At 50.7% G+C, this 82,363-nt stretch carries 67 protein-coding genes; 39 read left to right on the top strand and 28 right to left on the bottom strand.

All coding sequences use genetic code 11. From position 1 onward, the window contains the following. Positions 1-53: 53 nt before the first annotated feature. Positions 54-734, bottom strand: a complete 681-nt coding sequence (gene tmk, locus ACN4EK_RS19680) for a dTMP kinase (protein ID WP_431659897.1) — start codon at positions 732-734, stop codon at positions 54-56. Positions 735-857: 123 nt separating this feature from the next. On the opposite strand from tmk, the gene ACN4EK_RS19675 reads away from it, so the two are divergent. Further along, a complete protein-coding gene (locus ACN4EK_RS19675) occupies positions 858-1,280 on the top strand; it encodes a hypothetical protein (RefSeq protein ID WP_431659896.1) in 423 nt (140 codons plus the stop codon). 95 nt (positions 1,281-1,375) lie between these two features. Here ACN4EK_RS19675 and ACN4EK_RS19670 read toward each other — a convergent pair whose 3' ends face one another. The 4 genes from ACN4EK_RS19670 to ACN4EK_RS19655 all read right to left on the bottom strand — a co-directional run bounded on the left by ACN4EK_RS19670 (position 1,376) and on the right by ACN4EK_RS19655 (position 7,174). Continuing rightward, positions 1,376-1,798 (bottom strand): FHA domain-containing protein, encoded by a 423-nt coding sequence (locus ACN4EK_RS19670; protein ID WP_431659895.1) that lies wholly within the window; start codon positions 1,796-1,798, stop codon positions 1,376-1,378. A gap of 486 nt (positions 1,799-2,284) precedes the next feature. Continuing rightward, positions 2,285-2,833, bottom strand: a complete 549-nt coding sequence (locus ACN4EK_RS19665; protein WP_431659894.1) for an FHA domain-containing protein — start codon at positions 2,831-2,833, stop codon at positions 2,285-2,287. Positions 2,834-2,940: 107 nt separating this feature from the next. Further along, positions 2,941-5,559, bottom strand: coding sequence for a heavy metal translocating P-type ATPase (locus ACN4EK_RS19660; protein WP_431659893.1), 2,619 nt, complete (start codon positions 5,557-5,559; stop codon positions 2,941-2,943). Between the two features lie 94 nt (positions 5,560-5,653). Continuing rightward, entirely contained in the window at positions 5,654-7,174 is a 1,521-nt protein-coding gene (locus ACN4EK_RS19655) for a CPBP family intramembrane glutamic endopeptidase (RefSeq protein WP_431659892.1), read from the bottom strand. 281 nt (positions 7,175-7,455) lie between these two features. On the opposite strand from ACN4EK_RS19655, the gene ACN4EK_RS19650 reads away from it, so the two are divergent. Continuing rightward, positions 7,456-8,790: a histidine phosphatase family protein gene (locus ACN4EK_RS19650; RefSeq protein ID WP_431659891.1), complete on the top strand. Its 1,335-nt coding sequence runs from the start codon at positions 7,456-7,458 to the stop codon at positions 8,788-8,790. A 12-nt stretch (positions 8,791-8,802) separates the two neighbouring features. After that, entirely contained in the window at positions 8,803-10,104 is a 1,302-nt protein-coding gene (locus tag ACN4EK_RS19645) for a dihydroorotase (protein WP_431659890.1), read from the top strand. Positions 10,105-10,192: 88 nt separating this feature from the next. Here the strand turns inward: ACN4EK_RS19645 and lepB are convergent, their stop codons facing one another. After that, the gene (gene lepB, locus ACN4EK_RS19640; protein ID WP_431659889.1) at positions 10,193-10,861 is read right to left on the bottom strand and encodes a signal peptidase I; all 669 of its coding nucleotides are present in this window, start codon (positions 10,859-10,861) and stop codon (positions 10,193-10,195) included. A 192-nt stretch (positions 10,862-11,053) separates the two neighbouring features. On the opposite strand from lepB, the gene ACN4EK_RS19635 reads away from it, so the two are divergent. Beyond that, positions 11,054-11,251: a hypothetical protein gene (locus tag ACN4EK_RS19635; protein WP_431659888.1), complete on the top strand. Its 198-nt coding sequence runs from the start codon at positions 11,054-11,056 to the stop codon at positions 11,249-11,251. Between the two features lie 10 nt (positions 11,252-11,261). Here ACN4EK_RS19635 and tsaE read toward each other — a convergent pair whose 3' ends face one another. Then, positions 11,262-11,762 (bottom strand): tRNA (adenosine(37)-N6)-threonylcarbamoyltransferase complex ATPase subunit type 1 TsaE, encoded by a 501-nt coding sequence (gene tsaE, locus ACN4EK_RS19630; RefSeq protein ID WP_431659887.1) that lies wholly within the window; start codon positions 11,760-11,762, stop codon positions 11,262-11,264. Beyond that, a complete protein-coding gene (locus tag ACN4EK_RS19625; RefSeq protein WP_431659886.1) occupies positions 11,759-13,129 on the bottom strand; it encodes a gluconeogenesis factor YvcK family protein in 1,371 nt (456 codons plus the stop codon). Before ACN4EK_RS19625 ends, tsaE begins: the two co-directional genes overlap by 4 nt. Before the next feature lie 618 nt (positions 13,130-13,747). On the opposite strand from ACN4EK_RS19625, the gene ACN4EK_RS19620 reads away from it, so the two are divergent. Further along, positions 13,748-14,530 (top strand): ABC transporter ATP-binding protein, encoded by a 783-nt coding sequence (locus tag ACN4EK_RS19620; protein ID WP_431659885.1) that lies wholly within the window; start codon positions 13,748-13,750, stop codon positions 14,528-14,530. Positions 14,531-14,628: 98 nt separating this feature from the next. Continuing rightward, complete coding sequence (locus tag ACN4EK_RS19615; protein ID WP_431659884.1) at positions 14,629-15,897, top strand: MlaD family protein; 1,269 nt, start codon at positions 14,629-14,631, stop codon at positions 15,895-15,897. Between the two features lie 35 nt (positions 15,898-15,932). On the opposite strand, the gene ACN4EK_RS19610 is transcribed toward ACN4EK_RS19615, so the two are convergent. Next, the gene (locus ACN4EK_RS19610; protein ID WP_431659883.1) at positions 15,933-16,229 is read right to left on the bottom strand and encodes a DUF3288 family protein; all 297 of its coding nucleotides are present in this window, start codon (positions 16,227-16,229) and stop codon (positions 15,933-15,935) included. Between the two features lie 162 nt (positions 16,230-16,391). Here ACN4EK_RS19610 and ACN4EK_RS19605 point away from each other — a divergent pair, with 162 nt between their 5' ends. From ACN4EK_RS19605 to ACN4EK_RS19595, 3 genes are all read left to right on the top strand, one after another. Next, positions 16,392-17,498 carry a methyltransferase domain-containing protein gene (locus ACN4EK_RS19605; RefSeq protein WP_431659882.1) on the top strand — a complete coding sequence of 369 codons (1,107 nt, stop codon included), beginning with the start codon at positions 16,392-16,394 and terminating at the stop codon, positions 17,496-17,498. Positions 17,499-17,816: 318 nt separating this feature from the next. Next, complete coding sequence (locus ACN4EK_RS19600; RefSeq protein WP_431659881.1) at positions 17,817-18,473, top strand: hypothetical protein; 657 nt, start codon at positions 17,817-17,819, stop codon at positions 18,471-18,473. Positions 18,474-18,484: 11 nt separating this feature from the next. Beyond that, entirely contained in the window at positions 18,485-20,293 is a 1,809-nt protein-coding gene (locus tag ACN4EK_RS19595; protein WP_431659880.1) for a peptidoglycan D,D-transpeptidase FtsI family protein, read from the top strand. 32 nt (positions 20,294-20,325) lie between these two features. Here the strand turns inward: ACN4EK_RS19595 and ACN4EK_RS19590 are convergent, their stop codons facing one another. Both ACN4EK_RS19590 and ACN4EK_RS19585 read right to left on the bottom strand, forming a co-directional pair. Continuing rightward, entirely contained in the window at positions 20,326-22,398 is a 2,073-nt protein-coding gene (locus ACN4EK_RS19590; RefSeq protein WP_431659879.1) for a thioredoxin domain-containing protein, read from the bottom strand. A 199-nt stretch (positions 22,399-22,597) separates the two neighbouring features. Then, positions 22,598-23,029 (bottom strand): CAAD domain-containing protein, encoded by a 432-nt coding sequence (locus ACN4EK_RS19585; RefSeq protein WP_431659878.1) that lies wholly within the window; start codon positions 23,027-23,029, stop codon positions 22,598-22,600. Between the two features lie 615 nt (positions 23,030-23,644). On the opposite strand from ACN4EK_RS19585, the gene ACN4EK_RS19580 reads away from it, so the two are divergent. The 3 genes from ACN4EK_RS19580 (at position 23,645) to ACN4EK_RS19570 (ending at position 29,093) form a co-directional block, all read left to right on the top strand. Then, positions 23,645-25,375 (top strand): putative bifunctional diguanylate cyclase/phosphodiesterase, encoded by a 1,731-nt coding sequence (locus ACN4EK_RS19580; protein ID WP_431659877.1) that lies wholly within the window; start codon positions 23,645-23,647, stop codon positions 25,373-25,375. Between the two features lie 549 nt (positions 25,376-25,924). After that, positions 25,925-28,363, top strand: coding sequence for a phosphoenolpyruvate synthase (ppsA, locus tag ACN4EK_RS19575; RefSeq protein ID WP_431659876.1), 2,439 nt, complete (start codon positions 25,925-25,927; stop codon positions 28,361-28,363). A 190-nt stretch (positions 28,364-28,553) separates the two neighbouring features. Further along, positions 28,554-29,093, top strand: a complete 540-nt coding sequence (locus tag ACN4EK_RS19570; RefSeq protein WP_431659875.1) for a universal stress protein — start codon at positions 28,554-28,556, stop codon at positions 29,091-29,093. A gap of 190 nt (positions 29,094-29,283) precedes the next feature. On the opposite strand, the gene ACN4EK_RS19565 is transcribed toward ACN4EK_RS19570, so the two are convergent. Together ACN4EK_RS19565 and ACN4EK_RS19560 are read right to left on the bottom strand one after the other, a co-directional pair. Beyond that, on the bottom strand, positions 29,284-30,114 hold the full coding sequence (locus ACN4EK_RS19565) for a carbohydrate ABC transporter permease (protein WP_431659874.1): 831 nt from the start codon (positions 30,112-30,114) through the stop codon (positions 29,284-29,286). 33 nt (positions 30,115-30,147) lie between these two features. Next, complete coding sequence (locus ACN4EK_RS19560) at positions 30,148-31,044, bottom strand: carbohydrate ABC transporter permease (RefSeq protein WP_431659873.1); 897 nt, start codon at positions 31,042-31,044, stop codon at positions 30,148-30,150. Between the two features lie 317 nt (positions 31,045-31,361). Between ACN4EK_RS19560 and ACN4EK_RS19555 the strand changes: the two genes are divergently transcribed. Then, positions 31,362-35,195 carry a hypothetical protein gene (locus ACN4EK_RS19555; protein ID WP_431659872.1) on the top strand — a complete coding sequence of 1,278 codons (3,834 nt, stop codon included), beginning with the start codon at positions 31,362-31,364 and terminating at the stop codon, positions 35,193-35,195. A gap of 21 nt (positions 35,196-35,216) precedes the next feature. Here ACN4EK_RS19555 and ACN4EK_RS19550 read toward each other — a convergent pair whose 3' ends face one another. Further along, entirely contained in the window at positions 35,217-35,984 is a 768-nt protein-coding gene (locus ACN4EK_RS19550; protein ID WP_431659871.1) for a peptidase, read from the bottom strand. A gap of 135 nt (positions 35,985-36,119) precedes the next feature. Here ACN4EK_RS19550 and ACN4EK_RS19545 point away from each other — a divergent pair, with 135 nt between their 5' ends. Both ACN4EK_RS19545 and ACN4EK_RS19540 read left to right on the top strand, forming a co-directional pair. Next, positions 36,120-37,271 (top strand): NAD-dependent epimerase/dehydratase family protein, encoded by a 1,152-nt coding sequence (locus ACN4EK_RS19545; protein WP_431659870.1) that lies wholly within the window; start codon positions 36,120-36,122, stop codon positions 37,269-37,271. Between the two features lie 115 nt (positions 37,272-37,386). Further along, positions 37,387-38,517, top strand: a complete 1,131-nt coding sequence (locus ACN4EK_RS19540; protein ID WP_431659869.1) for a glycosyltransferase family 4 protein — start codon at positions 37,387-37,389, stop codon at positions 38,515-38,517. 24 nt (positions 38,518-38,541) lie between these two features. Here ACN4EK_RS19540 and ACN4EK_RS19535 read toward each other — a convergent pair whose 3' ends face one another. Further along, positions 38,542-38,793 (bottom strand): DUF7219 family protein, encoded by a 252-nt coding sequence (locus tag ACN4EK_RS19535; RefSeq protein WP_431659868.1) that lies wholly within the window; start codon positions 38,791-38,793, stop codon positions 38,542-38,544. Positions 38,794-39,064: 271 nt separating this feature from the next. After that, a complete protein-coding gene (locus ACN4EK_RS19530) occupies positions 39,065-40,036 on the bottom strand; it encodes an FTR1 family iron permease (protein WP_431659866.1) in 972 nt (323 codons plus the stop codon). 184 nt (positions 40,037-40,220) lie between these two features. On the opposite strand from ACN4EK_RS19530, the gene ACN4EK_RS19525 reads away from it, so the two are divergent. Next, positions 40,221-40,694 (top strand): TM2 domain-containing protein, encoded by a 474-nt coding sequence (locus ACN4EK_RS19525; protein ID WP_431659864.1) that lies wholly within the window; start codon positions 40,221-40,223, stop codon positions 40,692-40,694. A 162-nt stretch (positions 40,695-40,856) separates the two neighbouring features. On the opposite strand, the gene ACN4EK_RS19520 is transcribed toward ACN4EK_RS19525, so the two are convergent. Beyond that, on the bottom strand, positions 40,857-44,234 hold the full coding sequence (locus tag ACN4EK_RS19520; protein ID WP_431659863.1) for a phycobilisome rod-core linker polypeptide: 3,378 nt from the start codon (positions 44,232-44,234) through the stop codon (positions 40,857-40,859). A gap of 384 nt (positions 44,235-44,618) precedes the next feature. Here ACN4EK_RS19520 and ACN4EK_RS19515 point away from each other — a divergent pair, with 384 nt between their 5' ends. The 10 genes from ACN4EK_RS19515 to ACN4EK_RS19470 all read left to right on the top strand — a co-directional run bounded on the left by ACN4EK_RS19515 (position 44,619) and on the right by ACN4EK_RS19470 (position 52,716). Then, positions 44,619-45,821 carry a class I SAM-dependent methyltransferase gene (locus ACN4EK_RS19515; protein ID WP_431659862.1) on the top strand — a complete coding sequence of 401 codons (1,203 nt, stop codon included), beginning with the start codon at positions 44,619-44,621 and terminating at the stop codon, positions 45,819-45,821. 133 nt (positions 45,822-45,954) lie between these two features. Then, positions 45,955-46,359: an ATP synthase subunit I gene (locus ACN4EK_RS19510; RefSeq protein WP_431659860.1), complete on the top strand. Its 405-nt coding sequence runs from the start codon at positions 45,955-45,957 to the stop codon at positions 46,357-46,359. A gap of 59 nt (positions 46,360-46,418) precedes the next feature. After that, the gene (gene atpB / locus ACN4EK_RS19505; protein WP_431659858.1) at positions 46,419-47,168 is read left to right on the top strand and encodes a F0F1 ATP synthase subunit A; all 750 of its coding nucleotides are present in this window, start codon (positions 46,419-46,421) and stop codon (positions 47,166-47,168) included. 129 nt (positions 47,169-47,297) lie between these two features. Beyond that, a complete protein-coding gene (gene atpE, locus ACN4EK_RS19500) occupies positions 47,298-47,543 on the top strand; it encodes an ATP synthase F0 subunit C (protein WP_431659856.1) in 246 nt (81 codons plus the stop codon). A 91-nt stretch (positions 47,544-47,634) separates the two neighbouring features. Beyond that, on the top strand, positions 47,635-48,057 hold the full coding sequence (locus ACN4EK_RS19495) for a F0F1 ATP synthase subunit B' (RefSeq protein WP_431659854.1): 423 nt from the start codon (positions 47,635-47,637) through the stop codon (positions 48,055-48,057). A 46-nt stretch (positions 48,058-48,103) separates the two neighbouring features. Next, on the top strand, positions 48,104-48,655 hold the full coding sequence (locus tag ACN4EK_RS19490; protein ID WP_431659853.1) for a F0F1 ATP synthase subunit B: 552 nt from the start codon (positions 48,104-48,106) through the stop codon (positions 48,653-48,655). Further along, positions 48,655-49,209, top strand: coding sequence for an ATP synthase F1 subunit delta (atpH, locus tag ACN4EK_RS19485; protein WP_431659851.1), 555 nt, complete (start codon positions 48,655-48,657; stop codon positions 49,207-49,209). The genes ACN4EK_RS19490 and atpH overlap by 1 nt, the downstream gene beginning before the upstream one ends. Positions 49,210-49,300: 91 nt before the next feature. Continuing rightward, complete coding sequence (gene atpA, locus ACN4EK_RS19480) at positions 49,301-50,815, top strand: F0F1 ATP synthase subunit alpha (protein ID WP_431659849.1); 1,515 nt, start codon at positions 49,301-49,303, stop codon at positions 50,813-50,815. A gap of 85 nt (positions 50,816-50,900) precedes the next feature. Beyond that, the gene (locus ACN4EK_RS19475) at positions 50,901-51,851 is read left to right on the top strand and encodes a F0F1 ATP synthase subunit gamma (RefSeq protein ID WP_431659847.1); all 951 of its coding nucleotides are present in this window, start codon (positions 50,901-50,903) and stop codon (positions 51,849-51,851) included. Between the two features lie 91 nt (positions 51,852-51,942). After that, positions 51,943-52,716 carry an ABC transporter permease gene (locus ACN4EK_RS19470; protein ID WP_431659845.1) on the top strand — a complete coding sequence of 258 codons (774 nt, stop codon included), beginning with the start codon at positions 51,943-51,945 and terminating at the stop codon, positions 52,714-52,716. Positions 52,717-52,747: 31 nt separating this feature from the next. On the opposite strand, the gene ACN4EK_RS19465 is transcribed toward ACN4EK_RS19470, so the two are convergent. From ACN4EK_RS19465 to ACN4EK_RS19455, 3 genes are read right to left on the bottom strand one after another with little or no spacing between them, the layout of a single operon-like run. Beyond that, entirely contained in the window at positions 52,748-53,131 is a 384-nt protein-coding gene (locus tag ACN4EK_RS19465; RefSeq protein ID WP_431659843.1) for a DUF423 domain-containing protein, read from the bottom strand. A gap of 5 nt (positions 53,132-53,136) precedes the next feature. Further along, complete coding sequence (locus ACN4EK_RS19460; RefSeq protein ID WP_431659841.1) at positions 53,137-54,030, bottom strand: ABC transporter ATP-binding protein; 894 nt, start codon at positions 54,028-54,030, stop codon at positions 53,137-53,139. Further along, complete coding sequence (locus ACN4EK_RS19455; protein ID WP_431659840.1) at positions 54,020-55,189, bottom strand: branched-chain amino acid ABC transporter permease; 1,170 nt, start codon at positions 55,187-55,189, stop codon at positions 54,020-54,022. Before ACN4EK_RS19455 ends, ACN4EK_RS19460 begins: the two co-directional genes overlap by 11 nt. 230 nt (positions 55,190-55,419) lie before the next feature. Here ACN4EK_RS19455 and ACN4EK_RS19450 point away from each other — a divergent pair, with 230 nt between their 5' ends. The 4 genes from ACN4EK_RS19450 (at position 55,420) to ACN4EK_RS19435 (ending at position 58,853) form a co-directional block, all read left to right on the top strand. Beyond that, positions 55,420-55,620 (top strand): hypothetical protein, encoded by a 201-nt coding sequence (locus ACN4EK_RS19450; RefSeq protein ID WP_431659838.1) that lies wholly within the window; start codon positions 55,420-55,422, stop codon positions 55,618-55,620. Between the two features lie 75 nt (positions 55,621-55,695). Further along, complete coding sequence (locus ACN4EK_RS19445) at positions 55,696-56,001, top strand: cytotoxic translational repressor of toxin-antitoxin stability system (protein WP_431659837.1); 306 nt, start codon at positions 55,696-55,698, stop codon at positions 55,999-56,001. A 165-nt stretch (positions 56,002-56,166) separates the two neighbouring features. After that, positions 56,167-56,910, top strand: coding sequence for a photosystem II biogenesis protein Psp29 (gene psb29, locus ACN4EK_RS19440; RefSeq protein WP_431659836.1), 744 nt, complete (start codon positions 56,167-56,169; stop codon positions 56,908-56,910). An 8-nt stretch (positions 56,911-56,918) separates the two neighbouring features. Beyond that, a complete protein-coding gene (locus ACN4EK_RS19435) occupies positions 56,919-58,853 on the top strand; it encodes a lipoxygenase family protein (RefSeq protein ID WP_431659834.1) in 1,935 nt (644 codons plus the stop codon). A gap of 68 nt (positions 58,854-58,921) precedes the next feature. Here ACN4EK_RS19435 and ACN4EK_RS19430 read toward each other — a convergent pair whose 3' ends face one another. Continuing rightward, entirely contained in the window at positions 58,922-59,680 is a 759-nt protein-coding gene (locus ACN4EK_RS19430) for a HEAT repeat domain-containing protein (protein WP_431659832.1), read from the bottom strand. 635 nt (positions 59,681-60,315) lie between these two features. On the opposite strand from ACN4EK_RS19430, the gene ACN4EK_RS19425 reads away from it, so the two are divergent. Further along, positions 60,316-60,729 carry a Na-translocating system protein MpsC family protein gene (locus ACN4EK_RS19425; RefSeq protein WP_431659831.1) on the top strand — a complete coding sequence of 138 codons (414 nt, stop codon included), beginning with the start codon at positions 60,316-60,318 and terminating at the stop codon, positions 60,727-60,729. Between the two features lie 73 nt (positions 60,730-60,802). On the opposite strand, the gene alaS is transcribed toward ACN4EK_RS19425, so the two are convergent. From alaS to ACN4EK_RS19405, 4 genes are all read right to left on the bottom strand, one after another. Then, positions 60,803-63,430 (bottom strand): alanine--tRNA ligase, encoded by a 2,628-nt coding sequence (gene alaS, locus ACN4EK_RS19420; protein ID WP_431659830.1) that lies wholly within the window; start codon positions 63,428-63,430, stop codon positions 60,803-60,805. A 181-nt stretch (positions 63,431-63,611) separates the two neighbouring features. Beyond that, positions 63,612-64,085: a globin family protein gene (locus ACN4EK_RS19415; protein ID WP_431659828.1), complete on the bottom strand. Its 474-nt coding sequence runs from the start codon at positions 64,083-64,085 to the stop codon at positions 63,612-63,614. A gap of 139 nt (positions 64,086-64,224) precedes the next feature. Further along, positions 64,225-64,710, bottom strand: a complete 486-nt coding sequence (locus ACN4EK_RS19410; RefSeq protein WP_431659826.1) for a 2Fe-2S iron-sulfur cluster-binding protein — start codon at positions 64,708-64,710, stop codon at positions 64,225-64,227. A 106-nt stretch (positions 64,711-64,816) separates the two neighbouring features. Further along, entirely contained in the window at positions 64,817-65,785 is a 969-nt protein-coding gene (locus ACN4EK_RS19405) for a hypothetical protein (RefSeq protein ID WP_431659825.1), read from the bottom strand. A 214-nt stretch (positions 65,786-65,999) separates the two neighbouring features. On the opposite strand from ACN4EK_RS19405, the gene ACN4EK_RS19400 reads away from it, so the two are divergent. From ACN4EK_RS19400 to ACN4EK_RS19385, 4 genes are all read left to right on the top strand, one after another. Further along, on the top strand, positions 66,000-67,025 hold the full coding sequence (locus ACN4EK_RS19400) for a LysR family transcriptional regulator (protein ID WP_431659823.1): 1,026 nt from the start codon (positions 66,000-66,002) through the stop codon (positions 67,023-67,025). Positions 67,026-67,031: 6 nt separating this feature from the next. After that, on the top strand, positions 67,032-68,099 hold the full coding sequence (locus tag ACN4EK_RS19395; protein ID WP_431659821.1) for a protein kinase domain-containing protein: 1,068 nt from the start codon (positions 67,032-67,034) through the stop codon (positions 68,097-68,099). 690 nt (positions 68,100-68,789) lie between these two features. Beyond that, positions 68,790-72,347: a sensor histidine kinase gene (locus tag ACN4EK_RS19390; protein WP_431659820.1), complete on the top strand. Its 3,558-nt coding sequence runs from the start codon at positions 68,790-68,792 to the stop codon at positions 72,345-72,347. Between the two features lie 205 nt (positions 72,348-72,552). Next, entirely contained in the window at positions 72,553-72,849 is a 297-nt protein-coding gene (locus ACN4EK_RS19385) for a hypothetical protein (protein ID WP_431659818.1), read from the top strand. Between the two features lie 35 nt (positions 72,850-72,884). Here ACN4EK_RS19385 and ACN4EK_RS19380 read toward each other — a convergent pair whose 3' ends face one another. Then, a complete protein-coding gene (locus tag ACN4EK_RS19380) occupies positions 72,885-75,452 on the bottom strand; it encodes a chloride channel protein (protein WP_431659816.1) in 2,568 nt (855 codons plus the stop codon). Between the two features lie 337 nt (positions 75,453-75,789). Here ACN4EK_RS19380 and ACN4EK_RS19375 point away from each other — a divergent pair, with 337 nt between their 5' ends. After that, entirely contained in the window at positions 75,790-76,179 is a 390-nt protein-coding gene (locus ACN4EK_RS19375; protein WP_431659814.1) for an AbrB family transcriptional regulator, read from the top strand. 285 nt (positions 76,180-76,464) lie between these two features. On the opposite strand, the gene ACN4EK_RS19370 is transcribed toward ACN4EK_RS19375, so the two are convergent. Further along, positions 76,465-78,381, bottom strand: coding sequence for a chloride channel protein (locus tag ACN4EK_RS19370; protein WP_431659812.1), 1,917 nt, complete (start codon positions 78,379-78,381; stop codon positions 76,465-76,467). Positions 78,382-78,943: 562 nt separating this feature from the next. Between ACN4EK_RS19370 and ACN4EK_RS19365 the strand changes: the two genes are divergently transcribed. Genes ACN4EK_RS19365 through ACN4EK_RS19355 form a run of 3 tightly spaced genes read left to right on the top strand, consistent with a single transcriptional unit; the run spans position 78,944 to position 81,165 of the window. After that, positions 78,944-79,342 carry a hypothetical protein gene (locus ACN4EK_RS19365; protein ID WP_431659810.1) on the top strand — a complete coding sequence of 133 codons (399 nt, stop codon included), beginning with the start codon at positions 78,944-78,946 and terminating at the stop codon, positions 79,340-79,342. Between the two features lie 36 nt (positions 79,343-79,378). Next, on the top strand, positions 79,379-80,701 hold the full coding sequence (locus ACN4EK_RS19360; RefSeq protein WP_431659809.1) for an APC family permease: 1,323 nt from the start codon (positions 79,379-79,381) through the stop codon (positions 80,699-80,701). A gap of 56 nt (positions 80,702-80,757) precedes the next feature. Then, complete coding sequence (locus ACN4EK_RS19355) at positions 80,758-81,165, top strand: hypothetical protein (protein ID WP_431659807.1); 408 nt, start codon at positions 80,758-80,760, stop codon at positions 81,163-81,165. A gap of 42 nt (positions 81,166-81,207) precedes the next feature. Here ACN4EK_RS19355 and cobW read toward each other — a convergent pair. Further along, a partial coding sequence (gene cobW, locus ACN4EK_RS19350) for a cobalamin biosynthesis protein CobW (RefSeq protein ID WP_431659805.1) occupies positions 81,208-82,363 on the bottom strand: 1,156 nt, incomplete at its 5' end.

Below are 82,363 nucleotides of genomic sequence, written 5' to 3'. Positions count from 1 at the left end.
AGATGTGTATAAGAGACAGGGAGTGGGGAGATGGGGAGATGGGGAATGGCTTGTTAGGGTGTTGGGGCTCCGTACCATTGGGTGAGGGAACGATCGAGAATCGTTTGGATCTGGGAGGCGACTCGATCTTCGGGTTGGTTAGCATCAATGGTGACGATGCGATCGGGATAGGTGTTTGCCAGAATCGCAAATCCCTGTTGTACCCGTTGGTGAAATGCCAGGTCTGCCTGTTCGATGCGATCGCGTTTGCCGCGTTGTTGGGTACGGGCTAATCCGGTTTTGGCATCTAAATCTAGCCAGAAGGTCAGGTCACTGGTCAAGCCATCGGTAGCAATTTGGTTGAGTTGGTGGATCAGGGCTAAGTCGAGTTCGCGTCCATAACCCTGGTAGGCGATCGTGGAATCAGTATAGCGATCGCAGAGAATTAGATCTCCGGCGGCTAATCGCGGTCGCAGATAGGTTTCGACATGTTGGGCGCGATCGGCGGCATACATTAATAGCTCGGCACGATCGTGAATAGCTTCTTGTGTCGGTGGCTCTAGCAATAATTGGCGTAATCCGATGCCCAGTTCCGTCCCCCCTGGTTCACGGGTGACTTCCAGATGACGGACATATCCCTGTGCTTGCAGATGGGATAACCAGCCACTATCCTGAAGCCACTGGTACGCCCGTTGGAGTTGCGTGGTTTTGCCGCCACCTTCTACCCCCTCAAAAACAATGAACCGTCCTTGCATACCTGTCCCACGCTGGCTTGTGTCTGAATCTATGCACCAAGTCTCGCTCAATTGTCACCTCTAGAGGGAACTTTTTTGTCTGGCAACCGATCGCAAGCAAGATGTACCGCGATGCACTAGACTGTGAACAACCTTGTCGTGTTTGCTGAGCGGTATCATGGCAATGTTCATCTGAATGTCATTTGTCCGGGAATAGTCATGGCTCGTTACATTGGTTTATTTAGAGTTGCGGTCTCTGTAAACAATCTTCAGCAAATGCTGAACGACGTTTTGGCATCCTGCAACTTTGATGTGATTTACGAGACCGGGGACTACTTAATGGCGCGGGAAATCCCCGGTCGCGTTGCCTTTAACCAGCTTGTTGTGGTCGAGGTTTTGATTGATAAAACCACCGCTACCGATCGAGAGGTGCGGATGAAATTCGTGATTAAGAATGAAGAACTGCCCCTTCAGGTGGATAACCATTGTCGGCAAGTCTTTAATCAAGTCAGTGAAGCCATTTCTACCAGCCACCATTGGAAGCTGATTGAAGCGGTAGCTGGCTAGAATACCATCATCCTCACGCCTTCATGTAACCGCCCACTTTAGTAGAGGTAGGCGGCTAGTCCTATGGCATGACGTTTTGGCTTGAGATGACCTGCTTATTCCTCGGGATCACCAACCATCCCAGGACTAATTAATGTGATGTCAAAATCATCGGGAGGTTGCGGTACGATCGCATCCCGTTTTAGCAAGTAATAAATTGCTCGTACCTGAGGGCCAAATACCACTTCATCCTCATTCTGTAAGTCATGAGCCTGAAGCTTGCGACCGTTGATTAGCAGACCATTAGCGCTAGGCTTACCTTTCAGGTTGCCATCAACAATGCGGTAGTAATAAGTACCATCATCATTCGGTAGTTGCACTAACGTAGCGTGCCGACGGGAAACGAATTGGGACACGAGTCGAATATCACATTTGGGATCACGTCCAATCGAATAGACAGGTCCATCCAGGATAAATTCACGCCGTCCTTTATCGTCTTCAATAATCAGTAGGTGGTTTTGCTGCGGTTCTGAAGGCATTGAACGTTATAACTGGCGATTTAAGTTCAAAGGGAGCTAAACAAAAAGCATAATACGATTCAGATGCCTCAGGGGGATGCTGGAGATGATAACCGACCGGAAAAACCCATAACAACCTTGAGGAAACTGAACCCCGACCCTTTGTGAATCAGGGCAGGGCTGACTTGGATGTGAAAAGCAGAGAAGAAAACACCAACTATCAATAGAATTCCCCAAATATTGTAGGCGACTAGCAAAATAAGTTCTGATAGATTTTGCCAAACCCGATCACGATCTGTAGGAAAGCCGTTACTTCTGGTAAAACCAAACTGCTTATAATAGCCTCAATATTAGCTGGGCATCTTCAATCAGATTACCTTAACCCTATATAAAAGCTAAGTTTGGCAAGAACCCTATTCTATCCTGTTCCTAAGTCGATCGTGCAGTAGCATTTTCTGTAAACCTTGCTAATACTAGCAGCTACCGATGCAAGCGTTTAACGCTACCCTAATGTACCGGATGGGATCTACCGGAATCGCCATCAGCGGTTGGTTCATCCTCCATGCGATCGTCGGCTATCCCAACATCATCAAATGGCTCATCCTCCAGTAGGTCATCGTCTAACGGTTCATCCTCAGGAAAGCCCACCATATTGGGGCTAATCAGCGTAATGTCAAATTCGTCCGGTTCCGGGGGAATCGTCGGCATCGCATCCCGTTTCAACAACCGATAGGTCGCTGATACTTTCGGACCAAATACCACTTCATCCTGATCTTGCAGATTATGCTTGTAGCGTTTACGGCTATTAATCAGTAAACCATTCGAGCTTTTTTGCCCTTTTAGATTGCCGTCTACAATGCGGTAATAGTAGGTGCCATCCTCGTTCGTTTTTTTAACCAACGTGGCATGTCGGCGGGAGACAAATTGGGAGACTAACCGAATATCACAGGTCGGATCACGCCCAATAGAATATTTGGGACCATCCAGAATGAATCCACGTCGTCCCTTATCATCTTCAATAATGAGCAGGTGAGTTTGCTGGGGTTCTGAGGACATTGAACGTTCAGTTGCGCAACTGTATTCAGGGATCTAACCAGGCTAATTCTACAAACATAGAGACACTAGCCGCTTCAGGATAATCAGGTCGATCGCAAACTACTCCACTACAGTTGTGGGTGAGAGGAGCGGATAGGCATAGACGGAGCAACAGTCAAATACAGCAACAGGGAACTGGTAATAACACTAACAGAACTAAACGCCATCATAGCGCCTGCGGCGGCAGGACTGAGCGAGAAACCGATCGTGGGTAATAAAATCCCAGCCGCCAGGGGAATGCCCAAAATATTGTAAGCAAATGCCCAAAATAAATTTTGGCGAATTTTACGAAATGTTGCTTGCCCCAGCCGAATGGCTGCCACCACATCGGTTAACCGATCGCGCATCAGAATAATCCCCGCCGTTTCCACAGCCACATCGGTTCCAGAATGGAGAGCAATTCCCACATCTGCCTGAGCCAGCGCCGGGGCATCATTAATCCCATCTCCCACCATCGCTACTCGATGTCCATTCGCCTGGAGTTGAGCAATCGTCTGGGCTTTCAGGGCAGGTTTGACCTCTGCCAAAATCTGCTTTGGAGGAATCCCTAACGGTTGAGCGATCGCATCTGCAACCTCCCGCCGATCGCCCGTCAATAACATCACTTGTAGTCCCATGTGTTGTAGGGTGGCGATCGTACTAGCCGCATCAGGTCTAAGTGTGTCCGCGATCGCTAGCAAGCCAACCACCACCGACCTCTGACCGTGGTCTGTCATCAGCCCTAAATAAACCACCGTTTTACCTTGTTGAAGGAACTGAGTTGCCTGAGCCAGAACTGCCTCACTGACCACAATGCCGTGTTGCTCTAGCCAAGATGGGGTTCCTAAAATAACTCGCAAGGGTTGAGCCCATCCTAGTTCTGCCACCTCGGTAATAACCGTGGCTGCCACCCCGGCTCCCGGCTGAGTTACAAAATCCTGAGCGGGGAGTAGGTTTAATCCTTGCTGCTGTGCCTGGTGTTGAATCGCGATCGCCAGAGGATGCCGAGTGCCACTCTCAACGGTCGCCGCCAGTTGGAGGAGGAGAGAGGGGGAAAGGGAGGCTAGGGGAGAAGGGGAAGAGAGTTGATTTACTCCGCCATCTGCCACATCTGCCTCACCATGCAACCCGATCGATTGCTGATTGCATAAAGGAATGCAGTCTGTAACTTGAGGGGTTCCGGTGGTCAAGGTGCCGGTTTTATCCAGAATTACCGTATCCAGGTGATGCACTTGCTCCAAAATATCGCCGCCCCGGATTAACAGTCCCCGTTCTGCCCCAATCCCCGAACCAACCAAAATGGCTGTAGGAGTGGCTAACCCTAACGCACAGGGACAGGCAACTACGAGTACCGCGATCGCCAGCTTCAGACTCAGCAGCAGAGGCGAGGTATGGGTGCTGGCAACAAAGTGGTGCAACAGGTTATGCCCCTGTTCGGTCATTCCGTGTCCATCTGCCATTAACACCTCTGACCAGAGGCGAGTGCCGATGAAATACCAGAAGCCAAAGGTCAGGGCGGCGATCGTCATCACCCCATAGGTGAAGTAACCTGCCACCGTATCGGCTAGCTTTTGAATTGGTGCTTTCCGGGTTTGAGCCGCTTCCACCATTGAAATAATTTGTGCCAGGGTGGTATCTTTCCCCGTCCGAGTGGCTCGTAACGCGATCGCCCCCGATTGGTTTAACGTTCCGGCGGCGACCGGATCACCGGGTTGCTTCACCACAGGCATCGCTTCCCCCGTTAACATCGACTCATCGACAGTGGTCTGCCCAGCCACCACTTCACCATCAACCGGGATTTGATCACCGGGCAGCACTTGCAGCCATTCCCCAATCCGCACAGCAGCTACTGGCACCTCGATCGCCGCTGCCACCCGCGCTATTTCTCCCCCATCTCCCTGATCTCCCCCATCTGCCTCAGCCCCCTGCCATACGCCCACCGGAATCAACCGCGCCATCGTAGGTTGCAGTGCCAGCAAGGCTTGAAATGCCGCTCCAGCCCGATGCCTTGCCTGCTGTTCTAATGTACGCCCCAATAGAATGAAGCCCACCAGCATCACGGGTTCGTCGAAAAAGCAGTCCCAACCCAATGACGGAAACAGCAACGCAATCAAGCTAGTGGTGTAGGCAGTCAGAGTTCCTAAACTGACCAATGTATTCATATTGGGAGCATTTCGCCGCAGCCCCCGCCAACCATCCACCAACATCGATCGACCGGGGAAAAATAGGGCGATCGTGGCCAATCCACAGTGGAACCAGATGTTACTCAAACCCGGAATAGTCAGATCCGTAAACTGTTCCAGGTGACCGATCGCTGAGAGAACCAGTAGTAAAATCGCGATCGCCAGTCGTTGTTGTTGGGACTGTGCCTCTAGTCGCCGTTGCGCCTGGATATCTACCAAGCCTACCGTCGAAAGCGGGTTGAGGGGTTGTCGTACCTGAGAGGGAAAACCGGCTTCAGTCAGCTTCTCTGCCAACAAGGCTGGCTCAATTTGGTTGGTTTCGTACTCTACCGTGGCAACCTCTGTTGCTAAATTGACGATCGCCGTGACCACCCCCTGACATTGGCTTAATTCCTGCTCTACCGCTTTGACACAACCAGCACACTTCATGCCAGTGACATCGATCGTTGCCACATTGAGGGTGGACTCGGGAGTTGGGGCAACCGTAGGGAGAGGTTGAGTCGGATTAGAAATCACCTGGGACACAATTAAAAACTCTGCTCTGGTTTGAGGTTTATTTGAGGTTAGATCGATCGGGAGAGGGGATGGGTAGCAAACCCTGCATATTACTAGTCCAGCCTCAGGATGAGCCAGTTGCACTCCCCAAAATCAATAAACTCACTAACGTGCCACTATTCCAGATGCCATGTAGCAGCATGGATGACAAGAGATTCCGCGATCGCACATAGACAAAGCCTAAAACCATTCCTAAAGTCATCAGCGGCAGGACTTCCGATAAATTCAGGTGGGCGACAGCAAAGATGACACTGCTGAGTGCGATCGCTCCCCACATCGGAAAATAGCGAGTTAAGGAAGGCAGCAGAAAGCCACGAAAGAGTAATTCCTCAAAAATTGGGGCGGCAACACTAGCGGTAATAAAAAAGATCGTTAGCGCCACACTATCTTTATTTTCCAACGCGATCGGCAGAATCGGATTACTGCCTCCCTTCCCTTGCCAAATCTGCTGGTTGATCAAGGACACCAGGATCACTAATGGCAGTGCGGCTAAATAGCCACCGATCCCCCACAGCCACCATCGCCCTTGAAGATTGACCCGGAACCAACCGTCGGGCAAAGGCAAAAAGGGTTTGATTGCCAGATACAAAATGCTTAAACTCCAGGTGGCGGCTACTAGATAGGTCAGCAGTGTCGAAACCGCGATCGCCCGATGATCCAGGGCGCTGGGCAGGAGCTGAGTCGATCGCAACAGTTCCAGACTCAACGGCAATAACAACTGGCTCGCCAGGAAAAATCCAAAGATCAGCACCTCCCAGATTACTTCCCCATTCCAGGGTGTTGACCAGGCAGACATACTACTGGGCGACAGCAGGGCTTGTTTTTTCCGCACTGCCCACTGGGCTAACAAAAAGAGTAGAATCCCCACCCCGAGCAAGCTGCCTAACACCGGCACTCCGCTTAGAATTGCCAAACTCCGGAGCGATCGTTCTGCTGCCTGCTGTTCTGCTACCTGCAACTCGGCTAATAAGGTTTGACGTTGTTGCAACTGATACAACTGCGTTAACCCGCGATAGCGGAACCAACCTGTTAACTGCTTTTTCAAGAGCGGTTCTGCCTCAGGCATTAACTGTGCCGGACGACTCCATAGCCCAATTAGCACGTCAGCCGTTTGCTGTAAGGGTTCCATCCCTGCCAGTTCGGCTTGCTGCGTTGCCTCTGCCCAGGTTTGTTGTGCCGCTTCGATCTGCTCCTGCTCGACCTGCAAAATCCCCAAATTTAGATCTAGTTTTGCCAGCGATCGTCGCAGTTCTAATACTGACTGCTGTAATGCGGTTGCCTGGGATTTACTGGCTGAGGCAAGCAACGTCTCCGTTTGTTGCAAGCTGGTTTGGGCAGTCTGACGAGAATCTTGGTACTGCTCTGTGGCAGTTTTGAGAGGCTCACCCTGAAGCAACACCTGTTGGGCAGAAGCCAGACCCGATTCATCTCCCTGAAGTTCAGTCGCTTGCAGTAACAGATTGGTTTGATACAGTTCTAGTTGGCTTTGAACTTGTAGTCGGTTAAAGCTCCCTAACAAATCCAACCCGATCAGGCAGATTGCCACTGCCGTCAGGACTACCAACACCAAACGCTTGATCGTCATGCATCCTCTTCGTTAGGTCACAAACTATCCAGGCGATCGAGCAGGCGATCGCTAACTCATCCTACAGCCTGGAACGAATATCAGGGGTTAACACGGTCAAGTCCGTCCTTGAGACAGGGTAAAATGCTTCTGATTCGGTGTGCAATCAACAGCGATCAATCAGCAGTACCCAATGAACCCTCAGCAGCGACTCATCATTGTGACCTGTTAACCGTTCATTGTTCATTGTCCACCACCCCACTACCAAGGAGGATACGCATCTGGCTACTCGGGTCATTCTCGTGAGACACGGCGAGAGCAGTTTTAACGTGGAACGGCGAATTCAAGGCTATACCGATAAGTCCACGCTGACAGAAACCGGACAAACAACAGCTCAACTGGTAGGGAAAGCCCTGAGCGATTTGGCTTTTGATGCGGTTTACAGCAGTCCCCTCAGACGAGCCAAGGATACGGTCGAGATTATTCTGTCTCAGTTGAACCAGCCGCCCAAAGCTCCCCTACAAACTCTGGAACAGTTAAAGGAAGTTAACCTGATGCTGTGGGAAGGGCTGCTCTTTAAGGAAGTGGAGGAGACATATCCCCAAGACTACCTTGACTGGCGGGAGCAACCCCACCGGCTGCGGATGGTTGTGCCAGGAGAGGACGGGCAACCTACGGACTATTTCCCGATCGTGGCGTTATACGATCGCGCGACCGCATTTTGGCAAGAGTTTCTGCCCCAGCATTCAGGCAAAACGGTGTTGCTGGTTGCCCATAGTGCGATTAATCGAGCCTTGATCAGTACGGCGATCGGATTGCCGATCGAGAAGTTCCAGAACCTGCACCAGTCGAACTGTGGCATCACTGTCCTGAACTTTTCCGGCAAGCTAGGGGATCAGGTGCAAATCGAATCCCTCAACCAAACCGCTCACCTGGGCGATCCACTCCCCAAACCCCGCAAAGGCTTCCAGGGTGCCCGATTACTCCTGGTTCGGCATGGAGAAACCGATTGGAACCGACAGAAGCGATTCCAGGGGCAAATCGATGTGCCGTTGAATGATATGGGGCAAATGCAGTCCCAACAAGCGGCGAACTTTCTCCAGGCAATTCCCATTCGCTATGCCGTCACCAGCCCCATGCTGCGTCCAAAAGAAACGGCTGAAATTATTCTGCAACACCACCCAGACGTGGAATTGGAGCTCAACGACAACCTGCAAGAAATCAGTCACGGCCGATGGGAGGGCAAACTGGAAGCGGAAATTGAGCAGGAGTTTCCGGGGGAATTGCAGCGCTGGCAACAGGCTCCCGAAACAGTGCAAATGCCCGAAGGTGAGAACTTACAGCAGGTATGGGAACGGGCGATCGCGGCATGGGATGAGATTGTGCAAACGGCTCAAACTCGACCCGAACCCGGCATCACAATGGTCGTTGCCCATGATGCGATCAATAAAGCCATTCTTTGTTATGTGATGGGATTTGGACCCGAGCAGTTCTGGAGCTTCAAACAGGGGAATGGAGCCGTTAGCGTGATTGATTACCCCCATGCTGGCAATCACCAACCTGTGCTGATGGCGATGAATATCACGAACCATCTGGCAGGGGGAGTGCTGGACAAAACGGCAGCCGGAGCGCTGTAAAGGAGCAGAGCATTGGCAAGTGAATTGCTCCAACAGGTGCGGGTTATCGATCCGGTCACGCAAACCGATCGGATCGCCGATCTGCTGATTACCGATGGCATGATTCGGGCGATCGCCGATAGCCTCAGCGATTACCCCACGGATACCAGCGTCCGGGACTGTCGGGGGCTGATCGCGGCTCCCGGTCTGGTGGATCTGTACAGCCAATCCGGTGAACCGGGCTTTGAAGCACGAGAAACCCTGGAATCGTTACTCCAGGCGGCTAGCGTCGGTGGTTTCACCCGCATCGCCATCCTACCAGGGACTCAACCCGCGATCGACACTCCGGCAATGGTTGCCTGGATCAAGAACCGACACCAGACCTTACAGCGATCGTTGCATCTAGCCTCAAACACGCCTCTCCCCCACCTGTACTGCTGGGCAGCCCTGACTCAGGAAACCCAGGGGCAGCAAATGACCGAACTGGCAGAATTAGCGACCACCGAGATTGTCGGGTTTGCCGATGGTCGATCGCTGAATCATCCAGCCCTGATCCGGCGGTTGCTGGAGTATGGACAACCCCTGAACAAACCGATCGCCCTCTGGGCATGTGATCCGACCCTGGTGGGGAATGGCGTGATGCGGGAGGGGTACGAGTCGATTATCTTCGGCTTACCGGGCATTCCCAGCTTTGCAGAAACCGCTCCCCTGGCTGCCCTGCTGGAATATATTGCGACAATTCAAACGCCCGTTCATATCATGCGCGTGTCTACCGCCCGGAGTGTGGAGTTAATTCAAGCCGCCAAAGCTCAAGGCGCTCCCATCACTGCGAGTACCACCTGGATGCATTTGTTACTCAATAGTCAGGCGGTGGGTAGCTACGACCCGCACCTGAGGTTAGCTCCTCCCTTAGGGAATCCGGCGGATCAACAGGCACTTCAACAAGCGGTGCAAGCGGGCATTCTGGATGCGATCGCCATTGATCACACCCCCTATAGTTACGAGGAGAAAACCGTCGCCTTTGCCGAAGCCCCCACCGGAGCGATCGGTCTGGAACTTGCCCTACCGCTCCTCTGGCAAACATTGGTGGCTAGCGGTCAATGGTCAGCGCTGGAACTCTGGCAGGCATTGAGTACCCGTCCCGCCGCCTGTTTGCAGCAAGCCCCTCCCATGATCGATCTGAACCAACCTGCCGAACTAATCCTATTTGATCCCCATCACCCCTGGACGGTAGAGAGTACGTCTCTGCGATCGCGATCGACCAATACCCCCTGGTTGGGACAAACCATTCCAGGACGGGTCGTGAATCGATGGATCGGCAGACAGGAGGGCTAACGAGATCACCCAAGGTGGTCATTAGCCCTTACCCAACCGAGCTCGCCGGGAGTGGGTCGCTATCCAATGATTCAAGCCCTGGTGGGTCTTACGATTCTGGGGAGATTTCTCCTAATCGATTCATCGGCCAAAATCGCACCACTGCCCGCCCAATAATATTTTCCCGAGGGACAAATCCCCAGTAGTGGCTATCGCAGCTATTGTTCCGGTTGTCTCCAAGCACCAGATAGGAGGATTGCGGGACAGTCACCGGCCCATACTGGTACTCCGGCGCATCTTTGATGTACCCCTCTTGCAACGGTTGACTATTAATGAACACCTGTCCTTGTCTCACCTCTACCCTGTCTCCGGGTAGCCCAATTACTCGTTTAATAAAGGCATCTTTGGGAGACTGCGTCGGTTGGATAGACACCGTTGGGGAGGGAGTCGTGTTATTGATCCGAGCCGTGGTACCACTGGTACAAACCGAGGATTGATCCGGTGGCATAAATACCACAATGTCTCCCCGTTGCGGCGCTTTGAAGTGATAACTGACTTTATCGACAATTAAGCGATCGTCAATTTGAAGGGTGGGGAGCATAGAACCGGAAGGAATGTAGCGAGCTTCTGCCACAAACGTCCGAATGCCAAACGCCAGAATTGCGCTCAATCCCAAAGTCTTGACCACTTCCATCCACAGATTTTCTGGGGGTTTTTGGGGCGGCTTAGGCTGCGGTTGTTCCTTCTCGTCCGGTGCTTTACCTTCTGCTTGTGTCATAGGGAAATGGGAAGATCAGTCGTAAATACTAGGGTTAAGTGGAGTCAGTGGCGATCTGAAGCTGGATTAGGGTTCAGATCTGTCACCATCCTAATTCTGGATTATGACAACTGTACAAATATTCTTTGAATTTGGGGTAGTGAATCCCGCCAGATTGTTATCGTTAGCTTAGCTCACTGCGATCGCTATATCATGTCTATCCATTCATCCTTACGGATTCGTCAAGCTCAGATTTTGTTGCCCGATGGAGATGTCCTGGTGGGAGATGTCCTGATTCAGAATGGCAGCATTGTGCAAGTCTGTATCGATCTCTCTGCCGAAGCGATCGATACAGACATAGACGCAACGGGACTCACTTTGTTGCCGGGAGTGATCGATTTTGATGCCTGATGGCAACAGGTCAGGCGGATTGATCACTCACTGGGGTCAATTGGACGACGATCGCGGCCAGATTTACGGTTCTCCCAATCGCTTGGAGTTCGATCAGCCGCCCTGCCGCCGGATCGTAGGTGAGCCGAAGCTTTAGGTAATCCGCAGGCAGATAAAGTAAGCGTTCTGACCACTCGATCGCCACAATCCCAGGTTCCACTTCACTCCCCTCCCAGTAGGTTTCTGGATAGAGGGCGGCGGCTTCCTGGGGTTGCAGACGGTATAGATCCAGGTGATAGAGCGGTAGTCGTCCCCCCAAATATTCGTTGATTAACGTAAAAGTTGGGCTGTCGATCGCCTCCACGATTCCCAGTCCGGCACCAATGCCCTGCACTAGCGTAGTCTTGCCACTGCCCAGATCCCCTTCTAACAGGAGCACACTGCCAGCCGGGAGCATTTTGCCTAACTGGATTCCCAATGCCCGTGTCGCGGTAGCATCCGGCAGGTGGATCAGGAGCGGATCGCCAGTCATGATATCCCCTGGGTGCGGCTGTACCAACGAACTAACACCCGCGCTAACCGTTTCGGATCATGGCGCACCACTCCCGTCTGTTCATCTTCATCCAACACATTCGCTAGAATCATCCGTCGCCCCAACCGTCCAACCCGATCACGATCCAACGGCACAAAATTCGAGTTTTCCTGGGCATAGCGCATTAACGCTTTGGCAGACGGCGTTTTCTTCTGAACGAGTACCGCCTCAAACAAGCGTTTGCCACAGGCAAGATCGATCGCCTGCACATGATCTCCCACACTATAGCCCTGCGTCTCGCCTTCCTGGGTCATGATATTGCAAACATAAATGCTGGGCGCTTGAGACTGGGCAATCGCTTCGGCAATCTCAGGTACTAACAAATTGGGAATGATGCTGGTATACAGGCTACCGGGGCCAATCACAATGTAATCCGCTTCTTCGATCGCTTTGACCGCCTTCGGTAACGCCGGTGGATTTGCCGGAATACAACCAATGCGAGCGATCGTACCCCGAGCTTCCGTAATCCGTGATTCCCCTTCAATCCGCCGTCCATCCGTCAACTCTGCCCACAGTCGGACATCACTCAAAGTAGCGGGTAACACCTGACCTCGAACTGCCAACACCCGCGAACTTGCGGCGATCGCCTGCTCTAAATCTCCGGCAATGTCGCTCATAGCGGTCAGAAACAGGTTGCCAAAGCTATGTCCCGTCAGCCCATCTCCTGCCCGAAACCGATATTGGAATAACTCCGTCATCAATTTCTCTTCGTCGGCAAGCGCTGCCAAACAGTTGCGAATGTCTCCCGGTGGCAACACTCCATTTTCCCGGCGTAATCGTCCTGATGATCCTCCATCATCCGCCACTGTGACGATCGCGGTGATATTGGCACTATAGTCCTTTAATCCCCGCAATAACGTTGAAAGTCCGGTGCCGCCACCAATTACCACAATCCGGGGACCCCGATGCAGGCGGCGGTGGGCTAACAAGACATCAATCAGTTCCTCATCCCCCTCCGGCATTAATACTTCGGTGATTGCCCCCAGGGTACGAGTTTGCCCCCACCAAACCAATAACAGCCCACCTGCCATTGCCAGTGGTCCACTCACCTGGCTAGGAAGCACATCTGAGACGGTGTCTAGCACTCGCCCAATCAATTGAGTGGTATAAAACACTGGAGTCAGCTTCATCCAGATGGCAAACCCTAGCGTTGTCAGTAAAACTCCGCCAGCACTGAGCAACAGCCAGCGTTTGACAAATAACCCTGGAGCTAGCCACTTAAACCATTGGTTAACCCGATAGGTCGTTCGACTACGAGACTCGTGCCTGAACACATGGAGTGCTTGTTTTAGTAAGCCGATGGTCATTGCAAATGGGAAAGATAAGGGTGGGAAAAGACTTGCGAACTAAAATCGAGGGATGGGCGGGTGAATGGTAGACGATCCTAATGCTCAAGCTGATCCAGACGGTACATTTTCTTTTTCATAGGTGGGCTGCCACCTCCAGGCAAGTCTTTGTCCAAATGGATAAAATGGCTGCTTTATTCAAGCACTAACCCTGGTGATGAGAACGTTCCTTTATAAATCTCGACTGAACGATTAATGATTGCAGAATCGAGGGTTTTTGGTGATGGTGCATCGGGCTACAAGCAGATCTTAGAAGCACAGCTTCTATACCCTTGGACGTAAAGGGAAACGGTAGATAGTTTACAGGGTTTACCGTAGCCCATCTCGGCAATTTGCGCTATCCCATGCCGCTACACAGGTTGCAGAGTGAGCTAAGGTTGAACTATTCGTGGGAAGACAATCTCAAGCCTGTACACCATCATCGCTCAGGAATCATCAGGCTTTGTTATGATTGCTCCTTCCGCCTGTGAGGATTTTGTGAAGGGCTGTTCTACACTCAGATGGCATCCATCTCTGGCTGGGGGAGATTGTTTCCTGAACTTGGGTGGATTGGTGATAGGGATTTGAGTTGACGTTCTGATGGTTGAGCCGTTGATTGAGTTGAAGGGCATCTGCAAATCATTTGGCAACAGTGTTGTTCTAGACTCTGTTGATCTGACGATTTACCGGGGGGAGGCGCTGGTGATTGTGGGACCTTCGGGAACAGGGAAATCGACGATTTTGCGGATTATTGCCGGGTTGCTAGCGCCAGATGCCGGAGAAATTTATGTGCAAGGACAGCGACGACTGGGTTTAATTGAGGATGCTGAGGATCCGATCGGCATTGGTATGGTATTCCAACAATCCGCCCTATTTGATTCCCTAACGGTGGCAGAGAATGTGGGTTTTCTGCTGTACGAGCACTCTAAACTACCCCGACGGCGGATTCGGGAACTGGTGCATCAGCGCCTGGAAATGGTGGGCTTATCCGATGTGGGCGATCGCTACCCTGCCCAGTTATCAGGGGGAATGCGAAAGCGGGTGAGCTTTGCCCGAGCGATTATGGCAAATCCAGAAAACCCTGCCAGTACGCCAGAGGTGCTGCTGTATGATGAACCCACCGCTGGGCTAGACCCGATCGCCTCAACCTTAATTGAAGATCTGGTTCGCCAACTGCAACGAGCCGAAGCGGGTTGTAGTACTTATGTGATGGTGACGCACCAGGAGAGTACGATTCGGCGAACGGCCGATCGCGTGATCATGCTATATAACGGCAAAGTTCAATGGGAAGGTACGGTGGACGATGTCGATCGCACAGAGAATCCCTTAATTCGTCAGTTTTTTAGTGGCAGTGTCGAAGGCCCAATTCAGGTAGCAGGCTAATCAGCAAGGAACAATCAGCAAGGAACAGGGGACAATAAAGGACTGAATAACGGTCAACGGATGGCGGAATGGCTCTAGAAGGAGTGAGATAGGGGTTTATGCGATCGCGAACAATTCGAGAGGGTTCAGTAGGTCTATTGATCTTACTGGGACTAGCGCTATTTGCGGGATTAATTCTCTGGCTACGGGGATTAAACCCAGCCCAACGGAGCTATCGGATCGTCGTCGGCTTTGCCAATGTGGCAGGAATGCAGGTGGGATCATCGGTGCGTTATCGCGGGGTGGTGGTTGGCAAAATTACCGAGATTCGTCCCGGTCCCAACGGCGTTGAGGTCAGTGTAGATATTACCCCTGCCGATCTCGTCATCCCCAAAACCGTTAAAGTTCAGGTGAATTCATCCGGGCTATTGGGGGAAACCGCGATCGATATTGTCCCCCTCAAACCCCTGACCGCCGAGGTGACGGCTAACCCGCTCGATCGGGATTGTGACCCTAACGTGATTCTCTGCAACAAATCTCAGCTCACCGGGGAAGTGGGACTTAGCCCTGAGGAAGCGTTTGGAGCCGTGATCCGCTTTGCTAATACTTACACCGATCCCCGCTTCTTTGAAAATGTCAATTCGGTGGTTAAAAACGGTTCACAGGCCGCCGCAGAAATTGCCGAACTGGGACGAGAATTTACGTCCTTAGCGAAGGATTTGCGGCAGGAGGTCAAAAGCGTTTCCACGCCAATTCGGACAGTCGCCACCCAAGCCAGTTTGACCACAACAGAAATCAACAATTTGCTGGCAGCCAACCGCGCCACCCTGATCGCTACCCTGAATAACCTCAACCAAACCAGCGTCCAACTGCGATCGACCGTGAATAGCTTTAATACCATTCTGTCGCAAGCCGAACAGGGAGAGTTTTTACAAAACCTGGAAACCCTATCGGCAAACGTGACACAAGCATCGGCAAATTTGCGAGATTTATCGACTGCCGTCAATAGCCCCGAAAACCTCACTGTCCTCCAACAAACGCTGGATTCCGCCCGAGCCACCTTCCAAAACGCCGAAAAAATTACGTCTGATCTGGATGAGTTGACGGGTGATCCTCGCTTCCGGGATAACCTGCGGAATTTGGTCAACGGGCTGAGTGGGTTAGTCTCCTCGACGCAACAACTCCACCAACAAACCCAAATTTCGCAAATTCTGTCTCCGATCGCACTAGAACAACACCCGCCAGAGACAGTGCCCCAACCCCAAACCGCCCCCAGGAACGTGGAGGCAACGACGATCGATCCGTCGGAGTCACCCGTAGGCAATTCTCAACCCCTAGGGAACCAGTCCCCTGCCCCGATCAATCACGCACCATCCGTCAGTCATTGACCCAATTCTATTGAGGAGCTTCCAGTCATCACCTGTTAGCTCCAATCATCTCGCTGACTACCCCGCCCTTTATAAACTTGGGCGATCGCATGAATTTGCCGGGTTTTTTCAAACAATGCCGCTTCCGTTAACTGCCATTGTTTCAGAACGTTATCTAAATCCGATTGGATGTCTCTAGCACCTGGAAAACCATGATACCGAATCCGTAAGCGCGCCAATTCCGCCAGATTGTAATCCGTAGGGTCAGCATTCAGCAGCGAGTTAACGATCGCGCGATCGCTACTCCAGAGGGGATGTTGTTGTTCTTTTGATTCTGGTGATTCTGCTGCCATAATCCGGGTTAACGATTCAAGGTCTAGTGTTTAGATAGTAGTACGCAATGTGAGCAGGTCAAGACAGCCAGAAATAATTCAAGCTGAGCCCGAGTTAGGACGTAAAGGTAGCTTAGTATAGGTTCTGTATGCGAACTACCTTGAGAGGGACATCAATTAGCAATGACTGGCAATAGATTTAATTCGTATGTGGAAGTTCTGAGACAGAAGTGGAAGGAAGTTCCTGTGTCGGTGGCTCGATTAGACACAACCGACCTGTTAACCATGCCAGAAGATGAACTCATTGCGCTCTGGAAGTCAACCAAGGTGAATGATACAACCGGTATCAGGTTTGATGTCCGTGGTTGGTATCATGCCCTCTACAGGGATTTTATGGCTGATAAGAAAGTCCTTGAGGTGGGCAGCGGTTTTAGTGTTGATGGCATCACATTCGCCCAAAACGGTGCCCATGTTACCTTCGTGGACATTGTTGAATCTAACCTAGCCGTTTTACGTCGCTTAACGCAGGCGTTGGGGATTAGTAATATAAAATTTCACTATCTGGAATCGCTAGAGTCCTTGGAAACGCTAGATACAGACTACGACGTGATCTGGTGTATGGGGTCGCTGATCAATGCTCCCCAGGATGTGACCCGCGAAGAAGTTCAAGCGTTAGTTAAGCATCTCAAACCAGGAGGTCGTTGGATTGAATTAGGCTATCCAGAAGTGCGCTGGGAACGTGAAGGTCGGATGCCGTTTGAGCATTGGGGAGATAAGACGGATGGAGGTGCGCCTTGGATGGAATGGAAAGATCTAAAGAAACTCCAAGCGTCCTTGTCGCCTATAGAGTTCGAAACAGTTTTAAATCTTGACTTTCACAATCAGGACTTTAATTGGTTCGATTTACGGCATATCTCAAGCAGTGACACGTCCCCCTCTGCCCCAATCCCTTCCGATATGGTACAGAATTTGCTGATTGCTGTTGATCGAGAGTTCTGGCAGTTAAAGCAGCAACTGCATCAAACTCAGACTGATTTGGAACAATCCCGTACCCAACTCAACACTGAACGACATCAAGCCCAAGCGGATTTGGAGCAATCTCGTACCCAACTGACCGCTATTCAGCAGGAGCTAAAACAGGCGAATGACCAGGCGGCTGCTTTCAAAGCTCAGATGGAAGAATGTCAAACAACCCTAGCTGTACTTAATAACCAGATTGCAACCATGCAAACGCGTCAATTTTGGCACTTGCGGAATCTCTGGGTAAAGCTCAAGCAGCTCATTCAGTAAGCCAGTCATTCAGCAGCCAGACGCTTACCTAACCAGCAAATAAGCTAGGGAGTTAAAGGATCAGGATGTGGCTGCCCAGGGTGGCGGTTGTACAACTCTTCGGTAATCACATTACAAAAATCAATGTGCCAATGGGAAGAATTCCTGCTATCCTTAGCCGATGAATTCCTTATCGTGGGCAATCTCGCCATAGTAAGGGCATTGAAGCAACTCGCATCTCTGCAAAGGGTTGGTTTAGCTTGATCCCATCGATCCCTAACCAATCTTCTGCCTATATCCCTGGTTTGTGTAAGTAGGAGTGAAGTGAAGCGGATGGCAATGGCATTTAAACCTCCGGCTCGATCGCGACCATTATCGCCACGTCGGCGGCCTGGGCTACTGGAGCAATCCTCCCAACCCGTCAGTGCGCCTCGCCAGCCACCAGGGCTGAGTCGCCAAGCATCGAGTCGGCAGCGTTCTCAGGCAGAGCCAGCCACTCGCCCCCCTGGAAGACGCACTCCGCGAAATCGTCCCGCGATCGGTTCACCCACTGCCCAGCCCAAACGATTCCTAACGCACAGCAGCCCCCCTGCCGCCCCATCGCGAGTGCGCCGGTTGCCAGCCCATCAACAATTACCCACCTCAGTCCGGTTATTAATTCAAATTCAACGCGGTTCCGTAGCTGTTGCTTTCGTCCTGGTGACAGCAGCCCTGATTGTGTATGGCAGCACCGTCTACATGCAGCAACTTTGGAGTAAGGAATATCGCCAGTTAAAGACTTTGGAGCGTAACGAGCGGCAGATGGTGGCGGCAAGTGATGTGATGAAAGAACAGATTGTCCAGCAAGCCGAACGTCCCGGGTCTGGATTAGTTCGTCGCACCAAGGACATGGCGATCTTTTTAGAACCTGCTCCCGCCCGTCCAGCCAAATCACCCGTAACACCCAGTGCGCCTAAGGCAGACGCAACGGCAACCCATAGCCCATTGGGATATTAAGGAGAATGCGTATGGGTGGCTCCTCCTACACGGCTCGATCGCGGCAGTTTCGTCGCTGGCTGGCTCGCCTTAACCAAGTGAAAGCACCACCCTGGGCAGAAACTCCCCGCTTTCGGGCAGTATTAGTCTGGGGTATGCTGATGGTCAGTACCGGGCTATTAACCATTAACCTGTTTCATTTGCAGGTGCTGAAAGCGCCAGTACTGCGGACGATCGCCCAACAACAGCAGGTGGTGCAAGTACGACCGTTTATCCCCCGGCGATCGATTGTCGATCGGATCGGAACGGTGCTGGCACTGGATCGTCCTGTATACAATCTATTTGCCCACCCTGCATTATTTAAAGAATCGAATACCGCGATCGCAGAAAAGGTTGCTCCGATCCTGGGACGGCCTGTAGCCGAACTCGTCAAACAATTTGAGCAGCGGGAAACTGGCATTCGGTTGGAATATGCCATCACGGAAGATGTGGCAGACCGAATTGCTGATTTACGCCTGGATGGGCTGGAAATGATCCAACACCAGGAGCGGCTCTATCCCCATCAAGAGTTGGCAGCCGATATCATTGGCTATGTGAATGATGAACATCGGGGGCAGTCGGGAGTTGAACTGAGCCAACAGCCTTTGCTCGATCGCACCGAGAAAGCGATGCAGCTACGCCGGATGGGGGATGGCTCCATCATGCCCGATCTTGTACCCGGTGGCTTTCTCAGTGTTGACGACTTACATTTGCAATTGACGATCGATAGCCGACTACAGCGCATTGTGGAACGTGCTTTGAAACAACAGGTACAGGCGTTTAATGCCAAGCGCGGCACTGTCATTGTCATGGATGTGCGAGATGGATCGCTGTTGGCGTTGGTGAATGCTCCGACCTTTGATCCCAACAAGTACTACACCGCACCGATCGAACGGCTGAAAAACTGGGCAATCTCGGACCTATATGAACCAGGGTCTACCTTTAAGCCGATTAATGTTGCTGTGGCACTGGAAGCCGGAACGATTACTCCAGACACTGTATTTGGCGTTCCCGGAGAAATTTCAGTCGAAGGGTGGCCGATTGTGGGCGGTGCGGGTGGTGGCAGTATGTCGATCGGAGACATTGTTGCTCTCTCCAATAACGTGGGGATGGTATTTATTGCCGAAACCATGAAACCTGAAGTGTTTTACAAAGGACTGAAAAACATTGGCATTGGTGAACTCACGGGCATCGATCTCCCCTCAGAAACGGCAGGACAATTCGCCGATCAACAATCGTTTGTCGCCTCCCGCATCATTCCCGCTACCGTCTCCTTTGGTCAAGGCTTTTCGTTGACTCCAGTACAACTCGCCCAACTGACCAGTGCCATTTGTAATGGGGGCAAACTGATGACCCCTCACGTGGTGCAGGGCTTATACGACAGTAAAGGGCGACTGTATTGGAAACCGAAATTACAGGTTAAACAGGTTTTCTCTGCCAAAACATCTCAAGCCCTGTTGCCGATGATGGAGCGAGTGATTGATGATGGAACCGGGAAAGCAGCTCAACTGGATGGCTATCGGGTCGGGGGTAAAACCGGAACTGCCCAAAAAGCCACGGCAGGAGGAGGGTATTCAGAACATGCCTTTATCACCAGTTTTGTGGGTGTTCTGCCGATCGACGAGCCGCGTTATGTGATTGTGGCAGTGATTGATGAACCCCAGGGCGATAACGTTTACGGGGGAACGGTGGCGGCTCCAATCGTCAAAACCATCATGGAAGAACTCGTTACCCTCGGTGGTCTGCCCCCTAGCGCCGTTCCAAGCCCCAAGCAAACAGATAGCACCGAAGAGGATTATTAAGAAATGAGCACGATCTACAGGATGCCCCGAACTTATCCCCTGATCTGACTCTCCTGTACCTGGGTCAGCAATTGCTCCAGGCTACGAGCAGGCTCCTGACAACTTAATCCCTGACACACAAGACCAGTTACCCCTTCCGGCAACTCGATCGCTGGTTGGTAGACTGCCGTGGGTAAGTATTGAGTCGCTAAAGCCGCGATCGTCGCTGGGGTCGTTTGGATCAAGGTATGGTGCTGGAACCAATCCAGAGCCGAGAACAAACTGGGACAGGCTTGGGGCGATCGCTCCATCACCGTTGCAAACGCTCGTAATGTTTGTTCCGCTTTATCTAAATAACTCAGATCAGCGGTTAACAGCGCCAGACGGACTAAATTTGCCGCCGCCACACCATTCGCCGCCGGAGTGGCATTGTCAATATAACTCCGTTCCCGCACTAGCAGGTCATGACTGGCATCGGTATTGTAGTAACCACCTAACTCCAGACTCCAGAGAAACTCGTCAAACTCTTCCTGGACTCGCAGCGCTTGCTTGAGCCAGAATGGGGCAGTTGCTCCAGCCTCCTCGGCATCACTGGCAATGCCCAAACTCGCCTGATGCAAATCCAGTAATGCCTTAATCAACAGAGCATAGTCCTCTGATTGCGCCAGTACACTTGCTTGACCGTCATAATTCAACCGATGCAGGCGGTGATTCACCCATTGCCGATCGAGAATGAATTGGGTTACCCGAGTGGCGAGTTGCAGGTAATCCGATCGCTGGAATGCACTGGCTGCCCGCGCCAAGCCAGAGATCATCAAACTATTCCAGGCAACGATCATTTTGGTATCGGTGACGGGTGGAATGCGCCCTGCCCAGGTGCCAGTTTTCGCCTCCTGACTATTGCGGGCAGGAGGGAAATGGTCAAGGGATGCCCGCCCGTAGCGGATCTCAAACAACTTGGTCAGGCTAGTGTGTACGGCATGGCTCTCGATCGCTTCAGAAGTCCGGCGCTGGAGGACATTCTTGCCTTCAAAGTTGCCCTGGGCGGAAACGGTAAAGTAGCGAGACAGTTCGGCTAATTCCTGTTCAGATAATCGCTGTTGTAACTCCCCATAACTCCAGACATAAAACGCCCCTTCTTCGGGTTCGTCTGACTCTGGCGTGAGAAAACTATCCGCATCCTGAGCCGCATAAAAGTAACCCGCGGTCGCTGTCATCTCCCGGTTTAACCAGGCTACCGTCAGATCGATCGCTCGGGCAAAGGCCGGTTCTTGCATCCCTGCTGCCCACAAATTCGCTAGATACTCGGTGATCTGCCCATTGTCATACAACATTTTTTCAAAGTGGGGCACCGTCCAGGTGGAATCGACGGTGTAACGATGGAAGCCGCCCCCCACCTGATCAAAAATCCCCCCCAGAGCCAGATCTAAGCCCCGCTGACTACTGGTGGCTCTGGCATCATAGCGACAGTCGAAGCGAAATCGCAGGGTGCGCAGTGCCACATCGGCATAGGGCATCATCGGAAAACTGGGGCCCGGTGAACTGCCCGACACCACCCCCGTGTTGTATTCCAAGCCCTGCCGCAACACATCTTGACCGATCGCGATCGCGGGTTGGAGGGTAGCGGTTCCTTGCAAGTTATTCAAAATTTCGGTTTTGATCGCTTGCAACTTATCGGTTTCAGTATCGTAATACCGCCGCACGGCTTGCAATACCTGAAGGAAGCCCGGTCGTCCATAGCGCGGTTCTACCGGAAAGTAAGTGCCTCCATAGAACGGCACTAAGTCCCCAGGGGTGAGAAAAATATTCAGTGGCCATCCCCCTTGCCCAACCATCATTTGCAGAGCTTGCATATAAATGCTATCCAGGTCAGGTCGTTCTTCTCGATCGACCTTGATCGGCAGGAAATTGGCATTCATATACTCAGCGATCGTCGGATCAGAGAACGCTTCCCCCTCCATCACCGTACACCAGTGGCAACTGGAATAGCCTACCGACAAAAAGATCGGTTTATTGTCTTGTTGGGCGGTCGCCAAAGCCTCTTCAGACCAATCCCACCAGGCGATCGGGTTATCGGCATGTTTACGCAAATAGAGACTTTTAGCAGCCGCAAGACGGTTGGGCATATTGCACCTGAGACAATCAACAACGAAACACCAAAGGCTCAACGCTCACAGGAATCCGTTGGAGCATTGAGCCGGAATTCCCCTGCTAGTTTAGCGCGGGGATCACAAATGCACGATCGCAGGGATGAATTTCTTCCTGACAATCAACAACAAAGGCGCGACGGATCGCGCCTCTGAGCAAAATCAAGGCTAGGAAGATCTAGCTCTTTGTCGTGGAGTTAATGCTACCCACAACTTGATCCTTCAGGGTTTCGATATCCTGAACTAACTCCTGACGGTTAGATGCCCGCAGCAAGTAGCGATACACAAACCAGGCAGTGTAGCCAAAGCCAACCAATTCAAAGGTTGGAGCCAATAGCGGAATATCATTCAGGGCATCGAGAACAGCTAGCACTAGCTTGACACCGACGATGCCACCAAAAATCAGCCCCAATGTAATAATGGGTCGCTTGTACTCCCCAAAAAATTCAGAGAGATATTCAGGCAGACCAGACAGGAAGGAATAGACTTTTTCGCCCACCTGCCGCCATTGTTGGCTAGCATCGCTAGTGGAAGCAGGTAGCATCGTTGGATCATCCCCATTGACGTCTGTACTTGCAGAGAATTCAGTTTCTTTCACTTCAGGGTTCATAATGCATAACCTGGGAGTAACGACCTGGGCAATGCTGGCTAACAAAAATTGCACCAGCAACAAAACACGAATAGAGTAGCGGAACCATTCAATGAGCTTTCCAGCATACCAACGCTAAAACTAGGTTTTATCGTCAGCAAGATAGATAATTACCTGATTTACTTCGATCTGTAAACCATTTCAGAGCAGATAAACAACAAACTCTAGGCTGGCAACCTTTGCCAACCCCCGACTCACAGTAGATTTGGTAGCTATTGTATGCGCTGCTGACTCAGAGCGATGCAACGAGTTACTAAAGGATTTCTTAAGCTAAATAACTCAACCTTGGGCATTAAACGGTTTTCTCGGTTTCAGAGAGTTTCGTCCACTTCATAAAACTCAAGATTTTGGTTGATAGAAGTAAGCTGGGATACGGGTTAACTTCATCCGTACCCATCACCAGATCCAATTCAGCGATCGCCTTAGGGTAGCAGAATTCCTTTAGCAGCAAAGATTACTTTGAGTTTACTTCGTTGCTATATCGCTGTTACAGTAATCGATCGGTGTTAGCCCTCCCCAGTGGATGGGCATAGTAAGGATCGGAGCAACTGCTAAATCAGGTGGAGTGCCATAGGAATGACTCGAATTCTCGTCATTGAAGACGATTCGACAGTTCAGAGTTTAATTCTCAAACTACTGCAAGCTGAAGGCTTCATAACAATCAGTAGTTCAGAGGGGCGATCGGGGATCGCGATGGCACAGCAACATGAGCCTGATTTAATTATCTGCGATATCATGATGCCGGAATGCGATGGCTACGAAGTGTTAGAAGCCTTACGGCAACATCCCACCACCGCCCGAATTCCCTTCATTTTTCTCAGTGCTAAAGCCGATCGCGCGGCGCTACGTCAGGGCATGGAACTAGGGGCAGATGATTATCTGACCAAACCCTTTACGCGGGCGGAATTGTTAGGGGCGATCGCGGCTCGGTTAGATAAACAAGCTTCCATTACCCAACCTTATATTGATGAGATGAAGCGGGCTGCCCGCAGTCTGAATCAGTTGGCCTATCGTGATCCCCTCACTAACCTGCCAAATCGCATTCTGTTGCATCATCGCCTGCAAGAGTTGCTGATGGAAGCCGGCCGATCGCAGCACCTGATTGCCGTAATGTATTTGAATTTAAATCGCTTCAAAGCGATCAACTTAAGTTTGGGGTACTCCGGTGGCGATCAACTGTTACAAACGGTGGCGGAACGGTTGAGCCATTTGTTTCCCACCGAAGGACAAATTGCCCGTTTAAGTGGAGACGAATTTGGGCTGCTGTTAACCAATGTCAGCAATCGGACGGCGATCGTTGAATTTGCCAAGCAACTTTTGACGATTCTGGCAGAACCCTATGAACTATTTGACCAATATGTGCAAATTCATAGCAGTTTAGGCATTGCGCTGTTTCCTCAGGATGGCAATACGCCGGATACGTTACTCAGTCGCGCCGATACGGCGATGCGGCAAGCCAAAACCCTGGGGGGGAGCCAATTTGCCTTTTACGATGTGCAAATGGATCTGCTGATTTCAGAGCGGCGGATGATTGAGAGTCAGTTGCGATCGGCGCAGATTAATCAAGAATTGGAACTGCACTATCAACCCCAGGTCAACTTAGTGACTGGACGAATTATTGGGGCGGAAGCCTTACTGCGTTGGAATCATCCCGAATTAGGCAGCGTTTCACCCGCAAAGTTTATTCCGGTGGCTGAGGAGACGGGCTTAATTGTGCCGATCGGAGAATGGGTGTTACGCACCGCTTGTTCCCAGGCACAGGTTTGGCGCAATGCCAGTCAAATGCCGATTCGCGTGTCGGTTAATCTATCCGCTCGGCAGTTTAAGCAAGCCAACTTATTGGGTATGGTGACTCAAGTGCTCCAAGAAACCCAATTAGACCCAGCATTGCTAGTGATCGAATTAACTGAAACTTCGGTGATGGAAGATGTAGACACCACGATTTCGATCCTGCAAGAGCTGAAGCAAATGGGCATTCAAATCTCGATCGATGATTTTGGCACAGGCTATTCTTCCCTCAATTATCTCAAGCGATTTCCGATCGATGTCTTAAAAATTGATCAATCCTTTGTTCAAGATATTACGACCGATGCCAATGATGCGGCGATCGCCAAAGCGATTATTGCGATGGCTCAAAGCTTGCAATTAAAGGTGATTGCTGAGGGAGTAGAAACCCAAGAACAATATGAATTTCTCCGTCAAAATGGTTGCAATGCCATGCAAGGCTATTTGTTTAGCCGTCCATTAAATTCCAAAGATTTCATTACGTTGTTAAACAGCGATAAACGCCTTCAAGTTACGCGATAGTAACCATCAAACGTTGAGTTAGCTACCAGCAAAATCCCCCAACCTCCAGCTTAAGCACTAGGGTATGTACACAAGTTGGTGAGTTTGTGTTTGAGTCATCTCGCCCCCTTCTCTAGTATACCCGTAGGGCTATAAGCCCTCTTTCTACGAGGCCGCAGGCTATATTCTGGGGGACTTTGAACGTTCTAATTCCCCCAGAATGGGGGGGCTAGGGGGGCGAAATGCAGGAGCTTGAGGTTGCAGATCACTTGTGTGTACACCGTAGGGTATTGGGGAGCTAGGCAGCGAAGTGTAAGGCCGAATCTCCCACATTAAACAAACCGTTATATTTCTAAAGATTACATCTCCCGAGCCGCTACATTTGTCCTCACAAGTTCCTCAAATTCTTTCCCTACAACTAGGGATGTGGGACTCAGAACACCATCAGACCAACCGCCGAAGCTATTAGAGCCAGTTTCACCTCCCGCTTCAGACCAGGTCTACCAACTGAGTTTCAAGCAGAACGGTTGAGCATCCATGTTCAGCCAACGTTTTAAGAGGACTAGGCACATGCTGAATACTACGATTGATTCCAACGTAGACCCGCAAGCAAATAGAGAAACCGCTTTTGTACTCAAATTTGAACAGGTTGGTTTAAGCGACATTCCCTTAGTGGGTGGTAAGAATGCCTCGCTGGGTGAAATGATTCAACAACTAACCAGCAAAGGTGTCAATGTTCCCAACGGGTTTGCGACCACAGCTTACGCCTATCGTTATTTCATTGAAACGGCGGGTTTAGAAGAAAAACTGCGTCTGCTGTTTGCCGATCTTGATATTGAAGATATGAATAGTTTGCGGCAGGTGGGGAAACAAGCCCGCTTGTTGATGATGCAAACGCCATTTCCCCAAGATTTACAGGATGCGATCGCGGCGGGTTATACGGAATTATGTCAACAATATGGGGCTGACACCGACGTAGCGGTTCGTTCCAGTGCCACCGCCGAAGACTTGCCAGACGCTAGTTTTGCTGGACAACAGGAAACCTATTTGAACGTCCACGGGCTGCAAGGGGTGTTAGAGTCCTGCCACAAGTGCTTTGCCTCCATCTTCACCGATCGCGCCATTTCCTATCGCACCATTAAAGGCTTCGATCACTTTGAAGTTGCCCTCTCCGTGGGTGTGCAAAAGATGGTGCGGTCTGACTTAGCCGCTTCGGGAGTTATGTTCTCGATCGATACCGAGACGGGCTTCAAAGATGCCGCCTTTATTACCTCTGCCTATGGGTTAGGGGAAAATGTGGTGCAAGGTGCGGTTAATCCCGACGAATTCTTTGTATTCAAACCCACCTTGAAGCAGGGCTATAAGCCGATCGTCAAGAAGCGGGTCGGCACCAAAGAGATCAAAATGATCTATGACGTGGGTGGCTCGAAACTGACCAAGAACGTGCCAGTTCCTGACAGTGAACGCGACAAATACTCCATCACTGACGATGAAGTGATCCAACTGGCGAAGTGGGCGTGCATTATTGAAGACCACTACACCCAAATTCGTGGTAGTTACAGCCCGATGGATATTGAGTGGGCGAAGGATGGGCTGACCGAACAACTGTTTATCGTCCAAGCCCGTCCCGAAACGGTGCAATCCCAGAAATCGGGCAATATCCTTAAGTCCTATAGCATGACCGAAAAAGGCAAAGTGTTAGTCCTCGGTCGGGCGGTGGGTGAAATGGTCGGACAGGGTACGGCTCGCGTGATCATGGATGTCCATCGGATTGACGAATTCAAACCGGGAGAAGTCCTGGTCACCAACCGCACCGACCCCGATTGGGAACCGATCATGAAGAAAGCCAGCGCGATCGTCACCAACCAGGGTGGACGCACCTGCCACGCGGCGATTATTGCCCGTGAGTTGGGGATTCCGGCGATCGTTGGTTGTGGGGATGCCACCGAAAAACTCCAAACCGGGCAGGAAATCACGATCTCCTGCTGTGAAGGGGAAGATGGCAAGGTCTATGAAGGTCTACTGCCGTTTGAAGTTAAGGAAGTGGCTCTGGATAACCTGCCTCGGACGCGCACCCAGATTTTGATGAATGTGGGTAATCCGGATGAAGCCTTTAGTCTCTGTGCCATTCCCAATGATGGTGTCGGCTTGGCGCGGTTAGAGTTCATCATTGCCAACCAGATTCAAGCGCACCCCTTAGCCCTGATCCACTACAAAGAACTGAAGGATGAGTTAGCCAAGTACAAGATCGCCGATATCACCAAGCAGTACGACGACAAACCCGAATTCTTTGTCGATAAGTTGGCGCAAGGAGTGGGCGCGATCGCCGCTGCCTTCTATCCCAAGCCTGTGATCGTGCGGATGTCGGACTTCAAGAGTAACGAATACGCCAACCTGCTCGGTGGACGCGAATTTGAACCCCATGAAGAAAACCCGATGATCGGCTGGCGTGGTGCGTCTCGCTACTATGACGAGAAATATCGCGAAGGCTATGCCCTGGAATGCAAAGCCATGAAGCGGGTACGGGATGACATGGGCTTAACCAACGTCATTTTAATGATCCCGTTCTGTCGCACTCCCAACGAAGGTCGCCGGGTACTGGCGGAAATGGAACGCAACGGTCTGAAGCGCGGTGTGAATGGGTTGCAAGTCTATGTGATGTGCGAAATTCCCAGCAACGTCGTGTTAGCCGATGAATTTGCGGAAGTGTTTGATGGCTTCTCGATCGGCTCGAATGACCTGACTCAGTTAACACTAGGACTCGATCGCGATTCCGCTCTGGTGGCTCACCTGTTTGACGAACGCAATACAGCCGTTAAACGGTTGGTCGGCGATGTCATCCGTACCGCCAAGGAAAAAGGTCGCAAGATTGGCATTTGCGGTCAAGCTCCCAGCGATTATCCCGAATTCGCCCGCTTCCTGGTTGAGCAAGGCATTCATTCCATCAGCCTCAATCCTGACTCGGTACTGAAGACGATTCTGGAAATTGCGGAAGCTGAGAAGTTCTAGCTTCAGGTTTCGGCAGTAGAGGAATGTGGGTACAGGATACAGGTTGTGATTAGTTCGTGTTCTCTCTCTAGCGTACCTCTGCTGCCTCCAACTTCTTGATCCGAAGGCTTGATGGCTGTCTCACAACCACCGCCCTTCTGCAAGAAGCACGTTTGGTATCCTGTGCCCTTTTTCATTAAGGAGTCTGACCATGTTTTCACCATTCCAAAAAATTCTGGTCGCCCTTGACAGGTCAGATATGGGTCAGCAGGTGTTTGAGCGATCGCTCGCTCTAGCCCAGACTCATCAGGCTCGGCTGATGTTGTTGCATGTGATGTCGCCAATGGAAGGGGAAGCACCACCAATGATTTACCCCAGACCGGATGGCGTTTATCCCGGTATTTATGAAGAAGCGATTAAAACTTACGCTCGCCAGTGGGAAACCCATGAACGCGAAAGTCGGCAATGGCTCCAGTCCCTAGCCGAACGAGCCACGGCGGCTGGGATCGCAGTTGAGTACACCCAAAATCATGGGGTTCCGGGTCGAACCATTTGCGCGATCGCGAATACCTGGGGCGCTGATTTGATTGTGTTAGGACGGCGGGGACACTCTGGGTTGAGTGAAATGTTATTAGGCAGTGTGAGTAACTATGTCTTACATCATGCGCCCTGTTCGGTATTAACAATTCAAGGTAAGGGTAGTGTGGCTGAGATAAAAGCCACTGAGTCCCTGACGACGAGTAGCCATTGATGATGATTCGATTGTTGGGAGCGATCGCGCATCATTAAGGATAGATTGAATTAAAAGTTTCCTGTATTGGGCTGAGTGATGATGACTGGGAGTTGACAGATAGTTCAATTGCCCAGTCTTTTCTTATGTCAGGCAGAAGAACTTTAAACCGTTTTTTGAGACGGCTACACTGGCGGGAGCAAAATCGCGATTAACTTTTGCCACCCGTAAAGGTCACTCCCTGAATAAAGTAGCGATTAAAAAAGATATAAAGTCCTAATACTGGCAGGGTAAATACCATAGAGGCCGCCATGATGATATTCCAATAGCTAATATATTGCCCCTTAAAGGTATTCAGTCCTAACGGCAAGGTGAACATTTCTGGGTCGAATAAAATCACGACAGGTAATAAAAAATTATTCCAACTGCCCATAAAGATTAGAATTGTTTGGGCAGCTAAGGCAGGTTTGGCAAGTGGCAGAACAATATGCCAGAAAGTCTCTAAGCGATTTAAGCCATCTAAGGCGGCAGCTTCTTCCAATTCAGCGGGAAAATTGACAAAAAATTGGCGCATCATAAAAATGAAGGTGGCATTCACCATTGAAGGAACAATCATGCCTTGATAGGAATTCAGCCAACCCAGAGTTTTGAGAATTAAAAAAGTCGGAATCAGGGTAACCTGGGCTGGAACCGCTAACACGGCTAACACTAAGAAAAACCAAAATCGTTGACCCCGAAATTGCAGTCGAGTTAAGGCATAGCCAGCTAAAGAATTACAAATCAAATTGAGGATTGTGACACTTGTAGCAACAACTAAGCTATTAAACAGCCACCGGGGGAATAGGGGCTCTTCTAAAAAGATTTGGCGGTAATTGTCCAATGTGAATTGCTTAGGGATCAGATTAATTGCTCCACTGGAAATTTCAGCCAGCGATTTAAAGGAGGCAGATAATGCCCAGAGAAAGGGGATTAAGGTAATCCCAGCATAGACAATCAATCCAATATAAAGTAAGCCTTTTAACCAGTTCAGTTTAACTTTCATTGTTAATTTGGTTGAGATGAAAAATTATTTTACTCAACGATCGGAACTTGCAAATAGTCGTTGTTGAATTAGGGTGATCGTAATAATGACGGCAGCTAAAAGAAAGGCGATCGCGGCTGCATAGCCCATTTGTAAATCGCGAAATACATATTGATAAATTAATAGCACTAGTGTGAGAGTGGCATTATTGGGTCCACCGGAGCCATTCGAGAAAATGTAGGATTGATCAAATAATTGAAACGTACCAATAATCCCCATCGCTACCACAAAAAATGTGACTGGTTTCAGTAATGGTAGAGTAATGAATACAAATTGTTCCCAACGATCGGCTCCATCAATCGTTGCCGCTTCATATAAGGATTGGGGAATATCTTGGAGAGCCGCCAAGTAAATCACCATAAAAAATGGGGCGGTTGACCAAATATTCATCAACATAATGCCCTTGAGGGCAACGGCAGGATCACCGAGCCAGTTATAGGTGGGTAGACAGATCGCGGCTAATCCATGATTCAAAAGTCCATTGGTGTTATAAATCCACATAAAGATTAAAGTCAGAACGGCGGACGAAGTAATGGTCGGTAAAAAGTAAATAATTCGCCACCAGTTTTTGCCTGTAATTCCGGCATTTAAAGTTGTTGCCAGTAATAGCGCTAACAGGGTTTGAGATGGAACCACAATCGCCACATATTCCACGGTATTTCTCAGCGCGATCCAAACCCGTTCGTCCTGCCAGAGCCGCGAGAAATTGCGAAATCCGACAAATTCATAGTCAATTCCCCCTAACAATTGCACTTTTTGCAGGGAGAGAAACACGGCATAAAGAATGGGTAGGACAACAAACGTGCCTAACACCAAAATCGTCGGCAACATAAACAAGTAACCGGTGAGATTGGCTCGAATTAGTTCCTGGTAACGATGCGATCGCGTCATAAATAGCTGCCGTTCTGCAAGAGCTAAGGAACAAGAATTTATTAAAGTGTAATTCCTGGTGTAGGGACGTGGCATTCGGTAAAAAGTCTTTGCGATCGTCCCAGAAACGTTTGCCGAATGCCGCGCCCGTACAGGTAAAAGCTTAAAGTTATTCAAATTATTTCATTCTCATTCCTAAGGTTTGAATTACAAAAAGTTTCGGGGAAAGTCAACTGTCTGAAGTGATGTCCGATCGCCCAGTCAACAAAGTGTTGCAACCATGGCATGAAATTCTCAGGTATCCGCCATGATGGTGTAGCGTGTGCTGGGAGTTGACTATGGCGGCTCAACCAAATCGATTACGAATTGAAATCACCGTTTCAGCCCATCGACCGGAGCTATTACAAGGCTTGGATCTGTGGCTGCAATTAGGGTTAATTTCTGACATTGAGGTACGACGAATTGCCCGATCTCACTTGATCTGCCCCTTGCCTGAGGCGGTTATGCAGCCTGTAGTTCCCCCTGAGCCGACTACGGAGGTGCTCCCTCCCTCTCCCATCCCGACCGCAACTTCCGGTGACTTTCTGCCCCCCACCACAACCTCCCGACAACCGCGATCGCCACGCTCTGTCACCCCCCGACCATCCCCTCAGCTAGTCCCGCAACTTTTGAGTTCCTTGATGGCAGAGATCAGCGTGATCTGGCTGCTGTTTCTGGGCGTATTTATGGTGGTGGTGTCGTCGGGTGTGTTGGCGGCAACCCAATGGCAGAACTTCTCCGCGATCGGGCAGTACGGCATTTTATTGGCTTACACGATCGTCTTTTGGGTAGCCAGTAGCTGGACAGGACGGCAGGAAAATTTGCATGTCACCAGCCGCATGTTACAGATCACCACGCTGCTGATCATTCCGGTCAACTTCTGGATGATGGATGGCTTTCAGCTCTGGCAAAGTCCGGTCGGGATCGTCGTCGCGGCTATCGCAGGACTGATGCTATCCGCGATCGCCTTTGGCATCTTGCAATTCAGTCCTCGGAGTAATCTGCTGAACTACTGGGGCTTGAACTGGTTGCAGTGGGGTTGGGCAATGCCTGGGTTTCCCTTAATCGCTACCTACATTGGCAGTATTGGTACGGCAGCGTTCCTATTCCATTGGCAGCAATCCTCCGATCGGGAATCTCAAGATCGAGTAGATGTCGGCATCCTGGCGATCGCCTTTGCCAGTTTGCTGCTGATTGGACGAGCCATCTTTCGGGCAGGCGTACCGATTAACCAACTGGGTCTGGCGCTGGGAATTTCCGGTTGGTTGCTGTGCTGGTTGAGTCGGCAACGCCCTCGCTTAGGGTGGACACAGGCTGGAGTCGGATTGCTGGCGATCGGTTGGCTCGTAGCGATTACTGCCGATCCTCCCTGGCAAGCGATCGCAGTCAGTGGTCTGGGGTTGTGGCTATTGGGCGATCGCCTCCAACGCCGTTGGCAGCTTGAAGATTTGCTGGCATTCTGGCTCGTCGGTTTTCAAGCATTCTTTCTGTTGTGGCTATTAATTCCGCTCTCCGGGCGATCGCAACTCGTGGCTCTGGTCAGTCAGGTGGCAGGAGAATCGTTGCCGCCCTGGCAGTTGATTGGGCTGCGGCTGTTTCCCTACATCGTGTTGATGGTGGTAGCGAGCTTTTGGTTGCGGCAACGAGATCGTAATCAGTTAGCCGACACCACAGAACAACTGGCGCTTTTGTTCGGTATGGTGCTAGGGCTGTTTGGCATCCTCAGTCCGTGGGTGCGATCGCTGTATCTATTGCTGTCTACCGTTACTCTGACTGGAGTCTTGCTGAAGCGGCAACCGGGAGAGCGGGGATTAGTCTACTTAACCCATGTCACCGGCTTGCTAACGATTCTTGCCTGGATTGACTGGCTCTATCCCGCATTAGGTAGTTCGGCTTGGGCGTTGGTGCTATTAGCTGGAGTGGGGCTGGAGTGGGGCTTATGTGTCCTGACCCGGAGTATGTTCTGGCAGCAAAGTAGCTGGTACTTGGGGTTAGGTCTAGCGGGGATTAGCTACCCACTCTTCGTTAATGCCCTCAACCCAATTTATTCCTCTGGCAATCAGGTCAAGCTCGGAGTTAATGCGATTTGGGGTCTGTTCTGGTTAATCGTTCCATTGCTTCTGACTGGCTTAAGTTATTTCCCACGATTCGCTCAACCTAGATTAGCCAATGGCTTAGCAGTAACGGCAATCCTGATGGCACAGTTTCTCACCTATACCGAGATTGATCCGCTGCTGATTAGCCTGGGAGTAGGAACTGGGTTGATGACGGTGAATGCTCAACGGCTGCGCCACTGGTTAGTCGTGGTCTTAACCGTGACTGTCGGGTTGGCATTTGCTAGCACGATCGCATGGCAATATTTCCGTCCGGCGCTGGATGTAGCAACCTGGCTGGCGATCGTGCTGTGGTCACTGTGGTTATTCCGGGCTTGGGCAATGCGCCAGACGGCTGAACTGCCTCAGCTTTATGCCATTGCGGTTGATGCCTGGGCAGGTTTGCTGGCGACGGTAAATCTGTTGATTCTCACCTTTGGCACAGTGCTGACCTTTGTCACCTGGCAGGATGGATTTCCGCATCTGCTGCGATCGATTCTGCTGACGACGGCGGCTGTTCTATTTCGCCTCTGGCAACACCCGACAGAATTGGGGTTTATGGGATTGGCTTGGGGCACAGAATTATTGGTCGCCGGGGGAATTGCCCTGACCAGCCGATCGCTGGAACATCTGGCGATCGCGAATGCGGCTTTGGGGTTAGCCACTCAACTGGCTGGTGATTGGTATCGTTTCCGCTTACCGACCCGAGAATCGTCCGAGGAGCGGGTGACTCCCTACAGGAGTTGGCATGGCATTCCGCTGGTTTATGCCGGACTGAGTATCCTGCTCACCCATCAACCTTTCACAGCAACGACGGGATGGTATACCCTGGCGGCAGCCCTGACCACGATCGGGGTGGGTCGGCGGCAACCTGCATTTAAACCCCTGACGCTATTGGCTCTAGCCATCTTCACCACCGGAGCCTATGAACTGCTGATCTATCAATTAATGCAGGCAACTGGGGGACGGGCAGGAGATGGATCAACCTTGCTAGCCGCCTTAGCCGTGGCGATCGCTATCGGGTATCAGGTGTGCAGTCGTTGGCTATTCCCTTACTTACGGTTAACTCGATCGGAGGGTTCAGCGATCGCCGATCTGCATTGGGGAGCCGGAAGTGTATTTGCCTTGTTCGCCCCACTGATGGGGGTGAGTGACAGTAGTATTCCCGTTTGGACTGGAGTGATGGCAGTCTTGGCAAGCTACGCCATCTGGCAGGGACGGCACCGGGAGCCGTGGATCTACGCTGGAGTGCTGGAGGTGATCTGGACGATCGCCTACCTGCTACATCAATCGCTGCCAACCCAACTCCTATTACTATGGGCAGCGGCGATCGCCAGTGGATTTAGCCTACTGCTGTATCACTTGCCCTGGCGATCGTGGGGCTGGTCGGTGCGTCCCTGGCAGCAATCCGCCATCGTATTACCAGGGATAATAGCGGGAATTACGTCAGGTGGAATTGGGATTCCCAGTCTGCTTATTACGGCGGGATTCTATGCCGGGATTGCGAAAGCTGAATCACAGGTTCGTCTGAGTTACTTGAGTATTCTGTTGGCAGATTGGGCATTTGTCCGGTTCTTTCTGGAGCGATCGCTGACTGATCCGCTCTGGTATATGACATTGTTAACGTTGTCATTGCTCTATGTGGCTCAGGTCGATCCAGCGTTGCGATCGCCATCAGCAAAAGAACAACGCCATCTGTTACGGTGTCTGGCAACGGGAATGTTTTGCCTGACCGCCCTTTACCAATCTGATTTCGCCCTTTGGCAGGGTTTTCTCACAATTCTGCTTAGTATTGGTCTGGTGGTCGTGGGATTAATCCTGCGGGTGCGAGCCTTTCTGTATATCGGGACACTGACGTTTCTAGTTAAAGTGCTGCGCCAACTCTGGTTATTTATGAATAACTATTCTCTGCTGCTATGGGCATTGGGAATTGTTTTGGGATTACTCTTAATCTGGGTTGCCGCTACCTTTGAAGCCCGCCGGAGCCAGACGATCGCTCTAGTCCAATATTGGGTGAATGAGTTAGAAGCCTGGGAATAACGATCGAATTACCTCGTGCCATTAATCAGTAAACCCCGATTCCTCAGAAGCATTCAGATAATTATCCCAGTCTACGTTGGGCATGCGCTCAAACGCTTCATTCAGCGAGATTTCCCACATTCGGCGAATTTTAGCAAGATAAGGCGCACCGAGCTTAAGCTTTAATTCATAGCGAACTTTGAAGCTATCTTTCTCATACATCATCAGGTTAATTGGCGGTCCCACTGAAATATTTGATTTCATCGTGGAATCGATCGACAACAAGGCACATTTAGCCGCCGCTTCTAAGGGGGTATCAAAGGTGAGAATGCGATCGAGAATGGGTTTGCCATATTTCGCTTCACCAATTTGTAAAAAGGGCGTATCTTTGGATGCCTGAATACAATTGCCCTGGCTGTAAATCATATACAGCATTGGTTCTTCTCCAGGTAACTGCCCCCCCAACAAAAAACTGCATTGAAAATCAATATTGTCTTTCTCTAACCAGGGACGATCCTGTTCTTGAATCTCGCGAGCTTTCGCGCCAATATAACGGGCAATTTCATATAACGTCGGCAGGGTATGCAGATTCGGCTCGGTCTTCGCGATCAAATCTCGCCGCAGTAAGGTTAAGGTTCCCTGAGTTACCGAGAGGTTTCCAGCCGTAGAAATTAAGATTACCCGTTCCCCGGGTTGCGAGAAATCGAATAGCTTTTGATGGGTGGAAATATAATCGACTCCAGCATTTGTACGTGAGTCAGCCGCCATCACTAAACCGTGGGTCGTTACGATGCCGAGGCAATAGGTCATGAACAGGATCACGATGAATCAGCATCTCGATTCTACGGTGCTTCGTTGGGAATGTTGGAGATAAATTCTTGGTTCAGAGGGTACACAAACCTGATAGATTGGGCGAGTATCTGCAAGCAAGCATGATTTGGCAAGATGAAAGTCCTAGTTATTGGTGGTGACGGCTATTGCGGTTGGGCAACTGCACTCTATCTGTCAAATAAAGGTTACGAAGTTGGGATTCTGGACAGCCTGGTGCGTCGGCACTGGGATGCGGAGTTATGTGTAGACACCTTAACCCCGATCGCGCCAATCCAGAAACGGTTGCAACGCTGGCATGATCTGACTGGTAAAACTATTGATCTCTTCATTGGCGACATTACCAACTACGACTTTCTCAGCAAAGCGCTGCATCAGTTTGAGCCGGAGGCGATCGTTCACTTTGGCGAACAGCGATCGGCTCCCTTCTCGATGATCGATCGGGAGCACGCCGTACTGACCCAGGTCAACAATGTTGTAGGGACGCTGAACCTGCTCTACATCATGAAGGAGAGCTTCCCGGACTGTCATCTGGTCAAACTGGGGACGATGGGTGAATATGGTACACCCAATATTGACATTGAAGAAGGCTACATCACGATCGAGCATAACGGGCGTAAGGATACTCTGCCCTATCCGAAACAGCCCGGTAGCATGTACCACCTGAGTAAAGTGCATGATTCCCACAATATTCATTTTGCCTGCCGGATCTGGGGACTACGGGCAACGGATTTGAATCAAGGTGTAGTGTACGGCGTTCTCACCGATGAAACCGGCATGGACGAACTGCTAATTAACCGTCTGGATTATGACGGAGTATTCGGTACAGCCTTGAACCGCTTCTGTATTCAAGCAGCGGTCGGACATCCCCTCACGGTCTACGGTAAGGGTGGTCAAACTCGCGGCTTCCTGGATATCCGGGATACGGTGCGGTGTATTGAATTGGCGATCGCGAATCCAGCCAACCCCGGTGAGTTCCGGGTGTTCAACCAGTTCACAGAACAATTTAGCGTTGGAGATCTGGCGCTGATGGTGGAAAAAGCTGGTAGTGCGATGGGCTTAAAGGTGGAAGTGAAACACCTGGATAACCCCCGGATTGAGAAAGAAGAGCATTACTTCAATGCCAAGAACACCAATCTGTTGAATTTAGGTCTACAACCCCATTATCTCTCCGATTCTCTCCTCGACTCCTTGCTGAACTTTGCGATTAAATATAAGCAACGAGTGGACGAGTCGCAAATTCTGCCAAAGGTTTCCTGGAGCCGATAACGCCAAGAATTAGCCATCAGGAGCTAGGGGTGTTAACAGAAAACCGTGTATGACCTCCCTGGCTCTTGCCCCTAAACTCCCGCCCCTTATCCTCTAGAGTTTCCATCCTATATTTATGCGAATTGCCCTATTCACCGAAACCTTTTTGCCTAAGGTTGATGGCATTGTCACGCGCCTAAAGCACACGGTTGATCACTTGCAACGGTTAGGGGATCAGGTCTTAGTAGTCTCTCCAGATGGCGGATTAAGGGAATACAAAGGAGCCAAAATCTATGGCGTTTCTGGGTTTCCGTTACCGCTCTATCCAGAATTGAAATTGGCATTACCGCGTCCCTCGATCGGACGAGCCTTAGATCGGTTCCAGCCGGATCTGGTACATATTGTCAATCCGGCGGTGTTAGGCTTATCCGGTTTGCTGTATAGCAAAACTCGCAACCTTCCCTTAGTCGCGTCCTATCACACCCATTTGCCAGAATATCTACAACATTATGGGTTGGGCATGCTGGAAGGCTTGCTCTGGGAGTTACTTAAAGCCGCGCATAACCAGGCAGCGCTCAATCTCTGTACTTCGACGGCAATGGTACAAACCCTGTCCGAACATGGGATTGAGCGTACTGACCTCTGGCAACGAGGAGTCGATACGGAACTTTTTCAGCCCTACCTCGCCAGTCCAGAGATGCGATCGCGACTGAGTCAGGGACATCCGGAGCAACCCTTATTGCTCTATGTGGGGCGGTTGTCAGCCGAGAAAGAAGTCGATCGGATTAAACCAATCCTAGAAGCCATTCCCGGTGCCAGGTTAGCGCTGGTGGGGGATGGCCCGCATCGCCAAGCCTTAGAAAAACATTTTGCTGATACACCGACTCACTTTGTTGGCTACCTGCAAGGAGAAGAATTAGCCTCTGCCTTTGCCTCGGCCGATGCCTTCATCTTCCCCTCCCGCACTGAAACTTTGGGTTTAGTGCTACTCGAAGCGATGGCCGCAGGCTGCCCGGTCGTCGCGGCTCGTTCCGGTGGCATTCCTGACATTGTGGAAGATGGGGTCAATGGCTATTTATTTGATCCGGCGGATGAGCATGGGGCGATCGCGGCAACTCAACGCCTCTTGGCACGAGCAGATGAACGCGAAACCCTACGCCGCAATGCTCGCCAGGAAGCCGAACGTTGGGGATGGTCAGCGGCAACCCGGCAATTACGGCACTATTATCAAAAGATCATGGCAGCAGAATTATCCCCAGCCGCCTAAGCCAAACATGGTAACAAGGTGCTGTTAACTGGCAGCACCACCATCAAACGGTGAGTGTCCGATGCCTAACTCTTTCTTACTCCGCTTGAGTTGTTTCCAAAGCGCTTTAATTTGCTGATAGGACTCTTCTGGGGTTAGCTTGCCACCCGTCTCCAGGCAAGTAATATAACTCACTCGCTGAGAAAACTCTTGCAGATTGGCATTAAACACCAGATTTTCCGGCTTAACCTCACCCCGGTAGCGGGAACGGGGAAACAAAAAATCTGCACGCTCCATTTTCATCCCTCTCCCTAAAATCAGTTTTTAACGCTTCCAAAGATTAACGATTTTAACCTGAGATTAACCTTGGAACCTCTACCTGAGAGCAGGTTTAGATTGGTCTTAATCTTAAATTAACCTTAGCATCCCAACGGTTCTGTTGCGAAGGGTACAGTTACGCACTGTGGTCATTACAATTTCATCCCAACCAAGGAAAAATACGGTTAAAAGACTCCTCAGACCTTAAGTTTTATATTGCTTTGAATCAGATTAGGGTGAGCTAGATCACTTACGCTTTTGGTCGAGCAACAGATCCGGCAGATGGCTGTGATTTCAGTCCTTCTGGAACATTACCCCAATTGGTCAGACTGCGTAAATACATGACTCCGATCGTGCCGAGAAATAACAGATAACCAACGACCTGAATTAAAAACAAATGATCCTCGTACCCGAATAACGTATGCAAGATAATGCCGGGAAATTGGCGCTCTGGTAAAACCTGGCTGGTGTCCAACAGTAGCGAACCCAGGATACAGGAAGGTGGATCCGCGATGCGATCGCTATAGATACAAAAGTTGGCAGCAGGATGAATCGTGGCGAGGCGATCGAGGGCGAGATCGAGATGACCCAAAGCCGAAACTACCAGCCCAGCAACGATCAGCAGCAAAAATATGCCCATGACCTGGAAGAACTGGCGCAGGTTGATCTTGACTCCCAGGCGAAATAGCAACACTCCGATGCCAACGGCACCAATTAAGCCTGTCACCGCTCCCAATAATGGCATCCAGCCCTGCTGAAATTTTGCTGCCAGGAAAAGTACCGTTTCAAAGCCCTCTCGCAACACCGCGATAAAGATCAGTCCAAAGATTCCCCAGCCTGCCCGATCGCCCCTGGCGAGGGTCTGACTGAGATCGCCCTCCAGCTGACCTTTTAGCAAGCGAGCCTGTTGCGTCATCCAGATCAGCATCCAACTCAACATGGCGATCGCGGCTAAACTAAACCCAACTTGCAGCAAGGGTTTGAAGACGGGGGCATAAACTTGATGGGTCGAATCTAATAGTTGAAACAGCCATGCAAACACACTGCCAACCCCAATACTTGCCAGCAGTCCACCCCCAATCCCGCTATAGACCCAGGGATTTAGTTGGGTTTGTTCCGCCTTGCTCAAGTAAGCTAGGACAATTCCTACCACCAGAGCCGCTTCTACCCCCTCTCGCAAAGTAATGACAAAGGTAGGTAAGGCGGGAGTGAAATCGAGCATGGTTCTCTATCATCAATACATCCCTCCCAATTCTAAAATGTCTGACTCCGCCTCTGGTAGCAGATGTCAATCCGGTAATTACCCCGATTAAGTTCGGTTTCTGTTTCAGCGATCGCCCCCGGTGGCAATGAAGTTATTTCTATGTTGACCTTTAACCACATATCGGCTAGTTGAGGATGAAATTATGAATAGTAAGGGCACATCGTATCTGCTGTGGCTATCAATTTTTCTGGGGATTGGGGGGCTGCATCGGTTCTATAACGGCAAGATGGTATCTGGATTTATCTGGTTACTCACCGGCGGCTTCTTTGGCATTGGTCAGTTCATTGACCTGTTCCTGATTCCGGAAATGGTTGATGAACACAACATCAAAACCATGCGCCGATTGGGGGGAACTGGTTACACCTACGATCAACCTGCCATCTCGCGTCTGTATCAGGCTTCTCCCAAGCTAACGGTTGAACAACTGAGAATGAAACTTTTGAAAGCGGCTCAGGGTCGGGGCGGCAAAATCTCTGTGACCCAGGGTGTAGCCGATACGGGGGCTGATTTTGCCGAGGTGGAAGCCACGCTACTCGGGATGGCAAAGAAAGGTCATGCGGATATTCAAAATGACTCCAAAACGGGTGCTGTTGTCTATGCCTTCCCTGAGTTGTAACGCCTGAATGTTGGCACGATCGTTGCCCCTCGGTGGCTTCAACCTGATCCATAAAAAAACCTCTCGATCGAACTAATCGATCGAGAGGTTGCCGTTTTAGCATCTCAAGGAGTCAACATTTGGCTAACCTGTCCCCTCAAGAGACAGGTCACACCGGAATCACTACTGCACTAGATCAGCATCATGCTTAACGCTACCCAGGTAGTTACCTGTAGGTACGGTCGGAACCCGTTTGTAGGGTACAACATCGTCGCCAAAGTAACGGATGTACTCAGCGCCATTGACGATCGCATCAACCGTTGCCTTTAAGCCTTGACCAATCAACCGATCGTTGTACTGTTGCAGTTCTGCCTGGGTCGCTGGAGCCCGTCCTAACAGATGCCGGAACATCAGTTCAACCACTTTCTGGCTGGGATAGGGCATGTAGAAGCGGCGGCTATAGGTTTCTGAGCTTGCCAGAGTCCGAACAAATTCCCGTACAGAGATTTCACCCTGCTGGAGTTTAACCTCTAATTCGGGGGCGCGGAATTGTTCCGGTACCTGTCCACCAAACACATCCAGCACCTGACAGTACAAAGCCTGGATCACAGGTTCTAGTTCGATCGCCGTCATGCCCTGAGTTACCCGATGAATCCGCGCGGTCTGCCGACTTGTCGCCGTTTCAGGTTCAACGGATACCGCCACATTGCCATAGGAGCGACCGACTTCAACATAGGATTGGCTTGCCCGCGCCTGAGCCGCCATGTCCGCGATCGCTTTACCCGTCAACGGCATTTTCGCCACATCTAACCGAGAGTTCGTTGGCTCAAAGCTAGGCACAACCAGGCTCCGATCTTGCTTGGTCAGTCGGTTGTACAGCGTTTGCGTATTGGGGTAGTTCGCGGCAGGTAGGGTCAGGTAACGGTTGTAAGGAACGGTGTCCTCTCCAAACGCTTGACCGTACTCTGCACTCGTCACCATATTGTTGATGAAGCCGCGCAAACCTTGGGTTGCCAGAATCTGGTTGTACTTGCGGATTTCAGCTTGATCCAGCGGAGCGCGACCCAGGAAGTGCTTCGTTCCTAACTCAATCACTTTCGTATTGGGATAGGGCGCATAGAATTCCCGGATATACAGGCTGGAGGTTCCCAGGGCTTCGATGAACTCCTTCACACTGATATCGCCGTTGCTGAGTTTAGTCTCCAGCACCGAGAACTCATTCTTAATGATGTAAGGAGCAATATCCCGCTCGAAGATCTGGCGATAGGCAGCGCCAACGACAATCTTCAGGTTTGCCTTATCGTTGAGCCCAGTTAGCTTGAACACCTTGGTTTGCTCACGCTTGCGGGTCACGCCCTGGTTAATCCGGAATTGAATATCAGGTTCAGTCCGAATTTCAGAGACAGCCCCCAATTCAATAAAGCGAACGGGTTCTTCCTGGGCAACCTTCGCCCCTTTATCGGCGATCGCACCTACACGGGTGGTTCGTAATGCCAACCCAGATGGAGTCAGGTAGCGCTCATAGGGAACGGTATCTTCCCCAAACGCTTCGCTGTACTCTGGGCTATCCAGAATGGCATCAATCAGAGCATAGAAGCCTTTCTTGGCACAAATATCGAAGTATTTGTTGGTTTCCTGCCGTCCATAGGTCGGACGACCCAATAGCCGCCGGTGAATGTACTCTACCGCTTTCATGATGTAGAGCGGTGTCCAGTACATGCTCCGGAAGGTGTTCGACTTCGCCAACTGACGAATGAACTCCCGCACCGTAATTTCGCCATTTTCTAGCTTGATTTCAGCCACCGATAGCCGTTGACCGGAATAAACTTCCCGTCCAAACACCTGGATGTACGCGGCTCGGATGACGGCTTGGGTAGAACTTTCCGAGAACTTGGTACTGATTCCTTTCAGGTTAGAACTGGAGCTAGATTCCCCAAATAGACCCCGACGGGCGATACCGGTAAAGTTGGGTAATTGATCCAGTTTGAACACCTTCGGTCCCAGCGTTCCCGGAGCCACACCCCGAGCACCAGGGTTAGAAACCTGGCTGTTCACCGCCGGTCCCCGGTTGATCAGAATCCGGCGAGTATCCTTACCAAAAGGCGCTGGTCTGGAATTGGGGTTGCGAGTTTCTTTCGGGAAGATCGCGCCAAACTGGATTTCCAGGGAGTCGTTACCCGCTCCGTAGGGATGCTGATCCGGTAGCGGACGATCGTAGGCGGCAAAGGTGGTGATGAACTGAGGTACTTTGCGGAACGGCGCACTGTAGTTAAACAGGTCTTGCTGCGGACCCCAGTTCCGGCATTCCTGAGCTTCCTGCCCTAACCCACGCAGGTAAGGAACCGTTTCTTCCCCGAAGTAATCCGCATATTCCTGAGAATCGATCAGGGCATCAACAAGTTTGGGTAGACCACCACTGGAGACGATCGAGAAATACTTCTGTACTTCCTCACGAGAACCAGGCCCACGACCGAGGATATGGCGAAATGCCAGTTCCAGTGCCCGACTGTTGATGTAGGGTTCAAAGAAGTTCTTGCGATAGAGCGGCGACTTGGCAAGGCGACGAATAAACTCCTTCATGGAGATTTCGTTGTTCTTCACCTTGGATTCCAGATCGGAAATTCCTAAGGAGTAAGCCCGAGTAATATCGCGCTCAAACACCTGGCGATAGGCGGCTTTGACTGCTTCATTTTTCTCCGCCGGGGACAGCCCAGGCTTCATCACAAACTTGGGACGACGCTCAGCCGCATTGAAATAGATTTGAGGCAACTCTAAGCCTTGTAAATCAGCCGAAGGACGCTGACGCAGCTTCGTCGAAGGCGTGGGTGCTTTAAACTCAGTCAGCGTGACATCGAAGTATTGACCCACGACGGCTTGTGCTTCAGGATCATCCCGGAAGTAGCCCAATGCAGCGACCTTCATTTTTTGCAATGCTACGATCGTCGCTTCGCCAGAGCAAGCCCGTTCGATGATTTCCCGCAAGCCGCGCACGTTGACCGACAGAATGTTGGGATCTCCTGCCACGATCGCATAGGTGGTGTAACGCAGGAACCAACTTAAGTCACGTAACGATTTCGCCATGTTGCTCGGACCATAGCGAGACACGTTAATCGGGCGGAAACCAGGAGGAGTCGGACCACCATCTCCGGTTGTGCTGAAGATCGAGCGCAGACCTCCGAAGAGTCCACCGCCGCCACCGCCGCCACCTTTCGCATCCACGTAGGTCACGGTACCCAGTCTCATGCCTTCTTGCGTTGTCATGACGGTACCAGCCACCGTTTTTACGGGCGCTTCAGCCGGTTTTTCTAAAAACGACATGGGAGAGCCACCCACAAAAATACTGTTGGCAGCTCTTGAGACAATAATTTCCGAATTGCGGGTCAGCGTTTCTGCGATCGCCAATCGCTTCGCGCCGGAACTGAAGTAGCGTGCTAACTCATCTAGCTCACCCCGTCCCAGGAAGCGATCTTGTTGTTCAGCCTGGGAAATTGTTGCGACTGGCAGGGTCTGATAAAGATTTGGGCGTGCAACCGAGCTTCCACCACTTGCTTTAACACTCATTGGATTTCAAAAGCTCCCTATGCGGATCGTTTAAGTGCGTTAAGTGCGTTAAATCTGACCAGCGTGTCACCTGACAACCATTCAGAAACCTTATTCAACCTGGACAAGGCTCCGATCAAGACCTCCAGAGGTAACGGTGCAGGGTCAACCAGCTCAATAATTAGATTAGAACGATTCAGGTACAACGACTCCATTTATTAAAAAGTATGTAGAACCCGAACGCTCGATTTATCGTCAGATCATAGAAGATTTAGGTAACTTAACTGAGAGCCCAGAAATGTTTTGTTACAAAAGGTCATAGTCGCCAGAATGGACGCGTGAAGGGATCCAGAAATAGTAGATAGTGGAGAGTGGTCAAGTGACGAAACTATCGACGACGAATCCATGACTGACGCTCAAGGCATTAGCACTGCTGTTGCAAAACTTTACGATACCTATCCCTTTCCGCCGGAGCCCTTACAGGATGAACCGCCGTTAGGGTACAACTGGCGCTGGAACTGGTTAGCGGCCTATAGCTTTTGTACCGGACGGAAACCTGAACACCAGGCAATTCGGATTCTGGATGCGGGCTGTGGTACAGGCTGTGGCACAGAATATTTGGTCTATTTAAATCCCCAGGCGCAGGTCACGGCGATCGACCTGAGTGCCGGAGCCTTAGCGGTGGCAAAAGAACGGTGTCAGCGCTCTGGATGTAGCGATCGCGTGGAGTTTCACCATCTGAGTTTGTTTGATGTTGATCAGGTTCCGGGTGAATTCGATCTGATTAATTGTGTGGGAGTGCTACACCACACCCCAGATCCGATCCGGGGCATACAAGCTTTAGTACGCAAACTGGCTCCCGGCGGCATCATGCATATTTTTGTCTACGGCGAACTGGGACGCTGGGAAATTAAATTGATGCAGGAAGCGATCGGTCTACTTCAGGGCGATCGTCAGGGGGACTACCAGGATGGTGTGAAAGTCGGACGGCAAATTTTTGCCTCGCTACCCGAAACCAATCGCCTGCTGAAGCGGGAACAGGAACGGTGGGCATTAGACAACCAGCGCGACGGCTGTTTCGCCGACATGTATGTCCATCCCCAGGAGATCGATTACAACGTCAATACGTTATTTGACCTGATTGATGCTGCTGGGCTGGAATTCCTTGGGTTTTCTAATCCCCGTTCCTGGCAGCTAGAACCCTTAATTGGCAAAGAAGCAGAATTGCTGGAACGAGCCGATCAGTTAAGCGATCGCCAACGTTACCGACTGGCAGAGTTACTGAATCCAGAGGCAATCACCCACTATGAATTCTTCCTGGGACGACCCCCTCTACCACGCCATGATTGGCAGAATGATTCGGAGCTATTAACTGCCATTCCCGATCGCAACCCCTGTATGGATAGCTGGCCGAGCCAATGCCTGTTTAACTACGAGTATCAGGTGATTAACCTGTTGGCGGATGAGTTAACATTTCTGCAAGCCTGTGACCAAAACCAGGGGCGGCAAACCGTTCAAGCTCTGATGACTCAGGCGGGAATTGATTTAGCTCAAGTGCGGCGGTTGTTTGAGCAAGGATTAATTCTGTTGACCCCAAATTTACGTTAAGTATTATTACTCGCTGCGTGATATGATTTTTCAGGGTCTCAAACGTGCAGGATCACCGCCTGAAACTGTTCAAGTTTCGGTCGCTTGCCGTGGCAGCACTCCAGCCTTTACTGATAGCTGAACCGTACCTGTCATGAGTGATGAACCTCAAGTCAGTTCCCCGTCAGAGGAACCGAATAATTCCATGCAGGAGTTTTACCAACTTCAGCAGGAATTGCTGATCATCACGCTGGTGCTTACAGGGGTGATCTTTGCCTCTGTGTGGATTTTCTACTCTCTCAACATCGCTCTGAATTATTTACTTGGAGCGTGCACAGGTGTGGTTTACTTGAAAGTATTGGCTAGAAACGTTGAGCAACTGGGTAAGCAAAAGCAGCAAATTGGTAAGTCTCATTTAGCGATTTTTATTGGGCTGATTATAGTAGCAACTCAGTGGAATCAGCTACATGTCCTACCAGTTTTTTTAGGTTTTCTTACCTACAAAGCCACGCTCATCGTTTATATGTTCCGAAGCTTGATGCCTTCTGACTCTCACTAGTCAAGCAACGCCAGACCTTTCCACTCCCTGAACCATCTGGGAAAACCGCTCAGAGTCAAATGCTAAGTTTTCTCACTCCTTCGATTCCTCATCTTGCCAGTTTAGAAGTGGGTCAACATTTCTACTGGCACATTGGTAATCTCAAAGTTCACGGACAAGTGTTTCTCGTGTCGTGGATTGTGATCGGGCTATTATTGATTGCCTCGATCGCAGCGACGCGGAATATTCAACGGGTTCCTCAAGGCATCCAAAACTTGATGGAGTATGCCCTGGAATTTGTCCGAGACTTGGCGAAAAACCAACTGGGCGAAAAAGAATATCGTCCCTGGGTTCCGTTCATTGGCACCCTGTTCCTATTCATCTTTGTCTCCAATTGGTCAGGGGCATTAGTGCCCTGGAAGCTGTTTAAGATCCCGGAAGGTGAGTTGGCAGCTCCAACCAATGACATTAATACGACGGTCGCGCTGGCATTGCTGGTGTCTCTGGCATATTTCTATGCCGGATTCAGCAAAAAGGGACTCGGGTATTTTGCCAAATATGTGCAGCCGACCCCGGTGCTACTGCCGATCGCGATTCTAGAAGACTTCACCAAGCCGCTGTCCCTCAGCTTCCGTTTGTTTGGTAACATCCTGGCGGATGAATTGGTGGTGGCGGTGCTGGTTCTCCTGGTGCCTCTGTTTGTACCGCTGCCTGTCATGTTACTGGGTCTATTTACCAGCGCCATCCAAGCGCTAGTATTTGCCACCCTGGCAGGCGCTTACATTCACGAAGCTCTGGAGGGTCACGGAGAAGAGCATGGGGAGCATTAGTTAAGTTCCTCGATCAACGCTGGAATTTTGGAATGAGTTCAGAGTGCGGCTTGCGCTTCCTGACTGTCCAAGTCTAGAGTTCAACATTGTTTTGTCGTCTGTTTATTCAGTTCTACAAGGATAGTCATTATGAACCCAATGATTGCTTCTGCTTCTGTGTTGGCTGCTGCTCTAGCGATCGGTCTGGCTGCAATCGGTCCTGGTATCGGTCAAGGTAATGCGTCCGGTTCTGCGGTGGAAGGGATTGCTCGTCAGCCCGAAGCAGAAGGCAAAATTCGCGGTACGCTGCTGCTCACCCTGGCGTTCATGGAATCCCTCACCATCTACGGTCTGGTGATCGCTCTGGTGTTGCTGTTCGCTAACCCCTTCGCGTAAGTCTTCAGCAGTCCGGTTTCAGGCATCGAGCGTTAGGTTTGACTGCCTGAAACCAGAATCCTGGCCCCTAGAAACCTAATCGAACACAGTAATGTTTGACTTTGATGCCACCCTGCCCTTGATGGCAGTTCAGTTCCTGCTCTTGACCGTTGTTTTGAACATTGTGTTCTACAAGCCGCTGACGAAGGCGCTTGAAGATCGGAGTGAATATATCCGCTCGAATGAAGCGGATGCCCGTGAGCGGTTGGCGAAGGCAGAAGCTCTTGCTCAACAATATGAGCGTGAACTTGCTGAGGCCCGGAAGCAATACCAGGCCACGATCGCAGCAGCGCAAGCAGAGGCACAGAAACGCTCTGCTCAAAAGATTGCTGCCGCTCAACAAGAAGCCCAGGCTCAACGTGAACAAACTCAGCGAGAGCTTGATCAGCAAAAGCAAGCAGCGATGCAGGCGCTAGAGCAGCAGGTCGAAGAACTGAGTCATCAGATTTTGGGCAAGCTATTGGTGGGTGTTTAGTCGCTGATAGCGAAATTGTGAAGAGCGCAGTCGTGGATGTAGTGATATGGGAATTTTCATAGAGCTGGCAACAGGAGCTAGTTTGCTGGCTTCTGAGGCAGCAGAGGGCGGCGGTTGGGGGCTGGATCTCAATATCCTGGAAACCAACCTGATTAACTTAGCGATCGTCAACGTGATTGTGTTCTACTTCGGACGCAAGTTTTTGGGCAAGAGCCTGGGCGATCGGCGCGAATCGATTCAAACTGCAATTCAAGAAGCCGAGTCACGGAAGAAAACGGCGGCGGCGGCACTGGCGGATCAACAGCAGAAGTTGGCTCAAGCTCAAGCGGAGGTGCAGAAGATTACCACCGCAGCAGAGGAAGCGGCAAGAACGGCTAGCGCTGAAATTCTAGCGAAGGCAGAACAGGACATTCAGCGGATGCGGGAGGTCGCGGCTCAAGACCTCAGCACTGAGCAAGAGCGGATCATGAATGAGTTGCGGCAACGGGTAGTGGCTCTGGCACTGCAACGCGTAGAATCAGAATTGCCGAATCGCTTAAATGACGATAGCCAACGGCATTTAGTCGATCGCAGTATTTCGTTGTTAGGAGGTTCCTGATGAGTACGGGTGGAATTACCTCAAGAATCTCTGAGCCTTATGCTGAGGCGCTCATGTCGATCGCGAAATCTCAGGATCTGGTGGATAAGTTTGGTGAAGATGCCAGCGAACTCATCCGAGTCCTGAACGAATCGACGGATCTGAGTCAGTTTCTTGCCAATCCAACCATCAAGGGCGATAGCAAGAAAGACGTTTTGCAACAAGTCGTTGGCGATCAGATTCATCCGTTGATGAAAAACTTTTTGATGCTCCTGGTTGACCATCACCGCATCCCCTTCTTGGGCAGCATTTGCAAGCAGTATCAGGTGCTACTCCGGGAACTCCGGCAATCTGTGTTAGCCGAAGTGATTTCCGCCGTTGAACTCACAGACGAGCAAAAACAAGCTGTGCGGGAACGGGTCATGGGCATGACAGGATCGCATCAAGTTGAACTAGAAACTAAGATTCAACCGGATCTCCTGGGTGGCGTGATTATCAAAGTTGGTTCTCAAGTTATCGATGCTAGCTTGAGAGGTCAACTCCGGCGCATCTCAGTCCGGCTCAGTAATGCTTAGTTCTATATCATGAGTGGCTTTTAGGTGTTCTAGAGCCATTGGTTTAAGACTGACAACCTTCAACATTCAACCCTCTTAAAGAGCAACTCCCATGGTAAGCATCAGACCTGACGAAATTAGTAGCATTATTCGCCAGCAGATTGAGCAGTACAACCAGGATGTCAAAGTTTCCAACGTTGGTACTGTGCTGCAAGTTGGTGACGGGATCGCCCGTGTTTATGGCTTAGACAAGGTAATGTCCAGTGAACTGCTGGAATTTGAAGATGGCACCGTTGGTATCGCGCTCAACCTGGAAGAAGACAGTGTTGGTGCGGTGTTGATGGGTGGTGGCAGACAAATTCAAGAAGGCAGCACCGTGACAGCGACTGGACGAGTTGCTCAGATCCCGGTCGGTGACGCGATGATTGGTCGTGTTGTAGACGCTCTGGCTCGCCCGATCGACGGTAAAGGCGACATCCCCACCAGCGAAACCCGTTTGTTGGAATCTCCGGCTCCTGGTATCATCTCCCGGAAATCGGTGTACGAACCGATGCAAACCGGAATTACCGCGATCGACTCGATGATTCCGATCGGTCGGGGTCAGCGGGAACTAATCATTGGTGACCGGCAAACTGGTAAGACCGCGATCGCCGTGGATACCATCCTGAACCAAAAGGGTGGCGACGTGATTTGCGTTTACGTTGCGATCGGGCAGAAAGCTTCTACTGTGGCTAACGTGATCAACGTATTACGTGAGCGGGGTGCTTTGGATTACACGATCGTCGTGGCTGCCAACGCCAGTGATGCCGCTGCCCTGCAATACCTGGCTCCCTACACCGGCGCAACTCTGGCGGAATACTTCATGTATAAAGGCAAGCACACCCTGGTGGTGTACGATGACCTGTCGAAGCAAGCGCAAGCCTATCGCCAAATGTCGCTGCTACTGCGTCGTCCGCCCGGTCGGGAAGCCTATCCTGGAGACGTGTTCTACCTCCACTCCCGTCTGTTGGAACGGGCGGCAAAACTCAGTCCCGAATTGGGTGAAGGTAGCATGACCGCGCTACCGATCGTCGAAACCCAGGCGGGTGACGTGTCGGCATACATTCCGACCAACGTGATTTCGATTACCGATGGTCAGATCTTCCTGTCCTCTGACCTGTTCAACTCCGGTCTACGTCCGGCGGTAAACCCAGGGATTTCCGTGTCTCGGGTGGGTTCTGCGGCTCAAACCAAAGCTATGAAGAAAGTGGCGGGTAAGGTGAAGCTGGAACTGGCGCAGTATGACGACCTGCAAGCGTTTGCTCAGTTTGCTTCTGACTTGGATCAAGTAACCAAGAACCAACTCGCTCGGGGTCAGCGCTTACGCGAGATTCTCAAGCAGCCTCAGTATGCCCCGTTATCGGTGGCTGAACAGGTGGCTGCCATCTACGCCGGGATCAACGGTTATTTGGATGACATCCCCACCGACAAAGTAGCACCTTACCTGCAAGGGCTACGGGATTACCTGAAGAACAGTGCTTCTAAGTACGGTGAAATCATTCGCGATCGCAAAGAGCTGAATGAAGAAGCCGAAGGCATCCTGAAAGGTGCGATCGTCGAGTACAAGAAGACCTTCATGGCCGCGTAGAACGCTACACCAAGCGATCAGCCGTCAGTAATCAGTCTGACTGAAGGCTGATCGCTGATGGCTGACAGCTTAAGGAGATAACACTATGGCAAACCTTAAAGGGATTCGCGATCGCATCCAATCCGTTAAAAACACTCAGAAGATCACCGAAGCGATGCGCTTGGTGGCAGCCGCGAAGGTTCGCCGTGCCCAAGAACAGGTGATTGCAACTCGACCATTCGCCGATCGACTGGCGCAAGTGCTGTATGGCTTGCAAGCTCGTCTGCGGTTCTCAGAAGCTAATCTGCCGTTATTAAAAGAGCGTCAGGTCAAGCGGGTGGGATTGTTGGTAGTGTCCGGCGATCGGGGTTTATGTGGCGCTTATAACGCTAACATTATTCGACGGGCAGAGAACCGAGCTAAGGAACTACAAGCCGAAGGACTAGAGTATCGGTTTATTCTGGTGGGTCGGAAGGCAACCCAGTACTTCCAGCGGCGAGAACAACCGATCGAACTAACCTACACGGGCTTAGAGCAAATTCCGACGGCAGCGGAAGCGTCTCAGATTGCCGATGGTCTACTATCACTGTTCTTATCTGAGGAAGTAGACAAAATTGAACTGGTCTACACTCGATTTGTGTCCTTGATTAGCTCTCGTCCGGTAATTCAAACCTTGTTACCGCTTGATCCCCAGGGTTTAGTGGCTGAGGATGATGAGATTTTCCGGTTAACCACGCGAGGTGGACAGTTTGAGGTAGAACGCTCTAAAGTCACGGCTCCTGAAGTCCGGGCATATCCTCAGGACATGATCTTCGAGCAAGATCCCGTCCAAATCCTGGATGCCCTATTACCCCTTTACCTCAATAACCAACTATTGCGTGCGATGCAGGAGTCGGCAGCGAGTGAATTGGCGGCTCGGATGACGGCAATGAATAACGCGAGCGATAACGCGAAGGAACTCATTTCGAGTTTGACATTGACCTACAACAAAGCTCGTCAGGCGGCAATCACCCAAGAGATTCTGGAAGTGGTTGGCGGTGCCGAAGCCCTCAAGTAAGGTTGTTCTCTGAATCAAATTTTTCGCAGCGTCTGAAGTTCAGGCGCTTTTTTGTTAGGAATAGAGACGTTACCTGAATCTTAGAGGCAAGATGAACAATTGGTACACAGCCCGAGCCATAGCTCACCGCATTTTGATTGAGTTAGGACGGCGGCAACGCAGTTTAGTGTTTTGGAGTGTGTTTCCTGTAGTTGTCCTGCTGCTGAATGGACTGATTATGACCGAACGCTCCAAGTTCCCGTTATCGGAAGCTTTTGAGCGAGCATCGGCGGCAACCCTGGTAGGAGCCGCACTCTTCTTTAGCTGTTTAGGCGGCAGCGTCGCTACGGTTGTGGCGGAACGGGAACAACAAACTTTAAAGCGACTGTTTTTATCCCCGTTAAGTGGGGGTGCCTATTTTTTAGGTATTTTTGCTGCCCATAGCACGATCGCCCTGGGACAAACTCTCTTAGTGGTGGCGATCGCCTATGGATTCGGAGCGCGGTTTCAAGGCTCGGTCTGGCTCAGTAGCACACTGATCCTGCTCAGCATCTTCTCCTATGTCGGCGTTGGGTTTATCTTAGGGACGCAATTTGCCAAGCGTACAGAAGATGTGAATACCCTGGTTGCCACCTTTGGAGTGCCATTGCTGATTTTGGGCGGAGCCTTTGTCCCAGCCTCGATCTTTCCGAACGTTTTACTGGATCTGGCTCAGTACAATCCGATTTATCACATGAATGAAGCCTTGACCCAAGTCACTACCGAAGGGAAGTCACTGTCAGACATTGCTGAACATTTCTGGTTTTTGATGATCTTTGCGGTAGCGATGTTAGCAGCAGGTTGGCTATCCTATCGTCGGATGCTGCAAGTCGAGCGACGGTTGTAACCAGCAACGAAATAGAGAAGAAATCAGAGATTTATTTGAACTGAAATGCCGCGATCGCGAGGCAAATCCAGCCAACGATAAAAGCGACACCGCCCAACGGTGTAATGGCTCCTAGCCACTTGATCCCACTGAGGCTGAGGAGATAGAGGCTACCGGAAAAGATCACAATTCCGATGATGAAAGCATAGCCCGCGATCGTGACTGTAAGAGGTGGCAGTTCAACGCGACTCAATAACACTGCTACCAGGAGTAATGCCAGAGCATGATACATCTGGTAGCGGATCCCTGTTTCAAAGATGGTGAGGGCACGATCGCTCAGGTGATCCCGCAGGGCATGGGCGGCAAAGGCTCCACCAGCGACCGCTATCCCGGCAAACACAGCCCCGATGGCAAGGAAGATCTGAGTTATCAGCATGGGATTTACTGCCCTAAATAAGCTTCTAACACCTGGGAATTGGATTGAATTTCGGCAGGAGTGCCAACCGCCAGGTTACGACCCTCTGCCAGTACCCAAACCCGATCGCAGAGAGACATCACGACATCCATATTATGTTCAATTACCAGAAAGCTCATGCCCTCCCGATTCCAGGTGAGGATGCGATCGCAGATTTGATTAATTAAGGTAGGATTCACACCTGCCGCAGGTTCATCTAACAGGATCAGCTTAGGATTGGTCATTAACGCTCGCCCCATTTCCAGCAACTTCCGTTGCCCACCGGATAAGGCTCCCGCGTATTCATAAGCCATGTGGGACAACCCAATTGAGTCGAGAATCGTCATTGCCCGATCGCGCTGCTGGCGTTCTTCCTGAGCAATTTGCTGTTGCTGAAACCAGGTATTCCAAAATTTTTCCCCCGTCTGGTGTTGAGTTGCCAGGAGCATATTTTCTAGAACAGAGAGGCGGGAGAGTACCCGAGCAACCTGAAAGGTGCGTACCATGCCCATCTGGGTGATCTGATGGGGTGGCAGCTGTTGAATTGGCTCACCGTCAAATAATACCCGTCCCTGATCCGACCGGATAAAGCTAGAGAGCAGATTAAACAACGTGGTTTTGCCTGCCCCATTCGGACCGATCAGCCCCGTGATACTGCCTTTAGCCACTTCGATTGCCGCATTATCGACTGCCCGAATCCCCCCAAAGTTTTTGACTAACCCGTTGGCGGCTAGAATTGGCAGTTCAGGTCGGGAAGCTGGAGTCCGAGCGGATTGATCAGCCACAGTATCCACAGCATCCTGAGAGTAGACGGGTTCTGGCGGTAGGGATGTGCGATCGACAGGAGACAAATCCGGGGTGTTTGACGCTTCATCGACCAAGGGTAAGTTCCTCCTTTTTACCTAAGATGCCTTGTGGTCGCGCCATCATCAGCACAATTAACAGCAAGCCAATCACCATCAATCGTAGTGCGCCTAAACGGGCATCATCTAATGGAATCAATGCCGGTAGGGCAAAGCGAGTCACCGTGAAGTAAATCTGGAAGATTGCTGCTCCTAGCAGCGTACCAGCATTGTTGCCCGACCCCCCTAGAACCACCATCACCCAGGCATAAAAAGTAATCAATGGAATAAAGCCATCGGGGTTAATAAACGTCAAGTTCCAGGCAAAGAAAGCGCCCGCCACGCCCGCGATCGCCCCACCCAGCATCAGGGATTGAATTTTATACCAGAACACGTTTTTGCCCAGGGCTTTGGCGACCTCCTCATCCTCACGAATCGCTTTCAGCACCCGTCCCCAGGGTGAGCGAACTAAGACTTCCAGCCGCCAGTAGACTAAGGCTAGGACGACGACCACAAGCAACATTAAGCCAGATTTATACGAGTAGTCGAACAAGAGGCTAGATACGCCAGCTTGATAGAGCAGCAGCCCAATTAAGCCAACCGCGAACCCCCAGAGCCAGTTAGAGACGGGAATGGCAGTTGGAGTAGCCACTTCTAGCGGTTTACCCCGATCGTGCGGCGGTCGTCGCATCCAACGCCAAACTTGCCAACCCCCAATCGCAAATATAACTGTCCAAATTGCGACCATGACGAGCCGACTGGCAAAGGTCGGAGCCGTTAAGTTGCCGAGTGGTAGAAGCTGGTTCGGAATGGGAATGCCCAATGCCCCCCGCGTCAGCCACTCTTCATTCAGGGCAATCAGCCGTACCACTTCCGATACGCCAATAGTGACGATCGCCAGGTAATCTTCCCGCAACCGTAAGGTAGAGATGCCAATCCCTAACCCCAAAATGGCAGCAAGTACAGCACCGACCAGCACTGCCAGAATCAGGGGCACTCCTTTAAGGCTTAATAACACCGTGGCGTAAGCACCGATGGTCAAAAAGGCAACATGTCCGAAATTAATCAGTCCAGTGAAGCCCCATTGCAAATTCAGTCCCAAACTAAACAGGGCATAAATGGCAGCCAGGGTAATCAATACCACTAAATTGCCAGGGGTAAAAAAGGCGAGAAAGTCAGCCAACGAGAAACCAGTCATGGGCTTAAGGTCAAAGGCGATCGGAATTGTATCCTATCAGGCAACCTTCCCCTGTAGCTATCGGTTCACTTCAGAATTTACTTCGCAAGAAACAAAAATGATGTTGGTAATTCATCCAAACTTTAATTTCTTAAAAGATGATTCAGACCTAATTTTGGGAACGCTAACCGTAACAGCGGTACTTCTAGCCACTGCCTGATCGCCGAATTGAGCGCAGCAATCTTGGAGTTATGGTTAATCGTCTGAGAACCAAAGTGCATCGCCTGATTGATCAGCTGTCCGATGAGCAACTGGTCAATATCTGGGCAGACCTATCGGATCTGTATTGTGATTCCTACATGATTCAGGCAATTCAAGCGTCTAAACAGAGTCTCAAACCGGGAGACACCTTGACTCGTGAAGAAGCCCTGCGAGTGTTGCCCCATCTCTAGCAAGCTGCCAACCGGCATGAAATTGCTAGGGACTGCTCCATCACTGTTCTGTCCACCATTCTCCTAAGGTCGTTTATGAACACACTAGAGCAGCAGACTTCCGCCCGGAGGATGCATACCCCCCAAGGGCTAGAGATTCGCTACGAACGGGGATTTTTACGGGATCTGAAACAGCTAGAACCGGCGGCGGCCTGTCAACTGCAAAAATTTGTCTTTGAAGACTTTTATCAGATTAACCAGATCCAGGAATTACCAGAATTTCGCCAACTGGGTACGAGTGGAATTTTCTATCGCTTCACCTTAGATCATTACTTAATCAGCCTGGAAGTCACCGGACAAATCGTTAAGTTTCTGCGAGTCCTGCCTAAACCAACGATTTAGCCGCAAGAAATGTCGCGATCGAGCTTTCAGATTGTCCAAGACTGGTTCAGCAGATGCTGATTAGTAGTAGAAACCAACCAGATGCAAACAGCGTTCGGCAAGGTTTCCAGCCGTCAATCAGCTTAAAACTTGGCAAACTCCTCATCAAACGCGAGAATGGAGGATATGTCTGCCATCCCAAATTCTATTGTGAATAACGTCCGCACTGTTTCTGACACCAAGCGAGCCTTTTATAACATCCACACTCGCCCCATTAACTCAATTTATCGCCGGATTGTCGAGGAGTTGATGGTAGAAATGCATTTGCTTGCGGTCAATGTGGACTTCCGCTACGACCCGTTGTATGCATTAGGCGTTGTCACGTCCTTCGATCGCTTTATGCAAGGGTATCGTCCCGAGCCAGATAAAGCCTCGATTTTTGCTGGACTCTGTCAAGCCCTCCAGGATGATCCACAGCGTTACCGCAGTGATGCCGATCGTTTACGAGCAATGGCAAGCTCCATGTCAGTTGAGAATTTGTTAGCCTGGTTTGGACAGGCCGCTACCGCTCCAACCGATGACCTCCAGGGAGCGATTCATGCCAGCGTTAGCAGTCCTAACTACAAATACAGTCGGCTGGCGGCGGTGGGCGTATTTACCCTACTGGAACTGGCTGATCCAGATCTAGTAAAAGACGATACCCGGCGGGAAGAAGCCATAAAACAGGCTGCTATGGCATTAAAACTGCCAGACGATAAAGTCCAAAAAGACTTGGAATTGTATCGAGGCAATCTAGATAAGCTCGCCCAAGCCCAGGCAGTCATGGAGGATATCCTGAAAGCCGATCGCAAGAAACGCGAACAGCAGGCGAATGCCACAACATCCAGTCCCGCAGCCGCCCCCAAAGACGAAGCCCCCTCTGGTTCCTAAGGTAATGAATGGGTAGTCACTTACCGCTCACTGAGCAACAGGGTCACTATCGTTACGATCCGCGATCGCTGCACCAGGCTGGACCCGCCCGGATTTTTCCCTATATTGGGGATGAAGGGATCTGGCAATATCTTCTGACTGGATTACCACGCCAACTGGTAAAACAGGGACGGGTTTCCCAACCCTGGAGCTTAGTATGGCAACGGATGGAGCATACCTCTCAATCCTTAAGTGAAGGTTGGGCGCAGATCACCACCCTGCTGGTAGATTTGCAGGTCTTCCAGTCCGGTTGGTTTAATTTCCATCTGCCACCGAATGAGCAGTTTGATGCTAACTTTGTGCGGCAGCGCCGATCGATGATGCTGGCGATGCTGGCGGCAAAACAGGCGGTGTCGGCGGTTCGTCCGCAAGGTACTCTCACCCAAACGGAAATAGCGACTCAACAGCGTACCCGATTTTACCAGGCTTTAGAACGGCACCAGCGATCGCGTCCTGTAGTTGCCCAAATTCATCAACGGGAGGGGGGACTCAGCGATCGAGAGTTTGCCCGCCAACGGTTAGCCGGACAAAACCCGATGGTGATCCGGCAGGTACAGGCGGCGGATCAACCCCGACTGCAAAGCTGGGCAACCCAACCGTTAACCCTCGCCAATGGTAGTCCCATTGATCTGATCGAGGCATCTGCTACTCAGAAATTATTTATTGCCGACTACCCCTGCTTAGAAAACCTGACTCCGGCTGAGTTACAGCCCGGTCGCTATGTGGGCAGTCCGATCGCAGTATTTCATTGCTCGCCCCAGGGGTTAGAGCCACTGCTGATTCAGGTTGAGCCGGGACGGGTGGTGTTGCCCCCCCAGGCTGGAGGCGAGGCAGATGCCTGGATGCAGGCAAAACTCTATGTCCAGGTGGCAGATGTCACCCATCATGAACTGATTTCCCACCTGAGCGATACTCATTTGGCGATGGAGGCAATTGCGATCGCCACCTGTCGGCAACTCCCTACTAACCATCCCCTCTACCAATTGCTGCGTCCCCACTTTCAGTTTTTGCTAGCGATTAATACGCGGGGCAATGAGGTGCTGTTAGGTGAAAATGGCGCGATCGATCAACTAATGGCACCCACACGGGAAGCTTCACTGGCATTAATTAATCAAACATACCGCAACCGTCCGTTTGCCGATTATGCTCTCCCCCGCAATATTCAGAGTCGGGGCGTAGATGGGGATGTGTTGCCCGACTTTCCCTATCGGGATGATGCCAAGCTACTATGGCAGGCGATCAATCGCTATGTCAGCCGCTATTTACAACGCTATTACCCGGACGATCGCGCCATTCATCAAGATCCTTATTTACCTGGCTGGATTGGGGAACTAGGTGATCCGATCAATACTCGCCCCTGGAAAGAATTTGCCCAGGCTCCAAGTTGGTTGCCAACCGAGATGTTAGCGCAGTTTGGGCTGGCTCCTGAATCATTGCCGACCTATGCGCGAGTCCCGGGGTTTCCCTCCTCTAAGGATGCGATCGGGGTGCAGCAACTGATCGAGATTGTGACTCAGGTGATCTTTACCTGTGGGCCCCAACATGCGGCCGTAAATTTTAGCCAGTTTGATTATGTCGGTTATCCACCGAATGCCCCGTTAGCGGCATACTGTCGCCCGGATAGCTGCCCATCTGTAAAGGATTTGCTGCCACCACCCGCCCAGGATTTGGGACAAATAGAACTCAGTTTTGCCCTAAGTGGGATTCGCTGGGGCACCCTCGGCAGTTCTGAGTTAATTCGGTTTGCCGATCGGGGGGATCAACAGATTCTTGCCCAGTTTCAAGCAGAGTTGACGGAAATTGAGCGCACGATCCATGCCCGTAACCAGCAGCGGGTCGCTAATACAGGGGTTGCCTATCCTTACCTGTTACCTTCCTGTATTCCCAATAGCATCAATATCTAAATAGAAGTTAGAGCATAGAAGGCATAGGGTTAAGCGTGATCCTGTGCCTTCTGGTGATACAGGTTGGCTTAGAGGAAGCCTTCCCGCTCTAGTTCCTCAATTAACTGGAGGCCGCGAGGATCACCCAGCTTGAGCAGAGCCGATCGGGCATCCTCCCGCACTCCTAACTCTTCGTCTTCCACAAAAGTTTCTAACAACGCATCGATCGCTGTAGCGTAGACCACATTGGAAGGCAGTTCCCGACACAGTTGCCCCACTGACCAGGCACAATTACTGCGAACGGCGGCTACGGGATCGCGGCGTAAGCCTTCAATCAGGGGCGGAATCGCGGCAATCACCGCATCATAGCCAACGGAAGCCATTTGAGCCAGAGAACTGGCGGCCCAGAGCCGAACTGCTGAAATATCGGTCTTGAGGGCATCGATTAGGGTTGGTAACGAATGGCGATCGCGACAGTTACCTAATGCCCAGACCACCCCTTTACGGACGTAGCCATTCCAATCTTCGTTATATCGGGCGATCAGCGGTTCTACGGCATCAGGACTAGGGTTACGACCCAATCCGTAGGCAGCGCTAACCCGCACTAACGGACAGGGGTCAGTTAATAGTTGGATCAGATGGGGAATGGCGCGATCGTCTTGCAGTTCACAAAAGGCGCGGGCTGCCAACATGCGCTGGTTGGTGTCAGGGGACTCCAGCAATGGCAACATTTCTTCCGGATCAGGCTTAGGTTCCGCTGATTCCGCATCAACGGCTGCCATCTGATCTAAGGGGCTTTCTAGGTCGTCCTCAATATCGAGGATGCTTAGCTCATCGTCATCATACATAACTGTAACTTTACCGCACAGAGCGACCCTGTTTAGAAGGGGAAAGCAAAATGGCAAGTGTGCTGGGTAGGGCTATAGAGAAAATGAGGACAGGAGATGTTACTTAACACATTTAAAAGGAGTGTGGCAAACATTTCTTCGATTACTGCAACATAATTTTATATTGGCTTACGAAATTTTACGATCGAGGAATTTGTGCTGACTAAGGAATGAGAATTAAATCAGTTCGAGATTGGGTAGGGGCGGGTTTGCTGTCAAATCCATTGCAGGATAGAGCTTGATCGGCTACGCCCGTACAGTTACGGTTTGATTAAATCCACGCTCCTAGGCTCCCGCCGCATGGGAATATCTCCCACGCTCCTACTTGCACAAGTAGATAACTGAGTAATTCCGATCGTAGTCTTTGATAGAAATTTGACTTTAAGTAACTTATCAAAATATTTTTCGTTATAAACAAACATATTTTTTTTGGATCTGTCTTAGTGTAGAGTTTGCTGTCTCCATAAAGATTTAATCCCAGGAATTGAAAGGAAGTAATGCAGGCTACGCAGAGTTAATTCCAAAGGCAGATTTACGAATGCCGATTTTCCTAATTAAATATTCATTAGCTAAAAATGAAGGCAGATTTTACTCCTATGACAGGCTCGATTCCTACATCTGGTCAGTTAGAACGAACATTATCTCAACGCATTCTCGCCCTTTATCGGACTCAAACTGGACATCGGTTAGAGCGAGTCAGCAGTCAGATTGTTGACCGAAAGGTTGTGATTGTCTTGGAAAATTCAGTCACACAACCCGCCCAGTTCTTGCTAGGGAATGGCAAGGAAGAGTTAGCGGAAGAAGTTCATCTCAATCTGAATGAAGCTATCCAACCTCAAATTCGCAAATTGATTGAAGAGGTCGTTGGCGTGGCTGTGATTGACTTGCTGAGTGATGCCAAGTTGGATACAGAACGTACTGGTTTTATTGCCTTACTGGCAGAAACACCTCAACTCAACACCCGATCGACAGCGAGTAAAGTCAGCAGCGAGGCTCGGAAGGTATCTTAAAACCGATTTCAGCCATTCATCTAGGGCAGCAGGACGCATCCCATCCGTCCCTAGATGAATTTAGAGGCTGGAATTACTGCAAGCCAGACTGTAACTGTTGTTTCGCCGTTGCCAAGGCTTCTGGCAGTTTACTGGCATCCCGTCCTCCTGCCTGAGCCAAATTCGGTCGGCCACCACCGCCACCGCCACATAGTTTAGCGATCGCACCCACAAGTTTGCCAGCCTGTAACCCTTTTTTGACTACGCCGGGACTGAAGGAAGCCACCAGACTTACCTTGCCCTCCTCCGGGATGGAACCCAAGACCACCGCCCCATCCTTCAGTTTTTGCTGAAGTTGTTCAGCCGCCGTGGTTAAGGCATTAGCATCTACACCATCCAGCTGCGCGACGAGAATCTGAAACTCGCCCACTGCTTCGGCTTGGTTCAGTAAGCTATCCGCTTTGGCTAAGGCTAACTGGCTCTTGAGCGTGTCCAACTGTTTTTGGGTGGATTTCAGTTCATTTTGTAGCCCCGTAATACGATCGGGAATATCCTCTGGCTTGACTTTAAACCGATCGCTCAGATCCCTAACGACGCTATCACGCAGATTCAGGTATTCCAGTACCGCCGGTCCTGCGACCGCTTCAATCCGCCGAATCCCAGCCGCAACCCCTGTCTCAGACACAATTTTGAACAGCCCAATTTCGGCAGTATTCCGCACATGGGTACCGCCACAGAGTTCGATCGACACGCCAGCCACATCCAACACTCGCACTTCACTGCCATACTTTTCGCCAAACATGGCGATCGCCCCCCGAGCTTTTGCCTCGGCTAACGGTAAGACATAGGTTTGGGCATCATGGGCTTCAGCAATCCAGATATTCACCTGTTCTTCAATTTGCTGGAGTTCTTTCGCCGTTAAGGGGCGGGGACAATGATAGTCAAACCGCAGGCGATCGAAGGCAACCAGGGAGCCAGCCTGGGAAATGTTGTCATCGACAATTTGCTTCAGGGCAGATTGTAATAAGTGAGTAGCCGTATGGTGTGCCTGTGCTCGACGGCGGCACGCTAAGTCAATTTGCGCCGTCACCACATCCGCGACATGGAGGGTTCCTCGCTCAATCCGACCGTGATGGACAAAGAACCCAGCCTGCTTCTGGACATCTTCCACCCGTACCAAGACATCGCCACCTGACAGATAGCCGCGATCGCCAATCTGTCCCCCCGACTCGGCATAGAACGGGGTTTGATCCAGCACCACTTGAACTGAACTGCCTGCCTCTGCTTGTTGAACCAGTTGCCCATTCACCAATAACGCCTTCACTTCCGCCTCGCTAGAGGGTTGGGTATAACCGAGAAATTCCGTTTCCGCGATGTGATTAATCAGTTGATTTAAGCCATTTTGAACGGTTAAATCCACGGTTTCATGGGCTTGCTGGGAGCGGATGCGATCGCGTTCTTGTTCAGCCTCAAACTCCTCTAGATCAACCGTTAATCCCTGTTCAGCAGCAATTTCCTGCGTCATTTCTAGGGGGAAGCCATAGGTGGCATAGAGATCGTAGGCATCCTTGCCAGAAATTTGTCCTCCTTTTCCGAGGCGATCGATAATTTCTGCCAGGATCTTTTCACCCCGCTCCAGGGTTTTCAGGAAGTTGATTTCCTCGCGTTGCAACGCCACTTTGATTGTGGCTTCCATTGCTCGCACCTGGGGATAGGTTGCTTCAGCCAGAGCGATCGCGGTTTCCGCCACTTGAGGGGTAAACTCTTGCTTAATGCCAATTTGCCGACCGTAGCGAATCACTCGTCGGATCAGCCGCCGTAACACATACCCCCGCCCCAGATTGGACACGGTAATGCCATCCGCGATCATGTGGACGACTGCCCGAATATGGTCGCCAATTACCTTAAGCGCAATTTTAGTGGCATTATCGGCTTTAGCATAGTCAATGCTAGCAATTTCTGCCGCCGCCTTAACGATCGGGAAAATCAGATCTGTCTCATAGTTGTTCGGCACTTTTTGCAAGACTTGTGCCATTCGTTCCAGTCCTAACCCCGTATCAATGTTTTTGTTCTGCAACGGGGTCAGATTGCCATCAGCATCCCGGTTGTATTGCATGAACACCAGGTTATAGACCTCGATAAACCGGGTGTCATCTTCCAGATCGATCGTGTCGTCGCCCTGTTCGGGATGGAAATCGTAGTAAATCTCGGAGCAGGGGCCACAGGGTCCCGTCGGGCCCGATGCCCAAAAGTTATCCTTGGCACCCATGCGCTGAATCCGGTGTTCCGGCAGACCCACCTCATCCCGCCAGATGGCAAAGGCTTCATCATCTTCCTCAAACACACTGACGACTAAGCGCTCGGGTGGCAGATTGTAGACCTGGGTACAGAGTTCCCATGCCCACGCGATCGCCTGGGACTTAAAGTAATCCCCAAAGCTAAAGTTACCCAGCATCTCGAAGAAGGTGTGATGCCGAGCGGTGCGACCCACGTTTTCAATATCGTTGGTACGCAAGCATTTTTGGGCAGTGGTGGCACGGGGAAATTCCGCCGCCTGTTGTCCCAAGAAAATCGGCTTAAAGGGCAGCATTCCCGCGATCGTCAACAACACAGTCGGATCTTCGGGAATCAGAGAAGCACTGGGCAGAATCTTGTGCCCTTTTGCTGCATAAAAGTCGAGAAACGCTTGCCGAATTTGCGCACCGCTCAAAGGAGTAGCCATGAGGTTCTGTCTAGGGAATTAAGAGTAACGAGATCGGGATAGAATGCCAAAAATTACCGTTGCTCACACCGAAATGCTTCAGGTTGACGGTAGATTGCGCCACGGCATCGTAGCTGCATCAGTCATCTTTCTTAATCATGCCGCATGATCTGGCAAACTAGACGACCCGACTGGCGATCGCTTATTTGGTTCCCAGGAGTTTCTGATTCATTTCCAGAATTGGGCAAAATAGGCTTGCCTGAACAGGAGACAGGTATTGCTTGACCACTTCCTGCATGGTGGCGTAGGTCAGATGGCAACTGCGTTGTGCCCCAAAGGCTTTCATGATGCTTTGAAACCAGAACAGTAGCCGTTCCTGTAAGGTGGCAGGGTCATCCAGCAGCATCGCGATCGCCGAATACCGCAAAACACGAATCGTATCCCGTTTCCATTTGGCACTCAGGTCATCCTGCTGGACTTGAAACATCGTGGGATCAAGGGCTTGCAAGCGGGTATAGACCTGTTGCACGATCACCGCTTCCGCTGCCTGGAGCTTTTGGTAGGTTTGCAGTCTTAAGCCAAACGATCGGGCATATTGATTGACGAATAGCAGTTCTGCGTCTGTGGCAAACCGACCATCCGTTTCCACACTTAACTTCTGTAATTGGCTTAACATCAGGTTTGCTTCCTTGGAGTGGGTCGATCTGGACTTAATATTCCCGTCCTCCAAAGAAATGTAACACTTAGTTAAGTTTGTTGAACGATTAAGAACGCTAATGGGCACGAATCAAGCTAGTGCGTGAGTGGGTACTCCGTTACACATCCGTAGATTGAGCAAAGAATTCTCCCATTTTGAAGCTGGTCGTATCTTCAATCTGTTTCAAAGTCGATCGGGTAATTAACTTGCCAGTTTCGACTAGCACTTGACCCGTAATCGGATGTAAGAGGTCTTGCTCAGCCCGTCTACCAATTAGTGCCTCAATATCTTTAATCGAATTGACATACATCCCAGGCGGTAGCTCAACGATGACCCCATTCTGTAGAACCCTGGCCTGACACGCCAACCGCGAGTTGGTCTTGCAGGTAGTAATCACTTCCAGGGTGCGTTGTTCCCGGCGGTTAATCGGTGAGAGGGATTCCATGCCCTCACGGACATAGACATGGCAGGTAGCACACATCCCCCGACCGCCACACTCTTTTAAGACATCCAGGTCTTTGTTGATTAATACCGAGAGTAAATTGCCATTGGTTTCGATCGAAGTTTCCTGGGCGATCGGTTCGAGCCGGACAATTTTAGCCATTGAATCAAAACTCCTTAAGGGTCGGGGAAGGTTGAACGGGTGAGGGAGGTGGGGAGGAAGAGGAAAGTAGAAAAGCGAGAACACCAAACTGCTGATGGCTCACTATTCAGGCTTTATTGCCCAGTAGCAGCGCCTTTTGCTCCCCGGTCAATGCCCTTTGTTCGATCAGTTGGGGAAAGTCGCGGATCACCTGAGAACACCGCTTAATAAAGGCAGCAATCCATTCTTGCACCCAAACTTGTTGTTCGTTGCTCAGGGGGTGCAGAAGTTCCTGAGGGGTAGAACTGGTGAAGCTGACCTGCGCCGAGCGATCGATTTGAAAATTGCTGAGCCAGTCGTGACTGGGACGAGTAGATTTCCAATAGTTCACAATCACATGAGTCCCCAGAAATTGGGTTGTAAATTGACTTAAGTGGTTTAAGGCGGTAACCAAATCCTTAATGCTGGCTGCCGGCGCGATCGTAGCGGCGACTGGAGCCCCGTCGGGAATGGCAGAAACAGGCGGCGTGGTTGGCGGAACAGTGGGCAGCGGGGTGACGATGGGGGGAGCGGCAATTTCCGTGGGGGCAGGGGGGGATTGAGTCACGCTGGCAGGTTTGGACTGAATCGGAATCGGGGCATGATTAGATGAAGAAGTGATCCCAGGGTCGAGCGTTCTGTTACCGTTGGTGGGGGATTTGCGATAGCTGATGCCGGATAGGGTAATGTTGCCAGCAATCAGGCGAAAGGTAGCGATCGCGTTGGCGATGTCTTCTCGTAACGAAGCCTTGAGGTTTTTAATGATTTGTAAATAATCTGAATAAACTAAATCATCTCGCGTCAAAACCAACAAAATAATGCCTCGATCGAGTTTATAAATATGCACCTGATGACCCGTAAATTGAAACTCAAAGGATTCAAATCCTTCAGGAATGGTTTCAACAACTTGCAAAATTCCTTGGGCTAAGGCTTCCTTTTGCTGAAAGTTCAGGGTTTGATCCACACCACAAAAGTACGGTCGAGAGCGACCATCCATTAGGGCAACACCCGCAATTCCTGGTAAATTCAGAAAGTCCTGGATAACTTCCTGTTTCATAGATTCCTAAGTTTACGTTTCGACACAATGCCTGCCCTGATTTACGTTTCTACACAATGTATGTCTGAACGCATTTCCAGAGGCTTGAGCAACTATTTATGGTACGGTTTTGATTCTAGAAGCCCCTGAATTTGTTGATTCATTTTCCTTTCTCATCTAGCATTCTGCTCCCAATCATGTTCAGGCTCCTTTCATAACTTCAGGTTTAGCTGTTATGTCTGACCTTCCTTTTACTCTGGATCAACTCCGCATTCTTAAAGCGATCGCCGCTGAGGGGAGCTTCAAGCGTGCTGCTGATAGCCTTTATGTATCTCAGCCTGCTGTTAGTTTACAGGTGCAGAACTTAGAGCGTCAGTTGGACGTACCCCTCTTCGATCGGGGGGGCAGACGGGCACAACTGACCGAGGCCGGTCATCTTCTCCTGAGCTACGGTGAGAAGATTTTGACGCTTTGTCAAGAAACCTGCCGCGCGTTAGAGGATCTGCAAAATCTCCAAGGTGGCACCCTGATTATTGGAGCCAGTCAGACGACTGGAACTTACCTCCTTCCCCGCATGATTGGGATGTTCCGGCAAAAGTACCCTGATGTTGCCGTACAACTGCATGTTCACTCAACTCGACGCACCTCCTGGAGCGTGGCAAATGGACAAATTGACCTAGCCATCATCGGGGGGGAAATTTCTCCTGAACTCCAGGACTCCTTAGAAATTATTCCCTACGCTGAGGATGAACTAGCACTGATTCTGCCTGTTTTCCATTCTCTCGCAAAAGAGGAGGTGATTCAGAAGGATGATTTGTATAAGCTGCAATTTATTGCCTTAGATTCCCAGTCAACCATTCGCAAGGTGATCGATCAGGTATTAACAAAATGTGGGATTGAGACGCGGCGACTCAAGATTGAAATGGAACTCAATTCGATCGAAGCCATTAAAAATGCAGTGCAATCGGGTTTAGGAGCGGCATTTGTTTCCATTTCTGCGATTGAGAAAGAACTGCAAATGGGGGTATTGCATCGGTCAAAAATTCAAGATGTCGTCGTTAAACGGATGCTATCCGTGATTGTGAATCCTAATCGCTATCGCTCCAAAGCGGCGGAGGCATTCTGTCGCGAGATCTTACCCCGCTTCGCTTCCTATACGGCTGAGTTACAACGGTATACAGCAGGACATCCTGATCCTCTATCGAAAGCAATTCCTGCGGTGTTAGAGAATCCTCTCGTCGTGCCGGATATTGACTCATAATGGCCTATGAATTTATATTGCACCCGTCCAGGTTGTTTGCAACCTCTCAACTCGTTTACGGATCTGGATGACTTAGCGACATTAAAAACGGTATCCCAAAAATATTGCTCATGTTGTGGGATGCCATTGATTTTGCTGGGTCGTTATTTACCCCTCAAACTATTAGGTCGAGGAGGATTTGGGACAGCCTTTTTAGCCCGCGATCGCTATACTCCGGGACTGCGGCAATGTGTTGTCAAGCAGTTTCAGCCTGCGGTCAACCTGACACCGGAACAATTTGAAACGGCGAAAGAGTTATTTGAACGGGAGGGCGAAGCGTTAGAAACTCTGGGCAATGCCCATCCGTGGATTCCTGACCTATTCGCCTTTTTTGAACTCACCGTTTCCGGGCTGCCACCCACCCCAGAGGAAACATTTTTCTATCTGGTGCAAGAGTTCATTGATGGGCAAACGATGGAGGAAGAAGTCGCTCAAAAAGGACTCCTCACGTCCGATGAAGTGTTAGATATGTTGGCACAAGTATTGCCCATTTTGACGTTTATTCATGAGCGGGGGGCAATTCATCAGGACATTAAGCCCTCCAATATCATGCGCCACCGGAACGGACAATTTTATTTGTTAGATTTTGGGTCTGCCCAACAAGTGACGACCCGCAACACAGGTGCTAAAGCTTCCGGCATCTACTCATTGGGATTTGCGCCCCCTGAACAAGTGGCAGGGAACCCGGTTTATCCTGCCTCTGATCTGTATGCGTTGGCGGTTACCTGTATCGTCATGTTGACGGGCAGGTTGCCCAATCAGTTGTTTGATGCGGTGGACAAAATTTGGCAGTGGCAAATTTATGCCGATCAGGTGGATCCACTGTTAGCCGATGTATTAAACCAAATGCTGGCTCTGCCGATTCAGCAACGATTTCAGTCTGCTACCGCTGTTTTGCAGGCATTACAACCGGAGCATTCGAAGCATGTTTTTCCGACGATTAAACCTGTGGCACATCGGATAGGAGTAAATCTACATATTCCTCCTACCGCTCCACCAAGTCTCTCAACTCCGACTGAGTTGCAATTGCCTTAGCCAAGTTAGCGATCGCGATCGACCCTTGAGTGGTATCTGTTACAGTCTTGCTGGCGTAACGTTAGCCCATAGCGGCTGCATGGTTCCTGATTACGGTTAACCAGTTCGCTGATGCAATTTTTCTACCTCCGCTTCCTGCCAATGCTGAGAGATTCAGAGCAAACATGTTAGCACCCTGCCTCAATTAGCCATAAGGATATGAATTTTTACATATTCTGTCACAGAGTCGTGAAACTCGATGGGCACAATGATAATGGATAATCTAATTAGGATTTTTATATTGTGGTAGAAGTGTCTCAAGATTTCTGAAGATCTGTCGTTAAAGTTGCCCCCCTCACTATTAGACAGGGCTTCAGACTACTGATTTGTTGAGCAAATTTCTTTAAGTAAATTGTTTTCTTTGCAGGCTGATCTACAGCTGTTCTCAAATGAATGCACCACACTTGTCAATTCGGTCAGCCCCCTTTTCTAGTATGCCCGTAGGGCTTTAAGCCCCCTTTCTAGGATGCCGTCAGGCTATATTCTGGGGGACTTTGGCTCCTGTATCCCCAATTTTGGGGGGCTAGGGGGGGCGAGAACTGCTATAAGTTTTGTCATTGAACTTAGTGGGCAATTTGTCTTAAAACTTGCCAGAGCTTGAGATTAATCAGTTTCACATTTCTAAAAAACTCGTTATCGCATACAGCCCAAATGAATCACCTGATATTACCGGGTCAAGTTATTTGGCAATTGCCCTGGTCAGACCTGATTTCGTTACTGCATCGGTTACCCGAAGCGGTTGCCACTGGTAGTAGACTTCAGGCGGTTATTATCGGAGGAGAGGATGTTGCCCTGTGCCAAACATTACAGCAAATCTGGCAACAGGCTGTAGCCAACGGCTTGAAGCAGACGAGTCCATCTAGCGCCCCACTAACGTCGGTTGGTAGCCACGGTCAGACTGAGTCATTGCCGGACGTTACCCGTTCTAGCCGTCGAAGGCGCTACTTACGTCGGTTGATCAGCAAAGCCCCCCCAGAGCAGGAAATGCCACCGATCGCCAATGCCCCAAGTTCGGCAGCGGTAACCTGGGCTTCTACGCATGCAGACTCTCACCACTCCATCTTGCCAACTCTGATGGCTCACCCTGCGACTCAGGCAATCACCTGCCAGCATCTGGTTTGTCTGGAGGGAGTAGAAGCCGGGATTTTGCTCGTGGCAGCGCATTTTCAGGTATGGCTTGAATTGCGATCGCCGCCTACACCGAAGGCGATTGAACCGGTGCGGAAACTACCAACGAGTCATTCAGGGATCTCCAGTCATCCCCTGGTGGCTAACCCGGAACTATGGCAGGTCGAATTGAGTTTAGATCCGCAAAGGTTGGCAATGCTACTCGTCAATCCCGTCATCACCGCGATCGTGCCCCAGGTCACATCCCCAGTGCTTGATCCAGATGACCAGACGATCGCCTTGAAAGTTTTTTGGGCACACTTGCTCAAATTGTTTCAGGTGACAGCACCGTTCTCAGCCTGGTTTGCTCCCTCTCCACCTATTGCCCCCTCCTCGACTCCGCCTGCAACTAGGATGCCATCTACCCTGGTGGATGAACTATTTTTAGCGGCTCCTGTCGGGATGGTGCAACTGGCACTAGATGGCAGCATCATGCGGGCAAATCCAGCATTTTGCCAGCTAACGGGTTATCGAGAGGCGCAACTGCGGCATTTAGATAATCGAGCCATTTCATATCCAGAAGATTTTGCGGCGGAACTGCGAGTGATCCAGCAGTTAGTCAACCATCAGGTGCATCAGCCAGTGTTGCAGAAGCGCTATTGGTGTAGCGACGGCTCTCTGCTGTGGACAGAGGTAAAACTCTCGTTAGTGGGTGATCCAGAAGCAGAGGACAGCTATTTACTCAGCTTTGTTACCGATCTGAGCATTCAAAAACAGGCAGAGCAGGAAATTCATCAACGGCGAGAGTGGGAAGGTCTACTCAATGATATTGCCGCTCAGATCCGAACCACGCTGGATTTGCAAGTGATTCTACAGGGAGCCGTAGAACGGTTGCGGCAGGTGTTGGACACCGATCGGGTGTTGGTGTATCAAATGGCAACTGATGGGAGTGGCTGTTGTACGGCTGAAGCCGTGACTGCTCAGACTATTTCCATGCTGGGACAGTCTTTTCCAGCCGATTGTATGCCGCCTCCCTCGCTTACGGCCTATCGCCAGGGTCGCCTGTGGAAGATGGCAGATTTGCAACAGGAATCGTTGGCGGAGTGTCATCGCGCCATGCTGGAACAAGTCCATGTCCGCAGCATGATTGCCACCGCGATCCTCAGCATGGATGAAACGCTGGAGCCAGACAAGCGCACCCTGTGGGGACTGCTGGTGGTGCATCATTGCCGAGTCCCGAGAAGCTGGACAATCGATGAGCAGCAACTCGTCCAAGCTGTGGCTAATCAAATTGCGATCGCGCTGGAACAAACTCGACTCCTGCAACAGTTAAAAGCCCAAACCCAGGAGTTAGAAGACCGGGTACACCAACGGACGCGATCGCTGGAACAGTCCCTGCAATTTGAGCAACTGATCCGCACTCTGACCGAGTCGTTACGCCAGGATCTGGATGAGAACCATATTTTTGAGGCCGCCGTGGAGGGGGTACGGTCTACGCTGAATTTGGATATCTGCTGGCTGACATTGCTGCAACCGCAACCCGGTCAGCTCAAAGCCTGTTATACCGCTTTTAGTTCCCCAACTCCGCCGAACCGGATAGAGGCAGGCAAACGGCTGACCTTAACCGATCTGCCGCTGATTTGCCAGGAGCGCTTACAGATGGGGCAATCGGTTGAGTATGTCTGTGCGATCGAGCAAGCAAGATGTTGGTTGGCACTTGACTCTGACTGGGAGGCTCCGGCAGATATGACCGCATCCCCTGCCATTACTTTGCTGATGAATCCGATTATGGATACCCAGGGGCTAGAGGGGGTGTTGATTCTGGGGCAGTGGCAAGCCCGCTCGTTTGAGCCAACCGAAATCAAGTTATTGGAACAGGTGACGCACTATTGCGCCATCGCCTTGCGACAGAATCGCTTGTATCACCAGGAGCATGAACAACGGTTAAGTGCCCAATATTTTCGGTTATTTCTGGAAAAGTCGATCGATGTGTTTGTGGAATATGATCCGGAGTTGCGCTACATCTCGATTAATCCAGCTGGGAGTGTTTTACTCGGGCGATCGCAGGCTGAGGTAATTGGTAAGACCAACCGGGAACTGTTAGGGGGGATAGCGGATGCCATAGAACCCTTAATTCAGCAGGCGTTTGCCACGGGTGAGAAGGTCTTTGTTAATCACGAGGTCAGTCTGCCCCAGGGGACGCGAGTGTTTGAGACGATTTACGCCCCCATTCTTAACCCTGTGGGAATCGTGCAACGGGTGATTGGAGTCTCGCGGGATGTCACCGAGTTAAAACAACAATGGCAGTTACTAGAACATCAAAATCAACAATTAGCCGAAACAACGCGGTTAAAGCAGGAATTTGTGGCGACTACTAGCCATGAACTACGGACTCCCCTGACTGCAATTCTGGGATTTTCTAATGTGCTGCTGCAAGAATTTTTTGGTGAATTAAATCTAAAACAAAAGGATTATATTGAGCGAATTCATGCCAGTGGTCAGCATTTATTGGATTTAATCAATGACATTTTAGATTTATCGCGCTTAGAAGCCGATCGCTTGGAACTGGAATTGCAAACCATCTTTGTGCCAGATGTTTGTGAGGGGGTTATTAGCCTGATTCAAGAACGGGTCATGCATCAGGGATTAACCCTACAAGTGGATATTGCGGCTGATATTGAATGGATGGTGGCTGATCCCCGACGACTGAAACAAATGCTGCTCAATTTACTCACAAATGCCGTAAAGTTTACGCCCAAAGGTGCGGTCGGTTTGCAGGTGTATCGCCGATCGCACCCTGTAGACGATCGAGGGACAACGATGCACTCAATGGGGTCTGCCCTGGAAAATCGAGCCACTGAAATGATTCATTTTCTGGTGTGGGATACGGGAATTGGTATTGATGAAGCGGATCAACGCCTGCTGTTTGCACCCTTCTCACAAATTGATAGTTCTTTAGCCCGTAAGCATCAGGGCAGTGGCTTAGGGTTAGTCATTACGCGCAAATTAGCTGAGTTGCATGGTGGTACAGTGACCCTGCGATCGAGAAGTGGTCAGGGGGCACAATTTACCGTGTCTCTACCCTTACAGCAGTCTGCCTAAAATCACGCTTGATCATCCCCCTTAAAGCTGGTTTTTTAGTTAATTCTCGCGGTTAAATCGGGCAATTTTGTGGACAGTTTAGCTCAGACAAATGGCGGAGTGGGTTCCGTCAGGTCGCGCTTAGTTAGTTTCAGTTTCGTTCTTAGGATAGGAGTAGATCTGGTGGGAAACTTTCAGATTAAACGCTATATTCGGTTTGAAATTTATGCCAGAGCTAACAGAGTTTCATCGGGGTTGGATGATTGAGATTACTCAAACGGAAGAACGGTTTACAACCACTTGCTATTCTCCCAACGGCAGCCGTTTACATCAAAGCGCTGGCTATGGAAGTTGCATGGCAGCATGGCGGGCGGCGATCGAGTTAATTGATGAATGCTGTGTGCGGCTGGCATTAAAACGGTTTTTACGCGAGCTATATGATACCGATCGCTTAACCTTCGACGAGTGGCAACAACTGCATCAGTCTCTGGATAAAGTCACCTGGGAAGGAACCCCCCTGTAACTGTCCCTGTAACTGTGGTAAGGGACTATCCCTGGTCAGGCGGATTTTCTCACCAGAATCACCGTACAGTTCGATTGCCGAGCGATCGCCTCCGGAATATTCCCTTGAATCGCCTGTTGTAATAGCCCCTCACGGCTTGCCCCCACCAAAATCACATCACATTGGGTGGCGTGAGCCATATCAACGACCGCTTCAGGGACTGAGCTAGCACAAACTAACGTCGTTACGATCGCACTATGGGGTAATCGTTGCCGGAGAAAGGCGGCTTCCTGTTCTAACAACTGGCTATTTTGATTGGTGTCTGAAGCATGAAGAATTTGACAGAGCCGGATCTCTGCCTGGGGATTCAGAGTCACTAAGGCAGGCAATAATTGCACCGCATAATGAGCATTCGGGCCTCCAGCGATCGGCACAAGCCAACGCGAAAAGGTACTCTGACCAAATTTAACCAGCACCACATCACAGGCGGCTTGGCGAATTGCCGTATCAACCGTATCCCCAAAAATCCGTCCGGGCGTGGAGGTACTTCCCTTCCAACCCATCAGCAGCAGATCGATATGCCGCTCCTTCACGGTTTCTAAGACCGCCTGGGCGATCGTATGGGACAGGCGGATCTGCGTGTGGATTGGAATCTGCCAGTGTTGTCCCTGGCGATCCACCCGTTTGAGTAACCGTCGGCTCAAGGTCGTACTCATCGTCGTTTCGGCAGGAGAGCTATGGCGGGGCACCGAAATCACCTGCAAACACTCCATCTCATAGTGACGTTCCCGAGCGATCGCGCCTGCTAGTTGAACTAACCGATCCACGGTTTGGGGATTACTGAGCGGCACCAATAAGCGTCCCTGTCCGGTGGCGGGCGATCGCGTTTGGTAGACCACGTAGGATGGTTCAGGCCGTGGACCCGGTCGATCGTCCTGTCGTCGGAGTTTGTCGGATTCCACTTGCAAAATGTCGCTGCGGGTAATGATGCCCACCAATTTGCGATGGTCTACAACCGGCAATCGGGATAATTTATATCGAGAGAGTAAATAGAGCACCTGAGTCAGGGTGTCATAGGGATTGACGGTAATCGGGTGGGGGGTCATGATTTCGCTCAGACAGGCACTCCCAGGTAACTGGCGTTGACCAATTTTGTCTAAATCGGTTTGGGTGACAATCCCCACCAGTCGCCCCTGCTCCAGGACGGGAAAGCCCCGATGGTGCGATCGGGCAAAGGCTTGCATCACCTCATCTAGCGTCATTTGACTTTTGAGGATTTCCACCTTCGTTTGCATCACTTCCGCCGCCGTTAAACGTGTCCAGAGCCCATCATTCGAGGTTTCGGATTCTAAATGAATGCCTTTTAATGCCAGAAGATTGGTATAGAGCGAACCGGGAGCTAACTGCTCAGTTACCAGATAAGCCGTGACCGAACTAATCATCAACGGCAGCACTAACTTAAAGCTGGTTGTCATTTCAAATACAATGACGATCGCGGTAATCGGGACTTTTGCCACCGCTCCAAAAAAGGCTCCCATACCCGTTAAGGCATAGATCACCGGATCTCCGCCTAACACGGGATGGGCAACCATGCCAACCAGGCGACCCAGAGCCGCACCTAAGACTAAACTGGGAACAAACAATCCTCCTGGGGTTTCCACACTACACGCAACGATCGTCAAAATGAATTGCACGACAAACGCGCTAGCAATCATTTGCCAATTCGCCTGATCTGCCGTGAGAAAAATCTGCACACTGGTCGTGTCTCGGAAGTCGAGGGGCAGTAACCCAGTGACTAAACCCGAGATCAATCCGGCTAACCCAATTTTCCAGGGTAACCGTAGGGGCAGCACTCGCCGGTTAAACTGCAAACTGGTCAGGATACTGCGATTAAACAACGCCGCTAAAATTCCGACCAGAATTCCTAATAGGAGAAAAAAGGGAGTTTCCGGCAGGGAAAAGCTATTTTGCGTCGCCGCCGGATTGATGCCCAATCGCAAACTCGGTCCTCCCAATAACCTGGAAATCACCCCGCCAGTAAACGATGCCAGGATGGCAGTTCCTAAAGTGACGCTTGATAAATCCCGTAGCAATTCTTCAATCACAAACATTACCCCGGCGATCGGGGCATCAAACCCCGCCGCTAAACCTGCCGCCGCTCCCGCCGCGATCAATTGTCGTTGGTGATCGGGGGAGGTGGGCACCCAGCGACTCAGTTGTGCCGCCAGAGCCGCGCCAATTTGCACTGTAGGTCCCTGCCGTCCCAGGACAAACCCTGAACTGAGTGTGAGAGTCGTGCTGATTAATTTGACGATCGCGACCCGTAAATTGAGGGCGATCGGGACATAGGCTAGGGCAGCTTTCACCTGTGGTACACCACTCCCCGTTGCTTCTGGAGCCACCCGCTCAATCAGCCATCCCGCTAGACACCCCCCCACCAACCCCACACTGGGCAGTAGCACCCAGGCAGGTAGCCCAATCGTTTCCTGTATCCGCCATGCGCCCAACCAATTAACACTTTGCTTTAATAAAACAGCCGCTAAGGCTGCCACTAAACCAATGACAACAGCCTCTAGGATGGCAAGCCGTTTTGCTGTTAACAGAGGGTAAAAGGATCTGAACAAACGGATAGCGTGGTGTTAGGTTGACCTAAATTTAGTTGACAAAAATACTTCTGAACCCATCACAAACAGGATGATTCTAAAGAAAACTCTGCCTATTTTACAGATACTTCACAGAAACTTCGTGACGGTATGAGTAACTAATCTGCCTCGATCGCGGGGATCTCGTGATTAACATCAATCCATAAAATTTGATCGCAAGAAAATAGTAGATATCGTTTTGGAAAAATCCTGTTATCAGTGTAGTATGATCTCAGATACCGATACGAACTAGGTAATTTGATCGCCAGGTCAGTATCAGTAATCCTAAAGTCCATTGCCATTGTTCTAAGTTAAGTTAATGACCAAAAAGAAGAAGATCGAACCCCTGACTGGTGAGTCGTTACTGAAAAAGGTTAAAGAGCTGGGTAATCTTAGCAAAGAAGAAAAAGCGAGAGAGTGTGGCTACTATACCGTTACAAAGAATGGTGTAGAGCGGGTCAATATGATGAAGTTTTTAAATGCCTTGATTGATGCCGAAGGCATTGAGTTAGATGGCAAAGTTGGACCGAATGGACGCGGCGGTCGCAGTGCTAGCTATCGTATCAGTGTGCAGTCAAATGGTAACTTGCTGATCGGTTCTGCTTACACCAAGCAAATGGATCTACACCCCGGAGATGAGTTTGAAATTTCTTTGGGACGTAAGCATATTCAGTTGAAGCAAGTTGATTCAGTCGGGGAAGAGGTTTAGGTCGTGACGACTGCTGCGTTAACTACTTCCCTCCATTTCAACCAAGCAGCAAAAAGAGGATAAAGGTTTCCTGGCTGTCTGGATCTGGAAAAGATCAAGGATATTGTGGGTTATTCACGATATTTAGATAATGTGGTTCCCTGTTTGCACTGAATTATGAATCTGGAAACAATTGATTGGATGACAGTCGGCATTGTTGGTTTTGCTGCCATCATTTTTATGGGTGGCATGCTGATGATGTTTACTGGAATTTGGACCAGTCGCGATCGCTAAATCCGGTTTGAACTAGGCTGATTGCTGAACCGTTGGCAGGCTCACAGGTTCTGGCGTTAAGCCAACTGTCAAATAGGGTCGTAATGCCTTACGAGTCACCGCCAGGCTAGAAATGAGTTGGATTTTTTCCTGTTCCAATACTCCGAGAATGTGGCAGGGGTTATTGCGATCGACGACTGGCAGTTGCCGCAATCCTCTCGCTGCCATCCGACTCATCGCTTCTGCGATCGATTCATCTTCGTAAACCGAAAGCACATCTTTTGTGCAAATATCACCTAGTTTCTGATTCAGCACACTCGTTAGCGGCAGATCGGGAGTACTCTGATCCGCTGTTTCCCAATTGGCGATCGCTCGATTAATGTCTTGTAGCGTAACAATGCCAACTAATTGGTTCGCATCATCAATCACTAAGGCACTATACATCTGGTGTCGGGTGAGCGCTAATCCGGCATCTAAGACCGATAGAGCGTTCGGTAAGGCTAAAAAGTTTTGATGCATCGCCTGAAGCACTGGCAGTTGATGCATTAACTCGGTGGGTTGATTGGGGTCTTCGTTTAAGCCGATGGCTTGAATCGCCGGAGTGCTTTGGGCGATCGGCCGTAAGTATTCAATTAACCAAACACTGAGACCGACGGCAGCCATTAACGGCAAAATAATTCGATAATCACGAGTTAATTCAAACAATAATAAGATCGCGGTCAGGGGTGCCCGAGCGCTCGCCGCTAATACCGCCGCCATCCCAACCATCGCGTAGGCAGGGGGAGCCGCAATACTTTCGGGTGCTAGGGGTAATACCTGAGCCAGGACTTTACCATAGGCAGCGCCTAACGATGCCCCTAAAAACATAGCTGGAGCAAACAACCCCCCTACCAACCCACTGCCCAAACTAACAGCCGTCATCGCTAACTTCACAGCTAATAAACTGATCAGTAAAGGTAGCGAAAAATCGGCATCCCGCAGCATGGCTTCCACCGTTTCATAGCCAATCCCCAGGATTTGAGGAAATTGTAAGGCGGCAATCCCCACAATCAAGCCACCCAACATCGGTCGCAACACTAAGGGAATTTGTGCCATCCAGCCGAAGCAAGGCACTTCCCCTTGAAAGCTGCGTTGAATGAATTGGATAGTTTGGGTATAAGCGATCGACACTAAGCAAGCAAACAGCCCCAAGCCCAGATATAGCGGCAGTTCCAACGGACTCCGGACTTCATAGCTAGGTAACGTAAAGGCAGGTTGCCCACCTAACCCAATCTGCGAGATCAGGGCAGCAACTACCGCCGAGAGTAATACGACGCTGACTGCCGAAGTGGCAAAGGTTGTCCCCAACACTACTTCTAAGGCAAAGAATACGCCCGCGATCGGGGCATTAAATCCAGCCGCAAGCCCGGCCGCCGCCCCCGCCCCTAACAATAGCCGTTGGCGTTCCTGAGATACCTGTAGTGCCTGTCCTAATAGCACACCAATATTACCGCCTAGCTCCACACTGGGACCCTCGGGCCCTAACGATGCGCCTGTGCCCAAGGAAACGGAAGCCGCGATCGCCTTGGCAGAAAACTTGATCGACGAGACTCGTTGAAAGGCTTGGGGGGCAGAAATCAACGATGAAAGGCTCGGTCCAAAATCGGTGAGCCAGCCCCGCATGATGCCAACCATTAGCCCACCCAAGCAAGGGATGGAGGCAAGTGTCCAAATGCCCCATCCAGCAATCAATCCCATCAGATCCTCCAGCATTAAACTGCGGATTTGATGAATCAACCAGTGAAATAATACAACCGCCAACCCAGTTCCACCGCCAATCACTACAGCTAATAGTAGGACTACAGTTTCAGGGGTAGGTTGTAAGCGATTGAGTGTGCTAGTCAGGCGGGACGTTGGCGCAGAATGAAGGGAATTACCAGCGCTAGCTGGAGGCGGAGAACTGACGTTCATTAATGTAGAGCCAAATAAAAAATGAAATATAGCTTAAACTTTTATTGCTTATTTCTATTTTGCGCGATGATACGGCTTGCCGACAAGTCCTCAAGGGCTTATCCTGTAAGGAATTTAGCGGTTTCCAGACAAGCTTGATTTAACTTAATGATAGTTGACAAAACTCGACGATTCTGAGAAGTGAGGGCGATTGTCAAGCTCAACTTGCCCCAAGGTACTGGGTAAATCTCACCATTTCTGAGCAATGGCATTTGATCTTCACAGGGTTCTCATAAGTTTTAGCCATGATGAATTTAGTCTCGATCCAGAGGACTCGGTTTAAATTAGAGCTATAAGATTGAGACTGCCCTGCCTCCTGCGATCTTGCCTAACCCTGGCTACTCTGTTGGCTATTCTGGGAGACAAGTTGCGGTCAGGTATCCCCTAAGGGCAAGTAACGTTAAAAAAGGTAAATGTTACTTGGGAAGGTAGCCTAGATTCTAGGTAGACTAGGGCAGTTTAGTATGAAGCTATTCCTTTTGGTAGAGTGCAGATAACCTGACTGCGAAGTTGAACGACTCTAATGGATGCTCACACTTTCGATCCCCCTTCCTTTACCTGTCCGATCTGTAACCACACTCAGACGGTAAAACCCCATAAGCTGTTCACTGGGCTGTTAACCTGTCAGCACTGTCGGGAGCGTCTTGTCGTCAGTTGGAGCGGTCATTATGTCCGCGATCCATTTACGTTGAAACAGTTTGCCACCCGGCGACGGCTGCGGTTAGAGAGTCATCCCCTCGCGCGAATTCGGCGAGATTTATGGGTGGCTGGGCAACCTGTGCTGTTAGCGGTACTGGGTAGTGCCGCGTTTTTAGGAGTGCTACTGTTGTTTCAGCGTGGACTCACCTGGGGAGAAAGTTTTTCGCTGCCAGAAGCCTCCCCGATCGTGGAAGACCATCCACCCACTCACACTTCTAACTAGCCCTGCTTTGGATAAGTTACCTATATCTAGTCGCCTGTGAGTTCTCCTCCCTTGCTTAAGCAACAGTTAGGCATCCCAGGCGCTGTTTTCATGGGCTTGGGATCGATTATCGGTACAGGGGTTTTTGTCAGTATTGGGATTGCGGCTGGAATTGCTGGATCAGCTGTTGTGTTAGCCGTAGCGATCGCGGCGATCGTGGCAATTTGTAATGGCTTAAGTGCAGCACAATTGGCGGCAAATCATCCAGTCAGTGGGGGGACGTATGAATATGGCTATCGGTATCTAACTCCCTGGATGGGGTTTACGGCAGGTTGGTTATTTTTACTGGCTAAAACCGCTTCAGCCGCCACCGCTGCCCTGGGATTTGCAGGTTATCTATTGGCGGCGATCGGCATCACTTCATCTTCTTGGTTGGTTGCGATCGCCCTATTAACGGTACTATTGCTGACCTTGCTGGCATTAAGTGGCTTACAACGCTCCAATACAGTAAATATTGTCATTGTCTCGATCACCTTGCTGTCCCTGGGAGCCTTTATCCTGGCAGGCTTACCCGTTCTGGCTACCCAAGGAACCACGCATTTAACCCCGTTCTTTCCCGTCGATCGCCCGATCGCTGCCATCCTCCACGCCAGTGCCCTGATGTTTGTTGCCTACACCGGCTACGGACGCATTACCACGATGGGCGAAGAGGTGCATCATCCCCGCCGCACGATCCCCCGAGCGATCGTGATCACCCTGGGGCTAACGATGCTACTGTATCTGGCAGTCGCGATCGTTGGAGTTGGGACGGTAGGAACTGGACAACTCAGCCAACTGACGCACTTGGCGGCTCCCTTAGAAGTTGCTGCCCGTCAATTTCCAACTCCTGGGGTGGCGATCGGGGTGGCGATCGGAGCCATGACCGCGATGTTGGGGGTGCTGCTGAATTTAATTTTGGGATTGTCGCGGGTATTGCTGGCAATGGGACGGCGGGGAGATATGCCTGAAACCGTCGCTCGCCTGAATCGTGCCAGAACCGCTCCGGTAGTAGCAGTGTTAGTGGTAGGTGGGGCGATCGCGCTCTTAGTCTGCACTGGCAATGTCAAAACCACCTGGTCCTTTAGTGCCTTTACCGTGTTGGTCTACTATGCCCTGACCAATTTAGCCGCTCTCCGGTTAGCTCCAGCCGAACGCTTATATCCCCGTTGGATTGCCTGGGTAGGATTTGGCTCCTGTCTGCTGTTGTCGTTTTGGGTTGAACCCGAAATTTGGTTAGTTGGGGTGGGCTTAATTCTGAGTGGATTAGTCTGGAAAATTGCGATCGGGCGATTAGGTCGCCAACAGAAAACCGAGCGTCAACCCAGGGAACGCAGCCAATAAAGGATAAAGTAATGAACTAGGTATTTTGCCGTTATCCTTTTTGGTGCCGTGCCATTATGCAGCTTGAGTTTGTTCCCGTTGAGGAATTCTACTTTGCCCTTACCCTAGCTGTCAGAACGCTAGAGGAGTTATCCGTCCCTGGATTGTCTGAACAAGTCCGTGTGCGTCTGGAACAAGAATGTGGTCAGCCCTCGACGGTGGCGGCTGCCAGTCAGAATTCCTATAACTATGTATTTCGCGTCAAAGATATAGATAACAGTCCGGCAAATCAACTGATTGTCTCGATCGCGGATTGGCAAGGCAATTTGCGGTTGAGTAGTGACTATGGCTGGACTCTCGACGAGCAACGACGACCCGTTCGCACTGAGAAATTTGACCAACGATCGCAGTTCTGCCAACAATTGCAGACTTACTTGCAGGCGTGGTTACAACTTCCCATGCTGCAATCGCAGGAACAAACCTGAAGGGTGATTAATCGGGGCAAACCATGATCCGCCCCGATCGATCTACTGGACGGCTGAGGGCTGGCGATCGATCGCGCTCTCAATTTGCGCCGCATCCAACGCCCGACCGATCAACACTAAGCGAGTTTGGCGGGGTTCCTCAGTTTGCCAGGGGCGATCGTAAAAGGTATCAAACCGATTGCCGACTCCCTGCAAAACCAACCGCATGGCTTTATTGGGGACAGCGACAAAACCTTTGATGCGATAGATCTCCTGGTGTTGAACCAGATCCTTGAGGCGATCGATTAGCTCAGTCGGCTCAAAGGTACGATCGAGGCAGAGATGGACGGAATTAATGTCGTCATCATGGTCATGGTCTTCCTCCGTGTCATGATGGCTGGGACGACGATCTAAACTATCTTCAACCGCCGCATTAAACCCTAACAACACATCCGGACTAATCTCACCATGTAAACAGGGCAGAATCTTCACGCCTGGAGCCACTTCCTGTTCTAACCACTGCTGAACTTGATGCAGAGTTGTTTCGTCCAGGTGATCCGCTTTGGTTAGTAACACCAAATCTGCACAGGCAAGTTGATCCTCAAATAATTCTTCGATCGGGGTTTCGTGATCCAAACTATCATCGGCTTGCCGTTGGGCTTCCAATGCTGCTAAATCACCGACGAATTGACCATTGGCTAGAGCTTCACTATCAACCACGGTGATTACGCCATCTACAGTGGCGGCTGTGCGGATCTCATTCCAGCGAAAGGCTTGGATTAAAGGCTTAGGCAAAGCTAATCCCGAGGTTTCAATCACCATGCAATCAATTTGCTCACGGCGTTCTAAGAGTGCTTGCATCGTCGGCAAAAATTCTTCTTGCACAGTACAGCACAAGCAACCATTGGTGAGTTCGACAATTTCTGTGGTACTGCCTGTGTCATCGTCGCAAACCTGACACGATCGCAGCAAATCACCATCAATTCCCACTTCCCCAAATTCATTCACTAAAACGGCGATGCGTCGTCCCTGGTTGTTCTGAAGCAACTGCCGGATTAAAGTTGTTTTTCCGGCTCCTAAAAAGCCTGTGATGATGGTGACGGGAATTTTGTGCATGGCTTCTCGTTCTGGCTTGACAGTCTTAAATCCTTGGTGACTGTAGCACAGGAGCAGGGTGGGGAGATAGGGGAGATATGGGAGCTGTCTCTTATACACATCT

The organism is Pantanalinema rosaneae CENA516 (genome assembly GCF_050753385.1).
GTDB classification, from domain to species: domain Bacteria; phylum Cyanobacteriota; class Cyanobacteriia; order Leptolyngbyales; family Leptolyngbyaceae; genus Pantanalinema; species Pantanalinema rosaneae.
This window is presented reverse-complemented; position numbering and strand designations above follow the sequence as displayed.

Excerpts from the sequence above, each read along its gene's own strand:
- ACN4EK_RS19515 (WP_431659862.1), top strand. The coding sequence starts at position 44,619 with ATGACTGACGCTCAAGGCATTAGCACTGCTGTTGCAAAACTTTACGAT.
- ACN4EK_RS19415 (WP_431659828.1), bottom strand. The coding sequence starts at position 64,085 with ATGTTAAGCCAATTACAGAAGTTAAGTGTGGAAACGGATGGTCGGTTT.
- atpB (WP_431659858.1), top strand. The coding sequence starts at position 46,419 with ATGCTAAGTTTTCTCACTCCTTCGATTCCTCATCTTGCCAGTTTAGAA.
- alaS (WP_431659830.1), bottom strand. The coding sequence starts at position 63,430 with ATGGCTACTCCTTTGAGCGGTGCGCAAATTCGGCAAGCGTTTCTCGAC.
- ACN4EK_RS19430 (WP_431659832.1), bottom strand. The coding sequence starts at position 59,680 with ATGTATGATGACGATGAGCTAAGCATCCTCGATATTGAGGACGACCTA.
- ACN4EK_RS19365 (WP_431659810.1), top strand. The coding sequence starts at position 78,944 with ATGGATGCTCACACTTTCGATCCCCCTTCCTTTACCTGTCCGATCTGT.
- atpA (WP_431659849.1), top strand. The coding sequence starts at position 49,301 with ATGGTAAGCATCAGACCTGACGAAATTAGTAGCATTATTCGCCAGCAG.
- ACN4EK_RS19510 (WP_431659860.1), top strand. The coding sequence starts at position 45,955 with ATGAGTGATGAACCTCAAGTCAGTTCCCCGTCAGAGGAACCGAATAAT.
- ACN4EK_RS19390 (WP_431659820.1), top strand. The coding sequence starts at position 68,790 with ATGAATCACCTGATATTACCGGGTCAAGTTATTTGGCAATTGCCCTGG.
- ACN4EK_RS19655 (WP_431659892.1), bottom strand. The coding sequence starts at position 7,174 with ATGACGATCAAGCGTTTGGTGTTGGTAGTCCTGACGGCAGTGGCAATC.
- tsaE (WP_431659887.1), bottom strand. The coding sequence starts at position 11,762 with ATGACTGGCGATCCGCTCCTGATCCACCTGCCGGATGCTACCGCGACA.
- ACN4EK_RS19605 (WP_431659882.1), top strand. The coding sequence starts at position 16,392 with ATGACTGGCAATAGATTTAATTCGTATGTGGAAGTTCTGAGACAGAAG.
- ACN4EK_RS19535 (WP_431659868.1), bottom strand. The coding sequence starts at position 38,793 with ATGGAGCGTGCAGATTTTTTGTTTCCCCGTTCCCGCTACCGGGGTGAG.
- ACN4EK_RS19620 (WP_431659885.1), top strand. The coding sequence starts at position 13,748 with ATGGTTGAGCCGTTGATTGAGTTGAAGGGCATCTGCAAATCATTTGGC.
- atpE (WP_431659856.1), top strand. The coding sequence starts at position 47,298 with ATGAACCCAATGATTGCTTCTGCTTCTGTGTTGGCTGCTGCTCTAGCG.
- ACN4EK_RS19410 (WP_431659826.1), bottom strand. The coding sequence starts at position 64,710 with ATGGCTAAAATTGTCCGGCTCGAACCGATCGCCCAGGAAACTTCGATC.
- atpH (WP_431659851.1), top strand. The coding sequence starts at position 48,655 with ATGAGTACGGGTGGAATTACCTCAAGAATCTCTGAGCCTTATGCTGAG.
- ACN4EK_RS19470 (WP_431659845.1), top strand. The coding sequence starts at position 51,943 with ATGAACAATTGGTACACAGCCCGAGCCATAGCTCACCGCATTTTGATT.
- ACN4EK_RS19550 (WP_431659871.1), bottom strand. The coding sequence starts at position 35,984 with ATGACCTATTGCCTCGGCATCGTAACGACCCACGGTTTAGTGATGGCG.
- ACN4EK_RS19370 (WP_431659812.1), bottom strand. The coding sequence starts at position 78,381 with ATGAACGTCAGTTCTCCGCCTCCAGCTAGCGCTGGTAATTCCCTTCAT.
- ACN4EK_RS19540 (WP_431659869.1), top strand. The coding sequence starts at position 37,387 with ATGCGAATTGCCCTATTCACCGAAACCTTTTTGCCTAAGGTTGATGGC.
- ACN4EK_RS19385 (WP_431659818.1), top strand. The coding sequence starts at position 72,553 with ATGCCAGAGCTAACAGAGTTTCATCGGGGTTGGATGATTGAGATTACT.
- ACN4EK_RS19545 (WP_431659870.1), top strand. The coding sequence starts at position 36,120 with ATGAAAGTCCTAGTTATTGGTGGTGACGGCTATTGCGGTTGGGCAACT.
- ACN4EK_RS19670 (WP_431659895.1), bottom strand. The coding sequence starts at position 1,798 with ATGCCTTCAGAACCGCAGCAAAACCACCTACTGATTATTGAAGACGAT.
- ACN4EK_RS19665 (WP_431659894.1), bottom strand. The coding sequence starts at position 2,833 with ATGTCCTCAGAACCCCAGCAAACTCACCTGCTCATTATTGAAGATGAT.
- ACN4EK_RS19560 (WP_431659873.1), bottom strand. The coding sequence starts at position 31,044 with ATGACGCGATCGCATCGTTACCAGGAACTAATTCGAGCCAATCTCACC.
- ACN4EK_RS19625 (WP_431659886.1), bottom strand. The coding sequence starts at position 13,129 with ATGACCATCGGCTTACTAAAACAAGCACTCCATGTGTTCAGGCACGAG.
- ACN4EK_RS19565 (WP_431659874.1), bottom strand. The coding sequence starts at position 30,114 with ATGAAAGTTAAACTGAACTGGTTAAAAGGCTTACTTTATATTGGATTG.
- ACN4EK_RS19610 (WP_431659883.1), bottom strand. The coding sequence starts at position 16,229 with ATGGCAGCAGAATCACCAGAATCAAAAGAACAACAACATCCCCTCTGG.
- ACN4EK_RS19495 (WP_431659854.1), top strand. The coding sequence starts at position 47,635 with ATGTTTGACTTTGATGCCACCCTGCCCTTGATGGCAGTTCAGTTCCTG.
- ACN4EK_RS19445 (WP_431659837.1), top strand. The coding sequence starts at position 55,696 with ATGAACACACTAGAGCAGCAGACTTCCGCCCGGAGGATGCATACCCCC.
- ACN4EK_RS19450 (WP_431659838.1), top strand. The coding sequence starts at position 55,420 with ATGGTTAATCGTCTGAGAACCAAAGTGCATCGCCTGATTGATCAGCTG.
- ACN4EK_RS19570 (WP_431659875.1), top strand. The coding sequence starts at position 28,554 with ATGTTTTCACCATTCCAAAAAATTCTGGTCGCCCTTGACAGGTCAGAT.
- psb29 (WP_431659836.1), top strand. The coding sequence starts at position 56,167 with ATGTCTGCCATCCCAAATTCTATTGTGAATAACGTCCGCACTGTTTCT.
- ACN4EK_RS19600 (WP_431659881.1), top strand. The coding sequence starts at position 17,817 with ATGGCATTTAAACCTCCGGCTCGATCGCGACCATTATCGCCACGTCGG.
- lepB (WP_431659889.1), bottom strand. The coding sequence starts at position 10,861 with ATGACACAAGCAGAAGGTAAAGCACCGGACGAGAAGGAACAACCGCAG.
- ACN4EK_RS19425 (WP_431659831.1), top strand. The coding sequence starts at position 60,316 with ATGACAGGCTCGATTCCTACATCTGGTCAGTTAGAACGAACATTATCT.
- ACN4EK_RS19475 (WP_431659847.1), top strand. The coding sequence starts at position 50,901 with ATGGCAAACCTTAAAGGGATTCGCGATCGCATCCAATCCGTTAAAAAC.
- ppsA (WP_431659876.1), top strand. The coding sequence starts at position 25,925 with ATGCTGAATACTACGATTGATTCCAACGTAGACCCGCAAGCAAATAGA.
- ACN4EK_RS19530 (WP_431659866.1), bottom strand. The coding sequence starts at position 40,036 with ATGCTCGATTTCACTCCCGCCTTACCTACCTTTGTCATTACTTTGCGA.
- ACN4EK_RS19405 (WP_431659825.1), bottom strand. The coding sequence starts at position 65,785 with ATGAAACAGGAAGTTATCCAGGACTTTCTGAATTTACCAGGAATTGCG.
- tmk (WP_431659897.1), bottom strand. The coding sequence starts at position 734 with ATGCAAGGACGGTTCATTGTTTTTGAGGGGGTAGAAGGTGGCGGCAAA.
- ACN4EK_RS19355 (WP_431659807.1), top strand. The coding sequence starts at position 80,758 with ATGCAGCTTGAGTTTGTTCCCGTTGAGGAATTCTACTTTGCCCTTACC.
- ACN4EK_RS19580 (WP_431659877.1), top strand. The coding sequence starts at position 23,645 with ATGACTCGAATTCTCGTCATTGAAGACGATTCGACAGTTCAGAGTTTA.
- ACN4EK_RS19520 (WP_431659863.1), bottom strand. The coding sequence starts at position 44,234 with ATGAGTGTTAAAGCAAGTGGTGGAAGCTCGGTTGCACGCCCAAATCTT.
- ACN4EK_RS19595 (WP_431659880.1), top strand. The coding sequence starts at position 18,485 with ATGGGTGGCTCCTCCTACACGGCTCGATCGCGGCAGTTTCGTCGCTGG.
- ACN4EK_RS19465 (WP_431659843.1), bottom strand. The coding sequence starts at position 53,131 with ATGCTGATAACTCAGATCTTCCTTGCCATCGGGGCTGTGTTTGCCGGG.
- ACN4EK_RS19395 (WP_431659821.1), top strand. The coding sequence starts at position 67,032 with ATGAATTTATATTGCACCCGTCCAGGTTGTTTGCAACCTCTCAACTCG.
- ACN4EK_RS19525 (WP_431659864.1), top strand. The coding sequence starts at position 40,221 with ATGAATAGTAAGGGCACATCGTATCTGCTGTGGCTATCAATTTTTCTG.
- ACN4EK_RS19400 (WP_431659823.1), top strand. The coding sequence starts at position 66,000 with ATGTCTGACCTTCCTTTTACTCTGGATCAACTCCGCATTCTTAAAGCG.
- ACN4EK_RS19555 (WP_431659872.1), top strand. The coding sequence starts at position 31,362 with ATGGCGGCTCAACCAAATCGATTACGAATTGAAATCACCGTTTCAGCC.
- ACN4EK_RS19590 (WP_431659879.1), bottom strand. The coding sequence starts at position 22,398 with ATGCCCAACCGTCTTGCGGCTGCTAAAAGTCTCTATTTGCGTAAACAT.
- ACN4EK_RS19455 (WP_431659840.1), bottom strand. The coding sequence starts at position 55,189 with ATGACTGGTTTCTCGTTGGCTGACTTTCTCGCCTTTTTTACCCCTGGC.
- ACN4EK_RS19585 (WP_431659878.1), bottom strand. The coding sequence starts at position 23,029 with ATGAACCCTGAAGTGAAAGAAACTGAATTCTCTGCAAGTACAGACGTC.
- ACN4EK_RS19435 (WP_431659834.1), top strand. The coding sequence starts at position 56,919 with ATGGGTAGTCACTTACCGCTCACTGAGCAACAGGGTCACTATCGTTAC.
- ACN4EK_RS19490 (WP_431659853.1), top strand. The coding sequence starts at position 48,104 with ATGGGAATTTTCATAGAGCTGGCAACAGGAGCTAGTTTGCTGGCTTCT.
- ACN4EK_RS19615 (WP_431659884.1), top strand. The coding sequence starts at position 14,629 with ATGCGATCGCGAACAATTCGAGAGGGTTCAGTAGGTCTATTGATCTTA.
- ACN4EK_RS19375 (WP_431659814.1), top strand. The coding sequence starts at position 75,790 with ATGACCAAAAAGAAGAAGATCGAACCCCTGACTGGTGAGTCGTTACTG.
- ACN4EK_RS19635 (WP_431659888.1), top strand. The coding sequence starts at position 11,054 with ATGTCTATCCATTCATCCTTACGGATTCGTCAAGCTCAGATTTTGTTG.